Raw genomic sequence first — 96,924 nt, forward strand, 5'->3', positions numbered from 1 at the left:
CACCAGCGCTGGGGTCAGCGCCGGCATCGACATGGCGCTGCACCTCGTCGCCCGGCTCGCGAACGTCGAACGCGCCCGCGAGGTGCGCCGCGAGATCCAGTACAACCCGATGCCCCCGATCTGAGCCAGACACCACCACCCGAGGAGAACGCCATGACCACGACGACCGAACACACGATGCGAGCGGTCCTCCAGGACCGCTACGGCACCTCCAGCGTCCTTCGTCTCGGCCAGGTCGCGCGGCCCGTCGTCGGAGACCACGAGGTCCTCGTCGACGTCCGTGCGGCCGGGCTGGACCGGGGCACCGAGCACCTCATGTCCGGCAAGCCCTACGCCGTGCGCCTCGCGATGGGCCTGCGACGCCCGAAGAACCCGGTACCCGGCCGCGACGTCGCCGGCGTCGTGGTCGAGACCGGGAGCGCGGTCACCCGGTTCGCGGTCGGCGACGAGGTGTACGGCGTGGCACCGGGTTCGTTCGCCGAGTACGCCGTGGCCCGCGAGGCGCAGCTCGCCCACAAGCCCGGCAACCTGTCCTTCGCGCAGGCCGCCGTCGTGCCCGTCTCCGCCGCCACTGCGCTGCGGGCACTCGTCGACGTCGGGCGCGTGCAGCCCGGCCAGTCAGTCCTCGTGCTCGGCGCCTCGGGCGGCGTCGGCAGCTACGCCGTCCAGCTCGCGAAGGCGTTCGGAGCCGAGGTCACGGGCGTCTGCAGCACCACCAAGACCGACCTGGTCACCTCACTGGGCGCCGACCACGTCATCGACTACACCCGCGACGACTTCGCCGACGGCACCCGGACCTACGACCTGGTCCTCGACATCGCCGGCAACCCCTCGATCGCGCGACTGCGGCGCGCACTCACGCCCCGAGGGACCGCGGTCTTCGTCGGGGGCGAGGACGCGGGCGTCATCACCGGCATGGGCCGCCAGCTGCGTGGCGCTCTCATCTCCCCCTTCGTGAAGCAACGTCTCGCACTCCTGGTCACCCAGGAGCGGGCCAGCGACTACGAACGGCTCACCGACCTCATCGAGGCCGGCCAGGTCACCCCCAGTCTCGACCGCACCTACCGACTCGACGAGGTGCCGCACGCCATGCACCAGCTCGAGACGGGGCAGGTCCGCGGCAAGGTCGCCATCACCCTGGAAAGGTGACGTCCGTTCCCGGGCCGGGCCGTCACGCGTATAGGTAGCCCAGGTCCCAGGCGGTGTCGTCGACGTCGGTGATGGTCGCGGCCCACGGGTCGAGCACGCGGTCGGATCCGGTGATCGCGGGTGCGTGGACTCCTGGCGTGTCGTGGGTCTCCTGCCAGATCGCCCAGAGCCGGTCGACGTTGCCGTGCAAGAGCCAGAAGATCGGGTCGAAGCTCGCCGTACTCGGGTTCTGCAGCGTTCCCTTGCACCAGTTGTGGACCTGGTTGTGTGCGTTGTTCTCCAGGTCGACCGTGAAGCCGGTGTAGTCGCCGCGACCGAGGATCGTGGTGATGGCGGCGCCGCTCGGGAGGAAGCCCGGGGCGCCCGGGGCCGGCCTCGTCACCCCGGCCGGCTGGTGGACCCAGTCGGGACGCGACCCGTCGGAGGCGTAGTCCCAGTACGGGATGGTGATGGTGGGCTCGACCGCGCGCAGCATCTGCTCGGCCTGGAACAGGTACTGACGGTGCCAGGACAGGAACCGCTGCGTGCCGACCGGTCCGTGCATCGAGTGCATGCGGTAGACCCCGCCGACGTGGTAGTTCATCAGGGTCTGCCAGGCCGGGTTCCCGTCCAGCGCAGCCAGGGCGTTGTTGAACGTCTGTCGTTGGGCCTTGTCCAGCAGCCGGTGGTCGCGTCGGACCCGGCGGAACGAGCCGAGGTACCGGATGAGTCCGGAGATCCACGGCTCCTGGAGCACGATTCGCGAGGACGCGAGACTGACGGCGGGCCCGACTCTCAGCTGTGCGACGCCGTGAGTGATGGCGTCCGCCATGTCGGTGTCGACCGACTCCTGGTTGGCGAACCTGTTGCTCGTGAGCCGTCGCAGGATCTCGGGCTCGGACGCGACACGCGTCTCGACGCCGTGGTCGGCGAGCTCGAGGTCGCTCGGGAAGTGGTCGAAGTCGTGATGGTGCTGCCGGGACGCGATGAAGCACTCCGGACAGGCCTCGTCAGTCGCGTGATCGTGCCCGCCCTGGTGCTGGCACGGGTCCGACGGGTCGTGCTCGTGCCCACCGTGGTGGGCGTCGGGCGGCGCGGCCTCAGCGCGCCGACCCGATGTCTTCTTCGTGGTCTTCTTCTGCTCGGCCATCGCTTCCTCCCCTGGTGCGGACGGTTCACCGGGGAAGAGACAGGACGGCGTGGCGGTGATACCGGGAACGGTGGCGGGCCGGCCTGTGGACCCAGATCCCGCCTCGACGGTGGAGGACCTGCGAGAGCGCTCAGTCGAACTCCGGACCGGAGCTCTCGGTGTCCTGCTGGTCCGGAGTCGTGCCGATCAGGGAGAACTGAGGGCGGCCGTTGCTGCACCGGCCCGTGACAGTCGTCGCCGAGCCGCGTTCGTCGGCGCGGAACGTCACGACCAGCCGCTTCGGTCCCCGCTCGACGACCTCGACGACCCCCTCCTCGGGTTGCGCGCCGACCAAGGCGATGCGCGGGCCGGTGCAGGTCGCCGTGACGACTCCTGCCTCGCCCTGCCACGAGCCCTGGCGGATCTCGTGGGTCGTGCCCGTCGGTGACGGCTGCGCGGTCGGCGTCCCTCCGGCCCCGGTCGGGCTCGGGAGGAGATCGGAGGCGCCCGCGAGTCCGGTGCCGACCCTGGAGACCACCAACCACACCAGCAGACCACCGGCTGACACCACGCACACCCAGGTGAGCGTGGCGACCGCGCGGCTCTTCCACGTGCTCATCGGCCCTCCATGTGAGGACCAATGACCGTGGCACACGCCTGGACCCTGATCCCTAGGCTGGGGAGGTGACCAGTGTGCTGGTCGTGGAGGACGACGCGGCCATTCGTTCGGCCCTCCAGCGTGGGCTGTCCGAACGGGGGCTGGCCGTCGCCTGCACCACGACCGGGCTGGGCGCACTCGAGGCGGTGGTCCGAGACGCACCGGAGCTGGTCCTGCTGGACCTCGGCCTGCCGGACATCGACGGGGTCGTGCTCATCTCGATGATCCGCGCCACCAGCGGGGTCCCGATCATCGTCATCACCGCCAACGACGACGGCCGCACGCTGGTGCGTGCTCTCGACGCGGGCGCGGACGACTACGTGGTCAAGCCGTTCGGGACCGACCAGGTGGCGGCCCGGATGCGGGCCGTCCTGCGGCGGAGCGGACGAGAAGGCGAGGCCCCGGAGCCGCTGCGGGTCGGCCAGCTGGTGATCGACGAGCGCACCCGCCTGGTGACGCTGAGGGGTGAGCCGTTGCCCCTGAGTCGCAAGGAGTTCGAGATCCTGTTGACGCTCGCCGCTCGCGCCGGCGAGGTCGTGACCCGGCGTGAGCTGCTCGCCTCGGTCTGGCGCGATGCCTACGGCAGCTCGGAGCGCACGCTCGACGTCCACGTCTCCTGGTTGCGCCGCAAGCTCGGCGAGACCGCGGCGGAGCCGCGGTACCTGGTGAGCGTGCGTGGCGTGGGCCTCCGCCTGGTCGACCCGTCCGCCGAGTCCGCGACACGCTGATGCGCCGGCGGATCTCACGAGTGGTCCTCGCGACCACGTCTGCCGTCGTCGTGGCGTTCGTCATCCCCTTGTGCCTGCTGGTCAGGACGATGGCGCAGGACCGGGCCATGGCCGCAGCCGACCAGGAGGCGCGCAACGTCGCCATCCTCGTGGCGAGCCTGCCCGACGGTGAGCAGCTGGCGGAGCTCGTCTCGGCGCTCGATGCCCGGGCGGCCCCGAGCACAGGCGTGCTGACCGCCGGCGGACGGCAGCTGGGTGCCGGAGGCCTCTCGGCCGACGACCCCGAGGTGAGACGTGCCCTGGCCGGCGAGGCATTCCGCGTGGTGGACGGCTCCGGCGGCCGCACGCTGCTCCCGGTCGTCGGAGCAGACGGCACGGCGGTCGTCCGCACGTCCGTGACACCGGAGCAGATGCGCCAAGGGGTCGTGGCCGCATGGACCGGCATCCTCGGCCTGGGCCTGGTCCTCCTGCTGGGGACCCTGGTCGTCTCGGCGCGGCTCGGCCGGCGGGTCAGTGACCCGCTGCGTGCCGTCGCCCAGACGGCACACCGGCTGCGCGCTGGTGACCTCGCCGCCCGGGCGACGGTCGCCGGCACGGAGGAGACGGTCGAGCTGGCCGCGGCGCTCAACGGCCTGGCCGAACGCACCACCGAGCTGCTGATGTCGGAGCGGGCCGCGGTCGCAGATCTGTCCCACCGGCTGCGCACACCGGTGACGGCCCTGCGGCTGGACGCCGAGGCGGTCGAGAATCCCGCGCTGGCCCAGCGGATGGCCGAGCACGTCCGTACTCTCCAACGCAGCATCGACGCCATCGTGACCGAGGCGCGGCGCCCGGTGCGCGACGTGCTGGCCGCCCGCTGCGACGGCGTGGGCGTGCTGCGGGACCGCACCAGCTTCTGGAGGGCGTTGGCCGAGGAACAGGACCGGCCGTTCACGGTGCGCCTGCCCGACCACCCGGTGGACGTGGCCCTGGCGGGAGAAGACCTCAGCGACCTCGTGGACGTGCTCATCGACAACGTCTTCGCCCACACCCCCGTCGCCACCGCCGTGCGGCTCACCGCAGAGCCGGTCGGCGGGCGGCTCCGGGTCGAGGTCGCCGACGCGGGACCCGGCTTCCCCGCGGGGGGACCAGCCGCCGACGGGCGCCGCCTGGGGACGAGCGGTCTCGGTCTGGAGATCGTCCGCCGCACGGCGCTCGGCTGCGGCGGCACCTTCGCCACGGGCGAGGCTCCCGAGGGAGGCGCCCTGGTCGTCGTCGAGGTGCCAGTGCGGTCGTGACCGACGCGTCCGCACCTCAGTCGTCACCCCGGCCCTCGCGTCCCTCGCCGTCCTCGTGCTCGGACCGGCCCTCTTCGCCGTACCGCGGCGAGGCGGCGGGTCGTGGGGCCGTCCGGGGGGCCGTGACCGGGACGGGCGACACGGGCCGGGTCACGGTGCGGACGACCTCCGTGACGCACACGCCGGCCTCCAGTCGGCTCCCCGCTCGGCAGGGTGCCCACCGGACCTGGACGCGACGACCGTCGGTCTCGGGGTTCCGTCTCGCGCTGCCCGAGGCGGTCGCGACCGGGGCGGTCACCCCGGCGGAGGTGCTGGCCGGGTGAGCGGCCCGGTCGAAGGCGAACGCCGCGCCGAGGCCACCGAGGAGCATGGCGACGGCGACGACGAGGGACAAGAAGGGGCTGGAGGCCTGGTTCATGGCGACACCGTGGAGCACCCTGCCCTAGGAAAGGGTGCCGATCAGGTCAAGTTCTCCTCAAGACAGACCTTGAGCAGAACTTGACCGGGCTCTAGGGCGCCCTTGGCCGAGAGCGCGTCACCCTCGGGGCATGGATGCTCTCCCCACACGAGACGACCCACGGGGCCGTCGCCGCAACCGCTACCAGCACGCCGTGGCCGCGCTCACCGGCCTGGCGACCGCCGGAAGTCTCACCGCCACCGGTTGGATCGCCGGCCAGGCCGCACACACGTGGCAGACCGCCCACCAGACCACGACCGGACCCGGCGGCAGCAGCAGCACGGGCAACCGGCACCCGTCGACGCCTGCCTCGGCCACGCGCGGCGACGACCGCGAGGGCGAGCGGCCCCGCATCGTCCTGCGCGAGCGCCCGACCCGGACCCGGACCAGCACCCGGTACGTCGCCCCGGCAGCACCCGTCGGCGGCGGCGGCACGGTGAGCTCGACCCCCACGCACGTCACCCAGGGCGCGCCACCGGCTCCCTCGAGCGGGTCATGAGCCGGACCCATGCGGGATTCGTCGCCCTCGGCACCGACGTCTACCTCGCGGTCCGGGACAACAAGGAGCTCGGGCACGCCATCGCCCTGGCGCGGACCGTCCTGCAGGACGTGGACGCCGTCGCCAGCCGGTTCCGGGCGGACTCCGACCTCACGGCGGTCAACGCGGCGCCCGGTCGCTGGGTGACCGTCGACCCCCTGCTGGTCGGGGCCGTGGACGCAGCCGTGGCCGCCGCCGAAGCCTCCGGGGGCATGGTCTCCCCACTGCTGGGGCGCCCGCTCGTCGCGCTGGGGTACGACCGTGACTTCGCCCTCCTGGCGGAGCGGCGGACCTGGCCCGAGCCTGTCACCGCACCCCCGCCGCTGGACGCGTGGCGTGAGATCCGGACCGACGCCGCCGGCCGGGTCCGCATCCCGGCCGGCACCGCCCTGGACCTCGGCTCGATCGGCAAGGCATGGGCGGCCGACCTGGTCGCGGCGGCGTACGAGCAGGAGCTCCGGTCCGGCGCCATCGTCAGCGTCGGCGGCGACCTGCGCATCGCCCACCCGGACGACCGCACCTGGGCGGTGGCCCTCTCCGAGGGTCCCGGGGGCAGGGTCACGTGCGTGGTCCACCTGGACCGGGGCGGGTTGGCCACCTCGAGCACCCGCGTCCGCCGCTGGGGTCGCCCCGGGGCGCGCCTGCACCACGTGCTGGACCCGCGCACCGGTCTGCCCGCTCCCGAGACCTGGCACAGCGTCAGCGCCACCGGAGACACGTGCGCAGCCGCCAACACCGCGACGACCGCCGCCGTCGTGCTGGGCGCTGACGCCCCCGCGTGGCTCGACGCCCACGCCGTGACGGCCCGGCTGGTGTCGGCGGACGGCGCGGTCCGTCGTACCGGAGGTTGGCCGCTCGAGGGGCGAGCGGCGTGAGCCCCTGGGTGTGGTGGGTCGACCGCGGGGCCGGGATCGTGCTCCTGGCCCTGCTCACGTCCGCGGTGGTCACGGGGCTGTGGTCGGCCGCCCCCCGCCGGAGGGGCATGCCGCGCTTCGCGACGCTCGCCCTGCACCGCAACCTGGCGCTCCTGGCGGTCACCCTGCTCGCCGTGCACGTCGGGACAGCGGTGGTCGACACCTTCGTCGAGATCCGCTGGTGGCAGGTCGTCGTGCCGGCCACGTCCGGGTTCAGGCCCCTGTGGGTCGGTTTCGGCACGGTGGCCGTCGACCTGCTGCTGGCCGTCGTCGCCACCTCCCTCGTGCGGCATCGCCTCGGCCTACGGGCGTGGCGGGCCGTGCACCTGGCGGTCTGGCCGGCCTGGGGCCTCGGTGTCGGTCATGCGCTGGCCCTCGGCACCGACCTGCACGACGGACGACCGTGGGCCCTGCTGCCGGCCACCGCGTGCCTGCTGGCCGTGGCGATGGCCGGCACGGCCCGGCTGGCGAACCTCGGTCGGGTGCAGGAGGCTCCTCGATGATGGCCGACGGGCTGGTCATCGATCCCGGACCCGCGCTCCTCGCGGGTGTCCTCGACGGGCCGGGCCTCGCCGCGCACCGTCGTCGTGCGGGAGAGCTGCGTCGGGTGACGGGCGAGGACGTGGCGCGGGCGGCCGAGGCCGCCGGGCTCCGCGGGCGCGGGGGTGCCGCCTTCCCGTTCGCGCGCAAGCTGCGCACGGTGCTCGACCAGCCCGGCCGCCGCCCCGTCGTGGTGGTCAACCTCAGCGAGGGAGAGCCCCTCAGCGCGAAGGACCATGCCCTCGCACTGGTCGCGCCCCACCTCGTCCTCGACGGGGCGCTGTCCGTCGCCCGGGCCATCGGTGCCCGCCGGACCCACGTCGTGCTGCCGGGTGACCGACCGGCCGTGCGCCTCTCCGTCCTGGACGCCCTGGAGCAGCGCGACGACACCGGCTCGGTGCGGTGCCACGTGGCCTCGCCACGCTTCGTCGCCGGACAGGAGCAGGCCGTCCTCGAGCTGGTCTCGGGGCGGGAGAACCTCCCGGTCACGGCGTGGCGCCCGGCCGCCGTCTCGGGAGTCGGCGGCCGGCCGACGCTGCTGTCGAACGCCGAGACGTGGGCCCAGCTCGGCTTCCTCCTCCAGCACGGCCTGGACGCCTACCGTCGCTCGGGGACGGTCGACGAGCCCGGTACGACGCTCCTCACCGTCAGCGCACCGGGCCGGCCGCGACACGTCCGGGAGGCGGAGCACGGGAGAGCGATGGGCGACGTCGTCCCCGAGCTCGGTCACCCAGCCGGCGCCGACCTGGTGCTGCTCGGTGGCTTCCACGGCAGCTGGGTGCCACGCGACGAGCTGGCACGGACTCCTGTGTCCGTCGAGGGGCTCCGGTCCCGGGGCCACGCTCTCGGCGCCGGTGTCGTCCAGCTGCTGGGCGTGGAGGAGTGCCCGGTGCGCCGCACGACGGAGATCGTCCGCACCCTGGCCGGCGAGAGTGCCGGTCGGTGCGGTCCGTGCCGGCTGGGGCTCCCGGCGCTGTGGGCCGCGTTGGAGGATCTCGGCGCAGGTCGGTCCGACGCGGCCGAGGTGGAACGCCTCGCCACCCTCGTGACCGGCCGAGGGGCCTGCGCACACCCCGACGGCACCTCCCGTCTGGTGCGTTCGCTGCTCTCCGTCACGCCGGAGGAGGTGGCAGCCCACGCCCGGGGGGTGTGCACCCTGACCGACGCGATGTGTCCCGCACCATGACCGACCAGAGGCTGCGTGTGGACTGGCCGTCGTGCACCGCCAGGGGCGTCTGCCACGAGCTCCTGCCCGAGATGATCGACCTCGACGACTGGGGCTATCCGGTGACGAGCCGAGATCCCGTTCCTCCCGAGCTGGTCGGCTTCGCCCGCACGGCGGTGCGGCTGTGCCCCCAGCTCGCGCTCCGGCTGGTCGAGGTGTCCGGACCCGGTCCGAGGCGTTGAGTCGTACGACGGGACGTCCGCCGGCCCTGCTCCGGGCCTCGGCGGCGCCGTGCGGGCGAGGTCTCCGCGTCGTACGATGCGGCCGAGGAGGCCCGATGGACGATCCGATGCGCGACATCGTGGGCGACTACCGGGGGTTCGCAGCGCGACAGCGCGAGCGTTTGCTCGACCGCGGTATCGACATCGACCCGTACGCCCTGAGCCACCTCGCCGTCCGCGTGCCCGAATGGGACCAGTACGTGCACGTGCGGGGGTTGCTCGAACGTCATGCTGTCGCCAACAGCGAGAACGTCTGGAACGGTCGGCCGATCTCCTTGATCGTCCCCGCCCAGCCACTCGAGGTCCTCGACGGCAAGCGCGTCCCCCTCATCGAGCTCATCCCGCCGGTGCACCAGCGTGTCTACAAGATGGGCCTGGAGCACCTCGGCGTCGTGGTGGGAGACACGTTCGACGCGTTCGTGGAGACCCACAAGGCCGTCCTGACCGGTCAGCAGTTCCAGGGTCCGAACAGCAACCCCGACCCGGTGTACATCTTGTTCGAGGACTTCACCCACGTGAAGTTCTACCGACGGTCACTGCGGGACTCGGTCGAGATCGACAGCGGCCCCTTCGCCGACGGCTTCCACCACGTCGACGACTGGGTGCCCCAGCGGCTCGTCACCGCAACAGGGCCGAACCCCCTGCCGCGCTGAGCGACGGCCGCACGGGATCACGTCGAGCCGAGCCCGCAGCAGGCCGACCGGAAGGAATGAGACCGGCGAACGTCCACGAGTCCCTGGCGAGCTCCGACGCGGCTCGGTCGCGGCGCGTCGGATGGTCGTTCGTGGCGTCGTACGCCGCGGCGTACCTGGCCACGAGCCTGGTCTTCATCGCGCCGCTCCTGGTGACGCTGGCGCTCAAGGTCAACGCGCTGGTGGGGACCGACCGGGGCGCCGACAGCCTGTCCCTGGTCGCCAGTGTCGGTTCGTTCGTCGCCCTGGTGGCGAACCCGTTGTTCGGACGTCTCAGCGACCGGACGACGTCGCGGTACGGCCGACGTCGTCCGTGGCTGCTCATCGGCCTGGTGGGCGGGACCTCGGGCATCGTCGTGGTGGCCACGGCCGACGCGGTGTGGCAGGTGCTGCTCGGGTGGTGCGTGGCGCAGCTGTTCTTCAACGCCCTGCTGGCGGCGCTGGTGGCGGTGCTGCCGGACCAGGTGCCGCCCGAGCAACGCGGCACCGTCGCCGGTGTCCTCGGGGTCTGCCTGCCACTCGCGTCGGTCGGAGGGACCTACGTGGTCAACGTCTTCTCGGGCCACGAGCTGGCCATGTTCCTGGCCCCGTGCGTCATCGGCGGGTTCTTCATCGTGGTGTTCGCACTCGTCCTCGACGATCGGCGCCTGGAGCCCACCGACCGGCCGGCGTGGTCCCTGCGCCAGCTCGTCAGCACGTACTACGTCTCCCCGCACCGCTACCCGGACTTCGCGTGGGCGTTCGTGAGCCGGTTCCTGTTCGTGCTCGCCTACGCGTTCCTGGTCACCTACCAGGCGTTCTACCTGCTCGAGCACCTGGGCAGCACCACGGCCGAGGTCCCCCACCAGATCTTCCTCGGCACGCTCGTCCAGGCAGCCGTGGTGGTGACGGCGGCTCTGGTCGGCGGCCGTCTCTCGGACCTGACCGGCCGCCGCAAGCCGTTCGTGGTCGCGGCCTCGACCGTGTACGGGGTGGCCCTCGTCGTGGTCGCGGTGGCGGCCGGCTTCGACGGCTACCTCGTGGGGATGGCGATCGCGGGTCTGGGGTTCGGCCTCTACCAGGCCGTGGACCTCGCGCTCGTCGCGGACGTGCTGCCCGAGACCGGGGACGCCGCCAAGGACCTCGGCGTGCTGAACATCGCGGGGGCGCTGCCGTTCTCCCTCGCGCCGGCGCTGGCGCCCGCGATCCTGGCGGTCGGCGCGGGCAGCTACCGGGTCCTGTACGTCGTCGCCGGCCTGTGCGCGGTCCTGGGGGCGGCCGCGATCCTGCCCGTGCGCCGGGTCCGTTGAGCCCTACTTGACCTCGGCCCGTACGACGAGACGCAGGCCCACGGCCAGCGGGACGACCAGCCAGATCAGGCCGGTGACGCCGAGCTGCGCCCACTGCTGCGACGACAGCGGGCCTTCGAGCAGCGCGCCGGTCGCGAAGTCGAAGTCGACCCAGGGCTGCAGGTCGCGGAACCAGTCCTGCTGGGCCGCCAGGATGAGCGCGAGGGTGGGCAGCAGGAACTGGTAGACGAAGTACGCCACGAGCGCCCCCGGCGAGCTGCGGACCAGGACGCCGAGCATGAAGCCGACGAGCATGCCGAGCAGGTTGGCCAGCGTGATCGTCAGCAGGTTCGCGACGGAGAGGTCCCACACCGGGTCGACCCCGGCGATGGCGGTGCCCGCGACGTTCCCGAGCGCGCCGATGGCGAAGGCGACCGGGCTGGCGAGCAGGGCGATGACGACGGACGCGACCAGCTTGCCGGCGATGACCCGCCACCGGTGCGGGACCAGAGCGAAGGTGGTCAGGCCGCTGCGCTGGCTCCACTCGGCGGTCACCGACAAGATCGCGATGATCGGCAGGATCAGCGACATGGGCACGCCGATGGCCGACGTGAACGTGCGGTAGGTGAGGTCCTCGTGGTCGGCGAACAGGATGACCATGCCGGTGGTCACGAACGAGACGATGCCCATGCTCGCCACGGTCCAGAAGCCCGATCGGGTGTCGAGCATCTTGCGCAGCTCGGTCGAGGTGATCCGCTGCATCGGGATGGTCAGGGACGTCGGCTGCTGGACGATGGTCATGCGAGTGCTCCTTCGGGCTGGTTGTCGCGTTGGGTGTCGGCGGTGAGCTGCAGGAACATCTCCTCGAGCCCGGCACCGTCGGCGGCGCGCAGCTCGAGGACGGGGACGCCGGCCGCGAACGCCGTGTGTCCGACCTGGTCGGCGTCGGCCTGCACCATCAGGGCGTCGGTGCCGACGTGCGACATCGGGATGCCGGCGGCGTCGAGGGCCCGGGCGAGGACGTCGCGGTCGGTGGTGCGCACCATGGACCCGGCGGACGCGAGGAGGTCGGACTTGGCGCCCTGGGCGACGATCCGGCCGTTGCCGATGACGACGAGGTCGTCGGCGACGACCTCGACCTCGTGCAGGAGGTGCGAGGAGAGCAGGACGGTGCCTCCGTCGTCGGCGAAGTCACGCAGCAGCCCGCGCATCCACCGGATGCCGGCGGGGTCGAGGCCGTTGGCCGGTTCGTCGAGGATCAGCACCGACGGGTCGCCGATGAGCGCGGTCGCGAGGCCCAGCCGCTGCCGCATGCCGAGGGAGTAGTCGCGGACGCGGCGAGCCGACTCGTCCGGTGTCAGACCGACGCGGTCGAGCACCTCCTCGACCCTGGCCCTGGGCAGGCCCATGAAGCGCTGGGCGATGGTGAGGATCTCGCGGCCGGTGCGGCCGGCGTGCTGCGCGGAGGCGTCGAGCAGCACGCCGACCTCGCGGCCGGGGTTGGGGAGGTCGACGTACCGGCGGCCGGAGACGGTCGCGCTCCCTGTCGTGGGGTGGGTCAGGCCGACGACGATGCGCATGGTCGTCGACTTCCCCGCGCCGTTCGGGCCGAGGAAGCCGGTCACGCGACCGGGCTGCGCGGTGAAGGTGACGTGGTCGACGGCGGTGAAGTCGCCATAGGTCCTGCTGACGGATTCGAGGGTGATCATGAGGTCGGTCCTGTCGGAGTCGGGGTGTCGGTTCGAGTGACGGAGAGCAGGGGCAGACCGAGGTCGCGCACCTTCTGGATCAGGCCGTGCAGGGCCGCCTGGTCGGCGATCCGGCCGCGGATGAGCGTGGTGCCGTCATCGGTGGCGACGATCTCCATGCCGTCGAACCACGCGGCCCAGCGGTCGCCCAGGCGCCCCTGGATCCGGATCTCGTAGGTCACGGCGTCGCTCATGGCCCGGAAGCTACGAACCGACGTGGGGAGCGGGGATCACCACATGTGGTGAATCCGGTGGTGTTCCTACCGACGCAGCAGGCCGAGCTGCTCCCCCCGGCGTACGGCGGCACGCCGGCTGCCGACCCCGAGCTTGGCGTAGATGTTCTTGGTGTGCGTGCGGACCGTGTTGAGGGACACGACGAGGTGGCGCGCGATCTCGGGTCCGTTCAGCTCGCTGGCCAGGAGACGCAGGACGTCGAGCTCGCGGTCGCTGAGCGGGTCGACGAGGGCGCCCGGCAGCTGCGGCTCGGCGGGAGCGCGCCCCGGCGCCCGCCGCAGCCGGGCGACGTACGCCGGCGCGAGACCGCGCCTGGCGGCGACGCCCAGCAGGCTCTCCATCGCGGGCCCCTCGTCGGTGAAGATGCGCGCGTAGCCCTCCGGTTCGGCCAGCTCGAGGGCCCGGGCCAGCGCAGCCGTCGCGGCGTCCTGGTCACCGGTGCGCTGCCGCGCCAGGGCGAGGAGTGCGGCGATCTCCAGGACGCTGCCGCATCGGCCCCCGGTCTCGGCGGCGGCGAGCAGCCGTTCCAGCAAGCCGGCGGCCCGGTCGTCGCCCTGGGCGAGGAGGGCCCGCGCGAGGGTCACGTGCTCGAACTCGCGCAGGTAGCCGGGCTCGTCCTGCACGGACAGATCGCGCGCCTCGGCCCAGCCCAGCGCCAGGTCCGGCCGGCCCTGCCGGATCCAGACGCGCGCCCGGATCGCGCCGAGAGGTCGCGCATCGGGTGAGAAGTCGAGGTCGTAGACCTGCTCGGCCTCGTCCAGCAACGTCAGGGCGCCGTCCAGGTCACCGTCCGCCGTCAGGATCGCCGCCTCGGCGATGCGGCGGCGGTGCGGGTGCTTGGGGAGGCCGAGGTGGTCGCCGAGCGCCTGGGCGAGCCGCAGCTGTTCGCGGGCACCGTCGAGGTCGCCCCGCTCGTTCAGGATCTCCGACAGCCCGACGTGCATGTCCGGCGTGCCGCGGACCGTGGTGGCGGGTGGCCGCACCGTCAGGGCGAGCGCGTCGCGGTAGGTGCGCTCCGCGTCGGTGAGCCGGCCCTGGGCCAGCTGCAGGTCGGCGAGGGTGACGGCGCAACCCAGGATGTCGGCGACGTGGCCGACGAGCTCGAAGCGCCGGATCGTCTCGGCGTACGCCGCCTCCGCACCCGCCACGTCGCCGGTGCGCCAGCGGGCGAGTCCCATCAGGGCGGTGGCCGCTCCGTGGCCGAGGTCGTCGCCCGCTTGCAGCACCGCGATCGCGTCCTGCGCGTGCTGCATCGTCGCGGCGACGTCGCCGGCCATGAGGGCCAGCCCGGCGCGGTGGATCTTGACCCAGCCCGGGAGTCGGTGCCACTCGTCCTGGCTGGCGACGAGCAGGCCGTCGGGCAGCTCGCCGGAGGGTGTCGTGCCGGCCCGTTCCACCCAGTGCTCGGCGAGCCGGAGCCGCGGTTCCGCGCCGCGGGTCTCGCCGGTCGACATCAGTGCGCCGACGTAGCCGTTGGCGAGCACGGGCCGCCGCGCGTAGACCTCGTCGGGCAACGCCTCCATCCAGCGGCGCAGCTGCGCTTCCCGACGTTCCTTCGTCATGGCGGGCCGCACCGCCTCGACGAGGCCGGCGGCGCGCTCGGCGTCGCCGGCCGCCAGGGCGTGCTCGATGGCCGCCCCGATGTCGCCGTCCTGCTCGTGCCAGGCGCTCGCCCTGCGGTGCAGCTCCGGCGTTTCGCCGGGCAGCTCGTCGAGGAGCCGCGCCTGCAGCATGTCCGCGAAGAGATGGTGGTAGCGGTACCAGCGGCGCTGGTCGTCGAGCGGCACCAGGAACAGGTTGTCGCGGTCCAGGGTCGCCAGCATCGCCCGGCCGTCGGTGCGACCCGTGACGGCGTCGGCCAGGGGGCCGGATAGCCGCGGCAGCACCGACGTACGGAGGAGGAAGTCACGGACGGCCTCGGGCTGGCGGTGCACGACCTCCTCGACGAGGTAGTCCACGACGTGCCGGTCGTCGCCGGCGAACCCGTCGATGAACCCCGCCGTGTCCGCGCGATCCTGGAGCGAGAGCGCGGCCAGCTGGAGCGCGGCGGCCCACCCCTCGGTCCGGTCCTCCAGCGTGCTCACCTCCGGCGCCGACAGGGACAGGCCCATCGCGTCGAAGTAGGCCGAGGTCTCCTGCTCGGTGAACCTGAGGTCGGCGGCACGCACCTCGACGAGCTCGCCCCGGGCACGCAACCGCGGCAGGGACAAGGGCGGGTCCGAGCGCGTGGCGACGACCAGGCGCAGCTGGGGTGGCAGGTGGTCGACCAGGAAGGTCATCGCCTCGTGGATCGCAGGGTCGTGGATCACGTGGTAGTCGTCGAGGACCAGCACGACCTCCTCCTGGGACGCGGCGAGCTCGTTGAGCAGGCTGGTCAGCACCGAGGTGATCGGTGCGCCGCGGCTGTCCAGCAGGTCCTGCGCCTGGACACCGAGGCCCGGGACCGCCGTGCGGAGGGCCGCCAGCACGTAGGCCCAGTACGTCGCCGGGTCGCTGTCGCCGGCGTCGAGCGACAGCCACGCCACCGACGAGCCCGTGCCCCCTGACAGCAGCTGCGCCAGCAGGGTGGACTTGCCGAAGCCCGCAGGTGCGGAGACCAGGAGCAGCGCCGGACGGCCCACGTGGCCGGCGAGCCGCGGTCGGTCGACGAGCTCGCGGGTGACCCGGGGTGCGTACAGCTTGGTGCGCAGCAGCGGCCCGATGCTCGCAGTGGTGGGGTCGCTCATGGCTCGCCGTGCCCCTGTCGCGAGCGGGCGCGCACGTGCATGCGCTCTCCCGGGCGGCCGAAGATGCTGAGCACCTCGGCCGGTCCGTCGCCCGTGCTGCCGAACCAGTGCGGCAGCTGGGTGTCGAACTCGGCCGCCTCTCCGGCACCGAGCACCAGGTCCTGGTCACCCAGGACCAGCCGCATCCGTCCCGCGAGCACGTACAGCCACTCGTACCCGTCGTGCGCGCGTGGCCGCGGGGTCGACTGGGTCGCCGGGACGACGATCTTCCAGGCCTGGACGCCGTTGGGCTGCCGGGTGAGAGGGACGACCATCCGGCCGTTGACCCGGCGCGGCTTCAGCCGGATGCGGGGGTCGCCGACCTCGGGCGCGCCCACCAGGTCGTCGAGCGGCACGCGGTAGGCCTCCGCCAGCGGCAGCAACAGCTCCAGGCTGGGGCGCCGCTGCCCGTTCTCCAGCCGCGAGAGCGTGCTCTTCGAGATCCCGGTGCGCTCGGCCAGGTCGGTGAGGGTCACGCCCCGTTGCTTGCGGACGCTCCTCAGCCGCGGCCCCACCAGGTCCAGGGCGGCGACGACGGAGCCGGAGGCGGACATGCGGCCCATCGTCGGGCCGATTCCCAGGAACGGCAACCTTTGTTGTCCAGGAGCAGTGGTGCCTCGCATCCTGGCCGACATGAACGACTACGACGTCCTGGTCATCGGTGGTGGAGCCGCCGGCCTGTCAGCCGCCCTGGTCCTGGCCCGGGCACAGCGCCGCGTCGCGGTGGTGGATGCGGGCGAACCCCGCAACGCCCCCGCCCAGCACATGCAGGGCTTCCTGTCCCGCGACGGGCTTCCGCCCGCCGAGCTGCTGCGCCTGGGACGCGCCGAAGTGTCCGGCTACGGCGCCGACATCGTCGCCGGCCGCGTGACCGACGTACGCCGCGCCGGCGACGCCGCTCCCGGCTTCGAGGTCGCGCTGGCCGACGGCGACGTCCTCGGTGCGCGTCGCCTCCTGGTCGCCACCGGTCTGCGCGACGTGCTTCCCGACATCCCGGGCGTCCGCGAGCGCTGGGGCCGGGACCTGCTCCACTGCCCGTACTGCCACGGGCACGAGGTGCGCTCACGACCCCTGGGCGTCATCGGCGGCACGCCCGAGGCGGTCGCGCACGCCCACCTGGTCCGGCAGTGGTCCGACGACGTCGTCGTCTTCCCTCACACCGACACGCTCACCGCGGACGACCGCGAGCGCCTCCTGGCGCGGGCGGTCGGCGTCGTCGACGGGCCCGTCGGCAGGCTCGTGGTCCACGACGACGAGCTGAGCGGCGTCGAGATGGCAGACGGCCGTGTCGTCCCCCGGGCCGCCGTCTTCGTCCGCCCTCGCTTGGTGCCCGACAACGAGGTGCTCGTCGGACTCGGCTGCGCTCTGGACGAGAACGGCTGGGTCGTCGCGGACGCCACCGGCCGCACCAGCGTCGCCGGCGTCTGGGTGGCCGGCAACGTCGCGAACCCGCGTGCCCAGGTCATCACGGCGGCGGGTGAAGGGTCGGCCGCGGCCATCGCCCTCAACGCCGACCTCGTCGACGAGGACGTCGCGGCCGCCCTCGACGCGTTCCGTCGTACCCCCTGACCCCCACCACCCCCACCACCCCCACCAACCCTCGAGGAGAGAACCCCATGTCCGTCCCACCCCCGTCCAAGCACCAGCTCGCCCTGATGATCTGGCTGGCGGTCTTCCCCACGCTGGTCGTCCTGAACCTGACCCTCGGCCCCGTGATCGGCGACCTCCCGGTCGTGCCGCGCACGTTCGTGCTCGCCACGGTCGCGGTGCCGATCGTCATCTACGGCCTGATGCCGCACCTCCACCGGCTTCGCGTCCGGCTCCTCGCACCGCGCTGAGCTCACCCGGGGGTTTCACCACGTGTGGTGATCCCCGCTCACCACATCGGTGCCTAGCTTCGCGGTCCACCAGTCATCTACCTGGCCATCCACCAGCACCGCGAAAGGCACTCCCATGAACAGGTTCACCCGCAGTGTCGCCATGGCCAGCGCCCGGCACCCGTGGCGCACCATTGCCGGCTGGCTCGTCGTCACGGCGGCCGTCTTCGCCCTCGCCGGAGCCGTCGGAGGCGCGTTCACCGACGACTTCTCCTCCCCGGGCAGCCAGAGCGCCCGCGCCCTCGACCTCCTCAACCAGAACTTCCCGGAGGCCAACAAGGGCAAGGCACTCGTCGTCCTCGCCTCCGAGGACGACGAGGGCCTGGCAGCCCACCGGAGCGACGTCACCGCCGTCCTCGGCCAGGTCATGGCCGCCGATCACGTCGCGTCGGTCGCCGACCCCTTCGCGGCCGGGACCGTGTCCGCCGACGGCCGGATCGCCTACGCCGAGCTGACCCTCGACGTGCCCGAGCGTGCGATGGGCAAGCCGGCCTTCGCCGTGCTCTCCGAGGACGTCTCGAGCATCGACGCGCCGGGGGTCAGGGTCGAGCTAGGCGGCGACGCGGTGTTCCTCAACGCCGCCGCCGAACCCTCACCGGACGTCGCGATCGGTCTGCTGGTCGCGCTCCTCGTCCTGCTCGTGGTGTTCGGGACCGTCGTGGCGGCGGTCCTCCCGATCGCCCTGTCCCTGATCGCGGTCGGCGCCAGCATCGGCGGCATCACCCTGCTGACGGGCGCGATGAACGTCTCGGTCTCGGCCATCCCCGTGGCGGGGCTCGTCGGACTCGGCGTCGGCATCGACTACGCCCTGTTCGTGGTGGCCCGCTACCGCGAGAACCGGGCCTCCGGCCAGACCAACGAGCAAGCGCTGGCCGGTGCCATGGGGTCCTCGGGTGCGGCGGTCGTCTTCGCCGGCGGCACCGTCGTCGTCGCCACCGCCGCCCTGGCCATCACCGGACTCGGCATCCTGACCTCCATCGGCCTGGCCACTGCCCTGATGGTGCTCTTCGCCGTGGCCGCCGCGATCACCCTGCTGCCCGCGCTGCTCAGGTTGCTGGGCAACCGCATCGACAAGGGACGCATCGGCCGCCGCCACCGCACGGCCAAGGCGAGCCAGGACACCGTCTGGTGGCGCTTCGGCCACCGCGTCTCGGCCCGCCCGTGGCCGTACCTCCTCGGCGCCGTCGCCACCCTCGTCGTCGTCGCGGTCCCGGCGTTCTGGATGCAGACCGCCTTCCCGGCGGCCGGCGACGCACCGGCACACACCACGCACCGCCAGGCCTACGACCTGCTCACCGAAGGGTTCGGGGAAGGCGTCAACGCACCGCTTCTGGTCGTCGCCGACCTCAGCGAGCCCGGCGTCGACGGCGCGGACGTCGCCACCCTCGTCGCGGACATCGCCGCCGTCCCCGGCATCGTCTCGGTCAGCCCGGTCCAGACCTCGGCCGACGGCGACACGGTGGTCTTCACCGCCACCCCCACGACAGGGCCCGCCGACCTGACGACCTCGACGACCATCGACCACGTCCGGGACATCATCCCCGGCAACGTCTACCTCTCGGGGATCACCGCGGTCACCGACGACCTCAACGCCCAGCTGTCGAAGACCCTGCCCCTCTTCATCGGGACCGTCATCGGCATCTCGTTCCTGCTGCTGATGCTGGTCTTCCGCTCCGTCGCGGTGCCGCTCAAGGCCGCGGTGATGAACCTGCTGTCGATCGGCGGCGCGTACGGCGTCCTGGTCGCGGTCTTCCAGTGGGGATGGGGAGCGGAGCTCCTCGGCCTCGAGGGTCCGACCCCGATCACCTCGATCATCGTCGTGGTCATGTTCCCGATCCTGTTCGGGCTCTCCATGGACTACGAGGTCTTCCTGCTGTCGCGGATCCGCGAGGAGTACGTCCGGACCGGTGACAACGCCGAGTCCGTCGCGCGCGGCCTCGCCGGCACCGGACGCGTGGTCACCTCGGCCGCCCTCATCATGATCGCGGTGTTCGCGAGCTTCGTCGCCAGCCCGGTGCCGTCGCTGAAGATGCTCGGACTCGGCCTCGCTGTCGCCATCCTGCTCGACGCCACGGTGGTCCGCATGGTCCTGGTCCCCGCGACCATGGCCCTGCTCGGCAAGGCCAACTGGTGGCTCCCCGCCTGGCTCGACCGTCTCCTGCCTCGCCTGACCGTGGAAGCCGAGACTCCGCAGGCGGTCTCGTCATCGTCCCGGACGTACGACGAGCAGCTCGTCGGCCGCTGATCCCCACCTCTCCCGCTGACCCCACTCGCCGCGCCGAGTGGGGTCAGCGGACGCACCCGTCGCCCGTCCGGCTGTCGCGACGGCCCGTAGGGTGTGCCTCGTGCCGGACGCCGACCCCGCCGCCGTGCTGGACCGGCTGTTCGCATCCGGCGCGGAGCTCGGTGGAGCGGTCGCCGTGGTGCGGGACGGGGTCGCGGTGGTCGACCACGTCGTCGGCACCCGCGACGCGTCCTCCGCCTGGACCTCCGACACGCTGGTGATGACCTTCTCCGTCGCCAAGCCGTTCGCGGCGCTCGCCGTCCTCGACGCCGTCGCCGACGGGACCCTCGCCCTCGACCAGAGCGTCACCGACGTCTGGCCGGAGTACGGGCACGGCGGGAAGGGCGGCACCACCGTCCGGCACCTGCTGTCGCACCAGGCCGGACTGCCGGTGTTCCCCGAAGAAGCGCGAGAGGTCGCCTACGACGACCGCGAGACCTTGGTCGCGCTGCTCGCGGGCGCCACCCCGATCCACCCTCCGGGCAGCGGTGTGGCCGAGCACGCGCTCACCTACGGCCACCTGCTCGACGAGGTCCTGCGGCGGGCCACGGGCGAGCCGCTCGCGCGGCGCTTCTCCCGCATCGCGGCCGAGGCCGGCTGGGACCTGCACCTCCAGGTCGAGGACGCGGACCTCCCCCGCGTCGCCACGCTCGTCGACCCCGAGGGCACGTGGCGGGCCGGGTACGCCGCCGACCCTCGCTGGGGGCCGGCCCTGAGCCGTCCCCCGGGGCTGCTCGACCCGGACGAGCTGAGCTCCGACCGCTTCCGTCGTACGCCGTTCCCGGCGGTCGCGCTGCACGCCACCGCGCTCGCCCTCGCCTCGTTCTACGACCAGCTGCCGCAGGCCGACGGCTACGTCGCCACCCGCTTGGGGCACGACGTCTGGCAGGCGTACGTGCGGCCGGCCGTCACCGGCCACGACCTCGTGCTGGACCGCACGGTCACGTGGACCCTGGGCTTCCAGGTCGAGGAGGAGGCCGGGAGGACCGAGCTCGGGATGGGCGGCGCGGGCGGCTGCTCGGCCTGGACCGAGCCCGCGGCGCGTTACGGCGCGGCGTACGTCACCCGGCAGCTCGGCTCCCACGATCGCGGGACCGCGGTGTGGGAGGCCGTCCGGGCGCGCTTCCTCCCCTGACCGGCCGGCTCAGGACCGCGGTCGCGGGCCCGGACGGGCGTGAGCCGCCCCCAGGTCCAGCGCGATGGCGGCGATGAGGGTCGCCGTCCACACGTTGACCGGGTCGAGCCGGAGCGGCTCGTCCCCACCCACGTTGTTGGCGATCAACCACACGATGAACCAGATCACGGTCATGAGAGCTCCTCTCGTCATCTCCTCTCCCGACGATGCGACAACCCGCGCGAGCGCGTCAGAGCCGTTGGTCCCGCACGGCCGGGCCGTTCGTGCCCCGACGCCTCGGCGGCGGCCCTAAGCCCTGCCGGTCAGGGACTTTCGACCGGCGTGCGGGCGCCGACCGGCTGACAGCCTCGAGGTAGAAGGAGGCACGCGAGCATGGAACGGATGCACTGGCACCGGACCACCGTCCAGGGACGTCCGGCGAGCTTCGGCCTGGTCGCTGCGGCGGGCCCGGCCCAGGGCACGCTGGTCTTCCTGCACGGCTGGGCTCTCTCCGACCGGACGTACCGGCGCAGCCTGGAGCCCCTGGCTCGCAAGGGCTTCACCGTCCTGGCGCCGAGCCTGCCCGGGTTCGGCGGCTCCGCCGAGCTGCCCGCGGACGACCGGACGTTGGCGGCGTACGGTCGATGGGTCAGGGACTTCCTGGACGACCGTGGGATCGGCGAGCCGGTGACGCTGGTCGGGCACTCGTTCGGCGGAGCCGTCGCGATCAAGACGGCCCACGACCACCCCGGCCTGGTCTCCCGGCTCGTCCTCGTCAACGCCATCGGCGGCGCCACCTGGTCGCAGGACGGGACGCTCCGGATGTCGGACCGCCCCCTGGGCGACTGGGGCGTCCACCTCGGTGCGGAGCTGGTCTCCGTCCGCGGACTCACCCGGCTGCTCCCCGTCGTGGCCCACGACGCCCTCGTGCACGCCGTCCTCCGACCCGGGGTGCTGTGGCGGGTGGGGGCTCTCGCACGACAGGCCGACCTCGGGCCCGAGCTCGAGGAGCTCAAGCGCCGCCGACTGCCCATCGCCGTCCTGTGGGGACGTGAGGACAAGGTCGTGCCCTGGGCCTGCGCCGAGTCGCTCATCAAGGCCCTCGGGGACCCCGACGTCAGGACCGTGCCGGGTCACCACGGGTGGATCATCAGCGATCCCGACCGCTTCGCCGAGCTGCTGACCAACGTCCTCGACCTCTCGGAGAAGCCGCTCGCGAGCTGAAGCCACCCGTCCGGCGGGCAGAGGGTTGACGCCACGCAGTCGCCGGAGTTCGGTGGTTCCCGGCAGGGCCGGGTCGTGAACCCGCACCGCCGTCCGAGATGTCCGCCCGGGGAGCGACGATGCGCAACCACGTCAGCAGGGTCGTCCGGCTCCCCAGGCAGCCCCGGGTCGTCTGATGGGCCAGTACGTCCTGGTCGTCAACGCCGGCTCATCCTCCCTGAAGTACCGGTTGGTCGACCCCGTGAGCGGGGACACCCCGGGTGGCGGGCTCGTCGAGCAGATCGGTGAGCCGGCCGGCCGACTCAAGCACGTGATGGCCGACGGCGGTCGGCACACCGACGAGGGCGCGTTCCCGACGTTCGAGGGTGCGCTGCAGGCAGCTGCCCAGGCGTTCGACCAGCACGGGCCGTCGCTGCGGGACGTCGACCTGGTGGCCGTGGGCCACCGTGTCGTCCACGGCGGGGAGCGGTTCGCCCAGCCGACCCTGGTCGACGACGACGTCGTGGCCGCCATCGCCGAGCTCGTCCCGCTGGCGCCCCTGCACAACCCCGGGAACCTCAAGGGGATCGAGGTCTGTCGCCGGCTGTTCCCGGACGTGGCACACGTCGCCGTCTTCGACACCGCGTTCCACCAGACGATGCCACCGGTCGCCTTCACCTACGCCGTGCCGGCCGCGTGGCGCGACGAGCACATGATCCGCCGCTACGGGTTCCACGGCACGTCCCACGGTTTCGTGGCCGGCGCGGCGGCACGCCTGCTGGGACGCGACCCGCAGGACACCAACCTGGTGGTGCTGCACCTCGGCAACGGGGCGTCCGCCACCGCCGTACGACGCGGAGTGTCGGTCGACACCTCCATGGGACTCACACCACTGGAGGGGCTGGTGATGGGCACACGCTCGGGTGACGTCGACCCGGCCGTCCACGCCCACCTGCACCGACAGCTCGGCTGGCCGCTCGACGACATCGACCACGCCCTCAACCACGACTCGGGACTCAAGGGTCTGTGCGGGCACAACGACTCACGGAAGGTCGAGGAGCTGATGGCCCGGGGCGACGCCGCGGCAGCGCTGGCCTTCGACGTCTTCTGCTACCGCATCCGCAAGTACGTCGGCGCGTACTACGCCGTGCTCGGCGAGGTCGATGCCGTGGTGTTCACCGCCGGCATCGGCGAGCGCAGCCCCCTGACGCGGGCGGCGGCGTTGTCGGGCCTGGAGCGCCTGGGGATCGCGGTCGACGAGGCCCGCAACACCGGCCCCATCGACGGGCCGACCGTGATCTCACCCGACGACAGCGAGGTGGCGGTGCTGGTCGTGCCGACCGACGAGGAGTGGGAGATCGCCCGGCAGGCCCTGTCCCTCGTCGGGCCCTAGCCCCACCGGCTCGGGCGCCTACTCGGAGGCGATGGCACGCAGGACGTCGACCCTGCTGGCCCGCCGGGCGGGACCGATGGCCGCCAGCACACCGACGGCCGCAGCCACGAGCAGGTAGATCGCCAGGGTGACAGTCGGGACCGCGACCGTGGTGAAGCCCTCGTCCACGAGCGCACGGCTGAGCGCGACACCGGACACGGTGCCGAGGGCCACTCCCGTGACGGCGCCGAGCAGGGACATCAGGACGGACTCCCGGCGTACGACGGTCCGCACCTGTCGTCGCGTGCCCCCGACGGCCCGCAGGAGCCCCAGCTCACGGGTGCGCTCGACGACCGAGAGCACCAGTGTGTTCACGATGCCGAGCACGGCGACGACGACCGCGAGGAGCAGGAGGGCCGTCACGATGCCGAGCAGCTGGTTGACCGAGCTCTGGGCCTTCTCGGTGATGTCGTCGGGGCTGTTGACCGTGACGTTGGGGTAGTCGGCGAGGGCGGCCGTGATGTCTTCCTTGCCCTGGGCCGGGTCCACGCCCGGGGCGGAGTTGACCAGGATCGCGGCGTCGAGCTCCGAGGTGACGTTGGCGGCGAAGTCCGGCAGAGCCAGGACGTAGGAGGCGTTGATCAGGGCTCCCCTGCTGAAGGTGGCCGCGACCCTCATGGTCGTCGATCCCGTCTCCGGGAAGGTCACCGTGACGGAGTCACCGACCCCGACCCCGAGGTCCTCGGCCCGCTGCGTGCTCACCAGGACGGCGCCGGGTCCGAAGGTGTCCAGGCTCCCTTCCTCGATGCCGAGGTCGATGACGCGGCCGAGCCCGTCGGCGTTCATCGCCGAGACCAGGCTGTCGTGACCGTTGACCCGGGCGCCGGTCTCGCGCAGCTCGACGACGTCCGCGACGTCGTCGCGATCGCGCAGCAGGTCGGCCACGGCCGGGCTCACGCCGAGGCCCGCACCGGCGGGCTCCAGGATCAGGTCGGACCGGTTGCCACCGCTCACCGCGTCCGCCACCGACTCCCGCAGCGAGGCGGCGCTGACGGCCACGGCGACCACGACGGTGAGGCCGATCGTGAGGGCCAGTGCGGTGGCCGCCGAGCGGCGGGCGCTGCGCTCGACGTTGCGGGCGGCCATCCGCCACCCACCCCCGCGCCGGCCGTGGTCCGCGGCGGCCGCCGTGAGGCGGGCGAGCGTGGGTCCCGCGACCACCAGACCTGCGAACGTGACGAGGGTGGACAGCACGGTCCACCACCGCTGGTCGCCCACGACGATGCAGGCCACCAGGCCCGCACTTCCGGCCGTGAGCAGGACTCCCCCGGCCACCGACCGGCTCCATCCCGCGGCGTACCGCGCCGGCACCGCGTCGCGGAGCGCCTCCATGGGCGCGACCCGGGTCGCGGCCCATGCCGGTGCGATCGCGGCCACCATGGTGACGAGGACGCCGACGAGCAGGGCCGCCACGATCGTGCGCGGCTCGACGGCCGGTGAGGTCGTCGGCATCTCCACGCCGACCAGCTTCAGGAGTGATCGGATGCCCGCCGCCAGACCCACACCGAGGCCCAGACCCAGACCCCCGGAGAACGTCCCGACGAGCAGCGCCTCGAGCAGCACCCCGCGCAGCACCTGCCCGCGCGTGGCACCGACCGCCCGCATGAGCGCGACCTCGCGCCGCCGCTGTGCGACCAGGACGTTGAAGGTGTTCCAGATGACGAAGGAGCCGACCAGCAGCGAGATGCCCGCGAACACGAGGAGCACCTGGGTGAAGATGCCCATGGCGTCGCGCACCGCGGCCGAGCCGTCGGCTGCGACCTGGTCCCCGGTCAGCGCCTCGACGCCGTCAGGGAGGGTCGCCGCGATCCGGTCGCGAAGCTCCTCCGCGCCCACCCCGCGTTGTGCCTGTACGTCGATCTCGTCGACCAGGCCCACCTTGTCGAAGAGCCGCTGGGCGGTCGTCAGGTCGAAGCCGGCCATGGTCGCGCCGAGGAGGCTGTCCGTCTCGCCGAACCCGATGGTGCCGACGAGCGTGAACGTCTGCCTGCCGCTCTGGAAGACCACGTCGATCCGGTCACCCAGCACGAAGCCGGCCTGGTCGGCCGTGCGCGCATCGATCGCGACCTGGTCCGACCGGGTCGGTTCGAGGCCCTGCCGGTAGACGAAGTCCCCCGAGAGGCGGGCGTCGCCGATGCTGGCGCCGAACGTTGGCGCTCCGCCGGGCTGGATGGGCCGGCCCTCCTTGTCCAGGATGAGGGCGAAGCCGGTCACGGAGCCGCGCGCCAGCGCCACACCGGGCACCGCACGCACCTGGTCGACCATCGCCTCGTCGATGGGCCGGACCTGTCCCCCGTTGGTGGTGATGTCGGCCTCGAAGGCGGGCTGCGACTTCACCACGACATCGGTGCCGTTGGTGAGGCCGACGTACAGCTCGTCGAACGCCTTGGCCATGGTGTCGGACAGCACGAAGGTGCCCGACACGAAGGACACCCCCACCGTCACGGCCGCGACGGTGAGGAACAGGCGCAGCTTGCTGACCAGCAGGTTGCGCAGCGAGAGCCTCAGCATGGTCAGTCTCCCAGCCGTCCCATGATCTCCAGGACGCGCTCACGCGTCGGCTCGGTGAGCTCCTCGACGATCCCTCCGTCGACGAGGAAGACCACTCGATCGGCGTACGCCGCCGCTCCGGGGTCGTGGGTGACCATCACGACCGTCTGGCCCAGGTCGTCGACGACCGACCGCAGGAAGCGCAGCAGCTCCACCCCTGCCTTGCGGTCGAGCGCCCCGGTCGGCTCGTCGGCGAAGACGACGTCGGGCCGGGTGATGAGGGCCCGAGCCACGGCGACCCGTTGCTGCTGTCCGCCGGAGAGCTCGGAGGGCCGGTGACGGAGCCGGTCACGGAGGTTCAGCGTGTCGACGACGGTCCCGAACCACTCGTGCTCCGGCGCGTGCCCGGCAAGGTCGACCGGCAGGGTGATGTTCTCCTCGGCGGTCAGGGTGGGGAGCAGGTTGAAGGCCTGGAACACGAAGCCGAGCCGGTCGCGGCGCAGGATCGTCCGCTCCTTGTCGCTCAGCGACGCCAGGTCCGTGCCGCCGATCAGCACCTGCCCGCTCGTCAGGGTGTCCAGTCCCGCGAGGCAGTGCATGAGGGTCGACTTGCCGGACCCCGAAGGGCCCATGATGGCGGTGAACCGACCCGCCGGCAGATCCAAGGTCACGTCGTCGAGCGCGGCGACGGCGGTCTCGCCGGCGCCGTACACCTTGCAGGCGCCTCGAGCGCTGGCCGCGACGGCTCGGACGCGACCCTGCTCCTCGTCGGTGTGGGCGGACCGCTGCCTCAGACCCGGCGTTGTCATGCTTCCAGCGTGGTCGCGCGCCGAGGCCGGTGGCAGAGCCCAAGGGCCCCGGAGGGACGGACCATCGGCACGTTCAGGTGCTGGAGTCAGCAGTCAACGCCGGTGCTCCAGGCGCCGGACCTCTCGTTCGATCCTGCGCTCGGACACCGCGTCGTCGGAGTAGGCGTCCCAGCCGTTCATGACCACGCCGATGCCCCAGAACACGATGACGAACACCGGCCAGAAGAACCCGCCGGAGTTGGTCGTCGCCCAGGTGACCACCAGCGCGGTGTTCACCAGCAGGTAGACCGCGACGTGACGGTGGAAGTCACGCCGCTTCTTGAGCACGGCGATGGCCTCCTCGCGGAGCCCCGTCGACGTCTCGTTCTCGTTCTCGATCTCACTCATCTCGATCACCTCTCGATTCCCTGTGGTCCCGGCGAGAGTCACCGGGCGACCTCGGCCGGGCGGTGCCAGTGCACGGCCCCGGTGTGGTCGACGAGCTTGACCACCCAGACCAGGGCCATCGAGGCCATGAACGCGGCCAGCAGCGCGTCGGCCATGGCGGAGTCCGAGAGCTCGTAGGCAGCCACGCCCAGCCCGAGGCTGAGGACGGCCGAGGCCGTCTCGGCCTTGCCGGCCCGGTCGATGGCGTCTCCGCGCCACAGCACGAGGAACGCGACGGCGCCGAGCACCAGGCCGGTGCCGGCCATGCCGCGCTGGTCCTCGATCGGGGGCATCTCTCCGCGCAGGAGGTAGCCGACGTACGGCACCGCGACCGCGGCGATCAGGAGGCTGGCGAACAGGTCCTTCCGGTGGAGCCTCATGGGACACCTCTCTTCCCGACTCCATCCTGGTGGCGGCGCGCGCCGGCCGGCAGAGGCTCGAGTCGTGGGCGCTGCAGCCGATCGTCCCGCCGGCTCGGGACCTCCGCCCGCGGCGCGGCGCCCCCTCGAGGCGGCAGCATGGCGAGGAGGCGCGACGAGCGCGCCGACGACGTGCCGAAGACCCACGCGAAGGAGTGACGATGACACACCAGTCCATGGACCACACCGCCGCGGCCCTGGTCGCGCCCGGCAAGGGCATCCTGGCCGCCGACGAGAGCACACCCACGATGGCGAAGCGGCTCTCCGCCATCGGCCTGGAGTCGACCGAGCCGAGACGCCGGGAGTACCGCGAGCTGCTGTTCACCACCGTGGGCCTGTCCGAGTACGTCAGCGGCGTCATCCTCTTCGACGAGACGATCCGCCAGCGGACCACCGACGGCCGGCCGTTCGCCGACGTCCTGAGCTCGGCGGGACTGATCCCGGGGATCAAGGTCGACGCCGGGACCAAGCCGCTCGCGGCGTTCCCGGACGAGGTCGTCACCGACGGGCTCGACGGGTTACGGGACCGGTTCGAGGAGTACGCCGAGCTGGGCGCCCGGTTCGCCAAGTGGCGCGCCGTGCTGCGCATCGGCGAGGGCCGCCCGACGCCGACCTGCATCGAGGCCAACGCGCACGCGCTGGCCCGGTACGCCGCGCTGGCCCAGGAGGTCGGACTGACCCCCGTCGTCGAGCCCGAGGTGCTGATGGACGGCTCGCACACCGTCGAGCGGTGCGCCGAGGTCACCACCGAGGTGCTGCGCGCCGTGTACGACCAGCTCGCGCGGCACCGGGTCCGGTTGGAGGCCACCCTGCTCAAGCCCAACATGGTGCTCCCGGGCAGTGACTGCCCCGAGCAGGCCGACGACGAGCGGATCGCCCTGATGACGGTCGAGGTGCTCCGGCGGGCGGTCCCGGCCGCCGTACCCGGCATCGTGTTCCTGTCCGGCGGCCAGTCCGACGAGCAGGCCACCACCCGGCTGGACGCGATCAACCGGCACGTACCTCAGCCGTGGGAGCTCAGCTTCTCCTTCGGCCGCGCGCTCCAGGCGCCCGTGCTGCGCGCCTGGGCGGGCGAGGAGGCCAACCGCTCGGCCGCGCAGGCCGCCCTGCTGCATCGGGCGGGCCTCAACAGCGCGGCGAGGTACGGCAGCTACCGCCCGGAGATGGAGACGGTGCGCGCCTGACCGCGCGACTCAGCCGACGCGGTCCCAGCCGCGCCGCGGCCGGTGGCTGCCGAGCTGCCGGTCGTCGCGGCTGCGGTAGACGATATAGGGGCGGGTGAGGTAGCCCACGGGCGCGCTGAAGACGTGCACGAGCCGGGTGAAGGGCCAGAGCGCGAAGAGCCCGAACGCGACGAGGGCGTGGAGCCGGAAGCCCAGCGGCGCGTCCGCCATCAGGGACGCGTCGGGCCGGAAGGCGAGGAACGAGCGGTACCAGACCGAGACGCCCTCGCGGTAGTTGTACTCCCGGCCGAACGTCATGATCGACCCGGCGACGGTGTTCCACATGCCGAGCACGATCACGGCCGCCAGGAAGGCGTACATCACCTTGTCCATGCGCGTCGTCGCGGAGAAGACCGGGCCGACGGTCCGGCGGCGGTAGACCAGGATCGCCATGCCCACCACCGCCATCAACCCCGCGACGAGGCCGCCCGCCACCGCCGCCACGTGGTAGGTCTCGTGGCTGATGCCCAACGCGTCGGTCCACGACTGCGGGACGAGCAGGCCGACGACGTGACCTCCCACGACGCCCAGCATTCCGAAGTGGAAGAGCGGGGAACCGAGCCGCAGGAGCCGGTCCTCGTACAGCTGGGAGGAGCGGGTGGTCCAGCCGAACTTGTCGTAGCGGTAGCGCCAGAAGTGCCCGACGACGAAGGTCGCGAGGCAGAGGTAGGGAACGATGACCCAGAGGAAGGCGTCCATCGTCAGCGGCCTCCTGGGAACGACGGCATCGGCAGCGGCACGACCGTGGAGGCATCGGGCCGCGCCGGGCCGGGGTCGAACGCCGGTGTGGCGTAGGGGGTGAGTCCGACCTCCTCCTCGGGTGGCCCCTCGGCCGCCAGTCGGCGGACGGCCGCCATCTCGTCCCCTCGCAACGGCGGCAGCGTGGCGGTGACCGACTCGACGGCGCCCGCCCACCGCGATCCGGTCTCGGTGAGCGAGATCCGCAGCAGCTCGAGACCCGCCCGGTGGTCGAGCATCAGCTGCCGGCCACGCACCTGGTCGATCGTGGCGGCGTACTCGAGGACCACGCACAGGTGGTCGGGCAGCTCCTGCTCGGTGACCTCGAACCCGGAGTCCAGGTAGGTCTGCTTGAACCGCAGGAGCGCGGCGCCACGCTTGCGGGTGTCGCCGTGGGCGAAGTAGGTGAGGAACAGGGTGTGCCGGCGCCGGCTGTCGAACGTCTCCACGTAGTCGGCCTCCAGCGTGGCCAGCGGCGTCTCCTCGAGAGTCGCCACGACGGCCCTCAGTGGCGCTCCGACCGGCGGCGGCAGCGCGTACGACGCCTGCCTGACCAGTCCAAGCCGGTCCACGAGCGCCCGGTCCGGGTAGTCCAGCAGGAGAGAGGCGGACTGCCAGGCGAGGCTCAGCTGTGCCGGGGTGAGCCGGCGCGGCCCTCGCCTCATCGGTCCTCCACCTCCTCGGCGGGCGGGCCGGGGGGCCTCGGTGGGAACAGACCACTGGGAGCTCCCTTGCCGTCCCAGTTCAGCAGGTTGACCCGCGAGGCCTTGTCCGACGGCCCAGCCAGGGTGTCGGAGGTCTGCCGGTCCTTGAGCATCTGGAAGTTCTCGACCGCGATGGGTGTCAGGGTGCCCGAGCCCTCGCCGAAGATCTCGGGATTCCCCCCTCCGTACTCCGAGACCGCGCACTCGGTGGCGATCTCCTCCAGCGAGTGCGCCTGCTCGGCGTGCGCCGGCGGGATCACGTAGCGCTCGTCGTACTTCGCGATGGCCAGGAGGCGGTACATGTCGTACATGTCCTCCTCGCTCATGCCGACCGCAGCCGGGATCGAGGCGTCGGGGTCGCGGCCCAGGTTGATGTCGCGCATGTAGGAGCGCATCGCGGCGAGCTTCTTGAGCACCCCGTCGACCGGGACCGTGTCACCGGCCGTGAACAGCTCGGCGAGGTACTCGACCGGGATCCGCAGCGCGTCGATGGCCGCGAAGAGGTTGCCGGTGTCCTCGGCGTCCTCGCCGGTCTCGCGGACCACGTCGATGACCGGTGACAGCGGAGGGATGTACCAGACCATCGGCATCGTGCGGTACTCCGGGTGCAGGGGTAGGGCGACCCGGTAGGTGTTGATCAAGGCGTGGATCGGCGAGCGCTGTGCGGCGTCGATCCAGTCGCGCGGGATGCCGTCCCGCTCGGCGGCGCGAACGACCTCCGGGTCGTGGGGGTCCAGCAGCAGCGATCGCTGGGCCTCGTAGAGGTCGTGCTCGTCGGGGGTCGAGGCGGCCTCGAGCACCCGGTCGGCGTCGTACAGGATCAGGCCGATGTAGCGCAGGCGGCCGACGCAGGTCTCCGCGCAGACCGTCGGCAGGCCGACCTCGACGCGCGGGAAGCAGAAGGTGCACTTCTCGGCCTTGCCGGTCTTGTGGTTGAAGTAGACCTTCTTGTACGGGCAGCCGGACACGCACATCCGCCAGCCCCGGCAGCGGTCCTGGTCGACGAGGACGATGCCGTCCTCGGCCCGCTTGTAGATCGCGCCGCTGGGACAGGACGCGGCGCACGACGGGTTCAGGCAGTGCTCGCAGATCCGCGGGAGGTAGAACATGAAGGTCTGCTCGAACTCGAACCTGACCTTCTCCGCGATCTTGGCCAGCATCGGGTCGTGCTTCTCGGTGGCCGCCGACCCGCCGAGGTTGTCGTCCCAGTTCGAGGACCACTCGATCTTCATGTCCCGCCCCGAGATCAGCGACTTCGGCCGCGCGACCGGCGTGTGCTCCTGGGCCGGGGCGTCGGTCAGCGTGGCGTAGTCGTAGGTCCAGGGCTCGTAGTAGTCCGTGATCGACGGCAGCTTGGGGTTGGAGAAGATCGTCGCCAGCTTGCGCCACCGGCCGCCCGCCTTGAGCGAGAGTCGACCGCGCTTGTTGAGCGTCCAGCCCCCCTTCCACTGCTCCTGGTCCTCGTAGCGACGCGGGTAGCCCTGGCCGGGCCGGGTCTCCACGTTGTTGAACCAGACGTACTCCGTGCCGGTCCGGTTGGTCCACGCCTGCTTGCAGGTCACCGAGCAGGTGTGGCAGCCGATGCACTTGTCGAGGTTCATCACCATCGCCATCTGGGCCATCACGCGCATGTCAGTACTCCACGTCCTGCGAACGGCGACGGATGACGGTGACCTCGTCGCGTTGGTTGCCCGTGGGCCCGAGGTAGTTGAAGGCGAAGGACAGCTGGGCGTAGCCGCCGATCAGGTGGCTGGGCTTGACCAGGATCCGGGTCAGCGAGTTGTGGATGCCGCCGCGCTTGCCGGAGGTCTCGGCGATGGGCACGTCGATGAGCCGGTCCTGGGCGTGGTGCATGTAGACCGTGCCCTCGGGCATCCGGTGGGACACGATGGCGCGAGCGACGACGACGCCGTTGCGGTTGACCGCCTCGACCCAGTCGTTGTCCGCGACGCCGACCTTCGCGGCGTCCTGGTCACTCATCCAGATCGTCTGGCCACCCCGCGACAGCGACAGCATGAACAGGTTGTCCTGGTACTCCGAGTGGATGGACCACTTGTTGTGGGGCGTGAGGTACCGAACGGTCACGCCCAGCTCTCCCACGTCACCGACGTCGGGCTCGGCGAAGAGCGCGCCCATGTTCAGGGGCGGGCGGTAGACGGGCAACCCCTCGCCCAGCTCCGACATCCAGTCGTGGTCGAGGTAGAAGTGCTGCCGGCCGGTCAGGGTGTGCCAGGGCTTGAGCCGCTCGACGTTGATGGTGAACGGCGAGTAGCGGCGACCCCCGGTCTCCGAGCCGGACCACTCCGGCGACGTGATGACCGGCACCGGCGCGGCCTGGGTGTCGGCGAAGGTGATCTGCTTGCCCTCGTGCTCGGCCGCCAGGTCGTGCAGGAGGGTGCCGGTGCGCTTCTCCAGGGTCTTGAAGCCCTGGGTGGCGAGGTGTGACCGTTCGTGGTGCCGGAAAGGGCGAGGATCGCCTCGCAGGCGTGGACGTCGCGCTGCAGCGACGGGCGGCCGTCAGCCGCCCCGCCACGGATCGTGCCGTTCTTGTGCCGCAGGTAGTCGATGGAGGCGGTCACGTCGTAGGTGACGCCCTTCGTCGTCGTACCGAGCGTGTCGAGGAGCGGACCGAGCGCCTGCATCTGTGCGCCGACGGCGGCGTAGTCGCGCTCCACCACGACGAGCTTCGGCATGGTGACGCCCGGGACGGGGTCGCACTCGCCGTGCTTCCAGTCGCGGACCACGCCGTGCGGGTTGGCCATCGCGTCGGGGGTGTCGTGCAGCAGGGGCACCGCCACCACGTCCGTGCGCGTGCCGAGGTGCGTGGCGGCCAGCTCGCTGAACTTCGTCGCGATCGTCTGCCAGGCGTCCCAGTCGGTGCGGGTCTGCCACGGCGGGGCGATGGCGGGGTTGAAGGAGTGGATGAACGGGTGCATGTCGGTGGTGTTGAGGTCGTGCTTCTCGTACCACGTGGCGGCCGGGAGCACGACGTCGGAGAAGATCGTCGTGCTGGTCTGCCGGAAGTCCAGGCTGAGCAGCAGGTCGAGCTTCCCTTCCGGCGCCTCGTCGTGCCACTCGACCTCACGCGGCCGCTGGCTGCCGGACGCCTCGCTCGCGCGCAGCGAGCTGTCGGTGCCGAGCAGGTGCTTGAGGAAGTACTCGTTGCCCTTGCCCGAGGAGCCGAGGAGGTTGGCGCGCCAGATCGCGAGCACGCGCGGGAAGTTCTCGGGTGCGTCCGGATCCTCCGCCGCGAACCGCAGGTCACCGGACCGCAGCTGGTCCACCACGTGGTCGGCCACCGGCCGGCCGGCCTCGGCCGCCTCGTCGGCCAGCCCCAGCGGGTTGCGGTTGAACGTGGGGTACGTCGGCATCCACCCCATCCGGGCGCTCTTGGCGATGACGTCGGCGGTGCTCAAGCCGTCGAACCTGCCGCTGCCGGTCGTCGCCGAGACGGTGTCGGCGGAGAAGGTGTCGTAGCGGAACTGGTCGGTGTGCAGGTACCAGTACGCCGTGTGGATCATCTGCCGAGGAGGACGCCTCCAGTCCAGGCCGAAAGCGAGCTGGGCCCACCCCGTGACCGGGCGGCACTTCTCCTGGCCCACGTAGTGCGCCCAGCCACCGCCGTTGACACCCTGGCACCCGGTGAGCGTCGTGAGCCCCAGGAAGCCGCGGTAGATCGTGTCGGAGTGGAACCAGTGGTTGGTGCCCGCGCCCATCAGGATCATCGAGCGCCCGCGGGACTCCTCGGCGTTCTGCGCGAACTCGCGGGCGATCCGCGCGGCGGCCCCGGCAGGCACACCGGTGATCGACTCCTGCCAGGCAGGGGTGTACGGCGCCGTCGCGTCCTCGTACGACGTCGCGTAGTCACCACCGAGGCCGGTCCGCCCCACGCCGTACTGCGCGAGCATCAGGTCGTAGACCGTGGTGACCAGCCGGTCACCGATCCTGCGCACCGGCACGTCACGGCGCAGCGACCCAGGGGTCCCGTCGACGTCGTCGAACCGCGGGAGCTCCACCGCCACGGTCTCGGCGCCGTCGTCGAGCAGGGTCAGCAACGGGTCCACCTCGCCCAGGTCGAGGTTCCACTTCCCCGCTCCGGCGTCTCCGAACCGATGTCCGAGCGCGCCGTTGGGCACCACGGGCTCACCGGTCCGCGCGTCGACCAGCACCGTCAGGAAGTGGGCGTTCTCCCGGCCCGCGTCGGCCGGCAGGTCGGCGGCGGTGAGGAACTTGCCGGCCCGGTGGGTGACCCCGTCGGAACCGATGTCGAGGGTGACCAGGAAGGGCAGGTCGGTGTAGCGCTTCGTGTAGTCGACGAAGTACGGCGTCGGCCGGTCGACGAAGAACTCCTGGAGGATCACGTGGCCCATCGCCATCGCCAGCGCGCCGTCGGTGCCCGGTCTGATGGCCAGCCACTCGTCGGCGAACTTCACGTTGTCGGCGTAGTCCGGTGAGACCACGACGACCTTCTGCCCGCGGTAGCGCGCCTCGGTCATCCAGTGCGCGTCCGGTGTCCGCGTGACCGGCACGTTGGAGCCCCACATGACCAGGTAGCCGGCGTCCCACCAGTCGCCCGACTCCGGGACGTCGGTCTGGTCGCCGAACATCTGCGGCGAGGCGACCGGCAGGTCGGCGTACCAGTCGTAGAACGACAGCATCGAGCCGCCGATCAACGACGTGAACCGGGCACCCGACGCGTGGGAGACCATCGACATGGCCGGGATGGGTGAGAAGCCCGCGACCCGGTCCGGGCCCCAGGTCGCGATCGTGTGCACGTAGGCCGCCGCCACCAGCTCGGTGGCCTCGTCCCACGTCGCCCGGACCAGGCCGCCCTTGCCCCGGGCGGACTTGTAGGCCCTGGCACGCTGCGGGTTGTCGACGATGTGGGCCCAGGCCCTGACAGGGTCGCCCCCGTGCTGCGACTTGGCCTCGCGGAACATCTGCAGCAGCACGCCACGGACGTACGGGTAGCGGATCCGCGTCGGCGAGTAGGTGTACCAGGAGAAGGCCGCACCGCGCGGGCAGCCGCGAGGCTCGTACTCCGGCCGGTCCGGGCCGGCCGACGGGTAGTCCGTCTGCTGGGTCTCCCAGGTGATGATCCCGTCCTTGACGTAGACCTTCCACGAGCACGACCCGGTGCAGTTGACCCCGTGCGTGGAACGCACCACCTTGTCGTGGCTCCAGCGGTCGCGGTAGAAGTCGTCGGCCTGGCGGCCTCCGGTCTTGGTCAGGGTGCGGAGATCCGCGGAGACCTCACCTCTGGAGAAGAACCTCCTGGTGCGCACGAGGGCTTCGCTGAGCGCACCGTCCAGGCCGACCTCGCGACTGCCGTTCTCACCTTCGGGCTGGGCCACTGTGCTCACAAGCCTTCCTCGCGGTTGGAAACGGCTGCGCCGGACGTTACCCAGACGATCACCCTGGTTGAAGTGCTGCGTCGCCGCGCGTTCGCTCGGTGCTCCGGACGATGGTCAGCGTCAGCGCCAGGGCCAAGGCCGCGGTGACCGACAGCAGCCAGAGGCCGAGCGCGTAGGAGTCGGTGCGTCCGTAGATGTAGCCCATGAGCAGGGGCGGCACGAAGCCGCCGAAGCCGCCGGCTGCGCCCACCAGGCCGGTGACTCCTCCGACGCGGGCCGGGTCGGTCACCCTCGCGATCAGGGCGAAGGTGGCGCCACTGCCGCAGCCCAGGGCCGCGGCCATGGACAAGAAGGCTGCCGCTCCCAGGGTGTCGACGGGGGGGCGGCCGGCCGCGACGGCGGCGTCGAGGGCGGCGTCGAGCACGACGACGCCGTAGCCGGCGGCGAGCACCGGGATCGGGCCCAACCGGTCCGACAGCCAGCCGCCCACCGGCCTCATGACCACGGCGACCACAACGAACCCGGCCATCCGGTTCGCGGCTCCCGTCGGGCTCAGGCCGTACTCGGTCTTCAGGTAGGCGGGGAGGTAGACGGAGAAGGCGACGTACCCGCCGAACGCGACGGCGTACAGGATGCAGGCCTGCCACGTGATCGGCAGACGCGCGTTCGCCACCAGGCGGGTGGCCAGGCTCGTCGTCGGGACGACGCGTCCCGGAGCGTCGCGCAGCATGAGGGACGACACCACCACGTACACGGCGAGCGCCGCCGCGGTGATCAGGAACGGCGCCTTCTCCCCGACGTTGGTGAAGAGCTTGACGGTCGTGAGGGCGCTGATCGCGGTGCCGCCCATGCCGGCTCCGAAGATGCCGACGGCCAGCCCGCGCCGCTCGGGCGGGAACCAGGCGTTGACGAACGGGACGCCCACGGCGAACGCCGTTCCGCCGATCCCCAGGAAGAAGCCCCCGACCAGGATCAGCGCGTAGGAGTCCAGCGCGACGAACGCCAGGAACAGGATGGGCACGATCGTCGCCGCCGAGACGAGCGGGAACATGATGCGACCGCCGAAGCGATCGGTCAGCGCCCCGACGAGGATGCGTCCGAGCGAGCCGACCAGGACGGGAACGGCGACCATCAGGGCGACATCGGACTCGCTGAGGGTCCCCAACGTCCCCTTGTCGCGGAACAGCGGCCCGAGCGGACTGATCAGCGCCCACGCCCAGAAGTTGACCGCGAAGCCGATGGTGGCGAGGGCCAGCATCAGGGCGGGCGAGCGGTTCTCGGTCTCCTGCGATGTCGAGGTCCCGCGGGGGGTCGTGGACATGGGATCCCTTCCAAGGTGTTCGTTCGGCCTACCACAGTCCAGCGGAGCCCCACGGACAGGGACAGGGACCTTCGGCCCTGGTCCGGCGGGACCTCGGATACCTGGCTGCGTCACTCGGGACCAGCACCCACGCGCTCCCCGCGTCCGACCAGACGACCGAGGACGCTCATCGCGACAGCCCAGAACGCCAGCGTGGCCGCCGCGAGCAGGAGCAGCGTCGGCACCGACGCGTGCGGGTCGTTGCGGGCCAGCATCACCGCGGCCATGGCGGCCACCGAGGGAGGGACCAGCGCGAACCAGCCCACCACGCCGTACAGGGCTCGATGACCTGCGCCGGTGTCGCGGAGCAGAGCCACGGCCGCGGCCGCGGTGATCGGGACGACCGCCCCGAGGTCCAGGAGCACGATCGACCAGAAGAACGTGCGGGCGTCTCGGAACTCCGCCGCGATCGGCCCACCGGTCAGGGCTCCGGCGAAGGCCGGGAGGTACCGCAGGACGACGAACGCCGCGAGTCCCGACAGCACGAGTGCGTTCCGGCGTCGCTGTCGGCCGGTGAGCGGCGGCACCGGACCACGCAGGGCTCGCGCCCACGCGCTGAGCGCCAGCCCGCCGGAGAGGGCCACGAGCGCCACGTGGAACAGGACCACCCAGGAGTACTCGCCGTACTCGGGGCCGACGACGTACTGGACGAACATGTAGGCGGTGTAGCCGGTGGGCCCGAGGGCCAGCAGGGGGGCCCGCGCGTCGTGGCGGAGGGCCAACAAGCCTGCGACCGCCGTCCAGGGGACGACCAGCACCGACGTCACCAGCTCAAGGCCGAGCAGCTGGTTCAGCATCGACTCCGAGATGGGGTACTCCACGACGCCGAGGAGCAGCGGGCCCAGCACGGTGTTCAGTGCGAGGAGCCCGGCGAGAGCCACCAGCGACCACCCGAACGCGGACGTCCCCGGGCGCGTGCTCGTACCCGTCCTCGGGAGGGTGACGGCCTGGGTCATGGCGTCCGTGACGACCGGATGGGCACCACCGCCACCGCACCGGGAACGTGCTCGAGCACCGACTCGGAGACCGAGCCGGCCAGCCACCGGCCCAGGAAGCCTCGGTGGTGCGTCCCCACGACCGTGAGGTCGGCCTCGCGACCGAGCTGGGCCAGACCCTGCTCGGGCAGGAGGCCGGGGAGCGTCTCGACGGTGAGCTGCACGTCGGGGTAGTCCTTGCGGAAGCCTTCCAGCGACCCCGCGAGCGCCCGCTCGTGCTCCTCGGTGTCCTCGCTCAGGGTCCCGGACATCGGGGCGCCCACCAGGGCCGACCGCACGTCGTACACGTAGTGGACGACGGTGAGCGGCAGGCCGAGCAGCCTCGCCTCGCGGAAGGCGAAGGCCAGGACGGGCTCCGACTCCTCAGTGGCGTCGGCGGCGACGATCACCCCGCGGTGGAGGAGCCCCGGGTGGTCACCGGGGCGGTGCACGACGACGGGGCATGCGGCGTGGCGCACCACGGCGAGGCCGACCGAGCCGAGGAGGTGGCTGCGCACGGGGCCTCGCCCGCGCGAGCCGAGCACCAGCAGATGGGCGGTCGAGGAGCACTGGATGAGCAGCGCGCTGGGGTCGACGACCTCGAAGAGCTCGTCCACCGGCACGTCCGGCGCGTCCTTCTCGACGACCGCGCGGGCGCGGGCCAGCAGCTGCTCGCCGTGCTCGCGCAGCATGGCGGAGGAGCTGGGCACGGGGTCCATGCCGTACTCCCGCCAGGCGCCGGACACCGGGCCCGAGGCGTTGACGAGGACAAGGCGACGTCCCTCCAGCTGGGCCTGCTGGGCGGCCCAGGGCAGGGCCCAGCCCGTGAAGACCGACTCCGCGACGCCGACCACGACGGCGCCTGTCGACTGGGTGTGCATGTCCTGCTCCCTTCTCGAGGTCTCCCACCAGCCTCGTCGCCCACGGACCTGAGGAGCAGGGCCCAAGGGGTCCTCGCACCGGGACCAATGGCCTGGATCGCTCACGCGGCCGGACCGGGACCGGACGGCTCAGGTCTCCTCGGGGACCATCACGATGGCGCCGGCCGGGCACTCCTGCACGCAGAGGCCGCAGCCCTTGCAGTAGTCGAGGTCGATGACGTACTCGCCCGGCGGCCCGAGCTTGATCACGGCATCGTCGGGGCACATGGCGTAGCAGTTGTCGCAGGAGAAGCAGCTCCCGCACGACAGGCAGCGGCGTGCCTCGTACAGCGCCGTCTCGCGGTCGAGGCCGTGCACGACCTCGTCGAAGGTCGAGCTGCGCCGCGCCAGCTCGAGACGCTCGCGGTGGGCGCGGTCGGCGTCTTGGAAGTACCAGGTGTTCAAGGCCTCGTACGGCGCGAGGTCGACGTCCGCCTCAGGTGCGGGCGGGCGTCCGGCCAGCCAGTCGTCGATGCTCTCCGCGGCTCGGCGACCGTGACCGATCGCGATGGTGACCGACCGCTCTCCCGCCACCACGTCGCCGCCGGCGAAGACACCGGGGCGGGTCGTGGCGAACGCCCGGTCGGTGTCGATCGTACCGTCGGAGACCCGGAGGGCCGAGGCCTCGCCCAGGAACGAGAGGTCGGTGTCCTGGCCGAGCGCCAGCACGACGCTGTCGGCGGCCAGTCTCTCGGTGCGGCCGGTGAGTCGAGGGAAGCCGTCCTCGTCCAGCTCCATCCGCTCGATCACCAGGCCTTCGGGCTCGACCCGCTCGATGGTCGAGAGCCAGTGGAAGACGACCCCCTCCGCCTCGGCGTCCGCGACCTCCTCGGCGTGCGCCGGCATCCGCTCGCGGGTCCGGCGGTAGACGACCACGGCGTCGGAGGCCCCGAGCCGTCGAGCGGTCCGCGCCGCGTCGACGGCCGTGTTGCCCCCGCCGTACACCGCCACGCGCCGGCCGAGCAGCGGGCGTTCGCCCTCCTCCAGCCCGTGGAGCAGCGAGACCGCGTCCAGGATGCGCGCGGCCGAGGCCGCCGGCAGGTACGTGCGGTGCCCGAGCTGCGCGCCGACGGCGAGGAAGGCGGCATCCCAGCCCTCGGCTTCCATCACGGCGTCGAGGTCGGTCACGGGTGTGTCGACCTCCAGCTGGATGCCGAGGGCCAGCAGCCGGCGGATCTCGGCGTCCAGCACCTCACGAGGCAGCCGGTAGCGAGGGATCCCGTAGCGCATCATCCCGCCCGCCACGGGTGCCGACTCGCGGACGGTGACCGCGTGGCCGCGACGGGCGAGGTGGTACGCCGCCGACAGGCCGGCCGGTCCGGAGCCCACGACCAGCACCCGGCGGCCGGTGGGGGCAGCCGTGGCCTCGACCCGCCATCCCTGGGCCAGCGCCTCGTCGCCCAGGAACCGCTCGACGGAGTTGATGCCGACCGCCTCGTCGAGGTGGCCGCGGTTGCAGGCCGTCTCGCACGGGTGGTAGCACACCCGACCGCAGACGGCCGGGAACGGGTTGGTCTCCATGATGCGCCGCCAGGCGGCCTCGTAGCCGGCGCCGCCGCTCTCGGCGTCGTACAGCCAGCTCCGCACGTCCTCCCCGGCCGGACAGGCGTTGCCGCACGGGGCCGTCCGCTGCACGTAGACGGCGCGTTCGGTGCGCCAGGCACCGGTGTGGTCGGCGCGGCTGGAGCCCGGGCCCAGCGTGACGGCGAACGGCAGGTTCATGACTCCTCCTCGGGGTCGAGCCCGTACCGGGCGATGTCGCGGTCGGCCTGGGCCTGGAGCGCGGCCACCACGTCGGGTCGTCCCGGTTCGGTGAACAGGTGGCGGAACCGCGTCTGGAGACGCAGGTACTCCTCGACGGGCACCCGGCGGCGGATCGGCGTCACCTGCGTGACGGTGCCGTGCTCGGCCTCGAAGACGGGGAAGAGCCCGCTCTGGGTCGCCAGCCGGGCCACCCGCACGGTGTCACTGGCGTCCGAGCCCCAGCCGAGCGGGCAGGGCACGAGCACGTGGAGGTACCGGGCTCCGCGACGCGACATGGCGGAGGTGACCTTGGCCTCGAGGTCGTGCAGGTCCGCGATCGTGGCCGTGGCGACGTACGGGATCTCGTGCGCCATGGCGATGCGCGGCAGGTTCTTGCCGGTCCCGAACGCGTTGCCGATGCCCGATCCGACGGGCCGGGTGTTGGCGGTGCTGGCCCCGGCCGGCGTGGCCCCGGACCGCTGCACGCCGGTGTTCATGTAGCCCTGGTTGTCGTAGCAGACGAAGAGCACGTCGTCGTTGCGCTCGAACATGCCCGACAGGCAGCCGAGGCCGATGTCGACGGTGCCGCCGTCACCGGCCTGCGCCAGCACGCGTACGTCGTCGCGGCCGGTGGCCCGCATGGCGGCCGCCACCCCGGAGGCCACGGCCGCGGCGTTGCCGAACAGGGAGTGCAGCCAGGGGACCTGCCACGCGGACTCGGGGAAGGGCGTGGAGAAGACCTCGAGGCAGCCGGTCGCGTTCACGGTGACCAGACGGCCACCGGTGGCCCGCATGGCCGCGTCCATCACCACCCGGGCGGCCAGGGCCTCCCCGCAGCCCCGGCACGCCCGGTGCCCGGAGGTGATGGAGCTCGCCCGGTCCGCCGACGACTGCACCGTCCGCTCGCTGGGGTCGAGCAGCCGGTTGCCGGCCGCGAAGGTGCCGACCTGGTAGAGCCTGAGCGGCGTGGTGGTCATGACCCTCCCCCGTTCGCGGGGACGGTGTCGGCCAGCTCCCGGGCCAGCTCGGCGGCGGCACGGTCGTGGTCGAGGTCGAAGAACGTGAGGGAGTCGCTGCCGACCCGTCCGGTGACGACGTCGAGCACCAGACGTCGGAGCACGTCGCGCGTGACCGGGCGGCCTCCGAGCCCGAGCACGACGTCGTGGACCGCTGTCCCGCGCGGAGCCGAGAGCCGCACGTCCTGGCCGAGGATGCTGCCCGACCCGACGGCGACGGCCCGGTTCACGACGACCACGTCCGTCACGCCGCGAAGAGCGTCGCGGACCTCGTCGAACGGCCACGGGCGGTAGCAGCAGATGCCCAGAGCGCCGACCGCGAGCCCCTCGTCACGCAGCTCGTCGACCACGTCGGCGAGCGAGCCGAGCACCGAGCCGAGGGCGACCACGACCAGCTCGGCGCCGTCGGTCCGGTAGGGCTGCAGGAGGCCACCGGACGTCCGGCCGAAGGCCGACTCGAACTCCTGGGCCACCGCGCTGACCTCGTCGAGAGCGCGTAGCTGCCGGTGTGCCATCAGGTACTTCACCTCGGTGAAGGCCTCCGGCCCCACCATCGCACCGATCGTGACCGGGTGGTCGGGGTCGAGCGACTGCCGCGGGTGGAAGTCCGGGAGGAAGGCGTCGACCTGCTCCTGCTCGGGCACGTCGACCTCTTCCACCGCGTGGGTCAGCACGAACCCGTCCATGCACACCATCACCGGCAGGGAGGTCCGCTCGGACAGGGCGAACGCCTGCACGTGCAGGTCCACGGCCTCCTGGTTCGAGGACGCGAAGAGCATCAACCACCCCGCGTCGCGCTGGGAGAGTGCGTCGGAGTGGTCGTTCCAGATGTTGATCGGCGCGCCGAGCGCCCGGTTGGCCACCGTCATCACCATCGGCAGGCCCAGGCCGGACGCGTTGGGCAGCGCCTCGGCCATGAAGAGCAGGCCCTGGCTCGCCGTGGCCGTGTAGGTCCGGGCCCCGGCGGCGGAGGCACCGATGCACGCCGAGAGCGCGCCGAACTCGGACTCGACGGTCAGGTACTCGCACGGGGCCAGCCCGCCCGAGGCGACCAGCTCGGAGAGAGCCTCCACGATGTGGGTCTGCGGCGAGATGGGGTACGCCGCGACGACGCGAGGCCGGCACCGGGCCACCGTGTCGGCGACCGCGAGCGAGCCCTCGAGCTGCCTACGCATGGGTCCCACTCCCCCGCGTCTGCGTCGCGACGAGGTCGTAGGCCAGCTCGGCCAGCCGCACGTTGGCGTCGGCGACGTGCTCCCCGAGGCCGGCGAACCGTCGGCGGATCGAGCCCGCCACGGCCTCCGGCTCCAGCAGCCCGGTGATCCCCACGACGGCCCCGATGAGCGCCGTGTTCGGGAGCGGCCGCCCCAGGAGCTCTCGGGACAAGTCGTTCGCCGGGACGGTCACCCAGTGCTGGGCGGGCCCCATGACCAGGCCGCCGCGCGCCAGGTCGGCCAGGTCGCGACGGGTGTTGACGAGCACCGTGCCGTCGTCGGGCAGCCCGGCGAGGACGGCGGGGTCGCGCAGCAGCGTCAGGTCCTGCACCATGACGAGGTCGGGGTGGCTGACAGGGTCGTGCGAGCGGATCGGCCGGTCCGAGATGCGGCAGCTGGCCGTCACCGGGGCGCCGGTGCGCTCCGACCCGAAGCTCGGCAACGCCTGTGCGTGGAGGCCCTGGTCGAACGCGGCCACCGACAGCAGCTCCGCCGCCGTGACGACGCCTTGGCCGCCACGGCCGTGGATGCGCACGTCCAGCTTCATGGCCCGGAGGGAGTCGCCGCGTGCGAGCCCACCAGGCGGGTCAGCTCGAGCAGCCGCGCGGTGTACCCCCACTCGTTGTCGTACCAGCCGAAGACCTTCACGAAGCTGCCCGCGGTCTGCGTCAGCGAGGAGTCGAACACGCACGAGGCCGAGTCACCGATCACGTCGACCGAGACGAACGGCTCGTCCTCGTAGCGCAGCCGGTCGCGCAGCTCGGGAGTGGCCGCCGCAGCCTCGAAGGCCGCGTTGACCTCGGCGACCGTCACCTCGCGGTCGAGCAGCACCGCCAGGTCGACGAGCGAGCCGTCGACGACCGGCACCCGCAGGGCGACACCGTCGAGGCGACCTGCCAGCTCCGGGAGGACCTCGCCGACCGCCTTCGCCGCGCCTGTGGTCGTCGGGACGATGTTCACCGCCGCCGACCGGGCCCGCCGGGCGTCCTTGTGGGGCGCGTCGAGCAGGTTCTGGTCCCCGGTGTAGGCGTGGACGGTGCTCATGAAGCCGTGCTGCACGCCGAAGGCGTCGTGGAGCACCTTGACCATCGGCGCGACACAGTTGGTCGTGCACGAGGCGTTGGAGACGACGTCGTGGTGGGCGGGCTGGTAGTCGTGGTCGTTGACGCCCATCACGAAGGTGGCGTCCACGTCCTTGCCGGGCGCCGAGATGACGACCTTGCGGGCGCCGGCCTCGAGGTGGCCGCCCGCGGTGTCGCCCGTGCGGAACTTGCCCGTGCACTCGACGGCGACGTCGACGGCGAGCTCGCCCCACGGCAGCTCCGCCGGGCTCGAGACCCGGAAGACGGGGATCTTGTGGCCGCCGATGACCAGCGCGTCGTCGCCGATCTCGATCTCGCCCGGGAAGGGCCCGAACGTGCTGTCGCGGCGGAGCAACGTCCGCAGCATCCGGATGTCCGCCACGTCGTTGACGCCGACGACCTGGATGTCGTCGCTGAGCACTGCCTGGCGCAGCAGCGTCCGGCCGACCCGTCCGAGCCCGTTGATGCCGATCCTGATCATCGTGGAGCCTCCTCTTCCTGCGGGCGCCATCGGTGACGCACGCTCCATCTCCACCCTGGGTGCGCGAACGAGGGTCCGGCAGGGCGGGAGGACCCACGTGGGCATGGACCAAGGTCCCGTCGGGCGGTTCGGGACCTTTCCCCTGGTCGGGGCCCGGCCCGTCTTGGCAGCCTCGGCCCATCACCGAAGGAGATGCGATGACCGCCCACACCCGCGCCGGCGTGCGCGATCTGGCCGAGCGCCTGACCCTCGAGTACGCCGGTGCCCTTCCACCGGGGCAGGTGCTCGCCATGGTCTTCCGCGCCGAGCGGTCACTCGGGACGCGGAGCCGCCTTCCCGACGCGATCCGGCTCGAGGTGTGCGAGCAGGCGGTCCGCCGCATGCTCACCGACCGCCTGGCCGCGCAGTCCTGGCCCTCCGCGAGCTGAGCGCGGCCACCGACGGGCACGTGACGGCCCTGGCACCCGTCACCAGAGGCCGCCGACGGTGCCCCAGGTGAAGAACACGAGCAGACCGAGCGTGTTCGAGAACCCGTGCGCGAGCACGGCCGCCCACAGGCTGCGGTAGTGGAACCTCAGCCAGCCGAAGAACAGGCCGTCGAGGAAGGTCACCGCGAGGCCGACCACGCCCTGCTCGGTGTGGATCGCCGCGAACAGCAGGGCGGCGCCGAGCACGGCGATCCAGGTGGCCGGAGCACCCCCGCCGAGCACCTCGGTCAGCCGCGTCACGACGAGCCCCCGGAAGGCCGTCTCCTCGACCAGCGCCCCGAGCGTCCACGAGGCCGCCAGCAACACCAGGAGCAGGCCGACGTCACCCTCGAGGTCGGCGAAGAGGCCGAAGTCCTGGGTCTCCCCCGTCACCCGTTCGAGCACGGGCATGACGAGCCCCACCTGGGCGACCGACCAGGCGAGGACGAGAAGGGCGACGGTGCCCGCCGTACGGACCGGGGCCGGCAGGCGGTGGAAGCCCAACGAGTCGGGACGTTGCCGGCGGAGAGCCAGCGAGACCGCCGACACGGCCACGATCACGAACGCGGGGACGAGCAGGTCGAGTGCCACGGCCACGACGGCCGCGGTCAGCTCGAGGCCGGACCACCAGAGGAGGCTCGCGCGCCGGTTCTCGACGGTGGTGGACGGTGGGCTCATCGCGCCGGCTCCCGACCATGGTCCCGACGACGCGCGAGGACCCGACCCGTCGCCACGAACAGGCCGGGGACGCCGGCTGCCGCCAGGAGGACCACGAGGTCGCGGCTCGCCAGGGCTTCGGTGCCGAGCAGGTCGCGCAGACCCGGAACCAGGACTCCGGCGACCTGGCACGCGCCGGCGGCGAGCACCGAGAGCTCCAGGCCGCGGTCGCGCCAGGAGCCCTTGCCGCGCGGCGCCCGGAGCGCCAGCGCGACGCCGAGCTGTCCCAGACCCAGCGTCAGGAAGACGACCGTCTGGAGCGGTCCTCCTGAGCGGTAGGCCAGCCAGCCGGCCGTGAGCGAGACCGCGGCGGTCATCAACCCAGCTGTGACGATCTGCGTCGCAAGGACGCGATCGAGGATCGAGCGCGAGGGAGGGGGCGACGGGTGATGCATGAGCGCGGGATCGAGCGGCTCTGCTCCGAAGGCAACACCAGGCACCCCGTGCGTGACCATGTTGACCCACAGGATCATCGCGGGGGTCAACGGCAGCGGCATGCCGAGCAGCGGCCCGACCAGGATCACGACCATCTCCGCCAGGCCGCCGGCCAGGCCGTAGCGGAGGAAGGTGCGGATGTTGGCGTGGATGCGGCGGCCCTCGCCGATCGCGACGAGGAGCGTCTTGAGGTTGTCGTCGACGAGCACCAGGTCCGCGGCCTGGCGGGCCACCTCGGTCCCGCGGCCACCCATGGCCACCCCGATGTCGGCGCGCCTGAGGGCCGGGGCGTCGTTCACGCCGTCGCCGGTCATCGCGACGACGGCGCCCGTGGCCTGCCAGGCGTCCACGATGCCGACCTTCTGCTCCGGGCGGGTCCGGGCGTAGACATCGATCGACTCCACGTGCCCCGCGTGTGCACCGGCGGCGACGGCGTCGCCGTCCGCGACCTCGCCCCCGTCGCGGAGGATGCCGACGGCGTCACCGATCGCGCGGGCCGTGCCCGGATGATCGCCGGTGATCATGAGCAGGCGCACGCCCGCACCTCGGCACTCCTCCACCACCTCGCGCGCGTCGGGGTGTGGCGGGTCCACCACGCCCACCAGGCCGACCCACGTGCGGTTCTCGGCGACGGCCAGGACGCGGTACCCCTGCGCGGCCAGCGTGTCCGCCTCGACCCGCGCCGCCTCGACGTCCGGACCCGGAGCGAGCATGGCGAGCACGGCCTCGGGGGCACCCTTGAGCACCTCCAGACGGTGCCCGTCCCGGTCCCGGTGGACCGTGCGCATGGACCGGTTCGCCTCGTCGAACGGGACTCCCTCGAGTCGGGTCCAGCGCCGCGCCAGCAGGTCGGTCGTGATGCCCTGCTTCGCGGCGGCCACCAGGAGTGCGACGTCGAAGGGATCCCCGACGGCGCGCCACGCGTCGCCGTCGCGCACCCCGAGCGTGGCGTCATTGCAGAGTGCGGCGTCCCGCAGGAGCCGCAGCGCCCCGGCCTCGGCCGACTCCGAGCCGACCACCTCCCCGTAGACGTCGTGGCCGTCCCCCGAGACGTCACAGGGACCGTCCGGGGTCCACAGGCGCCGGGCCACCAGGACACCGCGTGTCAGCGTGCCTGTCTTGTCCGCGGCCAGCACGGAGACCGAGCCGAGCGTCTCGACGGCGGGCAGGGACCGTACGACGGCGGAGCGGCCGGCCATGCGGTGCGCCCCCAGCGCCAGGGCCACGGTGACCACGGCGGGCAGGGACTCCGGGATCGCCGCGACCCCCAGGCTGACGGCGAGGACCGCCGCGTCGACGTACGACTCCCCTCGCAGGATGCTGAGCGCCATCACGACCAGACACAGCGCCGCCGTCACGACGACGAGCTGACGCGACAGGATCGACAGCCTGCGCTGCAGGGGCGTGGGCCGGGGCGGCGACGAGGCCACCAGTGCGGCGATGCGCCCGAGGCCGCTGTCCGGGCCGGTCCTGACGACGGTCCCCCACCCACGTCCGCGGCTCACCACCGTGCCGGCCAGCACCTCGTCGCCCGCCGCGCGGTCCGTCGGCACCGACTCGCCGGTCATCGCCGACTCGTCCACCTGGAGTGCCGACGAGTCCGAGAGGCGCAGGTCTGCCGGTACCACGTCGCCCGCCTCGAGACGGACCAGGTCGCCGGGCACGACGTCCGCTGCTGGGATGACGACCACGACGCCGTCGCGACGCACGTGCGCGTGCGGCGAGGCCAGTTGCGTCAGTGCGTCGACGGCGCGTTGCGCGCGGACCTCCTGCACGACGCCGATGACGGTGTTCAGGACGACCACGGCCGCGATGATGGTGGCGTCCTGGCGGTCCCCGATCGCGAGCACCACCACCCACGCGGCGCACAGCATCATGATCATGGGGTCCCGGAGCTGGCCGGCGACCCTCGCGACGAGGTGCGGTCGGTGGGCAGCGGGGAGCCGGTTGGGCCCGTGCCTCACCAGGATCCCGTCGGCCTCGGCCGAGGTGAGACCGCCGACCTCCATGTCGTCCGGGGCGTCGGCGCGGATCGCTCGGGGCATCACGGCGCCATCTCCTCCGGTTCGGACCGGTCCCGGGTCGGTCCGGGACCGCGTCGGTCAGTACTGGGCCAGGGCCTCGATGTCCGCTTGGGCAACGTGCCGGAGGCGCTCGCCCAGGTCCATCAGGGCCCGGGCCGTGGCCAGCTCGTAGCCGATCTCGGCGACGTCGACGTGGTCCTCGGGCGAGAGCCTCGCCGTGCCGGTCCCGGAGAGGTGCTCGCGCCGGCTGCTGGACAACCGTGCCTCGGCGTGCGTGGTCCCGTCCTTCTCACTCAGGAACACCTGTACGTCCCATCGGGTCGTGGTCAGCTCCATGACGTCCTCCTGGCGGTCGGCCCGGCGCGACGCCGCGCCGGTGCTCGGTGTGTGCACTGCCAGCACATCGCGAGGTGCGGGGTGACGGGAGGGGCGCGAGACCCGGTGGCCCGGGACCAACGTCAGCTCGCACGGGACGCCGAGGTGGCGGGCGCCGGCGCGACGGCGACGACGCCGGCGGGCACGACCTCGACAGGGCACCGGCTCGTCCGCAGCACGGTGTGCGCGGTCGCTCCGAGGCGCCCGTACGGCGGCACGGCGCGCTGGTGGCGGCCGACGAGGAGGAGGTCGGCGCCGGCCGACGCGACCTCCAGCACGTGGGCGGGGCGTCCGTGGGCGACGCGGAGCTCGACGGGGACGCCGGGGAAGCGCGCACGCCACTCCTCGACCAGGCTCTCGAGCACCGCGGTGCCCTCGGCCTCCCACTCGGCCGCACGCTGGGCGACCTCGCGCCGGTCCATCGAGGGGTCGTACAGCTCCCACGACGTGATCACCAGGATCTCGGCGCCGCGCTCCTGGGCGATGTGGAAGGCATGGGACAGCAGCTCGAGTGCGTGCCTGCGGGACTTCATGCCCACCACGACGCGACGTGCGGTCGAGACCGCGCCCCACGACGACGGCACGACCACGACCGGACACGCGGCACGCGCAGCCACAGCGGCCGGGGTGCTCCCGAACGGGAGGTCGAAGCGATGACGGGCTGACCGGCCCACCACCAGGAGCCGCCCCGACCGCGACGCCCTCAGGATCCCTTCGGAGCGTGGGCCGACGACCAGGTCGGTGGTGATCTCGAGCCCCGGAGCCATCCGGCGTGCGGACGCGCTCGACTCGTCGAGCACAGCGCGCCCGGCGGCCTGGAGCTCGCCGCACGCGACCACGGGGACCAGGTCCTGCGGCGGGGAGCCGGGCCACACGTGCACCAGGTGCAGGCGGTTCCCGTCTCGGAGCGCCTCGTCCACGGCGTACTCGAGCGCTCCCGCGCTGCCGGGCGTCCCATCGACGGCGACGACGACCGGGCGGCTTCCAGGTGTGGTCATGGGCTCGCCTCTCCAGTGGGCTCCCCCTCAGCACAGCGCGGTGAGCAGCCGGCCCACAGAGCCCTAGGTCACCCGGCCGCGGGACGTTTCGCCGTCCCCGGCAGCCAGTGGCCGGCCCTCAGGCACTCGACGCTGTGCCCGCCTTCGAGCCACGGGGCCGGCGGTGGCGCCGATGTTCTGGGGGCGTCCGTGCCGGTGACCCGGCGACGGGGTCGGCGTCCGGATCCGGCACGACCGTCACGGCGCACGGCGCGGATGCGACGCACTCGGCTGCGACGCTCGGTCGGTGCAGCTGCGACTCCGGGTCGCCTGCACCCACGACCAGCAGGTCGGCATCCCCACACCGCCCGATCAGCGCTTGCGCCGGTCTGGCGTTGACCAGGAACGTCTGCACGCGGGGCGCCAGGACCGGGTCCAGGGACGCCACCGCCTCCCACTGGCGGTCCAGCGCGCGCCCGCGCGCGGCGATGTAGCGGCCGGGCACGTCGTGGATCAAGGGTTCGTCGACGTCGGGCCAGGCCGTGACGATGTCCAGGTCCCAGCCACGATCACGTGCCACGTCGGCAGCGTGCCGCAGGGCCAGCAGGCTCGATCTCGAGCCGTGCACACCGACCACGACACGCCCTGACGTCCCGTCGGACGCGTCCCGTGGCTCCCGGTTCGCGGCCATGACTCCTCCTACGTTGCCGACAGCCTAGGAAGGCAGCGCGCCCCTCGACAGAGGCAAAGGACCCTGGTGTGCGACCGTCGAGGTACGGGCGCTTCCGTGACGGTTCACCGACCCGCCCGACCGACGATCGCCCGGCCACCCACGGCGCCGGCGACGCCTGTCAGCTGGTCATCAGGCCACCCCATGGCATCCGCCGCCTTCGGTTCGACCGTGCCGGGAGCCCCGGGAGCCACCGGTGCGGCCGCCTGGTTCTCGCGGCGGAGGAAGGCACCCAGGTCGGCGATGGTGCTCATCAGCGGGGCCGGGAAGACGACGGTGGTGTTCTTGTCCACCCCGATCTCGACCAGGCTCTGCAGGTTGCGCAGCTGGAGCGCCAGCGGGTGGGCCATCATCGTGTCCGAGGCCTGGCCCAGCGCGGCTGCGGCAGCGGACTCGCCCTCGGCGGCGATGATCTTGGCGCGCTTCTCGCGCTCGGCCTCGGCCTGGCGGGCCATGGCCCGCTTCATGCTCTCCGGGAGCTGGATGTCCTTCAGCTCGACCAGGGTGACCAGCACACCCCACTCGGTGGTGGTCCGGTCGAGGATCTCGCGGATGCTCCGGTTGATCGCGTCGGTCTCGGAGAGCGCCTGGTCCAACGTGTGCTGCCCGACCACGTTGCGCAAGGTCGTCTGGGCGATCTGGTTCACCGCGGTCGCCACGTTCTCGATGACCACGACGGACTTCACCGCATCGACGACGTGGAAGTAGGCGACCCCCGCGACGTCGATGCTCACGTTGTCCTTGGTGATGATGCCCTGCGACTGGATGGGCATGGTGATGGTCCGCAGCGACACGCGCCGCAGCACGTCGACCACAGGAATGATGAAGGTGAGTCCCGGTTCGCGGACGTCGTGCACGCGGCCGAGGCGGAGCAGGACGCCCCTCTCGTACTGCTTCACGACACGCAGGGACAGGGCCAGCACGACAGCGGCCGCCGCCGCGACGGCCAGCACGCTGATCAGCAGGGTGGACATGGTGATGCTCCTAGGTCCGGTCGGTCGGGGGTGCTTCCCCCTGGTGCCGGCGCCGGAGTGCCCGCCCGGCCTCGCAGGCCGGGCGGGCCGACGCCGCGATGGTCCGGGTCACTCGACCGGGGGCTCCCGGTGGGTGACGGGGATCTGCTGGGGCGCCGTTGTCGTGGCGAGCGGCATCGACACCGTCAGCACGCCATCGGCGTACTCGGCGGTGACGTCCTCGGGCTTGGTGCCCGCAGGCAGCGACAGCACGCGCTCGAAGCTGCCGTACCGGATCTCGGTGCGGTAGCGGTCGTGCTGCTCGGCCCGGCGCTCACCGTGCAGGCGGAGCAGGCCGTCGTCGACGGTCACGGCGATGTCCTTGTCGGGGTCGACACCGGGCAGGTCCGCGCGGACGATGCGGCGCTCGCCCTCCTGGTACTCCTCGACCTTGATCTCCGGCTGCATCGGCACGTTGCCGAACCAGCTCATCAGCTCGCTCACCAGCGAGACGCCGTCACGGTGGACGGCGGGAGTGGTGGTCACTGGTGCCTCCTTTCTGTTGTGGGTTCCATCTCCAGCACAGCCCGTCCCGACCATCCGATGCAGAGGACAAGGTCCCCGAGCGCTCCGCGCCGGTCCTGAATGCCGGCGCCCACGGAGGACCGTGGTCCCTACCGGCGCCGCGCCCCATCGGGCAGGTTGGTCGGCACCGACACGCGGTCTCCGGTGCCTGACGCGCGAGAGGAGCGTCCGATGCAAGAACAGATGACAGCCTGGACGTTGCCTGCGCCCGCCCCGGTCGGGGACCGTCCGCTGCGGCTCGGCAGCAAGCCGGTCCCCGCCCCGGCCGCGGACGAGGTCAGGCTGCGGGTCACGGCGTGCGGCGTGTGCCGGACCGACCTCCACCTCGTCGAGGGGGACCTGGCGCCGCGCAGGCCGGGGGTGGCGCCCGGCCACCAGGTCGTCGGGCTCGTCGACCGGGTCGGCGAGCACGTCGACCGGTTCTCCGTCGGTGACCGGGTCGGGATCGCCTGGCTGCGACGGACGTGCGGCGAGTGCCGGTGGTGCCGCGCCGGCGCCGAGAACCTGTGCCCGAGGTCCGCGTACACCGGCTGGGATGCCGACGGCGGGTTCGCGACGTACGCCGTCGTGCCCGCCGCCTACGCCTACCGGCTGCCCGAGGGCCTGGCCGACACCCAGGCGGCCCCGCTCCTGTGTGCCGGCATCATCGGCTACCGCGCCCTCCGGCGCGCGGAGCTCCCGCCGGGTGGGCGGCTGGGCATCTACGGCTTCGGGTCGAGCGCCCACATCACCGCGCAGGTGGCCCGCGCGTCGGGAGCCGAGGTCTACGTGATGACTCGCGGCCGGGACAGCCAGGAGCTCGCGCGGAGGCTCGGCGCCGTCTGGGTGGGCGGGCCGAGTGACGCACCCCCACGTCCGCTCGACTCCGCCATCGTCTTCGCCCCCGCCGGGGACCTGGTCCCGCCCGCGCTGGAGGCGCTCGACCGGGGAGGGACCCTCGCGCTCGCCGGGATCCACATGAGCGCGGTGCCCTCACTGGACTACGGCCGACATCTCTTCCTCGAGAAGAACGTGCGGTCGGTGACCTCGAACACCCGGGCCGACGGGGAGGCCCTGCTCCGGCTCGCCGGCCGCCTGTCGATCGAGGTGCACGCCACGTCGTACCCCTTCGACGAGGTCGACCGGGCCCTGGAGGACCTCGCCGGGGGCCGCGTCAGCGGCTCCTTGGTCGTCACGACGTGACGTCACGGAGCCCGTGCTGCTCCGCGGGTCCTTGGTCCCGCCGGGGAGGACCCCTGGCCGTACCAGGACGGCGGCCGGCGATGGAGGCTTCGACCATGACCGACACGAGCAGAGAGACGCCACGCCAGGGATCGATCGTGGTGGGCATCGACGGATCCGAGGGGTCGGCGCGAGCCCTGTCCTGGGCGGTCGAGCAGGCCCGCGCCGAGAACCGGCCGCTGACCCTCCTGCACAGCGGCGGCGAGTCCCTGCTGCGCACGACCTTGATGCTGGACGCCGACGTCGACCACGTCGCGCTGTTCGACCGGCTGCGCACGGCCGACCTCGCCTTGTTGACACGCAGCGCGGCGGCGGTGACCGAGGCCGACCCCGACCTGGCCGTCGACGTGGTCCTGGTGGAGACCGACGCGCGCACGGCACTCGTCGACGCATCGCGCCGCACGCACCTCGTGGTCCTCGGGTCTCGCGGTCGCGGGCGGGTGGCCAGCATGGTGCTCGGCTCGGTGAGCCGGTACGTCGCCGCCCACGCTGCCTGTCCGGTCGTCGTCTGCCGTGGCCCGGCCGGCGGCGGGAGGCCCCGGCGCGTCGTGGTCGGCGCCGCCTGGACCGCGTCGTCGGTGCCCGTCACCGAGTTCGCCTTCCACCAGGCTTCCGTCTACGGCGTGCCGCTGACGGTCCTGCACGCCCTGTGGCTGGTCCCGGAGTCCCTGGCCGAGCGCCCACTCGTCACCGTCGACGACACCGAGGGGGTGGGAGCCATGCTGGCGGAGTCGGTCGCCGGCCTGCGCGAGAAGTACCCCGACGTGACCGTCCTCTTCGAGCTGCGACGGGGTCTGGCCGACGACTGCCTGGTGCGCTGGACACCCGAGGATGCCCTCCTCGTCGTCGGCCGCCCCACGCACGACCTGGTGACGAAGGTCCTCGAGGGGACCACCGCCCTCTCGGTCGTCGAGCGCTCACTCGGCGTCGTCGCCGTCGTGCCGGAAGCCGGGTCCGAGCCGTGACGACCGCCAGTAGGGGAGGCTCACCCGCCACGGCTCAGGGGACGGCCACCTGAGCCGGCTCGCGATCGCGCGAGCCCAGGTCCCGCCGTTCCCCGTCCACGACCAGCACGGGGCAGGTGGCGCGCCTCAGCACCTCCGTCGTCACCGGGCCCGGACGCCGGGCGAACGGCTGCTCGCCGTGCCCGCGACCGACCACGATCACGTCTGCGTCCCGCGCACGCGCCACCAGCGCCGTGGCGGGGGCCTGGGGGACGATCTCGAGGTCCACGTCCACATCGGGCCGACCTCGGCAGACGTCGCCGAGCTCCTTGTCGAGCAGGCGGTGCCTCAAGCGCAACCACGCCTCCCGCGCCGCCGCGTCCATGTCCTCGGTGCGCTCGTCACGAGCCGTGAGCCCGTGCACCAGGCGCAGCCGGGCCTGCCGACGGGCCGCCTCGGCGAGGGCAGCCTCGACCAGGCGTCCGGAGCGGCGTGCGTCGTCGACGCCGGCCACGACGCAGGGCGCGTGCGCAGGGTCCTCCTGGGGCGGGTCGGGCGGGACGACCAGGACCGGGCACTGCTCCTGGGCCACCACGGCCTGGATCGTGGACAGGAGGCGGTGCTGCTTGCCGCGCTGGTGGAGGACGAGCAAGCAGGCGTGGGCGCTGGCCTCGACCAGCGACGGCACGACCGCGCCGTGGCACAGCTCGGTGCTCACCACCAGGTCGTCCGGCACCAGCGGCTCGAGGGCGTGGGCCGCGTCCTCGACGACGGCGAGCCCGGCGTGACGCAGCTCAGCGGCGACCTGCTCGAGCTCCTCGATCCGTGAATGGCTGGCGTGGACCGGCTCGATCACGTGCAACAGATGCACTCCGCAACGACGCCGCTCGGCCTCCTGCGCCGCCGCACGCAGAGCAGGAAGACAACCGGCCGTCTCGACCCCGACGACGACCTTGCGGGGGAACAGGTCCCACACGGTGCACCTCCTCCATCACCTTGGTGACCACCGTCCTCCTGCGCCGGCCCGCTCGGCAGGGTCCTCGGACCCGGGCGTCCGGGACTCCCGCACGGGATGCGACGGCGACGCCCGCGCGGAGGACGGGACCTTGGTCACGAGAGATCCGTCACAACGGCCCTGCCGGTGCGGGGCACGATCTCGGAGCGTTCTCCCATGAACGCTCGAACCCACCGCAGGAGAACCCCACGACGGCCGCTGTGGTCGACCAGGATCTGGCCCTTCGTCGCCGGCGCGGCGACGGCCGTGGGGATGTTCGTGGCGGGTCGCACGCTCGGTCTGCTCCCGCTCGTCCTGGTGTACCTGGCCCTGTCGATGTTCGCCCTGGCGACGATCTGGGGGATCTCGCTCGAGACCGGGATGGAGCTGCCGTCCGCCGTCCGGTGGAGCCTCTACGCGTCGCTGGCCGTCCTGGTGCTCGTGGGTCTGTGCCAGCTGCACCCGCTGTACGGGCTGCTGGCGGGGGTGGCCGTCGGGGTCACGTCCCCTGCTGCCCTGACGCTGCTGTCGAGAGCACGGGCTGCGCGACGCAAGCAGCGCTCGGAGCGAACGGCGCGTCAGGCTCCCGGAGTGCTCGTCGACAAGGCGCTGCTCGATCGGCGCTTCCAGGAGATCGTGAGTCAGCTGACCGAGTCCGGGTTCCCGGAGAGCTGACCCCGGCGACGGCCGGGGTCCACCGGTCGGCGGCGGCAACGACCTCAGGCGTTGTCGGGGCTGGACGGCGCCGGGACGTCACCGTGGTCGATGTAGGCGTCAGGTCCCGGGAAGAAGAACGACTCGTGCCCGTTGTCGGACCACCGGACCCGGTACGGCGGCGAGCCGTCCGGGTGAGCGACCTCCAGGACCTCCCCGTCCCGGACCACGCCGCCGAGCCGCGGGTTGCGGATCACGATGTGGTCTCCCTTGTGTGCGTACATGGTGATGCCTCCTTCTCGTCCAGCCTGACGCCCCGACGCCCGGCAGCGGCAGAGGCTTTGGTCCCGGTGCGTGCCCATCGCGGGCGAGGCGGGGCCGCGTCAGGAGGCTCGGCGCCCCGGGCTCCCGGCGCCTTCGTCGAGCAGGAGGCCGGCCAGCCACGTCGAGGCCAACCCGGCCACCTCGTCCAGGGTGCCGGGCAGATCGAGCTCACGGGTGACCCCGGGAAGCACCACGAGACGGGAGGGGCACCGCATCCGTGCCCGCGTCGCCAGGTAGTGGTCCAGCTCCGCGTCGGCGGATCCCCCCATCAGGAGCGTCGGCGCCTTCACCCACGACAGTCGTTCACCGACCAGGTGGGGAGGTCCGCCGAGGGACACGACGGCGTCGACCCGGCTGTCCGGCTCGGCAGCAGCCCACAGCACGGCGCCGGCACCGGTGCCCGCGCCGAAGTAGCCCAACCGGCACGACGCCGTCTCGTCCTGTGCCGACAGCCATCGTCCGATCTGGCCCACCCGTGACCCGAGCAGCGGGATGTCGGCGAGGTTGCGATGCTCACTCGCCTCGTCCGGCGCGAGCAGGTCGACCAGGAGGGTGCCCAGACCGGCCAGCTGCAGCCGGTGCGCGACGTACTGGTGGTGCAGACCGTGACGGTGGCTCTTGTTCCCCTGGGTGAAGACCACGGCACCGGCGGCACCGGCGGGCAGGTCCAGGTGGCCACGCAGGACCACGCCTCCGGCGAGGGCGATGTCCACGTCGGTGTCGACCACGCACAGGTGCGTCGGCCCGCCCGTCGGGCACCATCCGGCGCGATGCCGGTCCATGACCATCGTCATCGGGCCCACCTCCGCCCTCTCCCCCCAGCATCGACCGCGGCTGCCCGCGGCCGCGCGAGTCCTCGGCCCCGAACACGCAGGACCATGGACCTGGGGGCGACGACGCCCGGTCAGGGTTCCAGGCAGGCGGGGATCGAGTCCGTGTCCCCGGCCGGGCTCTCGGTGCTGCCCGCGGGGTCGAGGATCTTCACCACGTCGACGTTCGAGAACTGCCTCAGCGTCGGCATGATCTCGCCCGCGACGGTCACGGTCGAGCCGTCGCTGTTGCAGCCACCGGTCAGTCGGACCCTCGCGACCCCGCCCGTGACGACCAGGTCGGCGAAGCCTCGCGCGTGCGACCTCAGCAGCCGCAGGCCGTCGGACTTCTCACCGGCCAGCGGTCCGGCGAACAGTCGGTCCAGGACTCCGGTGGCCGGGGCGCTCGCCAGGACCGGCCGGAGCACGGGCCTGAAGAAGGGCTCGACGTTGTCCACGAAGTTGTCCCTGTCGAAGAAGAAGACCTGGCGTTGCACCGTGGGGAACGCCGCCCGGATGTCGATGACGACCCGGCTCGGGCCCTGCAGCGTGGACACGTGGAACGGCGTCTTCTTGGCCAGGCCGATGCCGTACGTCGTCACACCCTCGAAGTCGCCCGAACGGACGGCGGTCATGACGTTCGGCAGGGCGAAGGCCAGGCGCCTCGGCACCGTCGTCCCTTGCGCGTCATGGGCCCGGGCCGGGGTGAAGCCGACCTGCAGGATGGCGCGGCCGGCGATGCGGATCGGCAGACCGGAGCCGTCGCCGACGAGCTTGGTGACGTACCTCGCGTCGTGGCCCGAGGGCAGTCCCCCTTCGAACTCGAAGACGATCCGGTCGAAGCCCGGATGGTGGGCAGCACGGATGCCCACGAGGGTCGGCGTGGCACGCGTGGCCGCGGGCGCAGCCGCCTGGACCGGCACGGCGCCGGCAGCGACCAGGCAGGCCAGCAGGGACACCATCAGGGACACTGGCACGGACACTGGGATCGCACGGAAGAGCCTCATCGGCCACCACCTTCGGACAGGTCGGTCACCCTGACTTTCGCACGGTGACCATCGCGAGTCGATAGCACTAGTGATCACCCCCGTGGCGAGCAACGTGACCACGGTCCCGCGACCGGGCCGCGGGCACGACGAGCACCGGCTGTTCGGCGAACTCCAGCACCATCCGGGTCGCCTTGCCGACCCACGGTCCCCCGGCCTCGTGGCGCTCACCGCGCCCGATCACGACCAGGTCGGCCGGCCACCCACGGGCCTGCTCGAGGATCCGGTGCGCAGGCTCGCCACTGAGCTCGACGGTCTCGACCTCGACCGCTGCGGCGGCCGCCAGCCCGGACACGTGGTGGAACAGCGACCGCACCGCCTCGCGACGCCGCTCGGCCAGGCCCGGGCTTCCCGAGGTGCCCAAGGCCCGGGTCACGTCGGAGTCCGCGAGCACGTGCAGCACCCGGAGCGCTGCGCCGTAGCGACCCGCCAGGTCGACCGCCCACCGTGCCGCCTCGAGCCCTGCGGGCGAGTCGTCGGCGGCCACCAGGATCCGCTGCGTCATCGCGCCACCCGCTCCCGGTCGGCCGACCACCGCAGACGGACGTGCTCGGCGAGCTCGGTCTCGTCCAGGCTCAGCCGCAGCTCGGCGAGCGCACCCTCCAGCCGCGGCACCCAGCGGTCCTGCACCCCCCGCAGCCGCTGCCGGGTCATCGTCACCTCGGCGTCGATCGCCCGCGAGGCAGCGGACACCACCGCCTGCTCAACGGCGGCCTCGAGCGCCCGGCGATAGGCCGCCGTGGCCTCGACCAGCGCGGCCGGCGACACCGTCGCAGTACGCGGGTCCGGCGTCGGTGTCGTGCAGCTCCCGCGCGAGGGATACGTCGTCCCGAGCGCGTTGGTCCAGGTGATCGACACCTCCGCCGGCGGCTGGCCGTCCGGTGGCCGCAGGCCCTCTTGTCCCCCGAGCAGTGCCGCCCTCAGCAGCCACTCCTCGGCCTCGCCGATCGCCTCGGTCCAGGCACGCCCGGAACGTTCCAGGAGCAGGCCGAACGCCGCCTGCTCGGTGCGCAGGATCTGCAGCTTCTGGTCCAGCCGCGAGGCCGCCCGGTGCGCCAGCCCGAGACGGTGCCGCAGCCACATCAGCCCGGCCCGTCCGGGGGGCTGGCCACGCAGCCTGCTCATGGCTCCTCCCCCACCCCGCGATCGGCCGCGACATCGAGGTGTGCCGCGACCATCAGCGGATCCAGGGCGGACAGCTCACGACGTGGGAGCCTGCCCACCGCCTGCCAGGCCCGGTCGAGCGTGTCGTCCAGGGAGCGGGACTCCGTGGTCCCCTGGTCGAGCAGTCCTTCCTCGACGGCACCCTCGAAGTCGAGGTACTGCTGGTCGGTCTCGCTGAGCGCTGCGGCGCCCAGCAGCTCGGCGAGCTCCCGCACCTGCCTGGACCGGGACAGCGCCGCCAGCAGCTGGGCGGCCAGGTCGAGATGGTCCGGGCGGGTGCGACCGGCCCCGGCGCCATGGCGCATCAGCCGCGAGAGGGAGGCGAGCGGGTCCACCGGCGGGTAGATGCCTCGCGCGTGCACCTCCGGGGACAGCACGACCTGCCCCTCGGTGATGTAGCCGGTCAGGTCCGGCACCGGGTGGGTGATGTCCCCCGCCGGCATCGTCAGCACGGGCAGCAAGGTCACCGAACCGGGCAGCCCGCGGATCCGCCCGCACCGTTCGTAAAGCGAGGCCAGGTCGCTGTACAGGTAGCCGGGATAGGCCCGGCGGCCGGGGATCTCACCGCGTACGGCGGAGACCTCGCGCAGGGCCTCCGCGTAGCTGGTCATGTCGGCCATCACCACCAGCACGTGACGACCACCCGCGTAGGCGAGGTGCTCCGCCACCGTCAGCGCGATGCGCGGGGTCAGCAGGCGCTCGATGACGGGGTCGTCCGCGGTGTTGAGCAGCAGCACCAGCTCACCGCGGGCAGAGCGCTCCTCGAGCGCGTCGATGACGGCTGCGCCGTCGGCGTGGGTCAGCCCCATCGCGGCGAACACGACGGCGAACGGCTCGTCGCCGGCGGACGCCTGCGCCGCGATCTGGGTGGCGAGCTGCAGGTGGGGCAGGCCGGCGACCGAGAACACGGGCAGCTTCTGGCCGCGGACGAGCGTGGTCAGGGCGTCGACGACGGACACCCCCGTCATGACCGGGTCGCGCGGCGGCTCGCGAAGGGTCGGGTTGATCGGCTGCCCGCCCACGGCGGCCCGGGTGCCGGCCAGCACCGGCGGCCCGCCGTCGAGCGGCTCCCCCCGCCCGTTGCACACCCGGCCGAGCCAGGCGTCGCCGACCGGGACGTGCAGCACCTCGCCGGCGAACCCGACGGTGGTGCCCTCCAGGTCCAGACCCTGCGTACCCTCCAGCACCTGGACGACGGCCAGGTCGCGGTCCACCTCCAGGACGGTCCCGGCGCGGGTGTCACCCGACGTCGAGCGAAGCCGGACCGACTCGTCCCATCCGACCCCCTGCACACCGCGTACCAGCACCAGTGGCCCGCGGATCTCGTGCAGCCCGGCGTGCTCGATCTCGCCCCAGGTCGTGTTCATGTCAGCTGCGCCAGTCTCTTGAGGACCTCGTCGAGCAAGGCGTTCACGCCCTCGGCGTCGTCGGCGCCGGTGTCGCTCCTGGCCCTGACGAGGGGGCCGAAGTCGACCTCCTCGACGGCTGTCGCGGGCACGCCGGACTCCACCAACCGCTCGCACTGGTCGACGACCGCCAGCACCGCGTCGCCGAGCGCGGCACCCTTGGCCGGTCCGCAGGTGACGTCGTTGGGGCTGAGCGCGTTCTGCTGGAGGACGACGAGCCTCAGCAGCCGGCCGGCGAGCATCACGACGCGCTCGTGCCCGGGCAGCGTCCCCGCGCCCACCAGCTCGGCCAGCGACGTCAACCGGTCGGCCTCGGCCAGCAACCCGGACATCCGGGCACGGCGCCGGGCCCACTCGGGATCGCCGTGGTGGATGAACCAGCCGCCGAGCATGTCGGCGTCACGGGAGAATGATCCGGTCCAGGAGAGCGCCGGGTAGTGGCGCGCGTAGGCCAGGTCGTGGTCGAGCGACCACAAGCACCGGACGAAGCGCTCCGTCTGCGAGGTGACCGGCTCGGTCAGGTCGCCACCAGGGGGCGAGACGGCGCCGATCACCGTGACCGAGCCGACGGTGCCTCCCAGGGTCGTCACCTCGCCTGCCCGTTCGTAGAAGGCGGCGAGCGACGAGGCCAGGTCGGCCGGGTAGCCCTCCTCGGCCGGCATCGTGCCGGTGCGCGAGGCCAGCTCGCGCAGGGCTTCGGCCCAGCGGGAGGTGGAGTCGGCGATCAGCACCACGTGCCGGCCCTGGTCGCGGAAGTACTCGGCGACCGTCATGCCGGTGTAGACACTGGACTCCCGGGCCATCATCGGCATGTTCGAGGTGTTCGCGATCACCACCGTTCGCTCGGCCAGCGGGCCTCCGGTACGCGGGTCGCGCAGCTCCGACAGCTCGCTGACCACCTCCGCCATCTCGTTGCCACGCTCGCCGCACCCCACGTAGACGATGACGTCGGCGTCGCACCACTTGGCGATCTGCTGGAGCAGCACGGTCTTGCCGGTCCCGAACCCTCCGGGGACACCGACAGCACTGCCCCGGGCCACCGGGAAGAGCAGGTCCACCACCCGTTGTCCGGTGTGCAGGGGCCGGGCGTCGTACCCGCGCGACCGGTACGGGCGTGGCAACCGGACGGGCCAGCGCTGGGTCAACGCGACGTCGGTGTCACCGACACGGGCGACGACCGCGTCGGCGGCGTACGTCCCCGAGCCTGCGACCCAGGTGAGCTCGCCGGACACGTGGGGAGGCACCAGGATCGGCAACGGCATCGCCCCGTGGGGGTCCACCGTGCCGAGCCGGTCCCCTTCGGCGAGCCGCGCGCCGGGGTCGGCTGCGGCTTCGAAGTGCCACTCGCCCGGGGTGGTCCCGCCCCCCACCGGCCGGGGAGGCAGGAACGCCGGCATGCCGGAGAGCGGCCGGAGCAGCCCGTCGAACACGTGGCCCAGCAGTCCCGGCCCCAACGGGACGGAGAGGGGCTCCCCCCGGGCCCGCGCCGGATGGCCGGGGCGCAGCCCCCCGGTGTACTCGTAGGCCTGGACGGTGAGCACGCCGTCGCGGATGCTGACGACCTCGCCCGGCAGCTCACGCGGTCCCAGGTCGACCACGTCGAACATGGCCACGCCGGCGAGACCCTCGACCTCGACGAGGGGGCCGCTCACCCGCGCGATCGTGCCGGTCGTCGCGGTCGCGGCGCTCATGGTGTGCCTCGTGACGCCAGCAGGTCGGCAACGGCGTCCTCCACCAGGGCGGAGAGGGGCAGGCGGAGCCGCCGACCGCCGGCCTCCGCGACCAGTCCGCCATCGGCGGTCCGCGTGACCACGGCGTCCGGGCCCACCTCGAGAAGGGCGCGCTCGCTCAACGCGGCCACGACATCGGGATCCGTGGCCAGCTCGGCACGGACGGCTGCGGCGGCGGCGGCGACCAGGGCGTCGTACGCCGCCCGCCTGGCGTGCAGCTCGACCGTGCGCGCCCGGCGCTGCGCGTGCGACTCCTCCGCCGCCATCAGGACGGCGGTGTCGGCCGCGGCCTGCGCCCGCGCCTGGTCCAGCAGCTCGTCCGCCAGCGCCGTCGCCTGCGCGCGCTCCTCGGCGACCTGCTGGTCGGCCTGTGCCAGCACCGCGTCGGCTTCGGAGCGTGCCAGCCCGAGCAGGGCCTCGCACACCGGCGCCAGCTCCGCGTCCATCGTGCCGTGCGACCTCGTCATGCCGGCATCACCACCGTGAGGCGGTCGCCCGTGGGCGTGCCCGCGAGAACGGCGGCCGCGGCCGGGGTCAGCACCACCACGGCGACGTCCGCGCCGAGACCGGACCAGGCCGCGCGGACCTCGGCAGGTCCCGCCGCCGGGCGGACCTCGGCGCCGGCGAGGCCGAATCCCTGGACCCGGCTCCGCTCCCCGATCACTGCGACGCGTGCCATCCTGGTCACGCCTTCCCGACGAGGATGATCGACACGATCAGGCCGTAGACGGCGATCCCCTCCGCCAACCCGACGATCACCATCGCCCGGCCGAAGATCTCGGGCCGCTCACTGATCGCGGCCAGCGCCGCCGCGCCGGTGTAGGCGACCGCGACGCCGGCACCGATCGACGAGCCCGCCACCGCGATGGCCGCGCCGAGCAGAGCAGCCCAGTTGGCCCCCGTGTCGCTCGCCGTCGCGGCGGCGGCGACCAGCTGGTCGGGCTGCGCCTGCGCCGGCCCACCCGCCGAGGCGGCGATCAGCAACCCGAGGGCGACCAGTCCGAGCAGCCCGTTGACCACGAGCAACAGCTGCACAGTGCGGCGGCTCCGGTGTCGCCACAGCAACGCAGCCGACACGCCGACCAGCGCGGCCACGGGGACGATCATCAGCCAGGTGGTCATGACGGGGACTCCGATCGATCGGGTGCCGACAGCGTCGACACCATGGGGATGTGCCAGGGCCGGAAGGGCCGTCCCTGGCCCTGGAAGACACGGGAGAACAGCTCGTAGTACTCCAGGCGGAGCGCCTGCACGGCGGCGACCAGGGCCTCGAGCGTGAACGCGACGGCGTTGCCGAGCAGGAAGACGAGGGCCGACCAGACCCAGCCGAGGAGCCCGCCGCCGGCGAGGTCCCGGGTCGCCTGCCACACCAGGCCCGACAGCGCGGCGTGGGCGAGCCCGAAGGCGGCCAGCCGGGCGAAGGAGAGCAGGTTGGCACCGACCTGGATGACCGTGTCGAGCAGCTCCACGAAGGCCTGGACCGCGCCGGTGGCGCTGAACCCCGCGCCGTACAGCAGGCCCACGAACACCAGGACCAGCCCGACCGCCCACACCGCGGCACCGACGGGGACCAGCCAGTGACCCCACGTTCCGTCGAAGTACCAGCCGACGGCGATCGCGCCGAGGCCGAGGAAGAGGGCGATGCCGGCAGCCCCCGAGGGCGCATAGAGGGCGAGCGGCCAGCCGCCCTCGCGCCGGCGGTTCAGCGTGCCGAGGGCGTAGGCGCCGGCCAGCAGCACGGCGCCGACGGCGATCCCGGCGACCAGCACGGTCACCGGCTCGTCCGTGGGCGACAACCACACCGGCTCGAGGGCACCGGTGGGTCCGAAGACCTCGCCGTACAAGAAGCCGACCGCGGTGGCCGCCACCCCTGCCCCGAGCACGAAGGGCCAGGCCCTGGCGACCTTGGCCAGGCGGCCGTGGGGGCGCGAGCGCAGCAGCAGTCCGGCAACGACCAGGAGAAGTCCGTGGCCGACGTCGCCGAACATCATCCCGAACATCGCGACGTACGCGATCCCCGCCACGACCGTCGGGTCGACGTCGGCGTACGGCACGGTCCCGTAGGTGGCCACGAGGGGCGAGAAGTGCTGGTGCAGCGGGCTCCGTCCGGGCAGCAGGGTGGGCGGGTCCACGCCCGGGGGTGCCTCCAGACGGACCACTGCGCCGCCGAGCGGCGTCAGGACCGCACGAAGGCCGGGCAGGGCGCCCGCCACCGCCCAGCCGGTGAGCGCGGTGACGCCGTCGCGCTCCATCGCGTCCGCCGCCAGGGTCTGCAGCGCCGCCTCGCCGGCGAGCAGGTCCACCCGTCCCAGCTCGACCAGCCGATCCGGGTCGACCGCGTGCTGCGCGAGGACGGGGACGAGCGCCTGGTCGACGGGCATGTCCTCGAGCCGACGCGCAGCCGGACCGAGCACCCGCCCGGTCTCCACCGGTGCGTCCAGCTCCACCTGCCCCGAGTCGGCCACGACGACCAGGACGTCACGCAGCAGAGGGCGCGGCGCCACCACGGCCACCCGCTCCATCCGCACCGGTTCGACGGCCTCACGCCACGGCATCGAAGACCTCCCGTCCTGCCCCGCCGCGCTCGGCCACCTCGAGAGCGGCCCGGACGCGCCAGGCGTCGACACCCAGCACCGCGGCGGCACCGACCAGCGTGGCGGCGTCGAGCGGGGCGGTCCGGAGGTCGTGGAACGCATCGCGCTCCACCTGCTTCCACCACCCGGCCTCGGCCAGCCACAGGCCGGACTCATCGGTCAGCCCGGCCAAGGACCACGAGGCATCTCGTGGCAACGCGCTGACGAAGTCGCTCACCGTGCCCGCCGCCATGGCGGGAACGCCGAGGAGGGACTCAGCGGTTCGCCGTGCTGCCGGCCCGAACGCGTGCCCGGCCGCGAAGACCTCGCGGGCCACTAGCAGGGCGGTGGCCCCCAGCACCCATCGCGTCGGCAGGAGTGCGACGGCTCGGTGCGCCCAGGAGAGCCGCATGCCGACGCGCACCGCCCACGGGGAGTCGTCGCCGGGGTCGCCCCACGGCGACGCGGCGAGCACGCCGCGCAGCGCGGGCACCGATCCTGCGCGCTCGAGTCGGGGCCACGCCGTGGCCAGGGCACCGAGCCGGTAGGCCGGGGCTGCGTCACGCGCGCCCTCGTCGCCCCAGGAGCTCAGGAGCCGGTCGGCGTTCGCGATCTCGAACCCCGCGGCCAGGACCCGGAGCAGCTGGACCCCCTCGCTCGGGACCCAGCCGCCCAGCACGCGGTAGTGCCACAGTGTGGTCCCCGAGACGGCGAGCTGGGCCTCGGCCAGCGACATCCCCGGGCGCACCTCGTGTCCGTACGGCGTAGCCGCCAGCCGCTCCAGGGCCTGGCTCAACGAACCGCACGAGGCCAGCGACGAGGCGGCGCCGGCGCCGTACCTCCGGCGTGCCAGCGACCGGGCACGAACACCTCCCGCGACCCAGCTCGGCTTCACGACCCGACCCCCGCCCGACCCGCTTGCAGCGCCCGCGTGCGCACGGCGGCGACGACGGCGGCCACGTCCTGGGAGCGGGTGCGGTCTGCCTGCCGCTCGATCTCGCGGGCGCGCTGCTCGGCCGCGGCGACCCTGCCCCGGGCCGAGGACGCGATGTCCTCACGGGCCTGCGCGACCGCCTGCGCCCGCCACGCCTCGGCCTCGTGGCGAGCGGCAGCCACCCTGGCCGCCGCCTCGGCACGGGCAGCTACTCGACGCCGGTCGGCCTCGGCGAGTGCCTGGCGCCGGATCCGCTCCGACTGCTCGACCGTCGCGGCCAGGGCGGCGAACACCCCGGCGAGCTCCGCCCCGCGTTCGTCGTGACGGTCGACCGGAACCCCCGCCGCCGATGCCGCCCCCGGTGTCGCAGCAGGTCGGAACCGCTGGAGCAGGTCGCGGGTGCTCGGCATGTCTCCAGACTCTGCTGGCTCCCGACCCCCGGACCAGTGGCCTTGGTCCCTCCGGTCAGGTCTTCTGGTCCCACCAGCCGCCGAGCCCGGGCTCACGCATCGTCGTCGGCCGGGTCCCGCCGGCTTTCGGGCGTGTGCGGCTCGTCCTTGAGCTCGTGGTACCGCTCGGCGCTCAGGTAGCGCCGCATCGCGGCTGCCACTGCGGCACTGGACGAGCCCGCGCGTGCGACGGAGTCTCGCGCCTCGAGGGCAGCCTTCGCCTTCTCCAACTTCGACATGTCGCTCATGGCGTCACCTTCCCGGGGAGCTTTGGATCCGGGAGGCGACGAGGATCCGAAGCCGTTTGACACGGCGTGGCGGTCATGGCCGGTGCCAGGGCGTGCCTGGCGCGTGCTGCCAGTCCCAACGAAGGCGGATTCCTCGTCGCCTCAGGACCAGCCAACCCCCGGCACACGAAGGAGTGAAGGGCCGACGGGCACGTCCGGGCCGGGACCTTGGTCTCCTGCCGCGGCCCTCGTCGGTCGACGTCGCTCACGTCCGAGCCCCTGGTCAGCCGACGCGGATGTCCCGTCGGGCGAACACGGGTGCCGCGACGGCGATGACGACCAGCGCGCCCAGCACCAGCAACGAGAACCTGCTCGGCAGACCGCTCGCGAGGGGTCCTTCCGCGAGAGCCTGGTGGAACGGCGACCACGGCAACCATCCGCTGACGCTGTCGACCATGAGTCCCGCGACGTACAGCACGTAGGCGCCGACGGCGGCGACCGAGGGGACCGCGATCGCGATCGACCGCCGTCCGGTGACGGCACCGACGGCCAGGGCCAGGAAGCCGTACTCCAGACCGAGCAGGACCATCGACACTGACCCGACGGCGATGCTCCAGGGCTCGATCCCCATCGAGAACGACGCGGACGCCAGCCAGGTGCTCAGGCCCGTGACCCCACCCAGCACGCACAGACCCAGGAGGAGTCCCGCTGCCTTGCCCAGGAGGAGTCTCGTCGTGGACACCGGTGTCACCAGCACCACCTCGAGCGTGCCCGACTCCTCCTCACCGGCCACCAGCCTGGCACCGCGGGAGATCCCGAACACGAGGAACAGGATCGGCAGCACCAGCGTGTAGAGCTCGGCGTTGAGGAAGCCCGTGCCGGTGGTCATCGCGCCCACGTTGAAAGCCTTCTTGAACGCGTCCGGGTAGCTCGAGAGGAACTCGTCCAGGTTCGGCATGTCGCGTATCGAGGGCCAGAGAGCACCTTCGACGAGCACCAGCGTCGTGATCCCGATGCTCCATCCGATCAACGAACGGCGTTGGTCCCGCAGGGTCTTGGTGAAGACGTTGGCCACCATGGGATCAGCCCCGCCCGTCGTAGTAGCTGAGGAAGATCTCCTCCAGGTCCGGCTCGTGGGTGACGATCTGCTCGATCCGATGGGGGGCCGCCGCAGCCAGGAGCTCCGCCGTCGAACCCTCGACCGCGAGGTGGGCCGTCGACCCCGAGACCGTCAGCTCACGGACCCCGGCAATGGCGGACAGGCTCTGCGGCGGTTCTCCGGCGAAGGTCAGGTCCATCCGACGCAGCGCCCGGCGCTTGAGCATCTCGACCGAGTCGACGAGCACCAGGCTCCCGTCCCGGATGATCCCGACGTGGTCGGCCACGGCTTCGACCTCCGACATGATGTGCGACGACAGGAACACCGTCCCGCCTGCGTCCCGGACGTCGCGGACCAGCCCCAGGAACTCCTGCTGGATGATCGGATCCAGGCCGGTGGTCGGCTCGTCGAGGATGACGAGCTCGGGCCGGTGCATCAGCGCCTGGACGATCCCGACCTTCTGCCTGTTGCCGTGGGACAGCACGCCCAGTCGGCGTCCGAGGTCGAGGTCCAGGCGCTTGGCCATGGACGTCACGACGTTCCAGTCCACGCCGCCGCGCAGGTTGGCCAGGTAGCGCAGGTACTGCTCCCCGTTCAGGTCGGCGTACCCGACGAACGACCCCGGCAGGTAGCCCAGCCGGGCCTGCATGCGGTCACGCTCGCGGACCACGTCCAGGCCCAGCACGGTCGCGGTGCCGGCCGTCGGACGCAGCAGCCCGGCGAGCAGCCTGATGGTGGTGGTCTTCCCGGCACCATTGGGCCCCAGGTACCCGAAGACCTGACCGGGTGGGATCGTCAGGTCGATCCCGTCGAGCGCGCGACGACGACCGAAACGCTTGGTCAGACCATGCGTCTCGATGGCAACGTCCATGAGACCACCTTGATCGTCGGCGCCCCGACCGGCACGGGGCCTAGGCCACCACGCTCCGGGACCTTCGGCCCCGAGCGCCGCCCCGGGACGGCCACCACCACGCGTGGGTCAACGAGCCTCGCGCGGTGAGCTGCGGTCCCGGCGGGCGACGACCTCGGCCAGGATGCCGGCGTCGTCGCTGATGACGCCGCTGACCCCGTACGCCAGCACCGTCTCGAGCGCGTGCCGGTCGTTGACCGGCCAGGTCAGCACCCGCTCGACGTGCTGGTGCAGCTGCTCCACCACCACGGCGTCGAGGAGCGACGCGTGGACGGAGACGCCGAACGGGGCAGGACCACGGGCGAGGCGTCGCATGAGCCGGCGCAGCTCCCATCGGTGACGTGCGGACAGGACGGGGCGCACGAAGTCGAGGTCCGCGGCCAGTGCGTCGACCGCCGGCCACCACCGGCCACAGGCCAGCAGCGGGCGCGCGTGCCCGATCTCGTGCAGCAGCCCCGCGACCGCACGGCCGGTGGCCGGACGACGACCCTTGAGGTCGAGCATGAACGCGGTCCCGTGCCGGTCGGCGGCCAGCAGCTCGGCCAGGCCGAGACGCGGCGCCGACGCGGGCACCAGCTCCCAGCGGTCCCACAGGAAGGGCAGCGGACCGGCGGACTTCAGGTGTCGCACCTCCAGTCGGCCCCGGAACCTGTGGACGTCGCACTCGATGACGTCGACGCCGATGTCGTTCGCCGTCGCGAGCCCCGCGAGCGAGTTCCCGGCCCGGTGGGCGATGGCCAGCACGTTCATGTGACGCCGGCGCCCGTCCGGGACTTCTTGCGCTGCCGCTCGAGGTGCAGGGCGACGGCATGCCCCAGGAGCGCCAGGGCTATCCCCGCGACGACGTCGATGACGTAGTGGTTGGCCGTCGCCACGACCGCCCAGACCATGAGGACGGGCATCAGCACACCGACGACCCGCAGCCCGACCGTGGCCGCGGCGCTGAAGATCGCCAGGCCGACGAGGAGGTCCCACCCGGCGTGCAGGCTCGGCATGGCGGCGTACTGGTTCACGAAGGCCGGCGGCTGGAGGTAGCGGTACGCCTCGGAGCTCTCGGTGACGGTGTCGACGAGGCCGAGGTCGACCAGTCGCGGCGGCGCCACCGGGTAGGAGACGAACACCGCCATCCCCAGGAACCCGGACACCAGCATGCCGTCGCGGAGTCGCCGGAAGCCGTCGCGGTGCTGCCACACCAGCCAGACCATGGTCGCCAGGATGACCGGCCAGTGTCCCCAGACATAGACCCAGTTCGCTGCGGTGGCGAGCGCCTCCGACGACGCGACTGGCGCCTGGATCGCACCCTCGAGGTCGAGGCCGAGCCAGCGCTCGAAGCTGACGATGTCGTGCGCGTGGGACTGGGCGACGTCCACCGAGGCGTCGGTGATGCCGCGGATCCGGAAGTAGACGACGATGCCGACCGCCACCACGAGCACCTGACCCAGGACCCAGCGCAGTCGCGAACGAGTCGGGGGGGCGGTCTGCTGCGTGCTCTCCTGCGTGGTCGCTGTCATGTCGTCTCCCGGACGCGCGTCCTCCTTCTCCCGATCGTGCCGCCGGGGCGCGCGTGTGACCGCGGCCGGAAGTCCCGAAGTTCCGGGACGATCGGGCCGCGTCGGCGCCGTCCTCGTCCCGGAGCGATCAGGACGCGGCGACGGCGCCCCCCGGGTGGTCGGAGTGTCGGACAGCCCTGCGGAAGAGGAGCAGGCTGACACCACCGAGGGTCAGTGCCGGCAGCCACGCGAGCGACGCCTTGAGCGCCACGGCGGCGGCCGCGGCCGCCCAGGGCACCCCGAGGGCGGCGAGGGCCACCACGAGCGCGGCGTCGCGAGGGCTGGCTCCGTTGGGACCGGGGACGGCGCCGGCCAGCTGGCTGGCCCCGAAGGCACCCAACGCGGCCATGGGAGAGATGCTGTGGCCGGTGGCCGCCACGGCGCCGAGCAGCAGACCCGCGATGGAGAGCTGGTAGCCGAGGGACAGCACCAGGCCGTGCGCGAGCTGTCGTGGCCTGGGCAGTGGTCGGCTCGGCAGCAGGCTCGGCCGCAGGCGCCGTACGACGAACACCGTCAGGACCGCGGCGGCGCCGACGGCGACCGCGACCAAAAGCATGCGTGTCGGCAGGCTCGTCCCGGCGAACGCGACGAAGGCGATCAGGCCGACGGCGCCCACGAAGCGATCGGCCCCGACGCTCAGCACCGCGTCGGCGTGCCCCATGCCGGTGCCGTGCAGGCGCGCGACGCGCCACACGTCGGCGCCGACATGGCCGGGGGTGAGCAGGCCGATCAGCTCGGACTCGGCGTACGCCCGGAGGTGCCAGCCTCGACCGAGCGAAGCGTCGGTCAGCGCGCGCCACCTCAACGGGCAGAGCACGTACTTGCCGACCACCCACGGCACCAGGCCCAGCACCAGTGGCCACCACGTCACCGCGGGGAGCCTCGGCAGCGTGACCAGTGGCACGGCGACGCTCACGACGACGCCGGAGACCAGCACCGTCTTCGAGCGCACGACGGCCCGGAGGCGATCACGCATGCGGACCATGCTCACATGACCATCCTCGGGACCAGGGCCCGGTCAGGACAGTGGACAAGGTCCCTGCCCGCGGAGCACATCGCCATCGACTCAGGTCCGTGAGCAGGGTCAGGTGGGGACGATCCAGGTGACCGTGGTGCCCTGACCCGGCGCGGTGTGCACGGCGAGCTTGCCGCCGTGCTTGTGGGCTCGCTCGCGCATGTTGCCGAGTCCGCTCTCGATGACGTGGTCGGAGATCCCACGGCCGTCGTCGACCACCGTCAGGTTGATCTCGTCGCCCACCGTCAACGACACCTCGACCCGGGTCGCCTCCGCGTGCCGACTGGCGTTCGTCAACGCCTCTCCCAGCACCGCCAAGAGGTCGGGGGCGACCTCGGGAGCCACCAGGGTGCGCACCGGACCCTCGAACTGGAGGGTGGGCCGGAACTTCATGGTGGCCGCCGCGCGGTCGACGAGACGGGTCACCTCGGCCTGGATGTCGTCGGACTCTCCCAACGACCCGAGGGCGAAGATGGTCCGGCGGATGTCCTTGATCGTGTCGTCCAGGTCGTCGACTGCCTGGCTGAGCTTGCCCGCGAGCTCGGGGTCTGCCGACCGGCGCACGGCGCCCTGGAGGCTGAGCCCGACGGCGAAAAGACGCTGGATGACGAGGTCGTGCAGGTCCCGGCCGATGCGGTCGCGGTCCTCGAACACCGCCAGGCGCTGCTGGTCGCCGCGCGCCCGGGCCACCTGGATGGCCAGTGCCGCGTGCTCGGCGAAGCTCGCCGGCATGGCCGGGTCGACGGCCTCGAAGCGGTAGGCGTTCTCGGGGAACCAGGCGAGTGCGAGCGCTCCCTCGATCCCGGTCCGGGTGCTCAGCGGGACCACGATCGCCGGTCCCAGCCGCTGCCCGCCGACGGCCGCAGCGGGATCCAGGGCCCGAGGGTCCGCCGCGAGGTCGCGCACCGACATCGCTTCGCCGGTGCGCACGACCATGTTGGCCAACGAGTGCTCGAGAGACAGGGACCTCATCGCAGCGGGGTCGACCTGGAGGCCCGAGACGGCCACGATCATCAGGTTGTCCGCATCGGCTCCGGCGACCAGCCACGAGGCGTCGGCGCGGGCCACCTTGCGGGCCTGGTCGGCGACCGCCTGGAGGGGCTCGAGGGCGTCGTCCTCGGCGGTGACGTCCGCGAGCAGCGAGGTGATCTGGGCGGTCGCCGACAGCCACTGCTGGCGCTGCTCGGCCTCCTCGTAGAGGCGGGCGTTCTCGATCGCGACACCGGCTGCTGCCGCCAGGGCGACGACGACGGCCTCGTCCTCGGTGGTGAAGTCCCCCGGCCCCTGCTTCTCGGTGAGGTAGAGGTTGCCGAAGACGCGATCGCGGATGCGGACGGGAACGCCGAGGAACGACGTCATGGGCGGGTGGTTGGGCGGGAACCCGTAGGACGCGGGGTGCGCCGCGATCTCGTGCAGCCGGATGGGCCGCGGGTCGTCGATGAGCAGGCCCAGGAGCCCGTGGCCTGTGGGGAGATCACCGATCTCCGAGACCTGCACCGGCGTCATCCCGTGGTGGACGAACGTGCGGAGCCGGCGACCTTGCCCGACGTCGAGGACGCCGAGCGCGGCGTACTGCGCGTCCACGAGGCTGCTGGCGACGGTGACGATCCGCGACAGCACCCCGTCGAGCGACAGGTCGGCCCCCATGGTCACCACGGCGTCGAGCAGCAGCCGCAGCCGCTCCTGCTCGTCGAGCGCGCTGTGGACCCGGTTGAGCACCTCCCGGAGGAGGTTGTCGAAGTCGACGTCGCGCAGCCCCGGGTCCGAGGCGGCGCCGCCCTCCTCGTCGACCACCCTGTCGTTCATCGCCCTCCCCCGACGGGTCGCGTTCCGAGAGAGCAAAACGCTACCAGGGCTGGGCCTCCGCGACGGTCGAGAACGGCTGACGTCGTCAGGCGTGGGGGTGCTTGGTCGCGAAGATCGCCGCTTGCGTCCTGCTGCTCAGCCCCAGCTTGGCCAACATCGAGGACACGTAGTTCTTGACGGTCTTCTCGGCGAGGAACATCCGCTCGGCGATCTCCCGGTTGGTCAGGCCCTGACCGACGAGGTCGAGGATGCGCTGCTCCTGCGCGCTGAGCGCTTCGAGCTCCGGGTCGACGCGCGGGCCGTTGCGCAGGCGGTCGAGCACGCGGGCCGTGACCGAGGGGTCCAGGGTGGACTGCCCGGCCGCCACGCGGCGCACCGTCTCGATGAAGTCGTGGCCCCCGACCTGCTTGAGGATGTAGCCGGCGGCGCCGGCCATGATCGCGGCGAAGAGCGCGTCGTCGTCGTCGTACGACGTCAGGATCAGGGCGGAGATGGACGGGTCGACGGATCGCACCTCGCGGCACACGTCGATGCCCGAGCCGTCGGGCAGCCTGGCGTCGAGGATCGCGACGTCGGGCTTCAGCGCCGGGATCCGTCGCGCCGCCTCCTGGGCGAGGCCCGACTCCCCGACCACCTCGATGTCCCCCTCGCTCTCGAGGAGCTCCTTGATGCCCCGGCGGACGATCTCGTGGTCGTCGAGGAGGAAGACGCGGATGGGACCGTGCTGCTGGGTGATCTGCTGGGCGATCTGCTGGGCGATCATGCCGCGCCACCGCCGATCCGCGCAGGCACGACCTCCACCGGCGCCGGACTGGAGAGCAGCACCGCGCGGACCGTCGCGCCGAGGTGGTCGAAGGGACGGTGCTCGTGGGCCCGGCGGACGACCACGAGGTCTGCTCCCTTGGCCGCGGCCACGAGCACGCTGGCCGGATGTCCGTGCTCGACCCGGGTCTCGACGGTCACGTGGGGGTACTGGTCACGCCAGTGGCCCAGAGCCTCCTCGACGAGCTGCTCCCCCATGGCCCGCCACTCCTCGTCGTGCGTCCGAGCCTCGATGCGGTCCAGGTAGGGGTCCATGAGCTCCCAGGCGTGGACCACCGTGATGGCGGCGCCGAGTGGCACGGCCTCCTGGTACGCCGCCGCCATGACGTGCGAGGCATCGTCCGGCCTGCGGATGCCGACCACGACGGTGCCGCCGCTGCCACCGGTCCCGTCCCGCGGGCGCCAGTCGGCCGGGACCACGACCACGGGGCACCGCGCGTTCGACGCGACCCCGGCCGTCGTGGCACCGGTGAGGAGCCGCTCCAGGCCGTGGCTGGTCTCACGGCCGACCACGACCAGCTGGGCGTCGGCCGACGCGTCCACGATGGCCCGCACGCGTGCGCCTTGGGCGAGCATGGTGGAGATCGTCAGTCCCGGCGCCAGGTCGCGTGCCTGCTCGGCGGCGCGGCCGACCACGGCTCGCGCATAGGGCTCGAGATCGGCCGGGACGACGGGTCGGAGCGGGGGCACGGGTGCCGGCACGGCCATGACGTGGAGGATCCGCAGGTCCGCGCCGCGCATGCGCGCCCGCTCCACGGCGTACCGCAGGGCGCCGTCGCTCGCCGGGGTGCCGTCGGTGGCCAGGATGACCGGTGCGGTGGCGGAGGAGGGCGTGCTGCTCATGGCCGTCTGCTTTCGTGAGCCGGGCTGCTGATCGTCTCCAGCGTGCGGCCTCCGGCGCGGGGTGGGCAGAGCACTGCGTCCGTGCGCATCCGGGACCTTGGTCCCTGGGTCCACCTCACTTCTGGATCGCACCCGACTGCTCGAGGACGAGCTGCTGGACCGGCTCGGCGACGTGGAGGGCGGGGACGACCTCGACCGGTGTCGGAGACGCCAGCAGGAGCGCCCGGACCGTCGCACCGAGGTGGTCGATCGGACGGTGCTCGTGGGCTCGGCGCACGACCAGCAGGTCGGCAGTCCGCGCCGCCGCCACCAGGACGCTCGCCGGATGGCCGTGGACCACCTGCCGCACGACCGGGACGTCGGCGTGCTGGTCCTGCCAGTCGGCCAGTGCGTCGTCGAGCATCCGGTCACCGACGGCCTGCCACTCGTCGCCGCGCGACCGGGCCTCCATCTCGTCGATGACGGGGTCGGGCAGCTCCCACGCATGCACGACGCTGATGGACGCGCCCCTCGCAGAGGCCCACGAGTAGGCCGCCGTCATCAGCGGCCAGGCATCCGCCTCTCTGCGGATCCCGACGACGACGGTCGGTGCGCCGGTGCTGGGACGCGGCTGCCAGTCGGCGGGCACGGCCACGACCGGGCATCGTGCCTGCGAGGCGACCCCTGCCGTCGTGGCACCGGTGAGCACCCGTTGCAGTCCGTGCCTGGTCTCGCGACCCATGACGACCAGCTGTGCGTCGGACGAGACATCGGTGATCGCGTGGACGCGACCGCCGTTCAGGAGCAGGGTCGAGATGCTCAGGTCGGGAGCGAGGGCTCGGGCCTTGCGCTCGGTCCGTTCGAGCACGTGGCGCGCGTGCACCAGCGACTCGGTCGGCGCAGGCGGTCGCAGCGTGGGGACCGGGCCCACGGCGGGGATCGCGCCGAGCATGGGAGGGGGGCCGTTGACGACGTTGACGTGGACGATCATCAGGGCGGCTCCACGCTGGACCGCCTCGGCGACCGCGAACCCGAGCGCGCCCTCGGTGGACGGGGTGCCATCGGTGGCGAGAACGACGGGGGCCGCGGAGATGCTGGACATGGCGCTCTCATTTCCTGGGAGGTGACGGGATCGCTTCAAGCGTGGGGTGACACTCCCCGGCGCGGCAGGGCCCGACGCCCGGGACGAACCGGGACCTTCGTCCCCGCGCTCGTCGGGCTACTCGACCCGGCGCAGCTGGCGGGGTGCTCCCGGACCGGGGTCATCGGTGGTCGCCAGGCGCAGGCGCGCATCCACCAGGCAGCAGTGATAGGTGTCCACCATCACCGGGTTCAGGTCGAGCTCCGCGATCTCCGGGACGTCGACCGCCATCCGCCCGAGATCGACCACGAGCCTCTCGAGCTCGCCCACGTCGACGGCCCGCGCGCCCCGGAAGCCCTCGAGCAACGGCCACATGCGCAACCCCCTGAGGGCGCGTCGGGCGTCTGCCAGCGACACGGGCGGGAGCAGGAAGACGCGGTCGTCCAGCACGTCCGTCGTGACGCCGCCAGCGGCCACCATGACGAGCGGTCCCATGGTGGGGTCCCGGACCACACCCAGGGCGACCTCGCGCCCTGACACCATGGGCTGCACGAGGATCTCCAGGGGGTCGGCGCGATCCAGGCTGTCCTCGAAGGCCGCCACCGCCAGCCGCACCGCGGTCGTCGAGGCCAGGCCCGTGCGAACCAGACGGCGTTCGCTCTTGTGCGTCCCGCCCGCGTCGGCCACCTTGACCGCCACCGGGAAGCCGATGCGCGCTGCCTCCTCGACGGCGGCGTCCGCGCTGGTGGTCACCTTCCCCAGCAGGTGCAGGCCGTAGCGATCGAGAAGCTGACGAGCCTGCGACGCGGCCAGCCAGCGCCCGTCCGCGGGTGCATCCGCGAGCACCGTCCGGCACCACTGCCTTGCCTCCAGTGCCTGAGCAGTGTCCGTGCTCGGTGGGGTGGAAGGCGGGACCGACCGCCACGTCGCGTAGCCCACCGCCCGGCCCAGCGCGCGGACCGCTGCGGTGGTGGAGCGGAACGACGTCAGGCCGGCGGGCGACCCGACGTCCAGGCCACCGAGCGGCACGAGCACGACAGGGGTGCCCGGGTGTCCTGAGCGGACCTCCGCCAGCCGGCGTACCAGCGCACCACCGTCGGTGACGCCGGTGGCGACCACGACGGCGACGACGGCGTCCACCTCTCCCGACGAGAGCACGGCCTCGAGTGCTGCTCCGAGCTGGTCCGGTGTCACCGCGGCCCCCGCGTCGACCGGGTTCGTCGTTCCCGACGTGCCGTGCACCAGGTCGGCCAGCCGTCCGCGCAGCGAGCCGGTGAACTCGGGCACCGTGAGGCCGAAGCTCTCCGCGGCGTCCGCCACGAGGATGCCCATCCCGCCGGCGTTGCTGAGCACCCCGAGGCGTGGTCCTGCCGGGAGGGGCTGCTCGGTGAGCAGGAGTGCCGTCTCGGCCAGGTCGTCGGCGTCGTCGCACCCGATGACGCCGGACTGCGCGAAGAGCGCCCGGACCGCGACGTCCGACGAGGCGGCCGCCGCGGTGTGGGACACCCCGCCGCGCCGCCCGGACGCCGAACGCCCACCGACGACGGCGAGCACGGGCTTGCGCTCGGAGAACCGGCGGGCGAACCGGGCGAACTTGCGGGCGTTGCCGAACGACTCGAGGTACAACGCCGCCGCGGTGACGCCGGGATCGTCGTACCACGCGGCCAGCAGGTCGTTGCTGGAGACGTCGGCGGTGTTGCCGAGGGACACGAAGCTGCGGACCCCGAGGCCGATCTCGCGAGCCAGGTCGAGGAGGACGATGCCCACCCCGCCCGACTGGCTGGCGATGGCCAGGCCACCGGGCGGTGGCGGCTGCTGGGCGTTGAACGTGGCGTTCAGCCGGATCGCGGGGTCGTTGGCCAGCACACCGAGGCAGTTGGGCCCGACCAGCCTGATGCCGTGCGTCCTGGCGATCACCGACAGCTCGCGCTGGAGCGTCCTCCCCCGGGCGCCCATCTCCCCGAAGCCCGAGCTGATCACGACCGCCGCACGCACGCCCGCGGCCGCCGCGTCCTCGAGCGCGGAAGCGGTCGTCTCCGCCGGTACGGCGATGACGGCGAGGTCCACCGGGTCCGGCACCGCGCTGAACGACGGGTACGCCGGCACACCGGCCACCTGCTTGCGTCGTGGGTGCACGGCGACCACCCGGCCGGCGTACCGGTTCGCGGCGACGGACCGGAGCACGGCTGCACCGACACCACTTCCGTCACCGCGCGCCCCGGCGATCGCCACGGACTGCGGGGCCAGGAGAGGAGCGAGGGACCGCGCCTCGGACTGGAACTCGCGACGGTCGGCCGCCTCCTGGACCTCGGGGGTGCTCGTCGTGTGCAGGTTCACCAGCACGACGCCACGATCAGGGTGCTTCTCGAGCTCGAAGCCGGCGTTCGCCAGGACCTCCAGCATCGGGTGGTTCTCGACCAGCACCTCCGCCTCGACGTGGCGCATCCCCTGGTCGCGGACCAGAGCGAAGAGGTGCTCGAGGAGCAGGGTGCCGAGACCCTGACCCTGGTGGCCGTCCGAGATCAGCATCGCGATCTCCGCCGTGTCCGGGCCGACGGGCTCGGCCGTCGCGAGCCCAGCGAGCCGCCCGTCGGTCTCGGCGACCAGTGCGATGGTGTCGGGGTGGGTCAGCACGTGGTCCACGTAGGCGTGGGCAGCCGCTCGCGACACGTTGAAGAAGCGCATCCGCAGCGCGTCGTCGGAGGCCTCGTCGTGCAGCGCGTGCAGGGCGGGGCCGTCGGCAGGAGCCAGTCGCCGGATGACACCGAGCCGTCCGTCGGCGAGCACGACGTCGGCGGGGCCAGGGAGCGGGAGCGCCCGCGGTGCGTCGCCTGCCAGCGCGGGTGGCGAAGTGGACATGACAGGATCCTCGGCGACTCGGGTCACCTCCAGCAGGGTCATTGGTCCCCCCGTGGCCAGGACCCTCGGCTGTTCTGCGTCGCCGCGACGGGGGCGAAGGTGGATGACATGAACGAACCCGAGGTGCGGACGGACGACACGGGGAGCCACCGCGGCCACATCGTCGTCGGCGTCGATGGATCCGAGCACGCCGACCGCGCCCTCGCGTGGGCGGCTCGACAGGCGGAGCTCGAGCACCGCCCGCTGACCCTGCTGCACGCGTTCGACCCCGTCGGGCGCACCCTCGTAGGTGCCCTGGAGCTCGAGGGTGACAACCGTCTCGAGCTGCTCCGCACCCTGCGGCGTGACGCCCGGCGCACGCTGGACGACGCCGTCGACAAGGTCCGCGAGATCGGGCCCGGCCTCGAGATGCACCACCAGCTGGTCGACACCGATCCGCGCCACGCGCTCGTCAAGGCCTCCACGACCGCCCACCTGCTCGTCGTCGGTGCCCGAGGGCGCGGCTCCCTGCGTGGCCTGCTGCTCGGTTCGGTGAGCGTGGCAGTGGCCCAGCTCGCGGAGTGCCCCACCGTCGTCTGCCGCCCGCCCGGCACCGAACCCACCATCGCCCGGATCGTCGTGGGCGCGGACGGGTCCGCGGCCTCGTGGCCGGTGATCGACTTCGCGTTCAGGCAAGCCTCACGCCGCGCGGTCCCCCTCACCGTCATGCACTGCTTCTGGGAGGTCACCCCCGCGAACGCGCCCGTGGGACCGGATGAAGGCCCGGTCGACATGAAGGTGGTGCTGGCCGAGTCCGTCGCGGGCTTCCGCGAGTCGTACCCCGACGTCGAGGTCGACCTCCAGCTGGCACGCGGGCTCGTCGACCGGGTGCTGGTCGACTCCGCTGCGTCGGCCGACCTCCTGGTCGTCGGGAGGCGGCACAAGCGGGCCGTCGCGCGCCTCCTCCACGCCTCGATGGCCGCAGCCGTCCTCGAACGTGCCGCGGGGACCGTCGCCGTGGTGCCGGAGGCGGACGACCTCGTCGAGAGGTGACCGCCCTCGTCCCCGACGTCAGTCGAGAAGGACGCGCTCCCCGTCGCGTGGCACGATCGCGCAGAGGCCGAGCTCGGCCTCGAGACGACGCGCGAGCGCCGCGCTGGCGGTGGGCTCGCCGTGCACCACGTAGACGCTGTGCGGGGGCTTCTCCGCCGAGCCGACCCACGTGACCAGCTCGTCGGCGTCCGCGTGGACCGAGAAGTCCGGCACCTGGACGACTTCTGCGTGCACCGGCACGTAGTGGCCGTACATCTTCAGGTGCCGCTCTCCCTCCAGGAGCTGGCGTCCTCGAGTGCCCTCCGCCTGGTAGCCCGTGAGCACGATGCAGTTGCGGGGGTCCGAGACCTGGTGCGCCAGGTGGTGCACGATGCGGCCACCGGTGGCCATGCCCGAGGCCGACACGATGATGCAGGGGTACTCGGGGTCGTTGAGCTCGCGCGACTGCGCGGCGTCGTGGACGGCGTGCAGGTCGAGCCGGTCGATCGCGTCCAGGCAGTCGGGGGAACCGCCACGCAGCTGGGCCGAAGGCCGCCTCGCCGCACGGCGGTAGACGTCGAGCGCGGCCAACGCCATGGGGCTGTCGACGTAGACCGGGACACGCGGGATCTGTCCCGCGTCGGTGAGCCGCTGGAGCTCGAGCAGCACCAGCTCGGTCCTGTCGACGGCGAACGCCGGCACCAGGACCGTGCCGCCGCGCGCGACGGTGCGGCGTACGGCGCCCGCCAGCACGTCCGGGTCGGGCGCGGGGTGCTGCCGGTCACCGTAGGTGGACTCGACGACGAGCGTCCCGACAGCCGGCGGCGACGGAGGCGGCCTGAGGAGCGGGTGACCGGGACGGCCGAGGTCGCCGCTGAACGCCGCCCGGTGCCCGTCGGACTCCACCACGGCGATGGACGAGCCGAGGATGTGCCCGGCCGGCAGCAAGGTCGCCTCCATGTCCTCGCCCAGCACGACACGCTCCCCGAACTCGACGGGTTCGAAGAGTCGGAGGGTGGCCTCGACATCGGTGCTGTCGTACAGCGGCAGCGCCGGCCGGTGCTTCGACCAGCCGCCCTCGTTGGCCCACCGGGCGTCCTCCTCCTGGAGGTGGGCGCTGTCCCGCAGCACGATCGCGGCCAGGTCGGCGGTGTCCCGGGTGCTGACGACCCGACCGCGGAAGCCGTCGTTGACGAGCCGGGGCAGGTAGCCGCAGTGGTCGAGATGGGCATGGGTGAGCACCACGGCGTCCAGGCTGGACGGCGGGACGGGGAACGATGTCCAGTTCCTGCGTCGCAACGAGGAGAGCCCCTGGTAGAGGCCGGCGTCGACCAGCACCCGCCGGTCGCCTGCCTCCACGAGGAAGCGGCTCCCGGTGACGGTGCCGGCGGCGCCGAGGAAGGTCAACGTCGGACCTGGCAGGACACGGTCACTGTCCATGTCTCCATCCCCTCACGAGTAGCTCGGTCGACCGGGGTGGCCTCCACGGTGTGCCGGACCACTGTGTGCCGGACCGTGGCCCCGGCAGCAGAGCCGTAGGTCCCGGTCACGCCCGACCTTCGACCTCTGGCTGCCCGGCCGTCGCACGCGCGAGCGTGGTGTCATGACAACCACGTCGGCGTCCACGGCTGCGCCCGTGGCCGGGGGAACGACGGCCGGGGCCTCGGGTCTGACCACGACCGCCGTGCTGCTGCGCCTCGAGCGCGACGGGGCCAACGCGCTCCCCCAACCGGCACGCGAGAGCGCGTGGACCATGTTCGCGCGCCAGCTGACGCACCTCCTGGCGTTGTTGCTGTGGGTGGGGGCCGGCCTCGCTCTGCTGGCCGGGATGCCCGAGCTCTCGGCCGCCATCGTCGTCATCGTCGTGCTCAACGCCTTGTTCGCGTTCGCCCAGGACTACCGCGCCGACCGGTCGACCCAGAAGCTGCGCGCCTTGCTGCCGGCGACCGCGCGCGTGGTCCGCAACGGCGGTGAGTCCGACGTACCTGTCGAGGACCTCGTCGTCGACGACGTCGTGCTCCTCTCCGCCGGCGCCCGGATCGCGGCCGACATGCAGCTGCTCGAAGCGCGTCGCTTCGGGGTCGACGAGTCGATGGTCACCGGCGAGAGTGGTGCGGTCACCCGAGGACCCGGCCAGCCCGTCCTCGCGGGCACGTTCGTCATGTCCGGCGAGGCGCGCGCCGTCGTGACGGCCACGGGCTCCCGGACCACTATCGCGTCGATCGCCACGATGACCGCTCAGGCCGAGCGCCACGCCAGCCCGTTGACCCTCCAGCTCAACCGCGTGGTCCGCGTGGTCGCTGTCCTCGCGGCCCTGACCGGCGTCGTGCTCGGGTTCGCCGCCGTGCTCCTCGGCCTGCCACCCGCGGAGGCCTTCTTGTTCGGGGTGGGCGTCTCGGTCGCCCTCGTGCCGGAGGGGTTGCTGCCGACCGTGACGCTGTCGCTCGCCCACGGGGCACAGCTGATGGCCCGGCAGCACGCCCTCGTACGGCGTCTCGACGCGGTGGAGACCCTGGGCGCCACGACGTTCATCTGCACGGACAAGACGGGCACCCTGACGCAGAACCGGATGAGCGTGGTCGAGGTGGTCACCCCGGCCGGGACGGTCTCCGTGCACGGACGCGGGTACGACCCCGTCGGGACCATCGGCGGGGACGCGGGCGCCCTGGACCAGGCACGGCGCGCGGCGGACGCCGCCCTGGCGTGCGTGTCCGGACGGGCCGTCCAGCGCCAGGACGGCTGGACGGTCGACGGTGACCCGATGGACGCCGCCGTGCACTGCTTGTCACTCCGGCTGGGCCTCCCGCCGACCATCCAGCGCCCCGAGCGGATCCCGTACTCCGCCGAGAGGCTGATGAGCAGTGCCCTCGTCGGCGACCGCGTCTCGGTCCTCGGCGCCCCCGAGGCCGTCCTCGACCGCTGCGCTCCCACGACTCCGGCGGTGCACGAACGGCTCCTCGCCCTCACCGATGCGGGTCGTCGCGTGCTCGCCGTCGCCACGCGGACGTGGTCGGGACCGGCGGGCGAGGAGATGGAGCACGACCTGGAGTTCCTCGGACTGCTGGCGTTGCAGGACCCGCCGCGCCCGGATGTCTCCGATGCGTTGCGCCTGTGCCGCAAGGCCGGCATCCGCGTGGCCATGCTCACCGGCGACCACCCCCGTACCGCCCGCGCCATCGCCGAGGAGGTCGGGCTTCTGGGACCCCTCGGCGCGGTTCTCGACGGTGGCTCACTCCCGGATGACGACGATGCACTCGCCCAGCTGCTCGACAACGACCACGGCGCCGTCGTGGCTCGAGTGACGCCCGCCGGCAAGCTGCGCATCGCGAGAGCGCTGCGCGCCCGCGGACACGTGGTGGCGATGACCGGTGACGGTGTGAACGACGCACCCGCGTTGCGGGAGTCCGACGTCGGGGTCGCGATGGGGGCGAGCGGAAGCGACGTGGCCCGGGAGTCCTCGGACCTGGTGCTGCTCGACGACCACTTCGCCACCATCGTCCGTGCCATCGAGCAGGGCAGGGCGACGTTCCAGAACGTCAAGCGCTTCTTGACCTACCACCTCACCGACAACGTCGCGGAGCTGGCCCCGTTCGCCCTGTGGGCGCTCACCGGAGGATCGTTCCCCCTCGCCATCGGCGTGCTCCAGGTGCTGGCCCTCGACATCGGCACCGACATGCTGCCCGCCCTGGCCCTGGGTCGCGAACCGCCGCGCGGCGGGATCATGGTGGGACTGCGGCGCCGCGTGCTGGTCGACCGGCACCTGCTCACCCGCTCGTTCGGCGTCCTCGGCGCGACCGAGGCCGCGATGTCCCTGAGCGCCTTCGCCCTCGTCCTGGTGCACGGCGGCTGGCGCTGGGGGGCGACCCCGGACGCCGGCCTGCTCGCCGTCGCGTCCGGCACGGCCTTCGCCGCGATCGCGTTCGGCCAGATGGCCAACGCCTTCGCCTGCCGGAGCACCAGCCGGCCGGTCTGGAGGATCCCGCTGCGGGAGAACCTCTGGGTCCTGGCGGCCGTCGCCGCCGAGCTGGTCCTGCTGCTGACGTTCGTCGGTGTCCCGTGGCTGGCCGACCTGCTCGGGGGCGCGTGGCCGAGCACTCTGGGCTGGCTGGCCGCTCTGGCCTCTCCGGCGGCCGTGATCGGCGTCGACACCTGGTTCAAGCGCCGGGGCACCCACTGAGGCGGTGGGCGGACGTCAGTCCGCCTGGTCGAGCTCCGGCCGCCCGGCGTCACGCGGAAGCATGGTCTGCTCGATGAGCGCGTGGATCTCCCGCGTGAGCTGCGTGTTGACCTTCAGCTCCAGCTCCTGCTCCACGAAGTCGTGGTCGGCCTTCGCCTGCTGGACGGCGGCCTGACGGTTCTGGCCGATCATCACGAACGTCGACAGGAAGATGGCCTCGAGGGAGACCACGAGGGTCAGGGTGGGCCAGGGCTCCGACTCCGCGACGAGCATCCACCCGACGAACCCCACCACGTGGACGTAGACGAACGGCATCGATCCGGCGAAGGCGGTGATCGCGTCGGCCAGCCTGGCCTGCCAGTCGCCCGCCCGGTTCTGCAGGTACCTCTCCACTCCGGGGTGGCGGCGTGGCTGGGCCGCCTTGTCCGGTCGCGCGGGGTTGGTCATCGCAGCCTCCAGGTCAGCCGACTCGCGCGTGTCGTCCGCGCAGCGTGTTGGTGCCACGGTGCCCAGCGCCCGTCCACGTCCGGCAGGGCACCTGGACCCGGCAGCGGAAGTCCAAGGTCCCGCCTTGCGGTGACGGCTGCCTCTGACCGCCGCCGTGCGACCGCAGCAGGCTGGCACCGGCGACCGAGCGGTCGTCGTACCCGACGGGAGGGACCGGTCATGTCCACCTCAGAAGCTGTCCAGGAACCCCGGGCGCTGGTGGTGTTCGAGTCGATGTTCGGCAACACCGAGCAGGTGGCCCGGGCCGTCGCCGACGGCTTGGAGGCTGCCGGCGTTCCGACGCGTGTCTCCGAGGTGTCCAGGACGCCTGCCGACCTGCCCGGCTCCGTCGACCTGCTCGTCCTGGGTGCACCCACTCACGCGTTCTCGCTGAGCCGGCCCAAGACCAGGATCGACGCCGTGAGGCAGGGGGCGGATCTCGACAAGGCGGCGGTCGGCCTGCGCGAGTGGCTGGAGACGGCACACCCGCACCGGAACCACCCGGTGCACGTCGCGGTCTACGACACCCGTGTGAGCAAGGTACGACGCCTTCCGGCCGCGGCGGGACCGAGCGCCGCCCGTCTGGCCAAGCGGCGCGGGTTCACCGGCGTCGAGCGGCCGGTGGCCTTCCTCGTCGACGACCTGCGCGGCCCGCTCCTCGACGGTGAGGTCGAGCGCGCGACCGCCTGGGGCCGCTCGATGGCTGCCGAGGTGTCGGAGGTCTCCCGCTGAGCCGCGCTACTTCTGGTGCTTGGTGGCGAAGATCGCCGCCTGGGTGCGGCTGGTGAGCCCGAGCTTGGCGAGCATCGAGGAGACGTAGTTCTTCACGGTCTTCTCGGCGAGGTACAGCTGCTCGCCGATCTGCCGGTTCGTCATGCCCTGGCCGATCAGGTCCAGGATGCGCTGCTCCTGAGCGGTGAGCCTCTCGAGCTCCTTGTCGACCGGGGGACCGTTGCGGACCCGGTCGAGGACGGCTGCGGTCACCGACGGGTCGAGTGTCGACTGACCGGCGGCGACGCGGCGTACGGTGTCGACGAGATCGTTGCCGCGGACCTGCTTCAACGTGTAGCCCGCGGCCCCGGCCATGATCGCCGCGAACAGCGCCTCGTCGTCGTCGTACGACGTCAGGATCAGCGCCTTGACCTCGGGGTCGCGCGAGCGGATCTCGCGACACACGTCGATGCCCGACCCGTCGGGCAGCCTGGCGTCCAGGATCGCCACGTCGGGGCGCAACGCGGGGATCCGCCTGGCCGCCTCGGCTGCGAGACCGGACTCCCCGACCACCACGATGTCGGGCTCTCCCTCCAACAGCTCCTTGATGCCGCGACGCACCACTTCGTGGTCGTCGAGGAGGAACACGCGGATCGGATCGTTCCCCGAAGGGCTCGAGGGCTCGGTGCTCGCGTCTGACACAGGGTCAGGGTAGCCCGGCCGATCGGCCTACGCGGGAAAGGACCTTCGCCCCTGCCCGGTGCCCGTCGAGCCGGGCAGCGTGAAGCCAACGACGATGAGAGGAGACCCCCGATGCTGGTTCGAGAGGTCATGAGCAACGAAGCGATCACCGTGCAGCTCGGCACCCCGGTGAAGTCCGCCCTCGCCGTGCTGGCGAGCGAGCGCATCACGTCCCTCCCCGTGGTGAGCCCCAGCGGCAAGCTACGCGGCATCGTCAGCGAAGCCGACCTGATCCGAGACGGCGTGAGCATGGATGCTCGCCTGCACGAGATCCCACGGGAGAACGTCCTGGTCGAGCGTCACCAGTACGTCGACGACGTCATGACGACCCACGTCCTGACGGTCGGCCCCGACAGCGACCTGGCGGAGGCCGTCGAGCTGATGACGTCCACGGGCGTCAAGAGCGTTCCCGTGGTGGCAGCCAACGGCAAGGTGCTCGGCGTCGTGAGCCGCAGCGACGTGGTCCACATGCTCGCGAGGGCCGACCACGACCTGGAGAGGGACGTCGATGCGGCCCTGGTGTCCGTGGGGCTGCGCGACTGGCTCGTCGAGGTCAACGACGGCACCGTCGAGCTCGTGGCGCCGGCCCGGGGGGTCGACGACCGTGGTCTCGCACGGGTCGTCGCCGGCACGGTCCCGGGCGTCGTGCAGGTGCACATCATCTCGACGGGCTGAGCCCCACGACCCTGACGACGAGGGACCTCTGGCCCTACGGGCGCGCGGCCGCGGGCTGCACCCTGAGACACACCGAGCACGACCAGGAACGACGAGCTACCAGGATTTCCCATGGACAAGCAGACGCTGTTGCCGCGGCCAGTACGCCGCGACCCGGGACGGGGCGAGCCGTGAGCGGCCACACGCGGTCAGACGTCGGCATCCCGGTCCAGATGGGCCGTCGGCTGGTGTCCCTGGCCGTCCGGGCACCGAGCGTCCACAACACCCAGCCGTGGGCCTGGCGGATCCACCCGGACGGCATCGACCTGTACGCCGACGAGTCGCGCCGGCTCGACGCTGCCGACCCGACGGGCCGCAACCTCGTGATCAGCTGCGGTGCAGCGCTGCACCACCTCCGGGTCGTGGCCCGTGCGTCCGGACTCATGCCGGAGGTCAGCCGTCTCCCCGACCCCGAGGATCCCACCCTGCTGGCGCAGGTCAGGTTCTCTCCCGCTCCGCTCCCCCGCACGGCGGCAGCCGACCTGCGGGCCGTCCAGGAGCGCAGCACGGACCGCCGTCGCTTCACGTCGTGGCCTGTGCCCAACGAGCGGCTGCGCCTGCTCGCCCAGGAGGTCGAGGAGGACGGCGGCGCCGCCGTCCCGGTCACCGATGTCACTGACCGCTTCCGGGTGGACCTGATGGTGCGCCAGGCGCACCGGTTGCAGCAACGCGACGAGAGGATCGTCGCGGAGGTCCAACGCTGGACCGACCGCAACGCCTACGACGGACTCCCCTCCGACCACCTGCCGGCGCGCCCGGTGGTCCCGGACAAGCTTCCCAGCCGCTTCGACGAGGGACTCCTCCCCGACAACGGTCAGGAGGTGGAGAGCGGCGACGGCCTGATCCTGCTCTGCGGCGAGGACGACTCGCGCGCCTCCTGGCTCCGTGGCGGTGAGTCCCTCAGCGCCCTGTGGCTGAGCGCCGCCAAGGGCGGGCTCTCCGTCGTCCCGCTGAGCCAGGTGATCGAGGTGTCCGAGACCCGCGAAGCCCTGCAGCACCAGGTGCTGGGCGACGTCGCCGTCCCGCTGCTGCTCATCCGGGTCGGCTGGCAACCCATCAGCCGCAGCCAGCTGGAGCCCACACCGCGCCGCCCGCTCGACGACGTGCTGCTGACCTGAGCCCGTGACATGAACCGGTCCTGGGTCGTCGCCTGTGCCGCCGCCGAGGCGATCGGCATCACGGCGGCCTCCGGCGCCGCGCGCTGCGCCATGGCATTGGAAGACCGCGGTGCCGCCCACGCTGCGGCGTGGGGACTCGCATCGTGGTCGCGGGCGGCTTGGTCGAGGGAACGGCGCTGGGCTGGCTCCAGGCTCGGTCCCTGGCCCGGGTCCTCGGCCCGATCGGCCGCCGCCGCTGGCTCGTGGCCACCGTCGTGGTGGCCGGACTGGGGTGGGCGGCGGCCTCCGCTCCTGCGGTGCTGGCCGGCGACGACGGCGGTGCCCAGCCGCCGCTCGGGCTGGTGCTCCTGGGAGCGGTCGGCCTGGGCGCCACGATGGGCGCCGTCCTGGGTGCTGCGCAGGGATGGGCCCTCCGGCACCGGGTGCGGCACCCGTGGAGATGGGTCATCGGCAGCGCGGCGGGTTGGGCCGTCGCCATGCCCGTCGTCTTCCTGGGCGCGTCCGTCGTGCCTGGGAGCTGGGCCTGGTGGCTGGTGGTCCCGGTGGGAACCGTGACCGGCGCGGTCGCCGGGTCGGTGCTCGGGGTGGCCAGCGGCCCGTTCCTGGGCACCCTCGACGGGCCGGCGTGGCACCACCGCCTCGTTCTCCGGATCCTGTCGTCCCGCCTGGCTCGCACGCCGGCCGGGGCAGTCGACGGGGGTCTGGTCGCGCTGCGCGTCACGGGCCGCCGCACCGGACGGGCCTACCGCTTCCCGGTCGAGGCGGCTTGGTGGCAGTCCGATCGTCTCGTGGTGCTGCCCGGGCACTCGGAGCGCAAGACCTGGTGGCGCAACCTCGAGGCCCGCCCCGAGGTCGAGGTCCTGCTGGCCGCCGAGTGGATCCCTGCGCGAGCAATCCTGCTGCGGCCGGGCGACGCGGACCGCCCGGCCGCCCTCGACGCCTACGCCGCTCGCTTCCCGTCGGCACGCGCATCGGCGGACCCGCTGGTCGTGCTCGAGCTGGCGTCGAAGGGCCGGCGCGCGGGCCGTTCGTCCTCCCTCCGCGGGTCGTCTGCCGGTACCGCCTGAGTCGAGCGCGTCGCACGTTGGAAGCACACGGACCCGGCCTGGCCGAGGGTTCATCGGGTTGGCGGTCGCCGGACCGGGTCCCGATCGAAGGAGCAGCCATGAACACCACGCTTCCTCAGGGTCCCCCGAGCGGTGCCGTGGTCGTCGGAGTCGCGCTCGACGGATCCCCGGCAGCCTTGAGCTTCGCTGCGGCGGAGGCGTGCCGCACCCACCGCCCCCTGCACCTGGTCCACGTCCTGCGGATCTCTGGAGTCGAGGCCTACGCCGGAGTCGTGCAGGGCGCGTGGGAGGCAGCCGACCAGGCTCTCGCGCACGCGCTGGCGCAGGCCCGGGACCTGGTGGTGGGTGAGGTCCCGGTGACGGCCGAGCGCCTCGACGGCGGTTGGCTCGTCGCCGATCTGGTCGACCGCGCGTCCCGCGGCGCGATGCTGGTGATGGAGCACCGTCGCATCGGCCCGGTGCGTCGTGTGGTGACAGGGTCGGTCGTCGCCGGGGTCGCCAGTCGCTGCGCCGTCCCCGTGGTCTCGGTCCCCGAGGGCTGGCGCCCAGGAGAGTCGCAGGCCGTGGTGACCGTTGGTGTCCAGGACGCCGGCGAGGCCGAGCCGCTGGTGCGCCGCGCCCTGTCCGAGGCCCGCGCGCGAGACGTCGGCGTGGTCGTCCTGCACGCCTGGTACCTCGACGAGGGCTATGACTCCGTGGTCGCCGACCGCGCGTTCCGGGCCGAGCGCAAGAGGAAGCTGACCCGCGAGCTCACGCCCGCTATCGAGGCCGCGAGCGCGGACTTCCCCGACGTCCCGGTGCGGTTGTGGGTCCGCCATGCCATCCCGACGGGAGCCCTCGTCGACAGCGGCTCGTCCTCCGAGCTCTTGGTCATCGGCCGTCGGCACCACCTGCTGCCTCTCGGGAGCCACCTCGGTCCCGTGGCTCGCGCCGTCCTGCAGTACGGCACCTGCCCGGTGCTGTTGAACCCCGAGAGTCCCGTCGAGGGCGCCGTCCCCGTCGACGACACCGGTCACGCTCGTCGGGCCGCGCAACCCGCCTGAGCTGTCGATCCCGGGCCTTGCTACCCCGGCCGCTAGAGACCTTTGGCCCTGTGTCGGGACGCGCCGCACAACGACTCTGAGTGAGTCATGAACGCACGCGAGGAGGACGTCATGAACGCCGATGAGCGATGGTTCCAAGGACACCTGCGAGAGCTCGACGAGGCCGAGTGCTGGGAGCTCCTGCGCTCCTGCGAGGTGGGCCGGGTGGCGTACGTCGACGCCCGCGGTCCGATGGTCGTGCCGGTCACCTTCGTGGCCGAGGACGCGTCGCTGCTGTTCCGGGTGTCGGCGTACTCCGAGCTGGCGCGGCACCTCCCCGGCGCGGAGGCGGCTCTCGAGGTGGACGACATCGACTACTTCACCCGCTCCGGCTGGAGCGTCGTCCTGCGCGGACCGATCGAGGTCGTCCCGAGCGACGAGCTGCCACCGGTCGACGCGCGACCCACGCCGTGGCCTGAGGGGCAGCGCAGCCTGTATCTGCGGTTGACCGCCGCCCTGGTGACCGGCCGTCGCCTGCTCGAGGCCTGAGACGGAGCCCACGATGCGCGACCGCGCACACAAGCGTCCCGTCTGGCCACGGAGGCTGCTGGTCCTGCTGTCGGCCCTCAACACGGTGGGCGCACTCGGCGGCGCCGCGGGGCTGGTGCTCGGGATCCTGGATCTCGGGCCCACCGTCACCGGCCGGCTCCCCTTCGGGAGCGCCGTGCTCGGCGGTGTCGCGCTCGGGTTGCTCGTCGCCGTGCCCAACGGCGCGCTGCTCGTCCTCGCCCTGCAGCGCAGCCGCCACACCGGGCTGCTCGGGATCGCGGTCGGTGCCGCGATGGTGGTGTGGATCCTGGTCCAGCTCGCCTTCATCCGCGAGCTCAGCTTCTTCCACCCGCTGTACGTCGCCGTCGGTCTGCTCATGGTCTGGGCCGGCAACCGGACGGTGCGCCTCGACGTCGGCGCCTCGGCTTCATCCGTCACGCGAGAGCTGCTCCGGGGAGGGAAGCGATGAAGCGTCTCGCCCTGCTCGCCGGGGCAGCCGGGTGGCTGGTGCTCCATCGTCTGGGCCGCACCTACGGCTCGACACGACACGAGCGGGTCCACCCGCTTCCGGGCGACGGTCTCGTCGAGGACGCCCAGGTCGTGGCCACCCATGCCGTCACGGTGGCCGCACGGCCCGAGGAGGTCTGGCCGTGGCTGGTGCAGGTGGGCTGGCACCGGGCAGGGTGGTACACGGCGCGGTGGGTGGACCGCCTCTTCTTCCCGGACAACCTCCCCAGTGCGGACCTGGTCGTGCCCGAGCTCCAGCACCTCGAGGTCGGCGACTTCGTGCCGGACGGGGCCTTCGACACCCTGTGTGGGTTCGTGGTCGTGGAGAAGGACCCGGAGCGGCACCTCGTGCTGCGCTCCACCAGCCACCTCCCCTTGTCCTGGCGCCGACGTGGGATCGCCGGAGTCGACTGGACGTGGGCCTTCGTCCTGGTGCCCGTCACCGACGGCACCCGCCTGCTCTTCCGGTGGCGGGCCCACACGCGGCCCTGGTGGCTGAGCGTGGGCGCCCACGCCTTCCTGCTGCCGGCCGACTACGTGATGTCGCACAGCATGCTGCGGGGCATCGCTCGTCGGGTCGCCGCCGCACGGCGCCTGGCCCCTGCGACGGCTCAGCCGTAGAGGGGGACTTTCGCCCTCATCGGCGTGGGACCTCCGTGCCTGCTGCCCCGCCGTCGGCGCCGATGGAATGGACGGGAACCCACCACCACAGGAGATACGCCATGAAGGCTGCCGTCGTACCCCAGCTCGGAGCACCCCTCGAGATCCGCGAGGTGCCCGTCCCCCGACCCGGTCCCGGCCAGGTGCTCGTCAAGATCGAGGCCAGCGGCCTGTGCCACACCGACATCCACGCCGCGCGTGGCGACTGGCCGGTCAAGCCCAAGATCCCGCTCGTCCCGGGTCACGAAGGGGTCGGCACCGTCGAGGTGCTGGGTGACGGCGTTGCATCACTGACCGTCGGCGACCGGGTCGCGCTGCCCTGGTTGGGACTCGCCTGCGGGCACTGCCGCTCCTGCGTCTCCGGCTGGGAGACCTACTGCGCGACGCCGCAGTACATGGGCTACACGATGGACGGCTCGTACGCCGAGTACGCCATCGGCAACGCGTCCCACGTCGTCCGGGTGCCCGACGGAGTCAGCTCCTTCGACGCCGCACCGCTGACGTGCGCCGGCGTGACGACGTACAAGGCCATCAAGGTCGCCCACCCGCAACCGGGTGAGACCGCCATGGTCGTGGGCATCGGTGGCCTGGGGCACCTCGGGCTGCAGTACGCCAAGATCTTCGGCGCCACCACCGTGGCGGTCGACGTCGACGACGCCAAGCTCCAGCTCGCCAAGGACCTCGGAGCCGACCACGTCATCGATGCCCGCGGGGACCAGGCCGCCGAGCTGGCGGCCATCGGCGGTGTCGACATCGCGCTGGTGACCGTCCCGTCGCCCGCAGCGATGCGAGCCGCCCACGCAGCGCTGAACCCCAACGGCCGCCTGGTGATCGTCGGGCTTCCGGCCGACAACCGCCTGGAGATCCCGGTCTTCGAGACCGTGCTCAAGGGCATCAGCGTGATCGGCTCGCTCGTCGGCACTCGCAACGACCTGCAGGACTGCTTTGCGCTGCACGCCGACGGACGCACCCGCGTGGTCGCCGAGAGCCGCCGGCTCGAGGACGTCAACGCCTGCTTCGAGGAGGTCCTGGCTGGCGACGTGCCGGCACGTCTGGTCTTCGACCTCTCCTGAACGCCCGGAGCACGCGACGGGAGGACCCCATGGCCTCAGGACAGGTGGACCTCTACTGGCTCCCGCTCGGGGCCGGTGGGCACTGCGTACGGGTCAACGGCCGGATCTACGAGGCGATCTCGGCGCGGCTCGCCGGCCGGGAGCGGATGGCGCTGTACCACTCGGCCCTGGAGGTCCACCTGTCCGGCGATCGCTTCGTCATCGAGATGGGGCCGGTGTGGAACGCGCCGGATCCTCACCGGGACGTCGTGGGGGAAGGTCCTGTCGGTCTGCGGAGCCTGCGCCGGTCGCGGCTGTTCCGCTACGAGGTGCGCTGCTGGCGCAACGGCCGCATCCCGGACGTCGACGAGGCGGTCGAGAGCCCGCAGCACCTGAGTCATGACGCCGCCTCGACAGGTCGGGTCCTGCAGCTGCTCCCGGACTTTCCCCTCCGCACGTGGGGAGTGGACGAGCAGCGCACCGGCGACATGTGGAACTCCAACTCCCTGATCTCCTGGCTGCTGGCCCGCAGTGGACACGACCTCGGCTCCGTCCGTCCGCCGGCCGGCGGACGGGCCCCGGGCTGGGACGCCGGCCTCGTCGTGGCGATGCGTGACGGGGGCGCCGGTGGTCCCGTCGGGAGAGGACCTTCCGCTCTGGGCGCCTCCCACGTGGACGACCAGCCTGGGAGGGAACAGCGGATCCGGAGGTGAGCCATGGTCGGCGCACTCGGTGTTCGTACCGAGGATCGTCGCCGGCTGGTTCGCGGCGCGCCACGTTCGCAGGGCTGACGGACCTCTGTCTTGACGCACCCGGAAGGAGAGAAGGATGAACAACATCTCACGCGCACTCGAGTCACCCCTGACCGCTCCGATCGTGATCTGGATGGCCACGGTCGTGATGGCCCTCGGGGCCCCCGACATGGTCAGTGGCTCCCAGCACGAGCACCTGCCGCTGGCCCTGATCACCACCTGGCTCTGGGCCGTGGCCGCGACGGTGTACGCCCTGATGACACCGTCTCGGAATTCGCTCTCCCGCTGGACCCTGGGCGTCGCCACCCTCTGGGTCGCCACCGCCCTGATCGCCGTGGCGGCACCGGTCATGGTGACCGGCAGCGACCCGACCCGCATCCCGCTCGCCGTCATCGTGGCCCCGCCCGTCGCCGCCGTGGTGACCGGCATGTTGTCGCTGCAGCAGGCGAACCTGCCCGAGAAGCCACGCGAGAGCCGCCGCGACGCGTCCGAGGACCGACAGCCCGCTCGGTCCTGACCGGTGACGCCGGTTGAGGCACGGCCCACCGACGCAGGCGGCGAACCCGTCGGGCACAAGGACCCGTGGGGCCGGGTCCCGCGACCCATGTGCCCGGATGCGTGCCCTCCTACGGTCGAAGACAACGCAGAGAAGTGGTGGTGACGATGAGGAACCTGCTGGTGCTCGGCGCCGGCACCGCCGGCACGATGGCAGCCAACAAGCTGCGGCGGCGCCTGGACGACCGCGACTGGACGATCACGGTGGTCGACCGGGATGACGAGCACCACTACCAGCCCGGCTACCTGTTCATCCCGTTCGGGACCTACGACCGTGACGACGTCGTGCGCACGCGGCACCACTTCGTGGCCGACGGCATCCGCCTCGTCCTCGGCGAGATCGACCGCGTCGAGCCGGAGGCGGGCCTCGTCCGGCTGGAGGACGGCCGCACACTCCCCTACGACTACCTGGTCATCGCGACCGGCACCACGCCGCGCCCCGACCAGACGCCCGGCATGCTCGGACCCGAGTGGCGCAAGAGCATCTTCGACTTCTACACCCTCGATGGCGCCGAGGCGCTCGCGGACGCGCTCCTCGAGCTCGACCACGGCCGCCTGGTGGTCCACATCACCGAGATGCCGATCAAGTGTCCGGTCGCTCCGCTGGAGTTCACCTTCCTGGCCGACGACTGGCTCAGCGAGCGTGGCCTGCGTCAGAACGTGGAGCTCGTCTTCGTGACGCCGCTGGACGGCCCGTTCACGCGGCCCATCGCGTCGGCCCGTCTCGGGGCCATGCTCGAGGACCGCAACATCGTCGTCGAGAGCGACTTCATGCTGGAGCGGATCGACGCCGAGAACCGCACGCTGGTCTCCTACGACGAGCGCGAGATCCCGTTCGACCTGCTCGTCACGGTGCCGGTGAACATGGGTGCCGACTTCGTCGCGCGTTCCGGGCTCGGGGACGAGCTCAACTACGTGCCGGTCGACAAGCACACGCTGCTCTCCACGAAGTACCCCAACATCTTCGCCCTCGGCGACGCCTCCGACATCCCGGCATCGAAGGCGGGGTCGGTGGCGCACTTCGCCTGCGAGGTCTTCGTCGAGAACTTCCTCAAGCACATCGACGGACTGCCCATGACGGTGGCGTTCGACGGGCACGCCAACTGCTTCGTCGAGTCGGGCGACGACCGGGCGCTGCTGATCGACTTCAACTACGAGACCGAACCACTCCCGGGCAAGTACCCCGTGCCCGTCGTCGGCCCGCTCAGCCTGCTCGAGGAGACCCGCGCCAACCACCTCGGGAAGCTCGCCTTCCGGCACGTGTACTGGAACGTGCTGCTTCCCGGACGCCCCGTCCCGTTGCCGTCCCACATGTCGATGGCCGGCAAGCACGTCCACACGAAGGAGGAGTGACGACCATGCCCACCACCACCATCGACGGGCACGAGATCCACGTCGACGCCGAGGGATTCATGACCGATCCGGAGGAGTGGACCGAGGTGCTCGGCAAGTCCCTGGCCCACCAGATCGGGATCGAGCTCACCGACGAACACTGGAGGGCGATCCGCTTCCTGCGCAGCGACTTCCACGAGCAGGGCGAAACCGCGACACTGCGCCGGATCAGCGTCGTGGGTGGCATCCCCACCAAGCAGCTGTTCGAGCTGTTCCCCCAGAAGCCGGCGAAGAAGCTCGCGTACGTCGCGGGGCTGCCCAAGCCGCACGGCTGCGTGTGAGAGGAGAGAAGTCATGACCAGCACACCCGCTCCCGGAGCCGTCGAGACGCCGTTCGTGCCGTCCTTCGGCGAGGTGGACACGAGCCGAAAGCTCGCGATCATCTGCTCCAAGGGCACCCTCGACATGGCCTACCCGGGCCTGGTACTCGCCAACGCAGCACTCGGTGAGGGCATCGAGACGCACCTGTTCTTCACGTTCTGGGGCTTCGACATGATCAACAAGAAGACCATGGGCGACCTGAAGTTCACGATGCTCGGCAACACGGCCACCCACATGCCCCAGGGCCTGGGCGGCCTGCCCGGGATGACGGCGCTGGCGACCCACCAGATGCGCAAGACGATCGCGGACCTGGGGATCCCCGACGTCCCCGAGTTCCTGCAGCAGATCGTCGACTCCGGCGGTCACCTGTGGGCCTGCCGGATGTCGGCCGACATGCAGCACCTGGAGATGGAGGACCTCTACGACGAGGTGGAGGACATCATCAGCGCGTCCGACTTCATCGAGAAGACGGCCGGCGCGCAGCTGCTGTTCATCTGAGCCGTCCGCCGCTCAGCGACGACTGAGCCGACCGAGCAGCCCGGTGCGAGGCGTCTCCCGGTGACCCTCGCACCGGGCCTCTTCCGGGTACGGCGCGAGCACCTGGTCGACGTGGCGGCCACAGCCTCGCCAGGTCACCAGACCGCACGTCCGGCAACGCACTGCATGACACATCTCGGGTGTCCTTCCTCTCGTCCTGCCGACTTGGGTGTATCCCCCCGGGGGGATACGATGGACACCATACCGAACCCGTCGAAGGAGCACCTCCATGGCGACCATCGCCCTCACTGCCGCTGACGTGGCCCTCGTGGACGCCTCATGAGCGGCTACACGATGGCGGTGACCCTCGACCAGCCGTACGACGACGTCGTCTCCCGGGTCAAGGACGCCTTGGCCGAGCAGGGCTTCGGCGTGCTGACCGAGATCGACGTCCGCGCCACGATGCGCGCCAAGCTCGGGATCGACGTGCCCGACCAGGTGATCCTCGGGGCGTGCCGCCCGGAGCTCGCCCACCGCGCGCTGGACGCGGCTCCCTCCGTCGCCGCGCTGCTCCCGTGCAACGTCACGGTGCGGACCACGGACGCCGGCACCGTCGTCGAGGTCGTCGACCCCGCTGTGATGAGCCGCCTGGAGGACAGCGCCGAGATCGGGGCGGTGGCGAACGAGGCTCGCTCCCGCCTGTCGGCAGCACTGCAGGCCCTCGCGACGATCCCCGAGGTGGCGTGACGTGGAGATCGAACCCACCGAGATGCGGGCCATCGTCAACCGCGCCAAGCGGGCCCACGGCCACCTGGGCAAGGTGATCTCGATGATGGACGAGGGTGCCGACTGCGAGGTGGTCCTCACGCAGCTGGCCGCCGTCCTCAAGGCCCTCGAGCGCACCGGTTTCGCCATCGTCGCCACCGGCCTCCAGCAGTGCATGGCGGCCGGAGACGGACCCGAGAGCGTCGACGTGAAGAAGATGGAGAAGCTCTTCCTCGGCCTCGCCTGACCCACCCATCCCCACCAGGAGACCAACGATGACCACCCTCGAGACCGACCAGTCGATCCACGGCCGCCGCGTGCTCGACGAGCTCTCCCCGCTCCACCGCCAGCTGCGCCGCGCCGTACCGGACGTCTACCGCGGGTTCGGCGAGCTGCACGGCGCCGCGTTCGCCGACGGCGCCCTGGACACACGCACCAAGGAGCTGATCGCCCTGGCGATCGCGGTGGTCGAGGGCTGCGACGGGTGCATCGCGTCGCACGCCCAGGCGGCGGCCCGCGCCGGGGCGTCGCGGCAGGAGGCCGCGGAGGCCATCGGAGTCACCTTCCTGATGCACGGCGGACCCGCCACCATCCACGGTCCCCGCGCGTACGACGCGTTCTGCGAGTTCGCCCCCGAGCTCCCCGGCGACGAGTCTCGCGCCTAGGTGTACCCGGCCAGGACCTGGGTAGCGGCGAGCCTGGTTGAACGAACGAGAACCTCCGAATGGGATGTGGCTTGTCTAAGGCCCACTTCCACCCG

The 96,924-nt window shown here is 72.3% G+C and carries 100 protein-coding genes and 1 pseudogene (1 of these 101 cut by a window edge); 41 read left to right on the forward strand and 60 right to left on the reverse strand.

What is annotated here, in order from left to right; translation table 11 throughout:
• A protein-coding gene (locus ISU07_RS15065) for a DJ-1/PfpI family protein (protein WP_194707641.1) crosses the window boundary here: on the forward strand, positions 1-124 show its 3' portion. It extends 488 nt beyond the left edge of the window; the window shows 124 of its 612 coding nt (coding positions 489-612); its start codon lies beyond the left edge, outside the window; the stop codon is at positions 122-124.
• 29 nt (positions 125-153) lie between these two features.
• Entirely contained in the window at positions 154-1,149 is a 996-nt protein-coding gene (locus ISU07_RS15070) for an NAD(P)-dependent alcohol dehydrogenase (protein ID WP_228521970.1), read from the forward strand.
• A gap of 22 nt (positions 1,150-1,171) precedes the next feature.
• Here the strand turns inward: ISU07_RS15070 and ISU07_RS15075 are convergent, their stop codons facing one another.
• Both ISU07_RS15075 and ISU07_RS15080 read right to left on the reverse strand, forming a co-directional pair.
• Positions 1,172-2,278, reverse strand: a complete 1,107-nt coding sequence (locus ISU07_RS15075; RefSeq protein ID WP_194707642.1) for a tyrosinase family protein — start codon at positions 2,276-2,278, stop codon at positions 1,172-1,174.
• Between the two features lie 130 nt (positions 2,279-2,408).
• Complete coding sequence (locus ISU07_RS15080; RefSeq protein WP_194707643.1) at positions 2,409-2,876, reverse strand: hypothetical protein; 468 nt, start codon at positions 2,874-2,876, stop codon at positions 2,409-2,411.
• 65 nt (positions 2,877-2,941) lie between these two features.
• Here ISU07_RS15080 and ISU07_RS15085 point away from each other — a divergent pair, with 65 nt between their 5' ends.
• Positions 2,942-3,643, forward strand: a complete 702-nt coding sequence (locus tag ISU07_RS15085) for a response regulator transcription factor (RefSeq protein ID WP_194707644.1) — start codon at positions 2,942-2,944, stop codon at positions 3,641-3,643.
• 20 nt (positions 3,644-3,663) lie between these two features.
• Positions 3,664-4,920, forward strand: a complete 1,257-nt coding sequence (locus ISU07_RS15090; RefSeq protein WP_194707645.1) for a HAMP domain-containing sensor histidine kinase — start codon at positions 3,664-3,666, stop codon at positions 4,918-4,920.
• 16 nt (positions 4,921-4,936) lie between these two features.
• Here ISU07_RS15090 and ISU07_RS15095 read toward each other — a convergent pair whose 3' ends face one another.
• Positions 4,937-5,338: a hypothetical protein gene (locus ISU07_RS15095; RefSeq protein ID WP_194707646.1), complete on the reverse strand. Its 402-nt coding sequence runs from the start codon at positions 5,336-5,338 to the stop codon at positions 4,937-4,939.
• 130 nt (positions 5,339-5,468) lie between these two features.
• On the opposite strand from ISU07_RS15095, the gene ISU07_RS15100 reads away from it, so the two are divergent.
• The 7 genes from ISU07_RS15100 (at position 5,469) to ISU07_RS15130 (ending at position 10,796) form a co-directional block, all read left to right on the forward strand.
• The gene (locus tag ISU07_RS15100; RefSeq protein ID WP_194707647.1) at positions 5,469-5,876 is read left to right on the forward strand and encodes a hypothetical protein; all 408 of its coding nucleotides are present in this window, start codon (positions 5,469-5,471) and stop codon (positions 5,874-5,876) included.
• Complete coding sequence (locus ISU07_RS15105) at positions 5,873-6,790, forward strand: FAD:protein FMN transferase (protein ID WP_194707648.1); 918 nt, start codon at positions 5,873-5,875, stop codon at positions 6,788-6,790. The genes ISU07_RS15100 and ISU07_RS15105 overlap by 4 nt, the downstream gene beginning before the upstream one ends.
• Positions 6,787-7,332 (forward strand): ferric reductase-like transmembrane domain-containing protein, encoded by a 546-nt coding sequence (locus ISU07_RS15110; protein ID WP_194707649.1) that lies wholly within the window; start codon positions 6,787-6,789, stop codon positions 7,330-7,332. Before ISU07_RS15105 ends, ISU07_RS15110 begins: the two co-directional genes overlap by 4 nt.
• A complete protein-coding gene (locus tag ISU07_RS15115) occupies positions 7,332-8,555 on the forward strand; it encodes an NADH-ubiquinone oxidoreductase-F iron-sulfur binding region domain-containing protein (protein ID WP_194707650.1) in 1,224 nt (407 codons plus the stop codon). The genes ISU07_RS15110 and ISU07_RS15115 overlap by 1 nt, the downstream gene beginning before the upstream one ends.
• Complete coding sequence (locus ISU07_RS15120) at positions 8,552-8,776, forward strand: ferredoxin (protein ID WP_194707651.1); 225 nt, start codon at positions 8,552-8,554, stop codon at positions 8,774-8,776. Before ISU07_RS15115 ends, ISU07_RS15120 begins: the two co-directional genes overlap by 4 nt.
• A 95-nt stretch (positions 8,777-8,871) precedes the next feature.
• Positions 8,872-9,468, forward strand: coding sequence for a VOC family protein (locus ISU07_RS15125; RefSeq protein WP_194707652.1), 597 nt, complete (start codon positions 8,872-8,874; stop codon positions 9,466-9,468).
• Positions 9,469-9,524: 56 nt separating this feature from the next.
• Entirely contained in the window at positions 9,525-10,796 is a 1,272-nt protein-coding gene (locus tag ISU07_RS15130) for an MFS transporter (RefSeq protein ID WP_194707653.1), read from the forward strand.
• Between the two features lie 3 nt (positions 10,797-10,799).
• Here ISU07_RS15130 and ISU07_RS15135 read toward each other — a convergent pair whose 3' ends face one another.
• The 5 genes from ISU07_RS15135 to ISU07_RS15155 form a co-directional block, all read right to left on the reverse strand.
• Positions 10,800-11,576 carry an ABC transporter permease subunit gene (locus tag ISU07_RS15135; RefSeq protein WP_194707654.1) on the reverse strand — a complete coding sequence of 259 codons (777 nt, stop codon included), beginning with the start codon at positions 11,574-11,576 and terminating at the stop codon, positions 10,800-10,802.
• Complete coding sequence (locus ISU07_RS15140; protein WP_194707655.1) at positions 11,573-12,484, reverse strand: ABC transporter ATP-binding protein; 912 nt, start codon at positions 12,482-12,484, stop codon at positions 11,573-11,575. The genes ISU07_RS15135 and ISU07_RS15140 overlap by 4 nt, the downstream gene beginning before the upstream one ends.
• Entirely contained in the window at positions 12,481-12,717 is a 237-nt protein-coding gene (locus ISU07_RS15145; protein ID WP_194707656.1) for a hypothetical protein, read from the reverse strand. The genes ISU07_RS15140 and ISU07_RS15145 overlap by 4 nt, the downstream gene beginning before the upstream one ends.
• Before the next feature lie 66 nt (positions 12,718-12,783).
• Positions 12,784-15,483: a LuxR C-terminal-related transcriptional regulator gene (locus ISU07_RS15150; protein WP_194707657.1), complete on the reverse strand. Its 2,700-nt coding sequence runs from the start codon at positions 15,481-15,483 to the stop codon at positions 12,784-12,786.
• Positions 15,480-16,076 carry a helix-turn-helix domain-containing protein gene (locus ISU07_RS15155; RefSeq protein ID WP_194707658.1) on the reverse strand — a complete coding sequence of 199 codons (597 nt, stop codon included), beginning with the start codon at positions 16,074-16,076 and terminating at the stop codon, positions 15,480-15,482. The genes ISU07_RS15150 and ISU07_RS15155 overlap by 4 nt, the downstream gene beginning before the upstream one ends.
• 58 nt (positions 16,077-16,134) lie before the next feature.
• Here ISU07_RS15155 and ISU07_RS15160 point away from each other — a divergent pair, with 58 nt between their 5' ends.
• From ISU07_RS15160 to ISU07_RS15175, 4 genes are all read left to right on the forward strand, one after another.
• On the forward strand, positions 16,135-17,091 hold the full coding sequence (locus ISU07_RS15160; RefSeq protein WP_323742634.1) for an NAD(P)/FAD-dependent oxidoreductase: 957 nt from the start codon (positions 16,135-16,137) through the stop codon (positions 17,089-17,091).
• Between the two features lie 47 nt (positions 17,092-17,138).
• On the forward strand, positions 17,139-17,360 hold the full coding sequence (locus ISU07_RS15165) for a hypothetical protein (protein WP_194707659.1): 222 nt from the start codon (positions 17,139-17,141) through the stop codon (positions 17,358-17,360).
• A gap of 115 nt (positions 17,361-17,475) precedes the next feature.
• Positions 17,476-19,644, forward strand: coding sequence for an MMPL family transporter (locus ISU07_RS15170; protein ID WP_194707660.1), 2,169 nt, complete (start codon positions 17,476-17,478; stop codon positions 19,642-19,644).
• Between the two features lie 100 nt (positions 19,645-19,744).
• On the forward strand, positions 19,745-20,818 hold the full coding sequence (locus ISU07_RS15175; RefSeq protein ID WP_194707661.1) for a serine hydrolase domain-containing protein: 1,074 nt from the start codon (positions 19,745-19,747) through the stop codon (positions 20,816-20,818).
• Positions 20,819-20,827: 9 nt separating this feature from the next.
• Here ISU07_RS15175 and ISU07_RS15180 read toward each other — a convergent pair whose 3' ends face one another.
• The gene (locus ISU07_RS15180; protein ID WP_194707662.1) at positions 20,828-20,992 is read right to left on the reverse strand and encodes a hypothetical protein; all 165 of its coding nucleotides are present in this window, start codon (positions 20,990-20,992) and stop codon (positions 20,828-20,830) included.
• 207 nt (positions 20,993-21,199) lie between these two features.
• Between ISU07_RS15180 and ISU07_RS15185 the strand changes: the two genes are divergently transcribed.
• Both ISU07_RS15185 and ISU07_RS15190 read left to right on the forward strand, forming a co-directional pair.
• Entirely contained in the window at positions 21,200-22,021 is an 822-nt protein-coding gene (locus ISU07_RS15185; protein WP_228521972.1) for an alpha/beta fold hydrolase, read from the forward strand.
• A 175-nt stretch (positions 22,022-22,196) separates the two neighbouring features.
• Entirely contained in the window at positions 22,197-23,393 is a 1,197-nt protein-coding gene (locus ISU07_RS15190) for an acetate/propionate family kinase (RefSeq protein ID WP_194707664.1), read from the forward strand.
• An 18-nt stretch (positions 23,394-23,411) separates the two neighbouring features.
• Here the strand turns inward: ISU07_RS15190 and ISU07_RS15195 are convergent, their stop codons facing one another.
• The 4 genes from ISU07_RS15195 to ISU07_RS15210 all read right to left on the reverse strand — a co-directional run bounded on the left by ISU07_RS15195 (position 23,412) and on the right by ISU07_RS15210 (position 27,537).
• A complete protein-coding gene (locus ISU07_RS15195) occupies positions 23,412-25,943 on the reverse strand; it encodes an ABC transporter permease (protein WP_194707665.1) in 2,532 nt (843 codons plus the stop codon).
• A 2-nt stretch (positions 25,944-25,945) separates the two neighbouring features.
• On the reverse strand, positions 25,946-26,731 hold the full coding sequence (locus tag ISU07_RS15200; RefSeq protein WP_194707666.1) for an ABC transporter ATP-binding protein: 786 nt from the start codon (positions 26,729-26,731) through the stop codon (positions 25,946-25,948).
• Between the two features lie 93 nt (positions 26,732-26,824).
• The gene (locus ISU07_RS15205; protein ID WP_194707667.1) at positions 26,825-27,118 is read right to left on the reverse strand and encodes a 2TM domain-containing protein; all 294 of its coding nucleotides are present in this window, start codon (positions 27,116-27,118) and stop codon (positions 26,825-26,827) included.
• A 38-nt stretch (positions 27,119-27,156) separates the two neighbouring features.
• Positions 27,157-27,537, reverse strand: a complete 381-nt coding sequence (locus ISU07_RS15210) for a hypothetical protein (protein ID WP_194707668.1) — start codon at positions 27,535-27,537, stop codon at positions 27,157-27,159.
• A 200-nt stretch (positions 27,538-27,737) separates the two neighbouring features.
• Between ISU07_RS15210 and ISU07_RS15215 the strand changes: the two genes are divergently transcribed.
• On the forward strand, positions 27,738-28,760 hold the full coding sequence (locus tag ISU07_RS15215) for a class I fructose-bisphosphate aldolase (protein ID WP_194707669.1): 1,023 nt from the start codon (positions 27,738-27,740) through the stop codon (positions 28,758-28,760).
• A gap of 9 nt (positions 28,761-28,769) precedes the next feature.
• On the opposite strand, the gene narI is transcribed toward ISU07_RS15215, so the two are convergent.
• The 12 genes and pseudogenes from narI to gap form a co-directional block, all read right to left on the reverse strand.
• On the reverse strand, positions 28,770-29,498 hold the full coding sequence (narI, locus tag ISU07_RS15220) for a respiratory nitrate reductase subunit gamma (RefSeq protein WP_194707670.1): 729 nt from the start codon (positions 29,496-29,498) through the stop codon (positions 28,770-28,772).
• A gap of 2 nt (positions 29,499-29,500) precedes the next feature.
• Entirely contained in the window at positions 29,501-30,202 is a 702-nt protein-coding gene (narJ, locus tag ISU07_RS15225) for a nitrate reductase molybdenum cofactor assembly chaperone (protein WP_194707671.1), read from the reverse strand.
• Complete coding sequence (gene narH / locus ISU07_RS15230; protein ID WP_194707672.1) at positions 30,199-31,872, reverse strand: nitrate reductase subunit beta; 1,674 nt, start codon at positions 31,870-31,872, stop codon at positions 30,199-30,201. The genes narJ and narH overlap by 4 nt, the downstream gene beginning before the upstream one ends.
• A gap of 1 nt (position 31,873) precedes the next feature.
• Positions 31,874-35,553, reverse strand: a pseudogene (locus ISU07_RS15235) (nitrate reductase subunit alpha).
• 100 nt (positions 35,554-35,653) lie between these two features.
• Complete coding sequence (locus tag ISU07_RS15240; RefSeq protein WP_228521973.1) at positions 35,654-36,916, reverse strand: MFS transporter; 1,263 nt, start codon at positions 36,914-36,916, stop codon at positions 35,654-35,656.
• Positions 36,917-37,026: 110 nt separating this feature from the next.
• Positions 37,027-37,911: a hypothetical protein gene (locus ISU07_RS15245; protein ID WP_194707673.1), complete on the reverse strand. Its 885-nt coding sequence runs from the start codon at positions 37,909-37,911 to the stop codon at positions 37,027-37,029.
• Positions 37,908-38,810: a universal stress protein gene (locus ISU07_RS15250; protein ID WP_194707674.1), complete on the reverse strand. Its 903-nt coding sequence runs from the start codon at positions 38,808-38,810 to the stop codon at positions 37,908-37,910. The genes ISU07_RS15245 and ISU07_RS15250 overlap by 4 nt, the downstream gene beginning before the upstream one ends.
• A 129-nt stretch (positions 38,811-38,939) precedes the next feature.
• Positions 38,940-40,571, reverse strand: coding sequence for an NAD(P)-binding protein (locus ISU07_RS15255; protein WP_194707675.1), 1,632 nt, complete (start codon positions 40,569-40,571; stop codon positions 38,940-38,942).
• Positions 40,568-41,569, reverse strand: a complete 1,002-nt coding sequence (locus tag ISU07_RS15260) for a thiamine pyrophosphate-dependent enzyme (protein ID WP_194707676.1) — start codon at positions 41,567-41,569, stop codon at positions 40,568-40,570. The genes ISU07_RS15255 and ISU07_RS15260 overlap by 4 nt, the downstream gene beginning before the upstream one ends.
• A complete protein-coding gene (porA, locus tag ISU07_RS15265) occupies positions 41,566-42,783 on the reverse strand; it encodes a pyruvate ferredoxin oxidoreductase (protein WP_194707677.1) in 1,218 nt (405 codons plus the stop codon). The genes ISU07_RS15260 and porA overlap by 4 nt, the downstream gene beginning before the upstream one ends.
• The gene (locus ISU07_RS15270; protein ID WP_194707678.1) at positions 42,776-43,369 is read right to left on the reverse strand and encodes a 2-oxoacid:acceptor oxidoreductase family protein; all 594 of its coding nucleotides are present in this window, start codon (positions 43,367-43,369) and stop codon (positions 42,776-42,778) included. The genes porA and ISU07_RS15270 overlap by 8 nt, the downstream gene beginning before the upstream one ends.
• Positions 43,366-44,385: a type I glyceraldehyde-3-phosphate dehydrogenase gene (gene gap / locus ISU07_RS15275; protein WP_194707679.1), complete on the reverse strand. Its 1,020-nt coding sequence runs from the start codon at positions 44,383-44,385 to the stop codon at positions 43,366-43,368. Before gap ends, ISU07_RS15270 begins: the two co-directional genes overlap by 4 nt.
• A gap of 197 nt (positions 44,386-44,582) precedes the next feature.
• Between gap and ISU07_RS15280 the strand changes: the two genes are divergently transcribed.
• The gene (locus ISU07_RS15280; protein ID WP_194707680.1) at positions 44,583-44,813 is read left to right on the forward strand and encodes a hypothetical protein; all 231 of its coding nucleotides are present in this window, start codon (positions 44,583-44,585) and stop codon (positions 44,811-44,813) included.
• Between the two features lie 39 nt (positions 44,814-44,852).
• Here ISU07_RS15280 and ISU07_RS15285 read toward each other — a convergent pair whose 3' ends face one another.
• From ISU07_RS15285 to ISU07_RS15315, 7 genes are all read right to left on the reverse strand, one after another.
• Positions 44,853-45,530, reverse strand: coding sequence for a CPBP family intramembrane glutamic endopeptidase (locus tag ISU07_RS15285; protein WP_194707681.1), 678 nt, complete (start codon positions 45,528-45,530; stop codon positions 44,853-44,855).
• Positions 45,527-48,049, reverse strand: coding sequence for a cation-translocating P-type ATPase (locus tag ISU07_RS15290; RefSeq protein ID WP_228522003.1), 2,523 nt, complete (start codon positions 48,047-48,049; stop codon positions 45,527-45,529). Before ISU07_RS15290 ends, ISU07_RS15285 begins: the two co-directional genes overlap by 4 nt.
• Positions 48,050-48,106: 57 nt before the next feature.
• The gene (locus ISU07_RS15295) at positions 48,107-48,421 is read right to left on the reverse strand and encodes a dsRBD fold-containing protein (RefSeq protein ID WP_323742635.1); all 315 of its coding nucleotides are present in this window, start codon (positions 48,419-48,421) and stop codon (positions 48,107-48,109) included.
• A gap of 65 nt (positions 48,422-48,486) precedes the next feature.
• Complete coding sequence (locus ISU07_RS15300; RefSeq protein ID WP_194707682.1) at positions 48,487-49,401, reverse strand: universal stress protein; 915 nt, start codon at positions 49,399-49,401, stop codon at positions 48,487-48,489.
• Positions 49,402-49,519: 118 nt separating this feature from the next.
• Complete coding sequence (locus ISU07_RS15305; protein WP_194707683.1) at positions 49,520-50,071, reverse strand: universal stress protein; 552 nt, start codon at positions 50,069-50,071, stop codon at positions 49,520-49,522.
• Positions 50,072-50,175: 104 nt separating this feature from the next.
• Complete coding sequence (locus ISU07_RS15310) at positions 50,176-51,084, reverse strand: SPFH domain-containing protein (protein WP_194707684.1); 909 nt, start codon at positions 51,082-51,084, stop codon at positions 50,176-50,178.
• Positions 51,085-51,192: 108 nt separating this feature from the next.
• Positions 51,193-51,609: an Hsp20/alpha crystallin family protein gene (locus ISU07_RS15315; protein WP_194707685.1), complete on the reverse strand. Its 417-nt coding sequence runs from the start codon at positions 51,607-51,609 to the stop codon at positions 51,193-51,195.
• Between the two features lie 210 nt (positions 51,610-51,819).
• Between ISU07_RS15315 and ISU07_RS15320 the strand changes: the two genes are divergently transcribed.
• Complete coding sequence (locus tag ISU07_RS15320; RefSeq protein ID WP_228521974.1) at positions 51,820-52,830, forward strand: zinc-dependent alcohol dehydrogenase family protein; 1,011 nt, start codon at positions 51,820-51,822, stop codon at positions 52,828-52,830.
• A 95-nt stretch (positions 52,831-52,925) separates the two neighbouring features.
• The gene (locus tag ISU07_RS15325; protein WP_194707686.1) at positions 52,926-53,834 is read left to right on the forward strand and encodes a universal stress protein; all 909 of its coding nucleotides are present in this window, start codon (positions 52,926-52,928) and stop codon (positions 53,832-53,834) included.
• Between the two features lie 34 nt (positions 53,835-53,868).
• Here the strand turns inward: ISU07_RS15325 and ISU07_RS15330 are convergent, their stop codons facing one another.
• Complete coding sequence (locus ISU07_RS15330) at positions 53,869-54,789, reverse strand: universal stress protein (RefSeq protein ID WP_194707687.1); 921 nt, start codon at positions 54,787-54,789, stop codon at positions 53,869-53,871.
• Between the two features lie 195 nt (positions 54,790-54,984).
• On the opposite strand from ISU07_RS15330, the gene ISU07_RS15335 reads away from it, so the two are divergent.
• Entirely contained in the window at positions 54,985-55,482 is a 498-nt protein-coding gene (locus ISU07_RS15335; protein WP_194707688.1) for a hypothetical protein, read from the forward strand.
• A gap of 44 nt (positions 55,483-55,526) precedes the next feature.
• Here ISU07_RS15335 and ISU07_RS15340 read toward each other — a convergent pair whose 3' ends face one another.
• The 24 genes from ISU07_RS15340 to ISU07_RS15455 all read right to left on the reverse strand — a co-directional run bounded on the left by ISU07_RS15340 (position 55,527) and on the right by ISU07_RS15455 (position 78,087).
• Positions 55,527-55,745, reverse strand: coding sequence for a DUF1918 domain-containing protein (locus tag ISU07_RS15340; protein ID WP_194707689.1), 219 nt, complete (start codon positions 55,743-55,745; stop codon positions 55,527-55,529).
• 99 nt (positions 55,746-55,844) lie between these two features.
• The gene (locus tag ISU07_RS15345) at positions 55,845-56,579 is read right to left on the reverse strand and encodes a dienelactone hydrolase family protein (RefSeq protein WP_194707690.1); all 735 of its coding nucleotides are present in this window, start codon (positions 56,577-56,579) and stop codon (positions 55,845-55,847) included.
• A gap of 110 nt (positions 56,580-56,689) precedes the next feature.
• Positions 56,690-57,577: an AMIN-like domain-containing (lipo)protein gene (locus tag ISU07_RS15350; protein ID WP_194707691.1), complete on the reverse strand. Its 888-nt coding sequence runs from the start codon at positions 57,575-57,577 to the stop codon at positions 56,690-56,692.
• A 91-nt stretch (positions 57,578-57,668) separates the two neighbouring features.
• Positions 57,669-58,145: a universal stress protein gene (locus ISU07_RS15355; RefSeq protein WP_194707692.1), complete on the reverse strand. Its 477-nt coding sequence runs from the start codon at positions 58,143-58,145 to the stop codon at positions 57,669-57,671.
• Entirely contained in the window at positions 58,142-58,765 is a 624-nt protein-coding gene (locus ISU07_RS15360) for a V-type ATP synthase subunit D (protein WP_194707693.1), read from the reverse strand. Before ISU07_RS15360 ends, ISU07_RS15355 begins: the two co-directional genes overlap by 4 nt.
• Positions 58,762-60,171, reverse strand: a complete 1,410-nt coding sequence (locus ISU07_RS15365) for a V-type ATP synthase subunit B (RefSeq protein WP_194707694.1) — start codon at positions 60,169-60,171, stop codon at positions 58,762-58,764. Before ISU07_RS15365 ends, ISU07_RS15360 begins: the two co-directional genes overlap by 4 nt.
• Positions 60,168-61,901, reverse strand: a complete 1,734-nt coding sequence (locus tag ISU07_RS15370) for a V-type ATP synthase subunit A (RefSeq protein WP_194707695.1) — start codon at positions 61,899-61,901, stop codon at positions 60,168-60,170. The genes ISU07_RS15365 and ISU07_RS15370 overlap by 4 nt, the downstream gene beginning before the upstream one ends.
• Positions 61,898-62,407, reverse strand: coding sequence for a hypothetical protein (locus ISU07_RS15375; protein ID WP_194707696.1), 510 nt, complete (start codon positions 62,405-62,407; stop codon positions 61,898-61,900). The genes ISU07_RS15370 and ISU07_RS15375 overlap by 4 nt, the downstream gene beginning before the upstream one ends.
• On the reverse strand, positions 62,404-62,619 hold the full coding sequence (locus ISU07_RS15380; RefSeq protein ID WP_194707697.1) for a V-type ATP synthase subunit F: 216 nt from the start codon (positions 62,617-62,619) through the stop codon (positions 62,404-62,406). Before ISU07_RS15380 ends, ISU07_RS15375 begins: the two co-directional genes overlap by 4 nt.
• Positions 62,620-62,624: 5 nt before the next feature.
• Positions 62,625-63,062 carry an ATP synthase subunit C gene (locus ISU07_RS15385; RefSeq protein ID WP_194707698.1) on the reverse strand — a complete coding sequence of 146 codons (438 nt, stop codon included), beginning with the start codon at positions 63,060-63,062 and terminating at the stop codon, positions 62,625-62,627.
• Positions 63,059-64,495: a V-type ATPase 116kDa subunit family protein gene (locus ISU07_RS15390; RefSeq protein WP_194707699.1), complete on the reverse strand. Its 1,437-nt coding sequence runs from the start codon at positions 64,493-64,495 to the stop codon at positions 63,059-63,061. Before ISU07_RS15390 ends, ISU07_RS15385 begins: the two co-directional genes overlap by 4 nt.
• Complete coding sequence (locus ISU07_RS15395) at positions 64,482-65,408, reverse strand: hypothetical protein (protein WP_194707700.1); 927 nt, start codon at positions 65,406-65,408, stop codon at positions 64,482-64,484. The genes ISU07_RS15390 and ISU07_RS15395 overlap by 14 nt, the downstream gene beginning before the upstream one ends.
• The gene (locus ISU07_RS15400; protein ID WP_194707701.1) at positions 65,405-65,857 is read right to left on the reverse strand and encodes a hypothetical protein; all 453 of its coding nucleotides are present in this window, start codon (positions 65,855-65,857) and stop codon (positions 65,405-65,407) included. Before ISU07_RS15400 ends, ISU07_RS15395 begins: the two co-directional genes overlap by 4 nt.
• Before the next feature lie 92 nt (positions 65,858-65,949).
• The gene (locus ISU07_RS15405) at positions 65,950-66,144 is read right to left on the reverse strand and encodes a hypothetical protein (RefSeq protein WP_194707702.1); all 195 of its coding nucleotides are present in this window, start codon (positions 66,142-66,144) and stop codon (positions 65,950-65,952) included.
• A gap of 262 nt (positions 66,145-66,406) precedes the next feature.
• Positions 66,407-67,201 carry an ABC transporter permease subunit gene (locus tag ISU07_RS15410; protein WP_194707703.1) on the reverse strand — a complete coding sequence of 265 codons (795 nt, stop codon included), beginning with the start codon at positions 67,199-67,201 and terminating at the stop codon, positions 66,407-66,409.
• Positions 67,202-67,205: 4 nt separating this feature from the next.
• The gene (locus ISU07_RS15415; RefSeq protein ID WP_194707704.1) at positions 67,206-68,093 is read right to left on the reverse strand and encodes an ABC transporter ATP-binding protein; all 888 of its coding nucleotides are present in this window, start codon (positions 68,091-68,093) and stop codon (positions 67,206-67,208) included.
• 108 nt (positions 68,094-68,201) lie between these two features.
• The gene (locus ISU07_RS15420; protein ID WP_194707705.1) at positions 68,202-68,882 is read right to left on the reverse strand and encodes a glycerophosphodiester phosphodiesterase; all 681 of its coding nucleotides are present in this window, start codon (positions 68,880-68,882) and stop codon (positions 68,202-68,204) included.
• Positions 68,879-69,643, reverse strand: coding sequence for a phosphatase PAP2 family protein (locus ISU07_RS15425; protein ID WP_194707706.1), 765 nt, complete (start codon positions 69,641-69,643; stop codon positions 68,879-68,881). Before ISU07_RS15425 ends, ISU07_RS15420 begins: the two co-directional genes overlap by 4 nt.
• A gap of 127 nt (positions 69,644-69,770) precedes the next feature.
• On the reverse strand, positions 69,771-70,658 hold the full coding sequence (locus ISU07_RS15430; protein ID WP_194707707.1) for a lysylphosphatidylglycerol synthase domain-containing protein: 888 nt from the start codon (positions 70,656-70,658) through the stop codon (positions 69,771-69,773).
• Between the two features lie 108 nt (positions 70,659-70,766).
• On the reverse strand, positions 70,767-72,503 hold the full coding sequence (locus ISU07_RS15435) for a sensor histidine kinase (RefSeq protein WP_194707708.1): 1,737 nt from the start codon (positions 72,501-72,503) through the stop codon (positions 70,767-70,769).
• A gap of 85 nt (positions 72,504-72,588) precedes the next feature.
• Entirely contained in the window at positions 72,589-73,266 is a 678-nt protein-coding gene (locus tag ISU07_RS15440; RefSeq protein ID WP_194707709.1) for a response regulator, read from the reverse strand.
• Entirely contained in the window at positions 73,263-74,168 is a 906-nt protein-coding gene (locus ISU07_RS15445; RefSeq protein WP_194707710.1) for a universal stress protein, read from the reverse strand. Before ISU07_RS15445 ends, ISU07_RS15440 begins: the two co-directional genes overlap by 4 nt.
• 115 nt (positions 74,169-74,283) lie before the next feature.
• The gene (locus ISU07_RS15450; RefSeq protein ID WP_194707711.1) at positions 74,284-75,249 is read right to left on the reverse strand and encodes a universal stress protein; all 966 of its coding nucleotides are present in this window, start codon (positions 75,247-75,249) and stop codon (positions 74,284-74,286) included.
• A gap of 117 nt (positions 75,250-75,366) precedes the next feature.
• Positions 75,367-78,087: a bifunctional acetate--CoA ligase family protein/GNAT family N-acetyltransferase gene (locus ISU07_RS15455; RefSeq protein ID WP_194707712.1), complete on the reverse strand. Its 2,721-nt coding sequence runs from the start codon at positions 78,085-78,087 to the stop codon at positions 75,367-75,369.
• A gap of 108 nt (positions 78,088-78,195) precedes the next feature.
• Between ISU07_RS15455 and ISU07_RS15460 the strand changes: the two genes are divergently transcribed.
• Positions 78,196-79,119, forward strand: a complete 924-nt coding sequence (locus ISU07_RS15460; RefSeq protein WP_194707713.1) for a universal stress protein — start codon at positions 78,196-78,198, stop codon at positions 79,117-79,119.
• An 18-nt stretch (positions 79,120-79,137) separates the two neighbouring features.
• On the opposite strand, the gene ISU07_RS15465 is transcribed toward ISU07_RS15460, so the two are convergent.
• Positions 79,138-80,538, reverse strand: coding sequence for an MBL fold metallo-hydrolase RNA specificity domain-containing protein (locus ISU07_RS15465; RefSeq protein ID WP_194707714.1), 1,401 nt, complete (start codon positions 80,536-80,538; stop codon positions 79,138-79,140).
• 163 nt (positions 80,539-80,701) lie between these two features.
• On the opposite strand from ISU07_RS15465, the gene ISU07_RS15470 reads away from it, so the two are divergent.
• Entirely contained in the window at positions 80,702-83,275 is a 2,574-nt protein-coding gene (locus tag ISU07_RS15470; RefSeq protein ID WP_194707715.1) for a cation-translocating P-type ATPase, read from the forward strand.
• Positions 83,276-83,290: 15 nt separating this feature from the next.
• Here ISU07_RS15470 and ISU07_RS15475 read toward each other — a convergent pair whose 3' ends face one another.
• Positions 83,291-83,722 (reverse strand): DUF1003 domain-containing protein, encoded by a 432-nt coding sequence (locus tag ISU07_RS15475; RefSeq protein WP_194707716.1) that lies wholly within the window; start codon positions 83,720-83,722, stop codon positions 83,291-83,293.
• A gap of 219 nt (positions 83,723-83,941) precedes the next feature.
• On the opposite strand from ISU07_RS15475, the gene ISU07_RS15480 reads away from it, so the two are divergent.
• Positions 83,942-84,493, forward strand: a complete 552-nt coding sequence (locus ISU07_RS15480; protein WP_194707717.1) for a flavodoxin family protein — start codon at positions 83,942-83,944, stop codon at positions 84,491-84,493.
• Between the two features lie 6 nt (positions 84,494-84,499).
• Here the strand turns inward: ISU07_RS15480 and ISU07_RS15485 are convergent, their stop codons facing one another.
• Positions 84,500-85,126 (reverse strand): response regulator, encoded by a 627-nt coding sequence (locus ISU07_RS15485; protein ID WP_194707745.1) that lies wholly within the window; start codon positions 85,124-85,126, stop codon positions 84,500-84,502.
• Positions 85,127-85,285: 159 nt separating this feature from the next.
• On the opposite strand from ISU07_RS15485, the gene ISU07_RS15490 reads away from it, so the two are divergent.
• The 16 genes from ISU07_RS15490 to ISU07_RS15565 all read left to right on the forward strand — a co-directional run bounded on the left by ISU07_RS15490 (position 85,286) and on the right by ISU07_RS15565 (position 96,829).
• The gene (locus ISU07_RS15490) at positions 85,286-85,888 is read left to right on the forward strand and encodes a CBS domain-containing protein (protein WP_194707718.1); all 603 of its coding nucleotides are present in this window, start codon (positions 85,286-85,288) and stop codon (positions 85,886-85,888) included.
• Between the two features lie 170 nt (positions 85,889-86,058).
• The gene (locus tag ISU07_RS15495; protein WP_194707719.1) at positions 86,059-87,045 is read left to right on the forward strand and encodes an Acg family FMN-binding oxidoreductase; all 987 of its coding nucleotides are present in this window, start codon (positions 86,059-86,061) and stop codon (positions 87,043-87,045) included.
• A gap of 128 nt (positions 87,046-87,173) precedes the next feature.
• Positions 87,174-88,112, forward strand: coding sequence for a nitroreductase/quinone reductase family protein (locus tag ISU07_RS24860; RefSeq protein ID WP_194707720.1), 939 nt, complete (start codon positions 87,174-87,176; stop codon positions 88,110-88,112).
• A 98-nt stretch (positions 88,113-88,210) separates the two neighbouring features.
• Positions 88,211-89,155, forward strand: a complete 945-nt coding sequence (locus ISU07_RS15505) for a universal stress protein (RefSeq protein ID WP_194707721.1) — start codon at positions 88,211-88,213, stop codon at positions 89,153-89,155.
• 111 nt (positions 89,156-89,266) lie between these two features.
• The gene (locus tag ISU07_RS15510) at positions 89,267-89,683 is read left to right on the forward strand and encodes a pyridoxamine 5'-phosphate oxidase family protein (protein ID WP_194707722.1); all 417 of its coding nucleotides are present in this window, start codon (positions 89,267-89,269) and stop codon (positions 89,681-89,683) included.
• A gap of 13 nt (positions 89,684-89,696) precedes the next feature.
• Positions 89,697-90,152, forward strand: coding sequence for a hypothetical protein (locus tag ISU07_RS15515; RefSeq protein WP_194707723.1), 456 nt, complete (start codon positions 89,697-89,699; stop codon positions 90,150-90,152).
• Positions 90,149-90,811, forward strand: a complete 663-nt coding sequence (locus tag ISU07_RS15520) for an SRPBCC family protein (RefSeq protein ID WP_194707724.1) — start codon at positions 90,149-90,151, stop codon at positions 90,809-90,811. Before ISU07_RS15515 ends, ISU07_RS15520 begins: the two co-directional genes overlap by 4 nt.
• 101 nt (positions 90,812-90,912) lie before the next feature.
• On the forward strand, positions 90,913-91,923 hold the full coding sequence (locus ISU07_RS15525) for a zinc-dependent alcohol dehydrogenase (RefSeq protein ID WP_194707725.1): 1,011 nt from the start codon (positions 90,913-90,915) through the stop codon (positions 91,921-91,923).
• Between the two features lie 29 nt (positions 91,924-91,952).
• Positions 91,953-92,615, forward strand: a complete 663-nt coding sequence (locus ISU07_RS15530; protein ID WP_194707726.1) for a hypothetical protein — start codon at positions 91,953-91,955, stop codon at positions 92,613-92,615.
• 115 nt (positions 92,616-92,730) lie between these two features.
• Positions 92,731-93,171, forward strand: a complete 441-nt coding sequence (locus ISU07_RS15535; RefSeq protein WP_194707727.1) for a hypothetical protein — start codon at positions 92,731-92,733, stop codon at positions 93,169-93,171.
• Between the two features lie 146 nt (positions 93,172-93,317).
• The gene (sqr, locus tag ISU07_RS15540; RefSeq protein WP_194707728.1) at positions 93,318-94,562 is read left to right on the forward strand and encodes a type III sulfide quinone reductase, selenoprotein subtype; all 1,245 of its coding nucleotides are present in this window, start codon (positions 93,318-93,320) and stop codon (positions 94,560-94,562) included.
• Between the two features lie 5 nt (positions 94,563-94,567).
• Complete coding sequence (locus ISU07_RS15545) at positions 94,568-94,882, forward strand: TusE/DsrC/DsvC family sulfur relay protein (RefSeq protein WP_194707729.1); 315 nt, start codon at positions 94,568-94,570, stop codon at positions 94,880-94,882.
• A gap of 13 nt (positions 94,883-94,895) precedes the next feature.
• Positions 94,896-95,420, forward strand: a complete 525-nt coding sequence (locus ISU07_RS15550) for a DsrE/DsrF/DrsH-like family protein (RefSeq protein WP_194707730.1) — start codon at positions 94,896-94,898, stop codon at positions 95,418-95,420.
• Between the two features lie 318 nt (positions 95,421-95,738).
• Positions 95,739-96,146, forward strand: a complete 408-nt coding sequence (locus tag ISU07_RS15555; protein WP_194707731.1) for a DUF302 domain-containing protein — start codon at positions 95,739-95,741, stop codon at positions 96,144-96,146.
• 1 nt (position 96,147) lies between these two features.
• A complete protein-coding gene (locus ISU07_RS15560) occupies positions 96,148-96,411 on the forward strand; it encodes a metal-sensitive transcriptional regulator (protein ID WP_194707732.1) in 264 nt (87 codons plus the stop codon).
• A 28-nt stretch (positions 96,412-96,439) separates the two neighbouring features.
• Positions 96,440-96,829 carry a carboxymuconolactone decarboxylase family protein gene (locus ISU07_RS15565; protein ID WP_194707733.1) on the forward strand — a complete coding sequence of 130 codons (390 nt, stop codon included), beginning with the start codon at positions 96,440-96,442 and terminating at the stop codon, positions 96,827-96,829.
• Positions 96,830-96,924: the final 95 nt, after the last annotated feature.

The sequence above is a fragment of the Nocardioides islandensis genome (assembly GCF_015352455.1).
In the GTDB taxonomy this organism is placed as follows: Bacteria; Actinomycetota; Actinomycetes; order Propionibacteriales; family Nocardioidaceae; genus Nocardioides; species Nocardioides islandensis.

Excerpts from the sequence above, each read along its gene's own strand:
- ISU07_RS15365 (WP_194707694.1), bottom strand. The coding sequence starts at position 60,171 with ATGAACACGACCTGGGGCGAGATCGAGCACGCCGGGCTGCACGAGATC.
- ISU07_RS15430 (WP_194707707.1), bottom strand. The coding sequence starts at position 70,658 with ATGCGTGATCGCCTCCGGGCCGTCGTGCGCTCGAAGACGGTGCTGGTC.
- ISU07_RS15415 (WP_194707704.1), bottom strand. The coding sequence starts at position 68,093 with ATGGACGTTGCCATCGAGACGCATGGTCTGACCAAGCGTTTCGGTCGT.
- ISU07_RS15400 (WP_194707701.1), bottom strand. The coding sequence starts at position 65,857 with ATGCCGAGCACCCGCGACCTGCTCCAGCGGTTCCGACCTGCTGCGACA.
- ISU07_RS15335 (WP_194707688.1), top strand. The coding sequence starts at position 54,985 with ATGAACGCTCGAACCCACCGCAGGAGAACCCCACGACGGCCGCTGTGG.
- ISU07_RS15480 (WP_194707717.1), top strand. The coding sequence starts at position 83,942 with ATGTCCACCTCAGAAGCTGTCCAGGAACCCCGGGCGCTGGTGGTGTTC.
- ISU07_RS15215 (WP_194707669.1), top strand. The coding sequence starts at position 27,738 with ATGACACACCAGTCCATGGACCACACCGCCGCGGCCCTGGTCGCGCCC.
- ISU07_RS15455 (WP_194707712.1), bottom strand. The coding sequence starts at position 78,087 with ATGTCCACTTCGCCACCCGCGCTGGCAGGCGACGCACCGCGGGCGCTC.
- ISU07_RS15320 (WP_228521974.1), top strand. The coding sequence starts at position 51,820 with ATGCAAGAACAGATGACAGCCTGGACGTTGCCTGCGCCCGCCCCGGTC.
- ISU07_RS15515 (WP_194707723.1), top strand. The coding sequence starts at position 89,697 with ATGCGCGACCGCGCACACAAGCGTCCCGTCTGGCCACGGAGGCTGCTG.
- ISU07_RS15465 (WP_194707714.1), bottom strand. The coding sequence starts at position 80,538 with ATGGACAGTGACCGTGTCCTGCCAGGTCCGACGTTGACCTTCCTCGGC.
- ISU07_RS15555 (WP_194707731.1), top strand. The coding sequence starts at position 95,739 with ATGAGCGGCTACACGATGGCGGTGACCCTCGACCAGCCGTACGACGAC.
- ISU07_RS15170 (WP_194707660.1), top strand. The coding sequence starts at position 17,476 with ATGAACAGGTTCACCCGCAGTGTCGCCATGGCCAGCGCCCGGCACCCG.
- ISU07_RS15240 (WP_228521973.1), bottom strand. The coding sequence starts at position 36,916 with ATGTCCACGACCCCCCGCGGGACCTCGACATCGCAGGAGACCGAGAAC.
- ISU07_RS15185 (WP_228521972.1), top strand. The coding sequence starts at position 21,200 with ATGCACTGGCACCGGACCACCGTCCAGGGACGTCCGGCGAGCTTCGGC.
- ISU07_RS15510 (WP_194707722.1), top strand. The coding sequence starts at position 89,267 with ATGAACGCCGATGAGCGATGGTTCCAAGGACACCTGCGAGAGCTCGAC.
- ISU07_RS15300 (WP_194707682.1), bottom strand. The coding sequence starts at position 49,401 with ATGACCACACCTGGAAGCCGCCCGGTCGTCGTCGCCGTCGATGGGACG.
- ISU07_RS15145 (WP_194707656.1), bottom strand. The coding sequence starts at position 12,717 with ATGAGCGACGCCGTGACCTACGAGATCCGGATCCAGGGGCGCCTGGGC.
- ISU07_RS15420 (WP_194707705.1), bottom strand. The coding sequence starts at position 68,882 with ATGAACGTGCTGGCCATCGCCCACCGGGCCGGGAACTCGCTCGCGGGG.
- ISU07_RS15390 (WP_194707699.1), bottom strand. The coding sequence starts at position 64,495 with ATGCCGTGGCGTGAGGCCGTCGAACCGGTGCGGATGGAGCGGGTGGCC.
- ISU07_RS15100 (WP_194707647.1), top strand. The coding sequence starts at position 5,469 with ATGGATGCTCTCCCCACACGAGACGACCCACGGGGCCGTCGCCGCAAC.
- ISU07_RS15370 (WP_194707695.1), bottom strand. The coding sequence starts at position 61,901 with ATGAGCGCCGCGACCGCGACGACCGGCACGATCGCGCGGGTGAGCGGC.
- ISU07_RS15135 (WP_194707654.1), bottom strand. The coding sequence starts at position 11,576 with ATGACCATCGTCCAGCAGCCGACGTCCCTGACCATCCCGATGCAGCGG.
- ISU07_RS15435 (WP_194707708.1), bottom strand. The coding sequence starts at position 72,503 with ATGAACGACAGGGTGGTCGACGAGGAGGGCGGCGCCGCCTCGGACCCG.
- ISU07_RS15095 (WP_194707646.1), bottom strand. The coding sequence starts at position 5,338 with ATGAACCAGGCCTCCAGCCCCTTCTTGTCCCTCGTCGTCGCCGTCGCC.
- ISU07_RS15535 (WP_194707727.1), top strand. The coding sequence starts at position 92,731 with ATGAACAACATCTCACGCGCACTCGAGTCACCCCTGACCGCTCCGATC.
- ISU07_RS15120 (WP_194707651.1), top strand. The coding sequence starts at position 8,552 with ATGACCGACCAGAGGCTGCGTGTGGACTGGCCGTCGTGCACCGCCAGG.
- ISU07_RS15545 (WP_194707729.1), top strand. The coding sequence starts at position 94,568 with ATGCCCACCACCACCATCGACGGGCACGAGATCCACGTCGACGCCGAG.
- ISU07_RS15205 (WP_194707667.1), bottom strand. The coding sequence starts at position 27,118 with ATGAGTGAGATCGAGAACGAGAACGAGACGTCGACGGGGCTCCGCGAG.
- ISU07_RS15410 (WP_194707703.1), bottom strand. The coding sequence starts at position 67,201 with ATGGTGGCCAACGTCTTCACCAAGACCCTGCGGGACCAACGCCGTTCG.
- ISU07_RS15505 (WP_194707721.1), top strand. The coding sequence starts at position 88,211 with ATGAACACCACGCTTCCTCAGGGTCCCCCGAGCGGTGCCGTGGTCGTC.
- porA (WP_194707677.1), bottom strand. The coding sequence starts at position 42,783 with ATGCGTAGGCAGCTCGAGGGCTCGCTCGCGGTCGCCGACACGGTGGCC.
- ISU07_RS15210 (WP_194707668.1), bottom strand. The coding sequence starts at position 27,537 with ATGAGGCTCCACCGGAAGGACCTGTTCGCCAGCCTCCTGATCGCCGCG.
- ISU07_RS15200 (WP_194707666.1), bottom strand. The coding sequence starts at position 26,731 with ATGACAACGCCGGGTCTGAGGCAGCGGTCCGCCCACACCGACGAGGAG.
- ISU07_RS15530 (WP_194707726.1), top strand. The coding sequence starts at position 91,953 with ATGGCCTCAGGACAGGTGGACCTCTACTGGCTCCCGCTCGGGGCCGGT.
- ISU07_RS15490 (WP_194707718.1), top strand. The coding sequence starts at position 85,286 with ATGCTGGTTCGAGAGGTCATGAGCAACGAAGCGATCACCGTGCAGCTC.
- ISU07_RS15450 (WP_194707711.1), bottom strand. The coding sequence starts at position 75,249 with ATGTCCAGCATCTCCGCGGCCCCCGTCGTTCTCGCCACCGATGGCACC.
- ISU07_RS15195 (WP_194707665.1), bottom strand. The coding sequence starts at position 25,943 with ATGCTGAGGCTCTCGCTGCGCAACCTGCTGGTCAGCAAGCTGCGCCTG.
- ISU07_RS15165 (WP_194707659.1), top strand. The coding sequence starts at position 17,139 with ATGTCCGTCCCACCCCCGTCCAAGCACCAGCTCGCCCTGATGATCTGG.
- gap (WP_194707679.1), bottom strand. The coding sequence starts at position 44,385 with ATGATCAGGATCGGCATCAACGGGCTCGGACGGGTCGGCCGGACGCTG.
- ISU07_RS15155 (WP_194707658.1), bottom strand. The coding sequence starts at position 16,076 with ATGTCCGCCTCCGGCTCCGTCGTCGCCGCCCTGGACCTGGTGGGGCCG.
- narH (WP_194707672.1), bottom strand. The coding sequence starts at position 31,872 with ATGCGCGTGATGGCCCAGATGGCGATGGTGATGAACCTCGACAAGTGC.
- ISU07_RS15470 (WP_194707715.1), top strand. The coding sequence starts at position 80,702 with ATGACAACCACGTCGGCGTCCACGGCTGCGCCCGTGGCCGGGGGAACG.
- ISU07_RS15140 (WP_194707655.1), bottom strand. The coding sequence starts at position 12,484 with ATGATCACCCTCGAATCCGTCAGCAGGACCTATGGCGACTTCACCGCC.
- narI (WP_194707670.1), bottom strand. The coding sequence starts at position 29,498 with ATGGACGCCTTCCTCTGGGTCATCGTTCCCTACCTCTGCCTCGCGACC.
- ISU07_RS15245 (WP_194707673.1), bottom strand. The coding sequence starts at position 37,911 with ATGACCCAGGCCGTCACCCTCCCGAGGACGGGTACGAGCACGCGCCCG.
- ISU07_RS15080 (WP_194707643.1), bottom strand. The coding sequence starts at position 2,876 with ATGAGCACGTGGAAGAGCCGCGCGGTCGCCACGCTCACCTGGGTGTGC.
- ISU07_RS15340 (WP_194707689.1), bottom strand. The coding sequence starts at position 55,745 with ATGTACGCACACAAGGGAGACCACATCGTGATCCGCAACCCGCGGCTC.
- ISU07_RS15405 (WP_194707702.1), bottom strand. The coding sequence starts at position 66,144 with ATGAGCGACATGTCGAAGTTGGAGAAGGCGAAGGCTGCCCTCGAGGCG.
- ISU07_RS15380 (WP_194707697.1), bottom strand. The coding sequence starts at position 62,619 with ATGGCACGCGTCGCAGTGATCGGGGAGCGGAGCCGGGTCCAGGGATTC.
- ISU07_RS15385 (WP_194707698.1), bottom strand. The coding sequence starts at position 63,062 with ATGACCACCTGGCTGATGATCGTCCCCGTGGCCGCGCTGGTCGGCGTG.
- ISU07_RS15250 (WP_194707674.1), bottom strand. The coding sequence starts at position 38,810 with ATGCACACCCAGTCGACAGGCGCCGTCGTGGTCGGCGTCGCGGAGTCG.
- ISU07_RS15190 (WP_194707664.1), top strand. The coding sequence starts at position 22,197 with ATGGGCCAGTACGTCCTGGTCGTCAACGCCGGCTCATCCTCCCTGAAG.
- ISU07_RS15115 (WP_194707650.1), top strand. The coding sequence starts at position 7,332 with ATGGCCGACGGGCTGGTCATCGATCCCGGACCCGCGCTCCTCGCGGGT.
- ISU07_RS15280 (WP_194707680.1), top strand. The coding sequence starts at position 44,583 with ATGACCGCCCACACCCGCGCCGGCGTGCGCGATCTGGCCGAGCGCCTG.
- ISU07_RS15180 (WP_194707662.1), bottom strand. The coding sequence starts at position 20,992 with ATGACCGTGATCTGGTTCATCGTGTGGTTGATCGCCAACAACGTGGGT.
- narJ (WP_194707671.1), bottom strand. The coding sequence starts at position 30,202 with ATGAGGCGAGGGCCGCGCCGGCTCACCCCGGCACAGCTGAGCCTCGCC.
- ISU07_RS15270 (WP_194707678.1), bottom strand. The coding sequence starts at position 43,369 with ATGAAGCTGGACGTGCGCATCCACGGCCGTGGCGGCCAAGGCGTCGTC.
- ISU07_RS15565 (WP_194707733.1), top strand. The coding sequence starts at position 96,440 with ATGACCACCCTCGAGACCGACCAGTCGATCCACGGCCGCCGCGTGCTC.
- ISU07_RS15440 (WP_194707709.1), bottom strand. The coding sequence starts at position 73,266 with ATGATCGCCCAGCAGATCGCCCAGCAGATCACCCAGCAGCACGGTCCC.
- ISU07_RS15260 (WP_194707676.1), bottom strand. The coding sequence starts at position 41,569 with ATGACCACCACGCCGCTCAGGCTCTACCAGGTCGGCACCTTCGCGGCC.
- ISU07_RS15425 (WP_194707706.1), bottom strand. The coding sequence starts at position 69,643 with ATGACAGCGACCACGCAGGAGAGCACGCAGCAGACCGCCCCCCCGACT.
- ISU07_RS15070 (WP_228521970.1), top strand. The coding sequence starts at position 154 with ATGACCACGACGACCGAACACACGATGCGAGCGGTCCTCCAGGACCGC.
- ISU07_RS15310 (WP_194707684.1), bottom strand. The coding sequence starts at position 51,084 with ATGTCCACCCTGCTGATCAGCGTGCTGGCCGTCGCGGCGGCGGCCGCT.
- ISU07_RS15255 (WP_194707675.1), bottom strand. The coding sequence starts at position 40,571 with ATGAACCTGCCGTTCGCCGTCACGCTGGGCCCGGGCTCCAGCCGCGCC.
- ISU07_RS15075 (WP_194707642.1), bottom strand. The coding sequence starts at position 2,278 with ATGGCCGAGCAGAAGAAGACCACGAAGAAGACATCGGGTCGGCGCGCT.
- ISU07_RS15150 (WP_194707657.1), bottom strand. The coding sequence starts at position 15,483 with ATGAGCGACCCCACCACTGCGAGCATCGGGCCGCTGCTGCGCACCAAG.
- ISU07_RS15375 (WP_194707696.1), bottom strand. The coding sequence starts at position 62,407 with ATGACGAGGTCGCACGGCACGATGGACGCGGAGCTGGCGCCGGTGTGC.
- ISU07_RS15290 (WP_228522003.1), bottom strand. The coding sequence starts at position 48,049 with ATGCCCCGAGCGATCCGCGCCGACGCCCCGGACGACATGGAGGTCGGC.
- ISU07_RS15520 (WP_194707724.1), top strand. The coding sequence starts at position 90,149 with ATGAAGCGTCTCGCCCTGCTCGCCGGGGCAGCCGGGTGGCTGGTGCTC.
- ISU07_RS15325 (WP_194707686.1), top strand. The coding sequence starts at position 52,926 with ATGACCGACACGAGCAGAGAGACGCCACGCCAGGGATCGATCGTGGTG.
- ISU07_RS15460 (WP_194707713.1), top strand. The coding sequence starts at position 78,196 with ATGAACGAACCCGAGGTGCGGACGGACGACACGGGGAGCCACCGCGGC.
- ISU07_RS15125 (WP_194707652.1), top strand. The coding sequence starts at position 8,872 with ATGGACGATCCGATGCGCGACATCGTGGGCGACTACCGGGGGTTCGCA.
- ISU07_RS15355 (WP_194707692.1), bottom strand. The coding sequence starts at position 58,145 with ATGACGCAGCGGATCCTGGTGGCCGCCGACGACTCGCCCGCAGGGCTC.
- ISU07_RS15475 (WP_194707716.1), bottom strand. The coding sequence starts at position 83,722 with ATGACCAACCCCGCGCGACCGGACAAGGCGGCCCAGCCACGCCGCCAC.
- ISU07_RS15445 (WP_194707710.1), bottom strand. The coding sequence starts at position 74,168 with ATGAGCAGCACGCCCTCCTCCGCCACCGCACCGGTCATCCTGGCCACC.
- ISU07_RS15525 (WP_194707725.1), top strand. The coding sequence starts at position 90,913 with ATGAAGGCTGCCGTCGTACCCCAGCTCGGAGCACCCCTCGAGATCCGC.
- ISU07_RS15305 (WP_194707683.1), bottom strand. The coding sequence starts at position 50,071 with ATGGCCGCGAACCGGGAGCCACGGGACGCGTCCGACGGGACGTCAGGG.
- ISU07_RS15360 (WP_194707693.1), bottom strand. The coding sequence starts at position 58,765 with ATGAGCAGGCTGCGTGGCCAGCCCCCCGGACGGGCCGGGCTGATGTGG.
- ISU07_RS15285 (WP_194707681.1), bottom strand. The coding sequence starts at position 45,530 with ATGAGCCCACCGTCCACCACCGTCGAGAACCGGCGCGCGAGCCTCCTC.
- sqr (WP_194707728.1), top strand. The coding sequence starts at position 93,318 with ATGAGGAACCTGCTGGTGCTCGGCGCCGGCACCGCCGGCACGATGGCA.
- ISU07_RS15550 (WP_194707730.1), top strand. The coding sequence starts at position 94,896 with ATGACCAGCACACCCGCTCCCGGAGCCGTCGAGACGCCGTTCGTGCCG.
- ISU07_RS15130 (WP_194707653.1), top strand. The coding sequence starts at position 9,525 with ATGAGACCGGCGAACGTCCACGAGTCCCTGGCGAGCTCCGACGCGGCT.
- ISU07_RS15105 (WP_194707648.1), top strand. The coding sequence starts at position 5,873 with ATGAGCCGGACCCATGCGGGATTCGTCGCCCTCGGCACCGACGTCTAC.
- ISU07_RS15345 (WP_194707690.1), bottom strand. The coding sequence starts at position 56,579 with ATGACGATGGTCATGGACCGGCATCGCGCCGGATGGTGCCCGACGGGC.